This window comes from Candidatus Nanopelagicales bacterium (assembly GCA_037045355.1).
In the GTDB taxonomy this organism is placed as follows: domain Bacteria; phylum Actinomycetota; class Actinomycetes; order S36-B12.
The window spans coordinates 1-115,343 of record JBAOHO010000009.1; the positions used below are offsets into that span (position 1 = coordinate 1).

Genomic DNA, 115,343 nt, shown 5'->3' on the forward strand with positions numbered 1-115,343 from the left:
GTATCCCAAGTAGCACGGGGCCCGAGAAATCTCGTGTGAATCCGGCGGGACCACCCGCCAAGCCTAAATACTCCTTGGTGACCGATAGCGGACAAGTACCGTGAGGGAAAGGTGAAAAGTACCCCGGGAGGGGAGTGAAATAGAACCTGAAACCGTGTGCTTACAAGCCGTGGGAGCGTCGGGATCTTCGGATCCTCGTGACCGCGTGCCTTTTGAAGAATGAGCCTGCGAGTTAGTGGTGCGTGGCGAGGTTAACCCGTGTGGGGAAGCCGTAGCGAAAGCGAGTCCGAATAGGGCGATTCAGTCGCGCGCTCTAGACCCGAAGCGGAGTGATCTACCCATGGCCAGGGTGAAGCGCGAGTAAGACCGCGTGGAGGCCCGAACCCACCAATGTTGAAAAATTGGGGGATGAGCTGTGGGTAGGGGTGAAAGGCCAATCAAACTCCGTGATAGCTGGTTCTCCCCGAAATGCATTTAGGTGCAGCGTCGTGCGTTTCTTGTCGGAGGTAGAGCACTGGATGATCTAGGGGGCCTACAAGCTTACTGAAATCAACCAAACTCCGAATGCCGATAAGTGAGAGCATGGCAGTGAGACTGCGGGGGATAAGCTTCGTAGTCGAGAGGGAAACAGCCCAGATCACCAACTAAGGCCCCTAAGCGTGTGCTAAGTGGGAAAGGATGTGGAGTCGCACAGACAACCAGGAGGTTGGCTTAGAAGCAGCCACCCTTGAAAGAGTGCGTAATAGCTCACTGGTCAAGTGATTCCGCGCCGACAATTTAGCGGGGCTCAAGCACACCGCCGACGTTGTGACATTGATGCATATGACCCGGCCTGTGGGTTCGCCCTCAGGTCCAGGTGCATCGATGGGTAGGGGAGCGTCGTGTGGCGAGTGAAGCGGCGGGGTAACCCAGCCGTGGACGCCACACGAGTGAGAATGCAGGCATGAGTAGCGAAAGACGGGTGAGAAACCCGTCCGCCGAATGACCAAGGGTTCCAGGGCCAGGCTAATCCGCCCTGGGTAAGTCGGGACCTAAGACGAGGCCGACAGGCGTAGTCGATGGACAACGGGTTGATATTCCCGTACCGGTGTAATCGCGCCCCTGACGAGCCCGGCGATGCTAAGCGCCCGAAACCGGAATCTCTTCGGAGAGGATGGCGGAGCGCGCGACCCAGACCGGTAGTAGTCAAGCGATGGGGTGACGCAGGAGGGCAGTCCAACCACGGCGATGGTAGACCGTGGGCAAGGTTGTAGGACGAGACGTAGGCAAATCCGCGTCTCACATGCCTGAGAGCCGATGCGGAGCCGATCTAGGCGAAGTGGATGATCCCATGCTGCCAAGAAAAGCCTCTAGCGAGTGATTTCACCGCCCGTACCCCAAACCGACACAGGTGGTCAGGTAGAGAATACCAAGGCGATCGAGTGAACCATGGTTAAGGAACTCGGCAAAATGCCCCCGTAACTTAGGGAGAAGGGGGGCCACTGCTGGTGTAGGGATTTACTCCCGAAGCTGGTGGCGGCCGCAGAGACCAGGCTGAAGCGACTGTTTATCAAAAACACAGGTCCGTGCGAAGTCGCAAGACGATGTATACGGACTGACGCCTGCCCGGTGCTGGAACGTTAAGGGGACGGGTTAGCGCGCAAGCGCGAAGCTCTGAACTTAAGCGCCAGTAAACGGCGGTGGTAACTATAACCATCCTAAGGTAGCGAAATTCCTTGTCGGGTAAGTTCCGACCTGCACGAATGGCGTAACGACTTCAGCGCTGTCTCAACCGTGGACTCGGCGAAATTGCACTACGAGTAAAGATGCTCGTTACGCGCGGCAGGACGGAAAGACCCCGGGACCTTTACTATAGCTTGGTATTGGTGGTCGATTCGATTTGTGTAGGATAGGTGGGAGACTGTGAAGCAGTAACGCCAGTTATTGTGGAGTCATTGTTGAAATACCACTCTGATCGTATTGGCTGTCTAACCTCGGTCCGTGATCCGGACCAGGGACAGTGCCTGGTGGGTAGTTTAACTGGGGCGGTTGCCTCCTAAAGATGTAACGGAGGCGCTCAAAGGTTCCCTCAGCCTGGTTGGCAATCAGGTGTCGAGTGCAAGTACACAAGGGAGCTTGACTGCGAGACAGACATGTCGAGCAGGGACGAAAGTCGGAACTAGTGATCCGGCGCTGGCAAGTGGAAGCGGCGTCGCTCAACGGATAAAAGGTACCCCGGGGATAACAGGCTGATCTTCCCCAAGAGTCCATATCGACGGGATGGTTTGGCACCTCGATGTCGGCTCGTCGCATCCTGGGGCTGGAGTAGGTCCCAAGGGTTGGGCTGTTCGCCCATTAAAGCGGCACGCGAGCTGGGTTCAGAACGTCGTGAGACAGTTCGGTCCCTATCCGCCGCGCGCGCAGGAGTCTTGAGAAAGGCTGTCCCTAGTACGAGAGGACCGGGACGGACGAACCTCTGGTGTGCCAGTTGTTCCGCCAGGAGCATTGCTGGTTGGCTACGTTCGGAAGGGATAACCGCTGAAAGCATCTAAGCGGGAAGCTCGTTTCAAGATGAGGACTCCCACAGGGTTGACCTGGTAAGGCCCCCAGTAGACGACTGGGTTGATAGGCCGGAGGTGGAAGTGCAGCGATGCATGGAGCTGACCGGTACTAATAGGCCGAGGACTTGACCTTCACACTTTTCTTCTCCCGATGAGTTTCGGCTTGTCGGCGAGATAATGCACGCGTCCACTGTGCGGTTCCCGAGGTACGGTCGGGAATCCGATTGATATCTCCATAGAGTTACGGCGGCCATAGCGAAAGGGAAACGCCCGGCTCCATTCCGAACCCGGAAGCTAAGCCTTTCAGCGCCGATGGTACTGCGTGGGAGACTGCGTGGGAGAGTAGGTGCCGCCGGACATTCTTCACACCGTTGGGGGCCGCAGTAATGCGGCCCCCAACGCAATTTCAAAGGGGGGTCGCGGCACACCAATGCGGCCCCCAACGTAATTTCAAAGGGGGGTCGCGGCACACCAATGCGGCCCCCAACGCAATTTCAAAGGGGGGTCGCGGCACACCAATGCGGCCCCCAACGCAATTCCGGGCCCGAATTGTGGGGTGCGAACGCGTGTGGGGGGCGCAGCGAGTTCGGCGCGGAGGGACCAACGAGGCCCGGGACAGGACGGATTCTTGAGGGAGTAGAGGGAATCGAGGAGTGGGGACATGAGCCAAGATGATGACGACGGGACCCGACCTGGCCGCGACGATGAGCGACCAACCTCGACCGGCGCCCGTGGAAGCAGTCGTTCCCGATCCAGCGATGGTAGTGGTTCGGACTCTCGCAGCGACTCGCCTCGTGGCCCACGGTCTGAGCCGACGCGCGGTTCTCGGGGCGCACCACCGCGCGAATCCCGAGGCGGTCAGTCCCGCCGACGCGGCTCACGCAATGAGCCGAGCCAGGGTTCGCGGGGTAGTTCCCGCCGTGATTCGGGAGCACATCACTCGCGCGGTGGGCGCGCAGCGCCGCCGGAGGGCGAGGACTTCGGCAAGGTGGCCAAAGGCTCGGTCCATGGACCCGAAGTCGATCGGGACGCGGTCATCGGCGAACTCGACCACTCGGTTCGCCGAGAGTTGTCCTCACTGCCCGGCACGTTGGCCGAGAAGGTCGCGGGGCACCTGATCATGGCGGCACGACTCTTGGACGACGACCCCGAGCTCGCATTGGCGCACGCGCGGACTGCCCACGACCTCGCGCCCCGCATCGTGGCGGTTCGCGAAGCCCTCGCCATCGCGTCCTATCACGGCGGTGACTACCGCACGGCGCTGCGTGAGGCCCGCACTGTGCGCAGGATGGCGGGCGATGATTCCTGGCTTCCCATGATCGCCGATTGTGAGCGAGGTCTCGGTCGACCGGAGAAAGCACTCGATCTCATCGCCGAGGCCGACTTGTCGGCGTTGCCGGACGATGTGCGCGCGGAGTGTCTGATGGTGGCCAGCGGAGCGCGCGGGGACATAGGCCAGAAGGACGCTGCTGTTGCGGTGCTCGACAACGACCTGCTGCGCAGCAGGCAGAAGAGTGTGTGGTCGGCCCGTTATCGCTTGGCTTTCTCAGACGCTCTGGCGGCCGCGGGACGAACGGATGAGGCGCAACGCTGGCTGGCGTTGGCCGCGGCTTCAGATCCGACAGGGAGTTCCGCGGCGGCAGCGCGGATCTCTGGAGCGGATGACCTCGAGCTGTTCGACGTCTTGGAAGCGTCGGACGGCGAGGAGTCTGACTCGGATTGACGCGCGGTGGCGGCGCAGTGTGCCAGCATCGGAAGGTGCTCTCCTCAGCCGCCCTGGTCCAAAGCTACGACTCTCTGCTGTTGGATCTCGACGGTGTCGTCTATATCGGCGCTGACCCCGTCCCGCAGGCCGTCGCCACGATCAGCGCTGTCCAGCAGTCCGGTCGGCGTGTCTGCTATGTCACGAACAACGCGGCCCGACCCCCGGGCGAGGTCGCGGACCATCTGATCGCCTTGGGGCTGCAGGCCTCCGCGTCAGACGTCGTGACCTCAGCTCAAGCCGGCGCCCAACTCGTCGCAGCCCAAACCCCACGTGGCTCGGCAGTTCTGGCGGTCGGCGGCCCAGGAGTGGCCGCGGCGCTCACCGAGGCCGGTTTCGTCGTGGTGGATGCCATCTCGGACCCACTTCCCGATACCGGAGACGATGTCGCTGCCGTGATGCAGGGATTCGGTACCGAGGTCGGCTGGCGTGCATTGGCCCGCGCCTCGTTCGCCATTGCGCGCGGAATCCCGTGGATCGCGACCAACACAGATCTCACGATTCCTGTCTCCGGTGGTGTGGCGCCGGGAAACGGCACCCTCGTGCATGCCGTCGCGATGGCGACGGGGCGCACGCCAGAGGTGGCCGGCAAGCCGTTCCCGCCGCTTCTATTGCGAGCCTCCGAGATGTCGCAGGGGTTGCGGCCTCTGGTCGTCGGTGATCGATTGGACACCGACATCGAGGGAGCCTGCAACGCCAAGATGTCATCGTTGCTCGTCCTGACGGGAGTGTCGCGGGCGCTGGACCTGTGGCGGGCGCCGGCCACCGCTCGACCACAGCATCTCGCCCGTGACCTGTCCGACCTGCTTCGTCCCGCGCTGAAAGTTCATCTCGCCGACGGCCGGACCACCTCCGGCCCGGCGAGTGCCCGGATCACCGGGTCGCACCTCGACCTTGACGTCGCCGAGGATCCCGTAGGCGCGATCTGGGCGGCCGCGCACGCGATCTGGGCGGCGGATGCCGAACCGGACAATGCAGTGGAGCTGGCCGCCTCGCTCGACGAGATGCTCTGATCAGCTCGGCAACTCCCGAAACAGGCACGTCAGTCGAGCTGTGCAGCACAGCCGCCCTCCGTCGTCGGTCACGGAGATCGCCATCGTCGCCAGCGTGCGACCCACGCTGATCGGGCGGCAGGAAGCGTGCACCTGCCCCTCGCGAGCCGAACGGTGGTGGGTGCACGACAACTCGACACCGACCGGGACCTTCCCTTCCGGCGCCAGCAAGGCGGCGTGGATCGATCCGACGGTTTCGGCCAGGACCGCGTTCGCCCCACCGTGCAGCAGGCCGTAAGGCTGTCGGTTCCCGGCAACGGGCATGTCCGCTGTCACCTGTTCCTGATCAGCGCGGGTCAGTTCGATCCTCATCGTGGTCGCCAGCTCACCCATGTGGCGGCGCATCCAGGCAAGGGCTTCCGGGTCGGTGTCAGGCACAGACGGAGGGTATCCGAACCCTGATGCCACAAGACTCCGTCCCGGTGCATAGGCTCGGCGAGATGACCCAGGACCGACTGCTGCTGCTTGACGGGCACTCACTGGCCTACCGCGCATTCTTCGCGCTTCCGGTCGAGAACTTCTCTACCACGACCGGTCAGCCCACCAACGCGGTGTACGGGTTCACAGCGATGCTGATCAATACCTTGCGGGACGAGAACCCGACGCACATCGCGGTCGCGTTCGACGTGTCGCGCGAGACCTTCCGTCGCGAGCAGTTCGCCGAGTACAAGGGCAACCGAAGCGCTTCCCCTCCGGAGTTCTCCGGTCAGGTGGACTTGATCGCCGAGGTCCTGGACGCACTGGGCATCACGTCGATTCGGCTGGCGGGCTACGAGGCCGATGACATCATCGCGACTCTTGCCAAGCAGGCCACGCAACGGGGGACGGAGGTGTTGATCCTGTCCGGTGACCGGGACGCCCTGCAACTCGTCGATCCCCAAGTCACTGTGCTCTACCCGCGCAAAGGGGTCTCCGATCTGGCGCGCATGACCCCGGACGCGGTCCAGCAGAAGTACAACGTCCCCCCGGCGCTCTATCCCGACCTCGCGGCCATCGTGGGGGAGTCGTCCGACAACCTCCCCGGAGTCCCGGGCGTGGGCCCCGGGTATGCCTCCAAATGGTTGAACCAGTACGGGTCACTCGACGGCGTCGTCGATCACGCCAACGAGATCACCGGGAAGAAGGGCGAAGCGCTGCGCGCCCACCTGTCACAGGTTCTCTTGAACCGACAGATCAACGAACTCGTGAGCGATCTGCAACTCCCCGACACCATTGACGACCTGAAGCGGACTCCCATCGATCGGACCCGCGTCCATGAGGTGTTCGACGCGCTGCAGTTCCGAGTTCTGCGGGACCGCTTGTTCGAGCAGCTGGAGGCCGAGGTTGCCCCAGCGGGTGTGCAGTTCGACACGCAGGTGACGACCCTGGCGCCGGGCACAGTCCGCTCCTGGCTCTTCGATGCAGGACCGCAGGCGGGCCTCGCGTTCGCGGGGCGCTGGGGCCGAGGTACGGGCGACCTGTGGTCGCTTGCCATTGCCATGAGCGACGCCGTCGCCTGGATCGATCTGGGAACCACGACCGACGACGACGACCTCGCGTTGGCGGACTGGCTGGCGGATTCCGATCGCACCAAGATCGGGCACGATGTGAAGGGACCTCTCCTCGCGCTCGCTGCTCGAGGATGGGATTTGAACGGGCTCGTGATGGACACCGCGCTCGCGGCCTACCTGGCGTTGCCCGGCCAACGGTCCTTCGATCTGGCGGACCTGTGCGCCCGGTTCCTGGGACGGGATCTGGCGACATCATCCGGACCTGACGATCAACTCACCTTCGACGGAACCGACACCGCCGATGCCGTTCAGTTGGGCATCGCTGCCCGAGCGACCCAGGATCTGGCGGCGGTACTTGCCGAGCAGCTGAGGGAACGCTCGGGTCTGGATCTGCTCACCGACGTCGAGCTCCCTCTTCAAGGAGTCCTGGCCACTATGGAGCGGACCGGGATCAGCGTCGATCTTCCGCATCTCGAGGCCCTGGAAAGTGAGTTCGCCGAGCAAGTCCGGGCCGCAGAAGCGGAAGCGCACGAGTTGGCCGGGCGACCATTCAACCTGGGAAGTCCGAAGCAACTGCAGGAGATTCTCTTCGTCGAACGTGGCCTTCCCAAGACGAAGCGGATCAAGACCGGCTACACGACCGACGCGGATGCGTTGCAGAGCCTGTATGCCAAGACCGATGATCCGTTGTTGGCGAAGCTGTTGCGGTGGCGCGACGTCAGCAGACTGCGCCAAACCGTCGCCGGCCTGATCCCCCTCGCCGATGCCGATGCTCGTATCCACACCACGTTCAACCAGACGGTTGCCGCGACCGGGCGACTGTCCAGTGTCGATCCGAACCTGCAGAACATCCCCATTCGCACCGATGCCGGCCGACGGATCCGCCAAGGTTTCGTCGTCACCGATGGTTACGACTGCCTGCTGACTGCCGACTACAGCCAGATCGAGATGCGCATCATGGCCCACCTCTCGGGCGATACCGCGCTCATCTCGGCGCTGACGTCCGGTGAAGACCTGCATACTTCGGTTGCCGCTCAGGTATTCGATGTGGCGGCGGATGAGGTTGACCCCGAAAAGCGCCGCCGGATCAAAGCGATGTCCTACGGGCTCGCCTACGGCCTTTCCGCCTATGGGTTATCCGCTCAACTGGGCATCGACACGGGCGAAGCCAAGACCCTGATGGACACGTACTTCGAGCGGTTCGGCGGCATCCGTGACTACCTCGCCGATGTCGTCGAGCAGGCGCGGATGACCGGCTTCACGGAGACGATGTTGGGCCGACGTCGTTACCTTCCCGACCTGACCAGTGACAACCGGCAGCGAAGAGAGATGGCGGAGCGGATGGCATTGAACGCGCCTATCCAGGGATCTGCCGCGGACATCATCAAGGTGGCCATGATCCGGGTAGCGCACGCCCTGAAGGATTCGGCGCTGAGCAGCCGCCTGTTGCTTCAGGTGCACGATGAGCTCGTGCTCGAGGTGGCGCCCGGGGAGCGACAAGAGGTCACCGCCCTCGTGCGCGAGCACATGTCCGGTGCAGCTCAACTCGCGGTGCCCTTGGTGGTGAGCACAGGCCACGGCCCCAATTGGGATGCCGCTGCCCACTGACGCTCATCGAGGACGTCCGAAGCGCGTTCTACGAGCCATCAGCAGTCACGACCCGATGACTGTCACCATACGGTCACAGTCGCAGCCGGCGGTCGGAGCGGCTGTGCCTGGTGTGGCACGGTTACCGACATGCGGCGATTCCTCCCGGTGGCGGTCAGTGCTGCCGGTTTCGCCCTGGTTCTGTCGGGCTGCTCGACCAACCCGGTGACGGACGCCAGCAACAACGTGTCCTTCACGTCCTGCAGCACAGTCGACTGTGCCGGCACGCTGCCCAGTGGCGCGGTATTCGACATCATCATGCCGCAGGACTGGAACGGCACCCTTGCCATCTACTCACACGGACTTGCTGCCGAGCGGCCCCTGGCCGACGTCCCAGCGCCGTCGGCAACACCGCAACCCACGATCAGCGACAGCCCCGGCGGTGAGGCCACCCGTTCCGAGGGCAACAAGCCCACCGGCAAGGACGCCAGTGAATCACCGCAGCCGGAGGCCGAGCGATCCGGATCCGCGCAGCCTGAAGATGGTGGGACCGAGATCCAGCCGCGGCCAGGGGGACCTGAGTTGGCCCCGCTGTGGGGGGAGGGTGATCGCGCGCTCGCTGATGTCATGCTGCAGGCCGGTTATGCGATCGCCGGCGCGCGGCCACCGGAGCCAGGCTGGGCCGTGCCCGAACAGATGAAGGCGGCCGAGGAGTTGCATCAGTACTTCTCCGACAACGTCGCGACTCCGAATCGTGTCTACGTGTGGGGTGAGTCAACAGGTGGCCTGGCCAGCGCTCTGCTCGCCGAGCAGCATCCCGAGTGGGTGTCAGGCGCGGTCGCCATGTGTGCCCCCCTGTCCGGTCCCATCGATTCGTTCAATCTCTCGCTCGATGTCGCCTATGCCGTCCGTGAACTCCTCGCCCCCGATCTCGAGTTGGTGGCATACGGCTCCGCCGAGGAAGCGCAGCGGGCGCGCCAGATCGCGATGTCTGCCATCCGCAAGGCGGCCGATGGGAGTCCCACGATGCAGGCGAAGATCGCCTTCATCGCGGGGATCGGTGAACTACCGAATGTGAGCACCACCGAGACTGGCACCACCTGGGAGAGTCAGATCGCCGCCAACGCCGAGGCCATCGGCCACTTGATCGAGCAGAACACAGTCCAGCGGGAAGTGGTGGAACGGCGCGTTGCGGGCAACTTCAGCGGCAACGGCGGCACTGACTACGCGCTGCGCATCTCGGAGGAACAGCGGATCCAACTGGAGGAGGTCAAGGCAGGCTTGGCGGACAAGTTCTTGCGGGAGTTGGGTGCGGGCGTCCGCATCACCCCCGATCCCCAGGCCGTCGACCGCGCCACCGCGATGGGCACTCTCGGGCCGGACCTGCAGGTTCCGACACTGACCCTGCACAACATCTTCGACCCCGTGTACATCGCTCAGAACGTGTCGTCCTTCGAGCAGGTTCTCTCCGGTGGTGAGCCGGAGTCCGCAGCGAAGTTGGTGACGGCATTCATGACGCCCCCCTCTACGTATAGCGAGTACAACCCGGCCACCGAGGGCGTCGGGAACTGCCAGTTCGAGCCGCGCACCATGCTGGGCGCGATGATCCAACTCAATCAGTGGGTTCGCAACGGCACCTACCCGGGGCGCGATACTTCCCGGCAGTCGTTCAAATCACCCAGTGTCACTTTGGACTACGACCCCGGCCCGTGGCCGCAGATGTCGGCCACGCCGCAGGTTGCCCCGTCGCCGCAGCAGAACGCGGCTGCCGCGAGAATGCGCTTGCGCGGGCGGGATGCGCCGAGCCAAGGGGATCCGCAACAACCGTCAGGACTGCGACGCCCGCACAGTCAGAGCGATCGCGGGACCCGGTGACGAGTCCATTGGTGGCCGGGGTCGACCTTGGTGGCACCAACATCAGCGCCGTCGTCCTGGGGCCGGGCGACGCCATACTCGGGGCTGACCGTCGTCCCACGCCACGCCGTGCCGGACCAGATGAAGTACCCGCCACCATCGCCGCCTCCGTGCATGCGGCCATTGCCACCGCGGGCTGCGACCCCAGGGACGTGGTGGCCGTCGGAATCGGATGTCCCGGTCAGGTCGACCGCGCCGCTGGCACCATCGGCAATGCGACCATCCTGCCGGACCTTCCGGATGCGTTCCCTTTGGCCGAGGTCGTGAGCAGCCACTTGTCCCGACCCGTGCTCATCGACAACGATGTCCGGCTCGCTGTCGCCGCGGAGTTGCAGGCGGGTGCCGGCAGCAACTTCCCCTCATTCCTCGGAGTGTTCCTCGGGACCGGCGTCGGCGCCGGACTCGTCCTGGATGGCCGGCTGTGGCACGGCCGGGGAAACGCCGGTGAGTTCGGCCACATGGTCGTCGAAATGGATGGCCGGGAATGTGTCTGCGGCCGACGCGGCTGTGTCGAGGCCTACTGCGGCCGCGCCGCCATGGAACGTGAAGCCCGGGCGCGGGCGGCTGACGGCCGCACGACAGCGCTGTTCGACATGATGGAGTTCAGCGATCGTGATCGCTTGACCAGCAGTGTCTGGGTGCAGGCAGTCGCTGCCGATGATTCCCTGGCGGTATCGCTCGTGACTGAGGCACAGCGTGCCTTGGGGGCGGGGTTGGCATCCGTCGCGAATCTGCTGGACCTCGACGGGTTCATTCTCGGTGGGGGTTTGGCGACCCAACTGGGGGAGCCATTCCTCGCTGGGGTCAAGGAGGAGATGTTGGCCCGCGTTTTGGCGGGGCGGCCACCCGAGATCCGCATGACGGCGCTGGCTGATCTCAGCGGGTCGGTGGGTGCCGCCATGCTTGCGCGGGAGGCGGTTTGACCGCGTGCCGACGCTCTTCGTATTCTGGCCGTTGCGCTTGCGTGTCGCGTTGAACCCCATACCGAGTGGGTCCAGCAGTCCGCTATCGGGTGTCCGGACCTCCCGGATCCCCGATCGGGCACGTCCGTGGGCCGCGAGAACCGAACAACCCTGAATCGACCACACCTACATGACGTCCACGACCGATCTGACCTCTCCTTCCAACACGGCCCCACAGGTTGCCGTCAACGACATCGGCAGCGCGGAAGACATCCTCGCCGCCGTCGAGCAGACCATCAAGCCTTTCAATGACGGGGATCTGGTCTCCGGGACGGTGGTCAAGGTCGATCGCGACGAAGTCCTCGTTGACATCGGCTACAAGACCGAGGGCATCGTCCCGAGCAAGGAACTGTCGATCAAACACGACATCGACCCCCATGAGGTCGTGAACATCGGTGATGAGATCGAGGCCTTGGTCCTGCAGAAAGAGGACAAGGAAGGCCGCCTGATCCTGTCGAAGAAGCGCGCGCAGTACGAGCGAGCCTGGGGCAAGATCGAAGACATCAAGGAAGCCGACGGGGTCGTCGAGGGCGACGTCATCGAGGTCGTCAAAGGCGGACTCATCCTCGACATCGGCTTGCGCGGATTCCTCCCCGCATCGTTGGTCGAGATGCGCCGGGTGCGTGATCTGCAGCCGTACGTCGGTCAGCGTCTCGAGGCGAAGATCATCGAGCTCGACAAGAATCGCAACAACGTCGTCCTCTCGCGGCGAGCGTGGCTCGAGCAGACTCAGAGCGAGGTGCGCGTCGGCTTCCTCAACCAACTCCAGAAGGGGCAGGTCCGCAACGGCGTCGTGTCGAGCATCGTCAACTTCGGTGCCTTCGTCGATCTGGGCGGTGTCGACGGACTCGTTCACGTGTCCGAGTTGTCGTGGAAGCACATCGAACACCCCTCGGAGGTTGTCGAGGTCGGCCAGGAAGTGACCGTCGAGGTCCTCGACGTCGACATGGATCGCGAGCGTGTCAGCCTGTCCTTGAAGTCCACGCAAGAGGACCCCTGGCAGCACTTCGCCCGCACCCACCAACTCGGTCAGGTCGTGAGCGGCCGCGTCACCAAACTGGTCCCGTTCGGCGCCTTCGTGCGTGTCGAGGAGGGCATCGAGGGTTTGGTGCACATCTCCGAGCTTGCCGGTCATCACGTCGAACTGCCCGACCAGGTCGTGGCGGTCGGCGATGAGATCTTCGTCAAGGTCATCGACATCGACCTGGAACGGCGGCGGATCTCGCTGTCGTTGAAGCAGGCGAACGAGAGCACCAGCGGTGGCTCCATCCATGAGGAGTTCGACCCCTACCTGTACGGAATGGCGCCTGCCTTCGACGAGGACGGCAACTACATCGGGCCCGATGGCTTCGACCCCCAGACCGGGGAGTGGAAAGAGGGCTACGAAGACCAGCGCGCACAGTGGGAGCAGGAGTACGCCGAGGCGCAGGCCCGGTGGGAGGCCCACCGCAAGCAGGTCGAAGATGCCGCCGTCGCAGACCAGACGGCCATCATCGAGTCCGGTGGCACGCCCTCGAACTTCAGCACCGACCCGGGGTCGGCATCGTCAGAAGGCACGTTGGCGTCCGATGAGGCGCTGCAGGCGCTGCGCGACAAGCTCACCGGCGACGAAGAGCTCACCGGCACCGAAGAGCTCACCGGCACCGAAGAGCTCACCGGCACCGAAGAACTCTCCTCCTCCGGAGAAACCGCGCCTACGGGTGACGAAACCGCACCTGAGTGACCGATCCCGCTGCCGGGGCTCCTGTCACGAAGATCGCCCTGACCGGGGGGATCGGATCGGGGAAGTCCACCGTGGCGCGCCTCCTCGCCGAGCGTGGCGCCCTGGTGGTGGATGCCGACCAGGTCGCCCGAGATCTCGTCGCACCCGGCCGACCGGCGCTGGCGCAGATCATCGCCGAGTTCGGCGACGGCGTCGTGTTGCCCGACGGCGCACTCGATCGGTCGGGCCTGGCGGCGATCGTGTTCGGTGATGAGCAGCGTTTGGCCGCCCTCAACGCGATCATGTTGCCGCGCATCGCGGGCGAGACCGAGGCCATGCTGGCCCAGGCGCCACCGGGCAGCGTCGTCGTATACGACATGCCGCTTCTGGTCGAGCAGGGCCTGCAGTCCGGCTGGGATCACGTTGTGGTGGTCGAGGCGCCGCTGCCCATACGGCTGGCGCGGCTGGCCCGCGATAGGGGAATGACCGACCCCGAGGCGCGCGCCCGCATGGCCGCCCAGGCAACCGACGAGCAGCGCCGCGCCGTGGCGGACACGCTCATTGTGAACGACGGTGACTTGCGGGAACTCCAGGACGCCGTGACTGCCCTGTGGCAGGCGCTGGCGACCAAGGCGGCCCGGCTGAGGCAGGTGCGCGAGGATCTTCGGTGACCGAGGAGCGCGCCATCCCGACGCCGGCTTCGACCCGCGCGGGAGATGGACAGTCCTGGGCTATTCCCGTCCCGGCAGATCCTGGTACCGGACTTTGCCCATCGTGTTGCGCGGCAGATGCTGAACTCTTGTCCAGACTTTGGGGCGCTTGAAGGCGGCCAGGTTGGCCGTGGCCCACTGCCGAAGGTCGGATTCCGTGGCGCCACCCACATAGGCGACGCAGACTGTCTGGCCCCACCGGTCGCTGGGCTGGGCGTACACGGCCACCTCGTGGACTCCCGGACACTGTGACAGCACCTGCTCGACTTCGGCGGGGTAGACGTTCACACCTCCGCTGATGATGAGGTCCTCCCGGCGCCCGTTCAGGTACACATACCCTTCGTTGTCGCGATGGCCGACATCGCCGACCGTGAACGCGCGGCCTGTGGGCGTCACTCGCCATGCCTGACTGGTCCTCTGAGGGTCGTCCCAGTACTCGAAACGCCCGAAGCTGGGCGGTTCGCACCAGATGGTGCCGTCCGAATCCACGGTGATGGTGCGCCCCGGACGAGCTCGACCGACTGTTCCCTCATGACGTTCCCATTCGGTGCCACGACACGAGGTGAACTGGCCTTCCGTGGAGCCGTAGAACTCCCACACCCGGTCGGCGCCGACCCATGCGTGCACGGCTCTTTTGACGGAGGGCGGGCAGGATGAGCCGGCATGCGCCAGGAGTCGATAGGTCGAGCGCGGCAGGCCGCCGGGTCGTCGGATCAGCAGATTCAATTGCGTGGGGACCGTGAACGCGGTGGTCGGCCGCAGGTGCTGGATCGCGCGTGATATTCGAGTTGGATCGAACCGGCCGGCAAGCGCCACCGCACCGCCCGCCCCAATGGTCGCCAATGCGAATCGCAAGGGAGCCGAGTGGCACAGAGGAGAGTGGACCAGGGTGAGGTCTGATTCGCAGAAACCCCACTGCTGCTGCTCGTCGAGCCACCAATCCCGAGCCTCACTCTCAGACAACGGTGCGTAGACCCCTTTGGGTCGTCCGGTGGTGCCCGATGTGTAGTGCATCGGTCGCCCCAACGGATGATCGGCAAGCTCCGGAACCGGACCTGACCCCTCCTTCTCGAGGGTGACCATCGCGTCAGCGCCGGTGATCACCAGTGCAGCGCGTGCGTCCGAGACGATGTAGTCACGTTCGGCTTCGGTCAGTAGCGCATTGATCATCACCGGGACCGCGCCCATGCGGAGGATGGCGAGAACCAAAGTGACAGTGGCCGCCTGGCCCTGAGGGATGCGCGACTCCGGATCTTGCTCGGGGGTCACGATGGCCACCCGCGATCCGGGTCGCACGCCACGTTCCGTCAGGGCCCGAGCGAAATTTATGGATCGATCGTGAGCGTCGGTAGCTGTCAGCACGATCATCGACGGACGCTGATCCCGAGTCCGCCAGCCACCGACTGCCGCGCGAGCCGCGTCATGTCATAGAGGCGACGACCTCGACGCCGTTGAGGTGCAGATGGTTGAGGAACACGTAGTGGTAGAAGTCCCCGGGGTGGGGATCGATGTGGAACTGGTGTGCGCGGTGCAGGCTGGTTCCATAGGTGTCGACACCATTGGCGGGCACGATGATGCGGCGGTCCCGCTCATCGAACTGGTTGGCCCGCAGGCGCAGGTACATGGCGAGTTGGTACAGACACAGGTCGGAGCAGTCTCCGACGACGATGGCCGTTCGAACGTCGGGGTGAGCGTTTAGCCATCGGTCCAGATTCGTCCCGATGGCCTGGCTCAAGGAGTTCTTCGGGATGACGGTGTAGATGTCCGCGAACGGTAGGGAGGCAATCTCGGGTACGGTCTCGGCTTCATGGGTCCCGGTCCGGGCGTGTGGGGGGTAAGTCGCGAACTCCTCCGCGTCATCGGAGTGGCTGTCCTGGGGAAGCACGAACTGACGAACCCCTTGCTCGTAGGCAGAGCGGAACAAGTCGGCGATGTTGACGGTGTGGCTCGCAACTCGAGGCGAGGCGAGAGTGCCTTCGGTTGTGAAGCCGTTGATCATGTCTACGCAGAAAACCGCCACCTTGTCTGGATCGGCGGCGATGAGACCCGACAGTTCCATCGGGGCCAGGCCCGAATACCAGTGGTCCAGATATTCCAGGAACGGCCGTGACCGTTCCGTGAAGTCTTTGCCGGTCATTGCCAACTCCCGTTCACCGATGGCCTCGGTCCCGTCCTATCACTGTGGTCGGGCGGAATGCCAACGCGAATCACAAGACCGGCGACGGATCAGCGGACCCTCGGCGCCAGTCAGATGGTTACGGCTACTAGGGTCCTAGATTGTGGTGGACGGTTGGGTGGCTCGGCTGGCGAGCGCCCGACCGATTCCCACGGCGGCTCGTTGGCTTTCCTTGGCGACGACTGTCACCGCGTTCTTCCTGATCGTCTTCGGTAGTCATGTCCGGGTCACTGAGTCCGGGATGGGCTGTCCCGATTGGCCGTTGTGTTACGGGCAGGCTGGGCCGATTCTGGAGTTCCACGCCCTGATGGAGCAAGGCCATCGATACGTGGCGGGTCTGGTGTCGCTTCTTGTCTGTACGACTGCGGCTGTCATGTTCTGGTACCGGCGATCACGGCCCGCGACCCTACGTCCGGCTCTGTTCACCCTGGCCATGCTGGTGGTTCAGGTGCTGCTGGGAGCCGTGACGGTGTTCGCCGGCAACGGGTCCCCGACTGTCGCGTTGCACCTCGTCGCTGGGCTCACATTGCTGGGTGGGTCGTGGGTGACGACGCTCTGCGCCTTCGTTCCCAAGGTCCGCGCTCCGGGCCCCCGACTCGCGATCATCGGGTGGGTCGCCGTCACATCGGTGGTGCTGCTCCTGATCGCCGGATCGGTGATCGTCGACTCAGGCTCCGAGGGGCTGTGCGCGAGCATTCCGTTCTGTCCCGTCGGCAATTCGACCGGACAGACTCTGGTGCACATGGTCCATCGCGGCATGGCGTTGCTCGCGGCCGTCGCTGTCTGGAGTTTCGCGCTGCATGCGTGGCGCCACTGGTCGACAGTCCCCCGAGCCCGCGCGATGGCCGTGGTGGCCTCGGCCCTGATCCTCGGCAACGCCGGAATCGGGACTGCGTCCGCACTGCTGATGGCTCCCCCCGCGTTGGCGGATCTGCATCTCGCCGGAGCGGCGGGGGTCATGCTCAGCGTCGTCGGTCTTGCCGTCATCGGATGGCTGGCCGGTGCTGACTCGCCGATGCAGGACGGCCAAGTCGATGGTCCGTCCGATCGAACCCGTGGCGGGAGCTCGTCCTCTGCGCCGCTGCGCGTTCGCGACATGCTGGTGGGCGCGGGAACAGCTGTCATCCTCATGGCTGTCGGCTACGGTCTCGTCGGGCAGCAACCAGGGGTCGGCTTCGGGACTCTGGCGGCGGCGGAACCGGTCCAGGTGACGGTTGCTCCGACCGGTCACACAACGACGGTCGATGTGGTCATCGAAGGGATGAGATTCATCCCTGGAGCGCTCGAGGTTCCCGCGGGGGACCAGCTGGTGCTCAACGTGGCGAATACGGGCGACCGTGCCCATGACCTCGTCCTGGAGCTGGGGCCACGCACCACTCGATTGGCCCCGGGAGAGTCTCAGGTCGTCGATGTCGGAGTCGTGTCCGAATCCCTGACGGGGTGGTGCTCTGTCGCGGGGCACCGTTCCATGGGAATGACCTTGAGCATCAACGTGATCGGTGGGTCAACAGCTGAGGGTGCACATCACCCCCCAGCGGTCGGTGTGACGCCGCCGGATACCACTGGGGCAAGTATGTCCGGCGGAGTCGATCTGATGGCCGAGCCCGGTCCGGAGTTCTCCCCGCGGGAACCGACGCTGCCACGCCCCGGAGCGAATCGGGTGCACCGCGTGAGACTCGTGGTCACGGAGACGGAGCAAGAGGTCGCCCCCGGAGTCCGCCAAACGCGATGGACATTCGGTGGTGCCGCCCCTGGACCTGTACTACGAGGCCGCGTCGGTGATCGGTTCGTCGTGACGTTGGTCAACGATGGAACCATTGGGCACTCGATCGACTTTCACGCCGGAGCTTTGGCGCCCGACCGGCCCATGCGGACGATCGAGCCCGGTCAGAAACTCAAGTACAAGTTCACCGCCACCAAATCCGGCATCTGGATGTATCACTGCTCCACCATGCCGATGTCGATGCACATCGCCAACGGGATGTTCGGCGCGGTTGTCATAGATCCGGTCGATCTGCCCGCCGTGGATCGCGAGTTCCTCCTGGTGCAATCCGAGTTCTACCTCGGCGAGGGCAGCGATCTTGCCGACGCCGACAAGATCGCGGCGCAGCGACCCGACCTCCTCGCGTTCAACGGGTACCCGATGCAGTACGACCACCACCCCCTGCATGCGCGTGCGGGGGAGCGCGTACGTTTCTGGGTGCTCGATGCCGGCCCGAATCGACCCAGTGCCTTTCATGTCGTCGGTGGTCAGTTCGACACGGTCTGGCAGGAAGGGGCATACAGCCTGCGGCGGGGGTCGGGCGGCTCACAGGTGCTGGCCCTTCAACCCGCACAGGGTGGTTTCGTGGAACTGGAGGTTCCCGAACCGGGCAACTATCCCTTCGTGAGTCACATCATGTCGGATGCGGAACGAGGCGCACACGGACGTCTCATGGTCGGCGGCAAGGGCTGACAAGCGCAGTTTCACCGGCGTCCCGCACAGAGTATTGCTGGGTGTCACCTGCGGTGGATCCGCTGCATCAGGACGCTGAAACTGTCCCTCGTCCGGGAGTCGGCATGAGTGCCGTGACGCTCGCGAGGGGATCAGCGCGGACCTGCATCGCCGGGCGGGGGCTGGTTGACTGTGGGGCATTCGGGTGCGGTGGGAGCAGCATTCCGCGCCGTCTGACAGCACCGTGCGTTGCGCGGTGGGGAAGGTCGCTGATGTCGCTGCAGACTGACCTCGAGACAGGTAACTACGACGAAGTCATCACCGAGACGCGGGATTGGGTCGCTGCGGACCCGAGCGCGGCGTTCGCGGATGCCACGGTGAAGCGGTGGATGTCGATGAGGTGGAAGGACCTGTTCCTGCGCGAGGCCGTGCAGGATCCCGCGGCGATCAAGACGGCCGAGAAGCGCATCAGTCTGGCGAATCCGGTGTCACCGCGGCTCGGCCCCGATCGACGCAGTGACCGTCAAAAGATCGCTGACCGGTTCCTGAAAGGGTTGGCGGCGCCGGACTGGGAGATCGAACTCCCCGACCCCGAGGTCAGCATCCAGAACACCACCTTGGTGCTGTGCCCCGGACTGTTGTCGGGGATCCTGCACCCCGGCGCCCACGCGTTCGTCGAGGACGCTCCCGTCATCGAACAAGAACGCGGCTGGAAGACGCTGCGGGCCGACCTGCATCCCTTCCGCGGGTGTGTGGCCAACGAGGAAGACCTGATCGCGGCTCTCGACCGGGGCGAGGGATTCACAGCCGACCTGTCGCCTATCGAGGACCCGCAACCGCCCGGTGATGTGTGGCTCATCGGCTACAGCAAGGGTGGTCCGGACGTCCTCACCTTCCTCGTCGATCATCCGGAATACGCCGACCGCATTAAAGGCGTCTTCACGTGGGCCGGTGCGATGAGTGGCTCGTACTCGGCGGATGCCATCTACGAGCAGATCAAGGATATGGACACGCAGGCGATCTCGGACAACCTGGACCGGTTCCTGCAGATGTTGTCACCCGGCGTCGTGGAGCGCAGTGGACTGCGGCGGGTTGACGAGTACGACATCAAGCAAGCCTTCTACGATCTGCAGACATCGGTGCGTGAGCAGTTCAACCGTGACCACGCCGACATGATCAGCGAACTGGGAGTCCCGTTCTTCTCGCTGACCGGATCCACCACGCCGTTGGAAGCGCCCAGTTTCCAGTTCGCCGACACGGTGAAGATGTCACAGTACGACGCCAACAACGACATGCAGTTGACCCAGAAGCAGGCAACGATGGACATCCCCATCGCCACCCATTTGGCGATGCTGCATGGTCACCACTGGGACATCGCCTACGCGCCCTTCCCGGCCCGCATGCAGGCTGTGTCGCCCAACCTCGACCACCCGTTCCCCCGCAAAGCCGCTTTGGCGGCCTCGTGGGTGTTTCTCGCGGAACTCGGCCTGATCGACTGATCGGCTGGTTGTCAGAGTGAAGCAGTGCTTCAGCGGGGCAGCGATTCGCCGGCGACGCGCACTGTCTGGGAGATGGAGTGCCACATGTGCCCCTCGCCGAGTAACTCCGTGAAGCCGGTTCGATCGAGGACCCGGCGCGCCTGGTAATGCAGCCGAGCGATGTAGAGATCGATCTCGCCTGCCCGCAACTCGTTGACAAGGCTGACGAGCGCATCCGAAGTTGTGGAGTCCATCTGGCTGGAGGCCTCGAGGTCGAGCACCACCACGCGCGTATCTGGGTGACTGTCGACGAACTCGAGAACGGCATCATGGGCTCGCGCGGCATTGGCCCAGAACAGCGGCGTGTTGAGTCGCAGCACCGCCACACCATGTTCGGTGACCCGGTTGGGGTGTTCCACGATGGCACCCCACCCCGCCACCTCGCCCGGGATCCGACCCAACTCGTCGATCGTGACCCGGCTGGACCGAAACGTGATCCCGACGACTGAGATCGCAACCGCCGCGAGGAGCCCGTACAGCGGTCCGAACAGCAGGACACCCAGCAGACCGGTTAGCGCGGCGACCAGGTCGACGGTGCGGGCCTTGCGGTAGCGGTTCAGCGTCGGCCAGTCGAGCAATGGCCAGACACTCGCGATGACGATCGCTGACAGCACCACTCGTGGGACGTTCGCGAGTACTCCGGTCAGGGCGACCAGGACCAGCAGGACACATGCCACGGTGACGAAACTGCTCACTTGGGTCCGGGCCCCACTCATCGCCGCCGTGGAGGTTCGGCTGAGGCTGCCCGTCACAGACATCCCACCGGTGAATCCGCTGGCGATGTTCGACATGCCCGTTCCGAAGAACTCCTGGTCCGAGTTCACCCGATAACCACCCTGGGCCGCGAAGAGGCGGGCTGCGGACAGTCCTTCACCGACTCCTGCAATGGCCACGGCGAGCCCCCCCAGCAGGATCGTTCCGGCGTCCGCCGCGGTGATGCTGGGCACCGAGAACGAGGGAAGGCCCGGTGGGATCGCTCCGAGTACTTCGACGCCTTCTTCCACGGCAGGCAGGAAGACCGCCACAGCGATCCCGACGGCCATCAGGATCAGGGCCCACGGAATGGCCCGTGACAGCAGGGGACCGACGAAGACGATCGCGAGCGCGATGACTCCCAGAATCAGGGTGTGGATGTCGGTCTGGGGCAGTTGGGTCAGGCTCTGCATCAGGCGCGGCACGAACTGAGGCGTGGTGACCGGAATCCCCAACAGGTGGGGCAGTTCGCCGACTATGACGACCAGTGAAAGTCCGATGCTGAATCCGGTGATCACCGGTCTTGAGATGAAGTCGGTCACCCACCCCAAGCGCAGGACTCCGATGAAGGCGAGGAACAGTCCGGCCGATATCGCAACGCCGGCAGTGAGCGCGGTGGCCTTGGCCGGGTCGTCTCGCCCGACGATGTCGAAGACGACAGCACCGGACATGATCGCGACTGTCGATGTCGGGCCGATGGAGACCTGGCGTGATGATCCGAAGATTGCGTACAAGATCAGGGCCGCAGGGAGCGCGTACAACCCCACCTGGACCGGTACGTCGGCAACGGTGGAGTACCCCATCGCGGTGGGGATGGCCACTGACGCCACCGCGAGGCCCGCCACGATGTCGCCGCGCAGGTACATCCGGCGATAGCGTGGCAGCCAGCCGACGATCGGCACGTACTGGGCGATCGTGCTGGTCGGCGTCGGCGGGGGTGTCGTCGTCGGTGTGGCGGCTGGCATGGGTGGCTCTCAGTGGTGGCTTGCTCTGCGGGGTTGGTGGTAGCTGCGGCGTGTTGTCGCAGGGCAGACCGATCGCCGCGCCTACCCGACCGATCGCACCGTGCGAACCGATCGCCATGCTTGAACGAACGGTGAACCTGAGGTTACCCACTCGTGGCATTCCGTTTCCCGCCCAACGACCACCCGCAGACCAGCCGGGACGGTGGTCGGGATCGGAAACCGCGTCGGGGGTAGGGCGTCGTGGGTGGGGCGTAGCGTATCCACATGGCCCGTCCCGTCACTGATCTGCAGCGCACCGTGGCCCCATTCGAGGTGGTGTCGGAGTTCGAGCCGGCCGGCGACCAGCCCACCGCGATCGCCGAGATCACCCGGCGCATCCAAGCGGGCGAGCGCGACGTTGTCCTGCTGGGAGCCACGGGCACGGGTAAGTCCGCAACAACGGCGTGGCTGGTCGAGCAGCTGCAGCGACCGACGCTGGTGCTGGCGCCCAACAAGACCCTCGCCGCCCAGCTCGCGAACGAGTTCCGCGAACTCCTGCCGAACAACGCCGTCGAGTACTTCGTGTCGTACTACGACTACTACCAACCTGAGGCGTACATCCCCCAGTCGGATACCTACATCGAGAAGGACTCCTCGATCAACGAGGAAGTCGAACGATTGCGGCACTCGGCGACGAACTCCCTGCTCACTCGCCGGGATGTTCTGGTGGTCGCCTCGGTATCCGCGATCTACGGGCTCGGCACGCCGCAGGAGTACGTCGATCGCATGGTGCAACTGCGGGTCGGCGGTACCTGGGATCGCGATGGGCTGTTGCGGCGCCTCGTCGAGATGCAGTACGTCCGCAATGACGTCGCCTTCCAGCGTGGCACGTTCCGGGTGCGGGGTGACACCGTCGAGATCTTCCCTGTCTACGAGGAGCATCCCGTGCGCGTCGAGATGTTCGGGGACGAGGTCGATCGGCTCATGACCTTGCATCCCGTCACCGGCGAGGTACTCACCGAGGACCAGGAACTCTACGTCTTTCCCGCCACTCACTATGTGGCCGGTCCCGAGCGGATGCAGCGGGCCGTGCGTGACATCGAGCAGGAGTTGGGGCAGCGACTTGCGGAGTTGGAGCGGCAGAACAAGTTGCTGGAGGCGCAGCGGCTACGAATGCGCACGGAGTATGACATCGAGATGATGCGGCAGGTGGGCAGTTGCAGCGGCATCGAGAACTACTCGCGCCACATCGACGGCCGCGGACCCGGCACTCCTCCGAACTGTCTGCTCGACTACTTTCCCGAGGACTTCCTCCTGGTGATCGACGAGTCGCATGTGACCGTTCCGCAGATCGGCGGCATGTACGAAGGTGACATGAGCCGCAAACGCAATCTCGTCGACCATGGATTCCGACTGCCGTCGGCGATGGACAACCGGCCGTTGCGGTGGGAGGAGTTCGTCGATCGCATCGGTCAGACCATCTATCTGTCCGCCACGCCGGGCCCCTACGAACTTCAGCGAGTCCACAACGATGTCGTCGAGCAAGTCATCCGGCCGACGGGCCTGCTCGATCCCGAGATCATCCTCAAGCCCACCAAGGGGCAGATCGACGATCTCATCGCCGAGATCCGCACCCGGCAGGACCGCGACGAGAGGGTCCTGGTGACCACCTTGACCAAACGGATGGCCGAGGACTTGACCGACTACCTGCTCGAGCAAGGCATCAGGGTGCGCTACCTGCACTCGGACATCGACACCATCCGCCGGATCGAACTGCTGCGTGAACTTCGTCTGGGGGAGTACGACGTCCTGGTGGGCATCAATCTTCTCCGCGAAGGCCTTGATCTGCCCGAGGTTTCCCTCGTCTCGATTCTCGATGCCGACAAGGAGGGCTTCCTACGCAGTGAACGCAGCCTGATCCAGACCATCGGCCGCGCCGCTCGCAACGTCTCCGGACAGGTGCACATGTACGCCGACGACATCACGGATTCCATGCGTACTGCGATCGACGAGACCAATCGTCGGCGTGCCAAGCAGGCCTCCTACAACACCGAGCACGGGATCGACCCAACGCCGCTTCGCAAGCGCATCGCGGATCTCACCGATCTCCTCGCCCGAGAGGACGAGGACACCGAGACTCTCTTGGGATCCGGGCGCAACCAAAGCCGTGGGCGGGGCCGGGTCAGTGTCGTGTCCCCGGTGGCGGAACGGCAGCCACGCAGCCTGGCCGAGTCGGAACTGCTCGACCTGATCGAGCAACTGACCGAACAGATGCATGTGGCCGCCGCGGAACTTCAGTTCGAAGTCGCCGCGAGATACCGCGACGAGATCCACGGCCTCAAGCGCGAACTGCGTGGCATGCAGGAGGCCACCTGACCCCCATCACGGAGCAGTGACAGCAGCGTCCACGACTTCGGCGAACCCGGCGCAGCCCGAACCCCCGATGTGGACTCCATCGGGGGCCATCCACTCTGGATGTTCGGCCGCTTGTGCCGCGAAGTCGGCGATCCGCACATTGTCGTAGTTCTGCGCCTTCGAGCGGATCATTCTGTTCAGGGAATCCGCAAACGAGTACTTGTCCTCCGCGGGCAAGGCGATGGTCACCCACACGACGCGCCGGTCGGTTCCAGTGACTGTCATCACCTCGTCGAACCCGGACTCCGCGAAAGGGCCGTTGGTGCCCAGGTGCACGACCACTGTGTTCGGTAAACCATTCCCGGCATGCGAGCGCAGGCTCTGCAGACCGACATCGAACTGTCGACCCACCTCGGAGTCCACTGAATACCCCAACGGAGCCAGGCAACTCTCAGCTCCCAGTGAGACGGAGTCGCCGATCAGCAAGCCTCCCGAGGGGCGAGGTTCGGGGCGGGCGCGAGCCACCGACCGCACTGTGGCGGCTTCGCCGTCGGAGTCCGACTCAGCCTCTGTCGCTGCCTCGCGGACGTCCCGGGCCCGACCGATCGTGCGCAGCAGACTCTCATGCGAGGAGCGTGCGGCTGTCAGAGATCCGATGACCGCGGTGCGCACCCGCATCAGCCGGTCGACGAACGGATCGAGTTGGGCGGCGGCGACGGCATCCGCCGCAGCGGCATCGGCGGCGGCCTGCGTCTCGCTGCGATTGTGCAGGTTCATCATGACCGCGGCGAGCGCGATCACGGTGAGCAGGATCGCGCCTGAGACGAGGATCGTCGTGCGCCTGCTCACGCTCACGGACTGTAGTCGCCAGGTGCGTGAGGTGGGGCGGATTCGGGCAAACCGGTCAGTCGTCGGAGGCCGGGGCTCGCTCACCGCCCCGGTCGTCGCCGAGGGATTCCAGTGCTTCGGCCTCATGGCGCAGGGACTGCGACCGAAGGGCTGAAGCGCCGGGCGTGACCAGCCCGGGGTGGGTCCGCACGTACAGGAGGGAGGCGACGGTGGTGATGGCAAGGACCCCGATGATCACGGCCAGTGACTGCACGATCGAGATCTCCGGAACGTGGAGGTCGGTCGTCTCATTGATGGCATGCAGGATCAACTTGACGCCGATGAATCCCAGGATCACCGCCAGGCCGATCGACAAGAACACCAGCCGTTCCAGCAGGCCGCTCACGAGGAAGTACAACTGGCGCAGACCCATGAGGGCGAAGGCATTGGCGGCGAAGACCAAGTAGGCCTCCTGCGTCAGACCGAAGATCGCGGGAATCGAATCCAGCGCGAACAACACGTCGGTCGTGCCGATCGCGACCATGACGAGCAGCATCGGGGTGAGAACCCGCCGACCGTCGACCACCGCAGTCAGCGCAGAGCCGTGGTACTCCCGCGTGGTGGGAAAGAAGCGCTCCACAGTTCGGACGACGATGTTGTTGCCCGCCTCAGAGTCGTCGTCCTCACCCCCGCGCAAGAGTTTCACCGCTGTGAGGATCAGCAAGGCACCGAACAGGTAGAACGTGAAACTGAAGCGCTGCAAAGCTGCTGCGCCGACGACGATGAGGATGCCGCGCAGGATCAGCGCGATCAGGACCCCGACCAGCAGCACCCGGTGCTGATGGATGCGAGGCACGGCGAATGACGCCATGATCACGATGAACACGAACAGGTTGTCGACGCTCAGCGAGTACTCGGTGATGTAGCCGGCGAAGAACTCACCGGCCTTCGCGGCGCCGAACGCCATGTAGATGAAGATTCCGAAGGCAATTGCCAAGGCGATGTAGAACACGACCCACCGAGTGGCCTGCTTCGGTCCGAACTCTCCGGGTTTGCTGTCGACCAGCAAGAGATCGAGAACGATAATGCCCAGCAGCCCGACGATGGTCGCAGCCCACAACCACCCGGGGACATCCACGCGCCCAGGGTACCCGGCCGGCTGGGTTGCCCGATCAGCGTGAAGGTGGCGTCGAGTTCATCACCACGCGCGCTGCGGCGAGATCGTCGGCGGGTACCTGCACCTGGTAACTGCCGTCCAGATCGACCACCCGGTGGCGAATGCCGGCCCGGTCCAGGCCCGCTGCCAGCCGACTGCAATCACCCCACGTGTGGGGACCGAGGACCGGTGCCAGCACATCGTCGTCCGCCAGGCGGGAGCGATTGCCACGGAAGTTGCGCCGGAGCAGCCACACCACGAGCAGTAGGGCGGAAAGGGCGAACAGGGGCCCGAACGCATACGAGAACGAACCCCAGGACGGCATGTCTCGATTGTCGTTCGGTTCGGCACTTTCGGCTATTCGGCGAACCATGCATCAGCCAGGTCGAGGAACTCGTAGTCGGCCGCGTACCAGCCGCGCAGATTGGCCCGAGACCTGGCCGTGACCTCTGCGGGCCGAGGGGGCAGCGGCGGATTGCGATGAGCGGTATCGGCGGCTCGCGGTAGTTGGAAGCGATCGGGCGGGATTCCGAGCCGAGCGGCCAGACGCGGGGCGTCGGTGTCCAGCGTCCGGGTTCGTAACATCGCCAGGCATTCCCCACGACGTCGCTGCAGGGTGTCGGGGTTCTCGAACCAGTCCCAGTAACTGGATCGGACGTGGTTGATCGAGCGCATGGCTCGTTCGGCTTCCGCGCGCAGGTCCCGGTCCTCGCAGTCGAGGGCCGCCCCGAGATCGTGCGGGTGTGTGAAGCGGGCGAACGCAATGGCCTCGGCGTGGGAGTGGGGATAGTCGTAGCGCGGACGGCCGCAGCGCATCCGGCTGCCGAAGGCGCTCACGAACCGGTCGATCGGGTCCCGGGCGGTGAACACCCACGGTTCCCCCGGCGGGAGTTGCGCCAGGGTGACCTCATGGCCGTGACAAGCGACACGGATGCGGCTGTACCGGTCAGCGGCCCGAAAGGCATCGACGAGTGCGGTCGATCCGGTCTTCCCGATCCGCAGCAGATGCACGACCGGGCGGTGATCGCTGGGCATGCCTCGATCGAACTCGTCACTCACGGGTGGCTCCCCCCTGCTCGTGACCGAGTGGGGGCGACTGTTCGGGACCTCGCAGCCGCTCGCCCGCGACCGGCCGCAGCCGCGTGCCGGCGAAAAGAAGAGCGAGGGTGAGGACGACCATTCCACCGAGGAGGCCGAAAGCCAGTGCCGCTTGGGCCGGCGCCGATGTGAATCGACTGGCCCCGATCCCGCTGAGCGCCGACAACACGACAAGTCCGGTCAGAGCGCTCGTCTGTCGGGCCGTTCCCAGCACCCCGCTGGCCATGAGCCGGTCTTGGCGACCCGCCTCGTTCATCGCCGCGGTGTTGGCGGGTGTCTGGCACAACGCCAGCCCAAGTCCGGCGAGAGTGAACGCGGGCACGAATCCCCAATAGGAGCGAGTAGGGATGCTGGCCAGCATGATGATCAGCCCTACACCGGCCAGACCCAACCCCCCCACGATGGGTTTGCGCGGACCGAAGCGGTCTACGGCACGGCCCGCGAAGAACTGCCCGAACGTCAGCGCGAGGGTCAACGGCAGCAATCCGGCGCCCGCCAGGAACGGGGACATTCCGAGTGCATCCTGCATGTAGGCGGGGAAGGCGATGACCCCCCACATCTGCACGAAGCCCACCGCGACGATGACCATGAGCGCAGCCGAGAAGACCGGACGGGTGAGTTGACCGACCGGGATGATCGGATTCGGGGCCCTGCGTTCGACGACCAGGAACACCCCGACGAGCCCTGCGCCCACGACCGCCAGAATCAGCGGAATGATCGGATCGGTCGGATTGCCGAGCGACAGTTGAATGAGGCCGTAACTCACCAGCGTCAAAGAGGCGATCAGCGTGATGAGACCGGCCGTGTCGAACCGGCCCCCCACGGATTCCCGCCGGACCTCGGGCAGGCCGGAGGCTAGCCCCAGGATGTAGGGGAGGGCCAGCAGGGACAGGATCGGGTTGACGAAGAACACCCAGCGCCAGCCCAGCGTCTCGACGAGGAGTCCACCGATGAGAGGACCGCTGGACAGCGCGATGGTGGTGATTGCGGTGTAGAGAGCGATTCCGCGGCCGCGTCGGTCGCGCGGGAACGCGTTGGCCACCATGGCCTGGGAGGCGGTGAACATGGCAGCGGCCGCCAACCCCTGGATGAACCGGGCCACCGCCAGCATGGTGCCGTCGACCGACAGACCGGCCCCCAAGGACCCGAGAGCAAAACCGATGATCCCCACGACAAACATCGGGCGTTGCCCGACGTGCCGCCCCAGGGCGCCGAACGCAGCAGCGAAGGCCGCGAGCGGCAGCAGGTAGGCCACGACCGCCCACAGGGCCTCGTCGCTGTCCAACCCGAGATCGACGGTCATCGTCGGCAGGGCCACCCCGATGATCGTCTGGTCGAGGAACCCGCCGACGGTAGCGGCCCCCGCCGCCAGCATGACGACGGCCCGCTGGCGAGTGAGACTCACCATGGTGGCGCCCCGGCCGACTGGTCGGCCAGCAGTGGCAGGGTGGCGATCGCGCGCTGCACACGATCCTGGACGTCGGCGGGCCAGTCCACTGATTCGGCCGTGCGCCTCACCTGCGGCCTGACGATCGCGGCACACCGATCCAAGTAGTCGGCGGGCGCATCATCCACTCCGAGGAACCCCAGTGTCCTGCTTAGTTCCCCGCGGGGATCGAGGGCGAGCCGTTCCAGGCTGGTGACGTGCACCGGTGCCGGTGGGGAGTCGACAAGGCGCTGCGTCACGGTTGCCAGCAACAGGTACCAGTCGGTGGCGGCGTGCAGGGGGTCCGGCCGACATGAGAACCAGGCCGGGGTGTCGGTGCTGAGGTGACGGGACAGCGTCGCGATGGTGTCGAAGGGGTCTCGCGTGACGCACAGCAAGCGCAGCGGAAGTCCCATGATGTCGCCGACCCGCGCCAAGGTGCCCGGGTAGAGAGCCTCGATCTCGACGGTCCCGGCCGCCTTCTTGTCGCCGATCACGCGAAGTGCTGGGGTTCGGTCGGTCTTTTCGTCAGGACCCGCGACGGTGTAGTCGTAGCCATTCCACTCGCGCCCACGGGCCGCGAAGTCCGCCTCGCGCGCGAGCAGTACCTGCATGATCCGCGCACGATCCGCGCCGGCGGCCACGAGAGCCGCAACGTCGGCCTCCTGCGCGATCAGAACGGACGGGTGGGCGTTGAGCAGCGATCCGAGAAGGGTTGTACCGCTGCGCGACCAGCCGAGGAACTGGCAGAAGACCGCATCCGGCAGCAGGAGGAGATCAGTGCGATGCATCAGCCAACACCGCCACCAGTCGGTCATTTTCCTCTCGGGTCCCCACGGTGATCCGCACGCACGAGGGCAGTCCCGGTTCGTCCTCGATGGCACGGATAGCGATGCCGTTCGTGCGGGCCTGGCCCACGACCTGCGCCGTCCTTGGGCCCATCGGAAACGTCAGGAAATTGGCGGTGGCCGGCAAGGGGGCACCGAGAGTCGGTTGTAGCGCTGCGGCGAGTCGGTCTCGCTCCGCGCGCATCCTCCTCATACGGGTGTCGAAGTCGTCCGGATGCTCATCGAGAGCGGCCAGTGCCGCGGCCTGAGTCAGCGCACTGACGCTGCCGGGCAGCATGGCCGACCGCCACCGTCGGGCCCGCTCGGTGCCAGTCACCGCATAACCGAGTCGGATGCCGGCCAGGGCGCGGGCTTTGGAGAAACTTCGCGTCACGATCAGGGATTCGGAGCCCGCGTGCACGCTGGTGGCGAGTGCGCCGGGACCCTCGTGGAACTCGGCGTACGCCTCGTCGATGAGGATGACGGTGTCGGGATATTCGGCGAGGAGGCGGTCGATGCTTGCGAGATCCTCCGGAACGCCGATTGGATTGACGGGGTGATTCAGGCACACCATTGCCCCACTCGCTGAAGAACCGAGGATGGCATCACGAAGTGCTTCTTCATTGGTGCCGAAGTCCGGACTGCGGGGGACCGTGGTGAGCGGTGTGTCCAGCGCCGCACAGAGCCGCCGGAATCCGGCGTAGCCCGGCACTTGGGCGATGACGTGGCGCCTGGCGGCCCGGGCCTCTTCGACGGCCAGGCGCAGCAGGGTCATGGAACCCGCACCCACGACGACGTTGTCGGCGGTGACCCCGCGGCCGCCGCAGCCAGAGAGCACGTCCGCGAGTCGGGTGCGCAGTTCCTCGGCAGTCTCGGGGCCGTACCGATGTAGGGCCTGCAGACGCCGGGTGAGAGCGGGAACGAAGCCGGGCGGGGGCTCGGGCCCGTTGTTCACGTCCAGTCGAAGGGGAGGCGGGGCACCGATGTCGCGTCCGCCCAGCGCGGAGAAGTCCGGGAGGTCTCGGTCATTGTCGGGTTCTGGAGCGGCCTCAGGTTCTGCGACGGCCTTGGGTTGTTCGGCGGTCTCAGGTTCTCTTTCCATGTCAGGTGGTTTCCATGTCAGATGGTCACATCGACGCCGTGGGCTGAGAACGCGGCGAGCTTGTACTCGCGGTATCCCGGGATCAAAGCGCAGACCCGGTGCCAGTTGGGATTGTCGGCCTTGTTGGGACGATCAACGATCATTGCGGTCCGGTCGGCCTCTTCGCTTATGCGGCCGATGTCTGGAGCCGCCGCCGACTCCTGGTGGTACACCGCCATGCCGGGGACAAAGACCGGCTCCGCGTGCGCCCGGGTGATCATCCGATAGGCGAACTCGTCATCCTCGTACCCCCAGTTGCCGTCGAAGGCCTCGTCATAACCCCCGACCGCCACTGCGTCCGCGCGACGGAAGGCGGTGTTGCCGCCGTGCATCATGTCCCACGGGTGGGGCAGATCCGGCAGCGCCTCGACTGCGGGGAACCGCCGATCGCGGTTCAGGTGGTAGTTCGAGGGGCTGGCCACCGGGGGTGCGTCAGTCAGCGCATCCGAGGACTCCAGAATGTCCTCGATGGAGACATCACTGGTGTCGACGAAAAGCCGCTCCCCGGTCATCATCAGCGCCCGGTCGCTCTCGCCGGCTGTGTCAAGGATCGCGGCAACCGCACCAGGGTTCGGACAGCAATCCGAGTCGAGGGTCCAGATCCATGCGCTCCGGGCCAGGGAGATGGCCAGATTGCGGGCCCGGCACAGTGCAAACGGGTGCGGGAGCCGAGGCTGATGAACCAGCGTGATGGACAGAGTCTCTCCGAAACGCGCGACGACATCGTCCAGTCCCGCCTGTTTGGAGTTGTTGTCCACCACGATGACCTCGAACGCCTCAGGTTCCGCCGTCTGAACCGACAGTGCAGCGAGGGTGCGACCCAATTGTGCGAAGTTGTCGTGGCAGGGGATCACCGCTGAGACGGTCGGATCACTACTGTCCATGGCGGAACTTCAACCCTCCCGGCCACCAGAATCGCACCATTATGCTCGACCGATGGTCGACCCGTACCCCGATACCCGGATCGTGGGCAGCGGCCTGAGTCGCACCGGTACCCGCAGTGTCTACGCGGCGATCCTCGATCTGGATGTCACTGCCGTCCACTATCCCTTCGACCACGCCACCCAGGCGGCACTGACCACCGGAGTCCCACCTCCGGTGTTGGCTGATCATCGTGTATTGCTCGACATCAGCGGTGCCGCGTTCTTCGAACGAATCGCCGGGTCGTTCGCCGACGGCCGCGTCCTGCACACCACGCGCGAGCGTGAGCAGTGGTTGGACGCGACCATGGACCATTACGACCGGCTCATGGCCGATTGGTCGCGAGAGCCACAGCGGTTTCGGGAGTTCAGTGCCTGGATCACCGAGCGGACCTACGGTTCGTTCCCCGTGACGCGGACAGGTCTCGCCGCCACGTTCGATCGCCAGGAAGAGCGGGCCGCCAGATGGCACCGCCGCTACCCGGACCGATTCCTGCTGTGCGATGTGTTCACTGGTGAAGGAGCTGACCGGCTGCCAGAGTTCGTCTGTGCCTCCGCAGGGACGGTGTGCGCCGGGCTTCCGCGGGTCTCCGACAGCGATGAAGTGACTGCGCCAGGCCTGGAGCGGACGGTGCTGCGCCGACGAGGCAGACGGTGGGACATTGGTCCTGCAAAGTGGCGCGACCATCGGGAGGAACGACATGACTGACGCCCCTGACGAGGCTTCTCCCGGACGTCCCGGAAGGCCTGGGAGCGAGGCCGCCGCTGCTGACCCGGAGTCTGCCGTCGCCCCTATCATCGTTCCGGGCCTCGATGCCCAGGTCCACATGATGGGTGCGGCGCCGGACACCAATGTGATCGGTGGCGGCCTGGTCTTCCGACGCCCCCCGGATCTGCCGCTGTCTGAACTCTTCGAGCGGATCAAGGCCCGCGTCGAGTCGACGTTGGACCTGCCGCACGGGATGAGATGTGTCGCTGCACCCGTGCCGCGCGGTGAGCCGTTCCACGTCCTCATCGACAAGCAGCCGGTCGATCTCGACGCGCACATCGACGTGCGTGGCGCCGGTGGATCGGTGTCGATGGACCGCGCCTACGAACTCGCCCTCATCTCGATGCAGGCACCACTCGATCTGACCCGACCGCTGTGGGGCATGACAGTGATCCCTGAGATCGACGGAGACCTGGCGATGATCGTGATGCGAGTCCATCACTTCGTCCAGGACGGAGTCCTGGGTCTGGCAGCCGCGGTGTCCATGCTGATCGACGGCACTGCGGACAGCCCCTTGCGTCAGGCACCGGACCTGACCGTGTTGCCGAGACCTTCCGACGAGCAGATCAGGCGGGCCGCTGAGGAGTTGCTGAATCGTCGCTACCGGGCGTTCAAAGGACCCGTCGAGCAGGCCGTCGAACCGGTCAAACCCAGCAAGGAGACGATCGACTCGGTGGCCAGCGCCGTCGAGGGAGGCTCCGCGGCACGGCGCCCTCATGCTCTGGGGCGCAGTTTGGCCATGGGGTTGCGCGAGACCGTCGAAGCGGTCCAGAAATCACGTCCGGACCGGGAGAAGGTCCTTCAGGAGAAGTTGACCAAGGGTTTGGCTGAGGCTCGTGAGTTCACCCGCGTGTACTTCGAGGAGGTCGCCGTGCAGCCGGGCAACCTGCTGCGGCGGGTGAGCGACGACCGGGGCATTGCAGTCGTCCAGACCCCGCGCAGCGCGGTTACCCAGTGCCAAGACGTCCTCGACGAGCACGTGTCGTTCAACGACGTTGCGGTCACAGCGATGGTCCTCGCGCTCCAACAGGTCCTGCCCGACTCCACTCGGGACGAGAACCTGCTCATCGACATCCCGGTGTCCCTGTCGCTGCAGACCGGCGGGAAGGAGCAGTTCGACAACACCTCCGCCATGATGGTGATCGAGACTCCGATGTCCCAATCCGACCCGGGACCACTCCTGCGATCGGTGCATGAACAATCGCGGGATCGCAAGTCCCGCGACGCCCAGGCCATGGCTCGCTTGATGCGGATGGCCAGCATCCTCCCCATCCAGGAGTACGAGGAGGCGACCGCCCGATTGTGGTCCCGCGGCAACTTCTTCATGTCCAACCTCCCCGGACCCGACTTCCACTTCTTCGTGGCGGGCAATGAGGTCACTGCCGCGTTCGGGTTGGGTCAACTGCGCGGCCACAGTGCGTTGCGGGTGATCGTCGCGACTTACGGCGACCTCGCCACGTGGAGTCTCATGTACGACCGGCAGGTCATCGACGGCCGGGCACTCGCGAATGCGATCCCGACCGCACTGGAGCGGATTGCCGCGGTCACGACTACGGACAGCTGAACCCTCGGAGAGCGCTGCGTGTGGACGCCCTCTGGCGGTACGCGGAAGGCGGTCACCAACCGCGGGCTCGCCACTCGTCCAGGTGAGGCCGCTCAGCGCCGACAGTGGTGTCGTCGCCGTGCCCGGGGTACACCCACGTCTCATCGCCGAGTCGGTCGAAGATGTGGGTCTGAACATCTGCGAGCAGTGTGTCGAAGTCCCCTGGGCTCCACGTCTTTCCGACCCCGCCCGGGAACAGGCAGTCACCGCTGAACAGGTGGCCGGCACCGAAGGGATCGTCGTAATACAAGGCGATGGCGCCGGGGGTGTGACCACGAAGCTGAAGGACCTGCAGGACAGTGCGCCCGAATGTCACAGTGTCGCCGCCTGTCACGGGGTCAGTCGTCGGAACCGAGATCTCAGGAGCATCTACGACGCCCGCCACAGTGCGACAGCCGGTGGCAGCGACGACTTCCGCGAGCGCCTGGAAGTGGTCGGCGTGGCGATGAGTCGTGATCACTGCGTCCAGTCCGTCCGGACCGATCAGATCGAGGAGCAGGTCGGCCTCATTGGCCGCATCGATCAGAACCTGTGCCCCGGTGGCGGAGTCCCGCAGTAGATAGGCGTTGTTGTCCATAGGACCGACGGACAGTTTGGAGATCGTCAGCCGGGACAACTCGTGGACCCCGGCGGGACCACCTGACATGACATGACCGGTATAGGAGGACACCTCGACACCCTCCCTCTTGAAGCGCCTTGGGCGCAAGGCCTCTCTTGAAGCGCCTTGGGCGCATGGCCTCTCTTGAAGCGCCTTGGGCGCAAGGCCCCTCCAAGCGCCTCCGGCGCAAGTGGGATTCAGCCTTCGGTGAAGGGGGATTCGCGGGATCGGTGCCTGTCGGGGGTGACAGCTAGGCTGATCCACATGGCAGAGCGGCTGGTCATCAGGGGCGCTCGGGAACACAATTTGCGCGATGTCTCCCTGGATCTCCCGCGTGACGCACTGATTGTGTTCACCGGTCTGTCCGGATCCGGCAAGTCCAGTCTGGCGTTCGACACCATCTTCGCCGAGGGCCAGCGCCGCTACGTGGAGAGTCTGTCCGCCTATGCCCGGCAGTTCCTGGGGCAGATGGACAAACCCGACGTCGACTTCATCGAAGGCCTGAGTCCGGCGGTATCCATCGATCAGAAGTCCACCAATCGCAATCCCCGCAGCACCGTCGGCACCATCACAGAGGTCTACGACTATCTGCGGTTGCTCTACGCCCGCATCGGAAAGCCGCACTGCCCAGTGTGTGGCGATCCGATCGCACGGCAGACGCCGCAGCAGATCGTCGACCGCGTCCTCGATCTGCCGGACGGTACCCGGTTCCAGGTGTTAGCGCCGCTGGTCCGAGAACGCAAGGGTGAGTACGTCGATCTGTTCCGGCAACTGCAGGCTCAGGGGTATGCCCGCGTCCGGGTCGATGGTGAGCTGCATCCGTTGACCGACCCACCGACCTTGAAGAAGCAGGAGAAGCACTCGATCGACGTAATCGTGGACCGCCTCGTGGTGCGGTCATCCGCCCGGCGTCGCATCACCGACTCCGTCGAGACGGCGCTGGGCCTCTCCGGGGGCACCGTCACTCTCGACTTCGTCGACCGCGACCCCGCCGACAGCGGTGCCGAGCAGACGTTCAGCGAACACCTCGCCTGTCCCCGTGACGGGCTGTCGTTCGAAGAACTCGAACCGCGCTCGTTCTCCTTCAACTCCCCGTTCGGGGCCTGTCCCGAGTGCTCCGGCCTGGGGACCCGAATGGAGGTCGACCCCGACCTCGTCATCCCTGATGACTCTCTCACCTTGGCCCAAGGTGCCCTCTCCGTATGGACCAGTGGCCACATGTCCGAGTACTTCTCCCGGCTACTGCGAGCGCTCACCGACGAGATCGGCGGCGACATGGACACCTCGTTCCGCGACCTCCCGGCTCCCGTGCGCCGCACGATCCTCAACGGTCACTCCAAGACCGTCACGGTCCGCTACACCAACCGGTACGGGCGCAACCGGAAGTACAACGCCAAGTACGAAGGTGTCCTGCCGTTCATCATGCGCCGCTACATGGAGGCTGAGAGCGACACTGCCCGAGACCGGTTCGAGGGGTTCCTGCGTCCGGTGCCGTGTTCCAGCTGCAAAGGCCAGCGGCTCAAGCCCTTGGCTCTGGCCGTCACTGTCGACGGTCGCAGCATCGCCGAACTGGCCGGCCTGCCGATCGGCGACTGCGCCGAGCAATTGCGAGCCCTCCGGCTCGACGAGCGGGACCGGGCCATCGCCGAGCGGGTCCTCAAGGAGGTCAACGAACGCCTCGCCTTTCTCGTCGACGTCGGGCTGCACTACCTCACGCTGGACCGCGCAGCAGGAACCCTCGCGGGAGGGGAGGCCCAGCGCATCCGCCTGGCCACCCAGATCGGCTCGGGTCTGGTCGGGGTCCTCTACGTGCTCGACGAGCCGAGCATCGGGCTGCACCAGCGGGACAACCGGCGGTTGATCGAGACCCTCGTGCGCCTGCGGGACCTCGGCAACACCCTCATCGTGGTCGAGCACGACGAGGACACCATCCGGCAGGCGGACTGGGTCGTCGACATCGGGCCTGGGGCCGGTGAGCACGGTGGTGAGGTTGTGGTCAGTGGGCCCGTCACCAAGCTGCTGAAGAACAAGAAGTCCATCACCGGTGACTACCTGGCCGGTCGCCGCCAGATCGATGTGCCGCCGCTGCGCCGGCCACCGGACCCGGGCCGCATGATCCGGGTCGAGGGAGCACGCGAACACAACCTGCGCAACGTCAGTGTCGATGTGCCGCTGGGCTGTCTGGTGGCCGTGACAGGCGTGAGCGGCTCGGGCAAGTCCAGCCTCATCAACGACGTACTGTTCTCGGTGCTCGCGCGCGAGATGAACGGCGCCCGAGTCGTGCCCGGCAAACACAAGCGGGTGCTGGGCTTGGAGCACATCGACAAGGTGGTCCATGTCGATCAGAGCCCCATCGGCCGAACCCCACGCAGCAACCCCGCGACCTACACCGGCGTGTTCGACCACATCCGGCGGCTCTTCGCGGAGACACAGGAGGCCAAAGTACGCGGCTACCTGCCGGGTCGGTTCTCCTTCAACGTCAAGGGTGGGCGCTGTGAAGCCTGTTCGGGCGACGGAACCATCAAGATCGAGATGAACTTCCTGCCCGACGTGTACGTTCCCTGCGAGGTCTGCCACGGGGCCCGCTACAACCGCGAGACCCTCGAGGTTCACTACAAGGGCAAGACCATCAGCGACGTGCTCAACATGCCCATCGAAGAGGCTCTCGAGTTCTTCGAGCCTGTACCCGCCATCGCCCGACACCTGCGCACGCTCGTCGAAGTCGGTCTGGGATATGTCCGCATGGGGCAACCGGCGACGACCCTTTCAGGTGGCGAGGCCCAGCGGGTCAAGCTGGCAGCGGAGCTGCAGAAACGATCCACCGGGCGAACCATCTACCTGCTCGACGAACCCACCACAGGGCTGCACTTCGAAGACATCCGCAAACTCCTGGGCGTCCTGCAGTCCTTGGTCGACAAAGGCAACAGCGTGGTGGTGATCGAGCACAACCTCGACGTCATCAAGACCGCTGACTGGGTCATCGACATGGGCCCGGAGGGCGGCTCAGGGGGCGGCTCAGTCGTTGCGGAAGGGTCACCGGAACACATCGCCGAGATACCCCAATCACACACGGGTTCATTCCTGCGCGAATTGCTCGGCGAGTCCCGCGGAGTCGCCTGACTGGGTCCCGGCCACGGTTCGTGGCACGCTGTCTTCATGAACCCTTCCTCCCAGGCGCACCGGACCTCCCACGCGAACCAAACCACCGATACCCGCGTTTCCGTCCCTGACGATGTGTCCGCCTCTGAGCCGATCGAGACCACGGGTCAGCCCCTCGGTCGACGCAATGTCCTCGCTGCGGCCGGTGCTGTCGGCGCGGTGGGGGTCCTGGCCGCTTGCGGGTCGAACAATCCGGCTCCGTCCACCACACCGCGCGCCAGCGCCTCCGAGCCGGACCAAGCCGCGGGCGGTCAGGTCGTGGCGACGACCTCAGACGTTCCCGTGGGTGGTGGCGTCGTGGTCGACGAGAAGATGATCGTGGTGACCCAGCCGAAGTCCGGTGACTTCAAGGCGTTCACGAGCACATGTCCTCACCAAGGGTGCACTGTCGCGAAAGTGACGGCTGACGCGATCCTCTGCCCCTGCCATGGCTCGCAGTTCTCTGCCGAGACCGGTGATGTCCTTGTCGGACCGGCGACCACCGGCCTCACCCCAGTCGCGATCCGCGTGAAGGGCACGGAGATCATCGCCGAAACCTGATCGGCGGCCCGAGGACCGGGCCTTCGTAAGAGGAGGACGAGGGCGAGGATGTCAGCCCTGCTGCGCCAATGTGCGCGCCAGGTCCGAGATCAGCGCGCCGCGCACCTGGTAGCCGGCCGCCGTGCCATGGACGCCGTCACCGGCGATCAGTCCTGGGCGCTGCTGGACAGTGCGGGCCCAGTCGACGAGATGCAGTCGATCGTCAGCGGCGTCGTACTTGCGCAGCATCGTGTTCACGCGACCGTAGCCACCCGGCCGGTGCACCGTGAGCCAGATGACCTCTCGCTGTGGCCCAGCCATTGACAGCGTGCGCGTCACGAAGTGCCGCAGTCGTTGTGGGTCGGGACCGTCGTTCGTGCCGAGTGCCACGACCCACACGCGTGACCGTTGCGCGTGCCCGTCCCGCGCGAGCCGCTTGACCCCGGTTTCGGTGAAACGACCGACTTGGGCGTCCACCGCGACCTCGGCGACGTCAGGTCCGAGGCGGTGCTTGATCACGGGAGCGGCTCCGACTGTGAGTGAATCACCCTGCACGTAGACGTTGGTCTGCTGGCCGCGCATCTTCTCCTGTTTGGTCACAGCAGAGGCGGGGGTCGCGGATCCCACGAGGGGAACGGCGATCGCCAGGGCGGCAGCACCGGCTACCGCGAAGGGGGGTCGAAAACGCATAAGGGCTACTGTCTCCCGAATCAAGGAATGACTTCGGGTGTGTCGGCGTGACCTTGATCACTCCCAACAGGGCGTCAGGCGGCGCCTAGGCTGAGAATGTGACGCACGCCCTACGCCCCGATCCGGGCTCGGTACCGGACGATCCGGGCGTTTACCGCTTTCTGGACACCAACGGACGCGTCTTGTACGTGGGGAAAGCAAAGAACCTGCGCAATCGCCTGAACTCCTACTTCAGCGCCGGTCTGCATCCCCGCACCGAGGCGATGGTGTCTGCCGCGGTGGCTGTCGACTGGACAGTCGTCGCGACCGAGGTCGAAGCGCTGCAGTTGGAGTACTCCTGGATCAAGGAGTACGAGCCGCGGTTCAACGTCAAGTACACCGACGACAAGTCCTATCCGTTCCTGGCTGTCACCGTCAGTGAGGACTACCCGCGCATCATGGTCATGCGGGGCGCCAAGCGCAAAGGGGTGCGGTACTTCGGCCCCTACTCGCACGCGTGGGCGATTCGGCAGACCGTGGACCAGCTGCTGCGGGTATTCCCGGCGCGCACCTGTAGCAAGGGGGTCTTCCGGCGCGCTGAGATGTCCGGGCGCCCCTGCCTGTTGGGGTACATCGGCAAGTGCTCGGCACCGTGCGTCGGACGCGTCAGCATGGAGGAGCACCGCGAGATCGTGGCAGGCTTCTGTTCCTTCGTCGCGGGCGATACCGCTCCGCACCTGCGCCGAGTCGAGCGCGCCATGCAGGAGGCCGCGGCCGCCCAGGACTTCGAGACGGCGGCCCGTCTGCGTGACGACCTCTTCGCTTTACAGCGGGCGTTGGAGCGCAACACGGTGGTGTTGCCGGACTCCACCAACGCCGACGTGGTCGCATTGGCGTCCGACGAGTTGCAGGGCGCCGTCCAGCTCTTCCACGTGCGCGGCGGTCGCATCACCGGACAGCGCGGCTTCATGGTTGAACGCACCTTGGACCTCGATGACGCCGAGTTGATGGAGCAGGCGCTCCTGCGTTTCTACGGTGACGCCGACCCGGGTTCCGTCCCCCGTGAGGTCTTGGTCACCGAGGACCTGGGTGATTCCGATCTCGCCCGATGGCTGGCGGGGCGGGCTGGTCGACGCGTGAGCGTGCGTCGACCTGAGCGCGGCGACAAACGCGCCTTGCTCGACACCGTGCAGCGCAACGCCGAACAGTCCTTGGCCTTGAACAAGCGGCGCCGCGTGGGCGACCTCACTGCCCGGGCTCGGGCGATGGAGGACCTCCAGCAGGCCCTGGGGATGACCAGCGCCCCGCTGCGGATCGAGGGTTACGACATCTCCACCCTGCAGGGCAGCGACACCGTGGGGTCCATGGTCGTGTTCGAGGACGGGCTACCGCGAACCTCCGACTATCGCCGCTTCACCGTGTCTGCGACCAACGCGCATTCCGACACCGACGCCATGACAGAAGTGGTGTCCCGACGCTTCAAGCGGTATCTGGCCGAACGGTCCGAATCCACTGACGTCGAACTCGCAGATACCGCGGACGGTGCCACCCCGGTCGCGAGGCGTGGGTTCTCGTACCCGCCCCAGTTGCTCGTCGTCGACGGAGCGCGGGCACAGGCGCGGGCGGCGCAACGGGCGCTGGCGGACCTGGGGATCGACGACATCGCGGTCTGCGGGTTGGCGAAACGACTCGAGGAGATCTGGCTGCCGGACAGCGACGATCCCATCATCTTGTCGCGAGCCAGCGAGGCGCTGCACCTGCTCCAGCACCTGCGCGACGAAGCCCACCGCTTCGCCATCGCGGGTCATCGCAAACGTCGCTCAGCCCGCACCCGCTCCAGCGCCCTGGACGGCATCCCGGGGCTGGGGCCGGCCAAACGCAAGGCGTTGCTCAAGAAGTTCAACTCCGTTCGGGCGGTGGCCGCGGCTGACGAGGCAGAACTCGCCACCGTCCCGGGTGTCGGACCGGCATTGGCGGCCGCAATTGCCCAGCATCTTCATTCGCAGGGCGCAGCGACCGTCCCCGCCGTTAACCTGAGCACCGGCGAGGTGATCACCACCGACCCGCCGCCGAAGGAGAACCCGCACCATGACGTCTCCTCCTGATCTGGTGCTCGTGACCGGCATGTCCGGCGCAGGCAAGTCCACGGCCGCGCGGGCCCTCGAAGACGTCGGATGGTTCGTCATCGACAACCTGCCGCCGGGACTCTTGGCCGAGGCGGTGGCCGCCACTCCCGAACAGTCGAGTGCCACCGGACTCGCGGTCGTTGTCGACGCCCGGGGGGGAGATGTCTTCGACGACCTCTCGGCGGCATTGGGTCGACTGCGCCAAGACGGGGTCGACATTCGGACCCTGTTCCTGGAGGCCAGCGACGAAACCCTGGTCCGGCGCTTCGAGAGCAGTCGTCGGCCGCATCCCCTGCAGGGTTCCGGCCGAATCCTCGACGGGCTGGAACGGGAGCGAGAACTGCTGGCCGAGTTCCGGGCCGATGCCGACATCGTGGTGGACACCACCATGCTCAACGTCCACGATCTACGCCGACGCGTGGAGGCCGCGTTCCCGGACGAGAAGCGGGTGGCCCTGCGGGCGACCATCATGTCGTTCGGGTTCAAGTACGGCATCCCCGTCGACGCGGACATCGTCCTCGACGTCCGATTCCTCCCCAACCCCTACTGGGTCCCGGAGTTGAAGGAACGCACGGGCCTGGACGGTCCGGTGAACGACTATGTCGTGGACCGACCTGAGGCGGCGGAGTTCCTGCGTAGGGTCACCGGATTGGTGGATCTGGTGGCCGACGGATTCCTGCGTGAGGGTAAGCGCTACATCACCGTTGCCATCGGGTGCACCGGGGGTAAACACCGCTCGGTGGCGATGTCGGAGAACCTGAGTGTCCGCCTGGTGAAGAACGGCGTCGAGACCTTGGTGATGCACCGCGACCTGGGGCGCGAATGAGGCGGATCAGGAACTTCCCCGAGGGGCACGGTCCGAGTGTGGTCGCATTGGGTGGCGGTCACGGGCTGGCCGCGACCCTGAGTGCGATGCGGCGGGTCACCGACAATCTGACCGCGATCGTCGGTGTCTCGGACGATGGAGGTTCGTCCGGTCGGCTGCGTCAGCAGTTCGCCGTCGTCCCGCCCGGGGACCTGCGCATGGCGCTGGCGGCACTGTGCGGGGACGATACTTGGGGTCGCACCTGGAGTCGGGTCGTGCAGCACCGGTTCGGTGGCACGGGCGACCTGAAGGGCCACTCACTCGGCAACCTCCTGATCATGTCTCTGTGGGAAGAGACCGGGGACGTCGTCGCGGGTCTCGACTGGGTCGCCGCATTGCTGGGGGCGCAAGGCCGAGTGCTGCCCGTGAGCCTCGAGCCGCTGGAGATCGTCGCGCGCGTCGCGGGACTCGACCCCGCCGATCCACTGTCCGACACCTTGGTGCACGGGCAGGTGGCGGTGGCGACCACCCAGGGGGTGGTCCGGCATCTGGCCATCGACCCGCCCGATCCACCCGCCTGCCCCGAGGCGCTGGACGCGGTCGGAGAGGCGGATGTGATCCTGCTCGGGCCGGGATCCTGGTACACCTCCGTGATCGCGCCGCTCCTTGTCCCTGAACTGGCGGCAAGTATCGCGGAAAGCCCCGCGAAGCGGGTCGTCGTGCTTAACCTTGTGCCGCAGCAGGGCGAGACGACCGGGTTCACCCCGGAGCGGTACATCTCGGTACTGGGCGAACATGTGGGGGGATTCCGTGCTGATGCGGTTGTGGCTGATCCCCGCAGCGTGACGGACCCGCGGCGACTGGCGCGCGTGTGCGCCGATGAGTTGGGAGCTGAGTTGGTGTTGAGGCCGGTGGCGGCGCCGCGGGGTGCCGAAGATGTGCACGATCCCGACCTCCTGGCGGGGGCGTTGGCCGAGATCAGCGGGCGTGGCAGGATCTCGACATGGCGCTGACGGCTGAAGTCAAGGACGAGATCAGCCGACTGCCGATCACCAAGACCTGCTGTCGCAAGGCCGAGGTCGCGACAATGCTGCGGGTCGGGGGAAGTCTGCAGGTGATCTCCGGAGAGATCGTCATCGAGGCCGAATTCGACACCAGCGCGATCGCCCGCCGGGTCCGCAAGGACATCGCCGAGTTGTACGGGCATGAGGTGACGCTGTCGGTCATCCAACCGACCGGCCTGCGCCGCGGCACCAAGTACGCGATCCGGGTCACCCAGGGGGGCCCGTGGCTGGCACGCCAGACGGGACTCGTGGACGGTCGCGGTCGACCTGTGCGGGGCCTGCCCCCGTCCGTGGTGTCAGGTGGCCCCTGCGATGCCGAAGCCGCGTGGCGGGGTGCGTTCATGGCGCACGGCTCCTTGACCGAACCCGGCCGCTCGTCAGCGCTGGAGATCACCTGCCCGAGCAGTGAGACCGCTCTTGCCCTGGTGGGTGCTGCCCGAAGGCTGGGGATCGCGGCGAAAGCGCGTGAGGTTCGTGGAGTCGACCGCGTGGTCATCCGTGACGGCGACGCGATCGGCGACATGCTCACCCGGATGGGCGCCCACCAGGCCCGCTTGACGTGGGAGGACCGGCGCATGCGGCGGGAGGTCCGGGCCACCGCCAACCGACTGGCCAACTTCGACGACGCCAACCTGCGTCGCTCCGCTCGGGCCGCCGTCGCCGCGGGTGCCCGCCTCGAGCGGGCGCTGGAGATCCTCGGTGACGATGTCCCCGAACACCTCCGGGTCGCTGGACAACTACGCATCGACCACCGCCAAGCGAGCCTGGAGGAGTTGGGCGCCCTCGCGTCGCCGCCGCTGACCAAGGACGCCATCGCGGGGCGGATCCGGCGCCTTCTGGCCATGGCCGACAAGCGCGCCGCGGATCTGGGGATCGAGGGCACCGAGGCCAACCTCACCGAGGACATGCTCGACGACTGACCGTCGCGCTTGGCTGCGGGCTGCGGGCTGCGGGAATCGGGCTGCGGGAATCGGGGATTAACGCGGGATTAACGGAGTTTGACGTCTCGAGATCGCGCTGCCCGTCGAGGTCCTGGGCAGGGGACTCGGCCGCGCGACCGTCGGAGGTGTTCGCTAGGGTCGCAGATGTGGGGTTCCCGACCATCGGAGCCGACTGCCTGTCGGTCGAAGCCGGTGATCACCGCACGCAAGCACGGTTAGTGATCGAGGACTGCTAAGGAGTAGACGGTGACCATCAAGGTAGGCATCAACGGGTTCGGCCGCATCGGGCGCAACTTCTACCGGGCGGTACGCGAGCAGGCGTCCCACGGTTTCGTCGCCAACGCGCTCCTCGCGCTGACGGGTGAAGACATCGAGATCGTCGCGGTCAACGACCTCACCGACAACCGCACTCTCGCGCACTTGCTGAAGTACGACTCGATCCTGGGACGCATGGATGCCGACGTGCAGGTCACGCCGGATGCGATCGTGGTCGACGGCAAGCCCATCAAGGCTCTCGCCGAGACCGATCCGGCCAAGTTGCCGTGGGGCGAACTGGGTGCAGAGGTCGTTATCGAGTCCACCGGCCGCTTCACCGACCGCGACTCCGCTCTGCTGCACGTGGCGGCGGGAGCCAAGAAGGTTCTCATCTCCGCGCCCGCCAAGAACCCCGACGTCACCATCGTCATGGGCGTCAACCAGAACGACTACGACCCCGACAAGGACGTCGTCATCTCCAACGCCTCCTGCACCACGAACTGCCTCGCCCCGATGGCCAAGGCCATCTACGACGCGTTCGGCATCGAGTGGGGGCTGATGACCACCATCCACGCCTACACCAACGACCAGGTCATCCTCGACGCGCCGCACAAGGATCTGCGCCGCGCCCGCGCCGGAGCCCTGAACATGATTCCGACCACGACCGGAGCCGCCCGGGCGATCGGACTGGTCATGCCCGAGCTCAAGGGCAAGCTCGATGGCTACGCCATGCGGGTGCCGGTACCCACGGGGTCTGCCACCGATCTCACTGTCGAGTTGACGACCGCCACCACGGCCGAAGAACTCAACGCGGCGGTCAAGGCGGCAGCTGAGGGCCCCCTGAATGGAATCCTCAAGTACACCGAGGATCCGATCGTGTCGTCGGACATCGTCACCGACCCGCATTCGTGCATCTTCGACGCCTCGCTGACCAGCACCATGGGCAACACCGCCAAGGTCCTCGGTTGGTACGACAACGAATGGGGCTACTCGAACCGCTTGGTCGATCTGGTCCGCTTCGTCGGTGCCCCGCTGAACTCGTGAAGACCCTCGCCGACCTCGATGTCCGGGGCCGACGGGTCCTGGTGCGCGCCGACCTGAACGTTCCGTTGGCCCAGGCCGACGGTGTCGCGACCATCACGGACGACGGACGTATCCGAGCGTCCCTGCCCACGCTGCGTGCCCTCAGCGAGGCTGGGGCGCGGGTCATCGTGGTCGCGCATCTGGGTCGGCCCAAGGGAGAGGCCAAACCCGAGCTCTCACTGGCTCCGGTGGCGCGTCGCATGTCGGAACTCCTCGGACAGACCGTCGTCTTCGTGCCGGCGATCACGGGGGACACCGCGCGGGATGCGGTTGCCGCCATGGCGGACGGCGACATCATCTTGCTGGAGAACATCCGGTTCGATGCCCGGGAGACCTCGAAGGATGCCCGGGAGCGAGCCGCGCTGGCCGATGAGTTGGCCGAACTGGCCGATGTCTACGTCAGCGACGGTTTCGGCGTTGTCCACCGCGAACAGGCGAGTGTCACCGATGTCGCCCGTCGGCTCGACCGGGCCGCCGGCAATCTGGTTCAGACCGAGGCCGAGGTGTTCCGCAAGGTACTCGAGGACCCCGACCGGCCGTACGTCGTCATCCTGGGCGGTGCCAAGGTGTCGGACAAACTCGGGGTGATCGACAACCTGCTCAAGTCCGTCGACCGACTGCTGATCGGCGGTGGGATGTGCTACACGTTCCTGGCCGCCAAAGGCTACGGGGTGGGGGATTCGCTACTGGAAGCCGACCAGATCGACACCGTGCGGCAGGTTCTCGCCGACGCCCAACAGCGTGGCGTCGAGGTCGTGCTACCGGTCGACATCGTCGTGGCTGACGACTTCGCCCCTGATGCTGCCACTGCCACGGTCCCCGCGGATGGGATCGAACCCGGGTGGCGCGGGTTGGATATCGGACCCGAATCAGTGGCGCTGTTCCAGAGCAAGCTCGCCGATGCCCGCACCATCGTGTGGAACGGTCCCATGGGGGTCTTCGAGATGCCCGCGTTCGCGGCCGGCACCCGCGCCGTTGCCGAGACAGTGGCCGCCTCCAATGCGTTCACTGTCATCGGTGGTGGTGACAGCGCCGCCGCCGTGCGCCAGTTCGGGCTTCCCGACGACGACTTCTCGCACATCTCCACCGGGGGTGGCGCGAGTCTCGAGTTCCTCGAGGGCAAAACCCTGCCCGGTATCGCAGTGTTGGAGGAGTCCTGATGGCCGATCGGCGACCGCTCATGGCGGGCAACTGGAAGATGAACCTCAACCACCTGGAGGCCATCGCACACGTCCAGAAGATCGCGTTCTCGCTCAACGAGAAGGACCTCACCGAGGTCGAGGTCGCGGTCATTCCGCCGTTCACGGACCTTCGATCGGTTCAGACGCTGATCGAGGGGGACAAGTACAAGATCGCTTTCGGAGCGCAGGACTGCTCCGAGCATGACTCCGGTGCCTACACCGGCGAGGTGTCCGCGGCCATGCTCGCCAAGTTGGGGTGCACATTCGTGGTGGTCGGCCACAGCGAGCGCCGTGAGTATCACGACGAGACAGACGAGGTCGTCAACACCAAGGCCAAGCAGGTCATCAAGAACGACATGACCCCCATCGTGTGCGTGGGGGAGGGGCTGGCCATCCGGCAAGCCGGCGACCACGTCCAGTACACGCTCGATCAGGTCTCCGGCTCCCTCGCGGGGATTCCCGCGGACCAGATCGCGGAGTTGGTCGTCGCCTACGAACCGGTCTGGGCGATCGGCACGGGCGAGGTGGCGACGCCGCAGGACGCCCAAGAGGTGTGCGGTGCCATCCGCTCGCACATCGCGAACATGCATTCGGCTGATGTCGCCGACCGCACCCGCATTCTCTACGGCGGCTCGGTGAAGTCGTCCAACGTCGCCGCGATCATGGCCGAAGCGGACATCGACGGTGCACTCATCGGCGGCGCCAGTCTGGACCCCGACGAGTTCGTCACGATCTGCAAGTTCCCGCAGCATCCGCCGCTCACCTGATGTGGGTTACCCTGGTGCGGTTCGAATGGAGTGAACCGTGACCCTTGTCCTGCAGATCGTGCTGGTGTTGACGAGCCTGCTGCTCATCGGGCTGATCCTGCTCCACAAGGGCAAGGGTGGCGGCCTGTCGGACATGTTCGGCGGCGGAATCAGCAGCAGCGTCGGGGGTTCCTCGGTCGCGGAGAAGAACCTCGACCGCATCACGATCGTCATCGCCGTCATCTGGCTGGCCAGTATCGTCGGGCTCGGCCTGCTGGTTGGCAGCGCATCTGAGTAGCTTCCGGCTGAGCGACGCGCCGAGCGTTGTGCCCGGATCCCGAACGGGAGCGATCTAGAGTCTTCTGGTGGCACACGCTCGTGTGCCCGGCGTCAGGTGGAGGTCAACAGTCGTGGCAGGTGGACAAGCCATTCGCGGCAGCCGAGTCGGCGCCGGACCGATGGGCGAAGCGGAACGGGGCGAAACCGCTCCGAGAGTCGAGATTTCGTTCTGGTGCGCCAACGGCCACGAGAGCACGCCGAGTTTCCTGCGCGGAGCGTCGGTGCCCGAGTCCTGGGACTGCCCACGCTGTGGATGGCCCGCCGGGCGCGACCAGGACAACCCACCCGCCCCGCCCAAGATCGAGCCGTACAAGACCCATCTCGCCTATGTCAAAGAGCGGCGTTCGGAGTCCGACGCCGAGGCCATCTTGAACGAAGCGCTCGAGGATCTGCGCAACGACCCGTTCTGATCTGTCTGCTGCACCCTGATCCCTCTGCGTCATCTGCGGGGATGCGGCGGTCAGGAGCGGTGACGCAAACTGTCCGGCAACTCAGACGCCGCTGATTCGTCGATCAGGGCGAGCGTTCGGCGTGTTCCGACTGCTCCCGCTGCCGGGTATCGGTTGCGGTCCGCACCAGGAGCCAACGCCTCAGCGAGTGCCGCTGCCTTCTCCTGGCCGGCGGCGACGAGCCATACTTCGGTGGCCGAGCAGATCACCGGAAATGTGAATGACAGCCGCGTCGGAGGCGGCTTGGGGGAGTCGGTGACGGGGACGACCGTGCGGTCTGCGACGGTCGTCTCGCCATGCTCGGGGAACAGCGAGGCGATGTGGGCATCGGGCCCCACGCCGAGCATGAGGACGTCGAACCGGGGCACCGCGAGGCCACCACTGGCGCCCTGGCCGGCCGCCACCCGCGCCAGTTCAGCGGCGTGGGCGTCTGCGGCAGCGACGGGATCGTCCCCCCACGACCCGCCGGTGGCAGGCATGGCGTGCACCCGAGCTTGGTCGATCGGCAAGGCGGAGAGCATGGCATCGTACGCCTGCTTCTCGTTACGATCCGGATCTGTCGCTGCCACGAACCGCTCATCACCCCAGTAGAAGTCGACCGCATCCCAGGCGACCGCCCGGGCCGCCGGGTTGGCGACGACGGCCCGCTGGCTCTTGCCACCCATACCTCCACCGGTCAGCACGACGCCCGCGTCCCCGTGTGCCACCTGCGCATCGATGATCGACGTGATCAGCCGAGCGGCGACCGAAGCGGCGAGCGACTCCGAGTCCGGATGGACGATGACCTCGACGGCGGTCATGACTTCTTCCCGGTTGCCTTCTTGACCGGTGCCTTCTTGGCCGGTGCCTTCTTGGCCGGTGCCTTCTTGGCCGGGGCCTTCGCGGGCGCTTTCCTCGCTGCTGGGGTCTTCTTCGCCGTTGTCTTCCGAGCGCCGCGCTTCGCCGCCGGCTTGCGGGCCTTCTTGGTCCCGCCGCCTTCCAGTCTCAGTTTGCCCTCACCGACGCCCGCCAGCGCCTGCAGGGCCTCGCCGTACACCTCGTCGGCGTCGAGCCGACGCAGTTCCTCAGCGAGCAGGTCGCCGGTCTCACGGCGGGGCAGCGCGATCGTGGCCGGGGGCAGACCGGCACGCGTCAACTTCGCCACCCTGCCATCGGGTCGACTGATCGTGATGTCGCCCGTGCTCGTGATCATCCGCACACTGGTGATCCCCGGACCGCGGCTGTTGATGACATTCACCGGCACCTTCAGCCGGGAGTGCAGCCAGGCAGCCAGCATGAAAGCGGAGGCGTGCGACCGCTGACCGCTGACCTCGGCCCCGACCAGGTGGCCGTGGGGTTGATCCAGGCTGGTGGCGAGCAGGGTGCGCCAGTTGGTGGTTTGTGTCCACGCCAGGTCCGTGTCGCCGGGGTGGTATCCCGCGACGCGATCCTGGAGCGCCACCACCTGGCGGGCAGCGGTCATGGCCGTGGTGATCCGGCGCTGGGCGTGGGCCCCGATCGGGTCATGGATGGGGATCTTGGGCGCATCGTGCGGCCACCAGGCGACCACCGGAGTATCGGTGAGGAGCAGCGGAATCGCCACCGACCCCGGGTGCTTGGCCAGTTCTCCACGCAGCCGCAGCACCGCGACCTCGCCTGGCCCCTCGTCGCCGCCGACCGAGATCTCGGCATCGAGACGCGGAGCTGACCGCCCCTTCCGGGGAATCAGTACGACGATGCGCATGGGATGCTCCTGAGCGGCGTAGGACGCGGCCTGGGTTGCATCGGCCTGGGTCTCCTCGTCGGCGAGAACCAAGAGGGTCAGCACCATGCCGGTGGCCAGGGCCCCCATACGGTGGCGTTCGGCGGAGATCGCCGCAGCGACCGCGTTACCGGTGGTGTCCTCCAAGCGGATCATGGCCGCCTCCAGGTCCGGCCGTCGGCGGCCATCATTTCGTATGCGGACTTGGGGCCCCAGCCACCGGAGGTGTACTGGTCAGGCTGCCCGTTGGCCGCCCAGTGGTCGAGGATCGGGTCGAGGATCTTCCACGACATCTCCACTTCCTCGTGCCGGGGGAACAGCGGCGCTTCGCCGAGCAACACGTCGAGGATCAGCCGTTCGTACGCCTCGGGTGAGGCTTGCGTGAACGAGTCGCCGTACTGGAAGTCCATACTCACGTCGCGAACTTCCATAGTGGTGCCGGGGACCTTGGAGCCGAACCGCACCGTCATGCCCTCGTCCGGTTGCACCCGTAACACGATCGCGTTCTGGCCCAGTTCTTCCACCGCGGTCTGTGCGAATGGCAGGTGTGGCGCCCGTTTGAACACGATGGCGATCTCGGTGACTCGCCGCCCCAGTCGTTTGCCCGTGCGCAGGTAGAAAGGCACGCCCGCCCAGCGTCGATTCTCCACATCCAGGCGGATCGCAGCGAACGTATCGGTCTTGGATGTGGGCGGGATGCCGGCCTCTTCGAGGTACCCGACCACTGGGACGCCGCCCTGCCACCCGGCTGCGTACTGGCCTCGGGCCGTGTGCTTGTCGAGGTTCTTGGGCAGGACGACCGAGCGCAGGACCTTCTCCTTCTCCAGGCGCACTGATTCCGCGTCGAAGTTGGCGGGTTCTTCCATCGCGGTCAGTGCCATGAGCTGCATGAGGTGGTTCTGGATGACGTCGCGGGCGGCACCGATGCCGTCGTAGTAGCCCGCTCGACTGCCGATGCCGATGTCCTCGGCCATGGTGATCTGGACGTGATCGACGAAGCCGTTGTTCCAGATGGGCTCGAACAAGTTGTTGGCGAACCGGATCGCCAGGAGGTTCTGGACGGTTTCCTTACCCAGGTAGTGGTCGATACGGAACACCGAGCCGGGGTCGAACACCTCATCGACGATGGCGTTGAGTTCCTGGGCGGACTTGAGGTCGTGTCCGAAGGGTTTCTCGATCACCACCCGGCGCCAAGCCCCTGTGCTGGAGTCGCTGAGGCCCGAACGTTTCAACTGCTTGACCACGATCGGGAAGAACTTGGGCGGGATCGAGAAGTAGAAGGCGTGGTTGCCCCCGGTACCTCGTAGGTTGTCCAAATCGGCGATGACGGCAGCCAGCTGGTCGAATGCTTCGTCATCACCGAGGTCCCCGGCGACGAACCGAATTCCCTCGCTCAACTGCTCCCAGACGTCCTCGCGGAACTCGGTGCGGGAGTGCTCCTTGACCGAGTCATGCACGATCTGCGCGAAGTCCTGGTCCTCCCAGTCGCGCCGGGCGAATCCGACGAGCGCGAAGTTGGGGGGAGGAGACCGCGGTTGGCCAGGTCGTAGATGGCGGGCATGACCTTCTTGCGCGCCAGGTCTCCCGTGACACCGAAGATGACCAGACCGCAGGGTCCCGCGATCCGGGGAAGTCGCCGGTCGCGGGGATCCCGTAGCGGATTACTGATCTCGGTTGTCATGCGGCGCCCGAATCGCCGCGCTTCGCCAGCGCACTGTCGATGGTGGCGAGCAGTTCCTCCCACGCGACCACGAACTTCTCGACGCCCTCGTTCTCCAGTGTCACGAACACATCAGCCATGTCGATACCGACGGCCTCGATGTCGGTGAACACCTGTTGGGCATCGGCGATGTTCACGGTGATGGTGTCGCCTGTGATCTCGCCGTGATCGGCCACGGCTTGCATGGTCGCTTCGGGCATCGTGTTGACACACCCCTGGACGACCAGTTCCACGACATAGCGGGTGTCGTCGTACTTGGGGTCCTTGACCCCAGTGGATGCCCACAGGGGGCGCTGCGGCATCGCGCCGGCGCTTTCGAGGGCCTTCCATCGGTCCGACGCCATCACCTGCTCGAAACTCGGCGTAGGCCAGTCGCGCGTTGGCGATGGCGGCCTTGCCGCGCAGTGCCTCGGCCTCGGGGGTGCCGATGGCGTCGATACGCTTGTCGACCTCACTGTCGACCCGGCTGACGAAGAACGACGCCACTGATTGGATCTGGCTGAGGTCCTTGTCGTTGGCTTTGGCCTTCTCCAGCCCGGCCATCCAGGCATCCATGACCTCGACGTAGCGCTCCGGGCTGAAGATCAGAGTCACGTTGACGCTGATGCCCTCACCGAGCACCTCTGTGATCGCGGGTAGGCCTTCCGCCGTGCCGGGGATCTTGATCAAAGTGTTGGGGCGGTCGACCGCCCACCACAGGGCCTTCGCCTCGGCCACAGTCGGAGCGGTACGGCGGGCGTAGCGCGGGTCAACCTCGATCGACACACGGCCGTCCACGCCATCAGTGGCTTCCCACACTGGGCGCATGATGTCGGTGGCGGACCTGACGTCAGCGGTGGTGAGGGCGCGCACCGCTTCTCCCTGGCTCACGCCGCGGACGGCCAGGTCGGCCAACTGGGCAGCGTAGGCGCCGGCATCACCGGAGATCGCGTGGTTGAAGATGGCGGGGTTCGTCGTCACGCCCGTCACGGAACTGTCCTCGATGAGTTGCTTCAGGCCGCCGCTGGTGATGCGGTCGCGGTCGAGGTCGTCCAACCAGATAGAGACGCCTGCGTCTGCGAGTGCTTTCAACCGTTCCGACTGGGACATCTGACCTCCTGTGCTGTCCGACATCGCGTCGGGACCGGGGCGTGGTGAACCCCTCGCCCGTGAGGCTAGCGATCAGGAGCGCGCGATGCCTGACTTCTCGGATGTGTTCGCACAGTTGTCACTTCGACCCGGGTCGCTCCCCCCGCGGTGAAAGGTGGCTCACCGTCCGTGACCCGAGCACCATCGGCGCTGACCGTGGCGTTAGGCGTGCGAACCGAGCTCCACCACCAGGACTCCGGCGATGATGAACCCTATTCCGGCGATTGAGACCGGGGTCAGGGCGTCGCCGAACAGGAAGCGCCCGGCGATTGCCATCAGGGCGACACCCGACGCCGCCCAGATCCCATAGGCGACGCCGACGGGCATGCCCTCACTCAACACGCTTGCGAGCAGGAAGAATGCGATCGCGTAGCACACGATGAGGACCGCCACCCAAGCGATCTTCGTGAATCCGTCCGACAGCTTCAGAGAGATCGTGCCGGCGACCTCGAAGACGATCGCCCCGATCAGCATCAGCCAGGTCATGTGGCGTCCCCAGCGGTGGGGTGGGAATGTTCCGAACCCAGCTCGACGGCCAGAACTCCGACCACGATCAATACGATCCCGATGGCCATCAGAATCGTGAGCGGATCGTCGAAGATCACGTGGCCCAGAACAGCGGTCAAGGCGACGCCGCAGGCGCCCCAGATGCCGTAGGCGATTCCGATCGCCATCCCGCGCGAGAGCACCTGCGACAACAGGTAGAAAGCCAACAGATACCCCACCGCGACAAGAGCCGCCCAGCCGGCCTGGGTGAAACCGTCCGAGAGTTTCAACGCCATCGTCCCGATCACCTCGCTGACGATCGCCCCCGTCAACAGCAGGTAGACGATCACGCTGACCTGGTCGCCGCGATGGACTCCTTCGCTGCCGAAACGACAGCGTCCGCGGTGATGCCGAACTCCTTGAACAACAATGCGCCGTCTGCGGAGGCCCCGAAGTGGTCGACACCGATCGCTCGGCCGTGATCGCCGATGTACTTCCACCACCCAAGCGTGGCGCCGGCCTCGACCGACACCCGCGCGGTGACCGCAGGCGGCAAGACCGAGTCACGGTAGGACTGGTCTTGGCCCTCGAACCACTCCAGGCATGGCATCGACACGACCCGGGCAGCAACGCCGTCAGCGGCCAGGGTCTGCTGCGCCGCCTGGGCCAGTTGCACCTCCGAGCCCGTCGCCAGAAGCAGTACGTCGGGAGTGCCGTCGCAGTCCGACAGAACATAGGCCCCTTTGGACACGAGGTCCGCGGACGCGCAGATCTCACGATCGATGGTGGGGAGGCCCTGACGGCTCAGGATGATCCCAGCAGGCTTGCCACGTCGCAGGATCTCCACCCAGCAGGTCGCGGTCTCGGTGGCGTCGGCCGGACGCACAACGTTCAACTGCGGGATCAGGCGCAGGGCCCACAGGTGCTCGATCGGCTGGTGCGTGGGGCCGTCCTCACCGAGACCGATGGAGTCGTGTGACCACACGTAGGTGACGGGGATGTCCATCAAGGCACCGACGCGAACCGCGCCGCGCATGTAGTCACTGAACACCAGGAACGTGCCCCCGAACGGCTTGAGGATGTCGGACAGCGCCATGCCGTTCAGCGCCGCCCCCATGGCATGTTCACGAACCCCGAAATGCAGCACGCGACCATAAGGTGAATGGGGTCCGGCGAAGGGGGAGTCCTTCTTCACGAAGATGCTCTCCGGCAGGAACGAGGGGGCACCCTCGATCGTGGTCAGGTTGCTTTCCGCAAGGTCAGCCGAACCGCCGACGAATTCCGGCAATGCCGCTGCGATCGCCTGGATCACCGCGGAGGACGCCTTGCGCGTGGCGATGGACTGCCCGGCGGGGAACTGCGGGAGTTCGATGTCGGGCAGGACGCCGGATTGGATGCGGTCCAGCAGCGCGGCGCGATCGGGGTTGGCAGTGCGCCATGCCTCGAAGGTCGGTTGCCACTCGGCCTTCAGCGCCTCGCCGCGGTCCTTGACCTTGCGGGCGTGAGCGAGCACGGTGTCATCGACCTGGAACGATCGGTCGGGATCGAAGCCGAGGATCTCCTTGACGGCGGCCACCTCTTCGGCGCCCAGGTCCGAACCGTGCGCGAGATAGGTGTTCTTCTTCGTGGGAGCCGGCCATCCGATGATGCTGCGAAGCCGGATGAACGTGGGTTTGTCGGTGACGGCGCGGGCGCGCTCCAGTGCAGCCGCCAGGCCGGGGACATCGACGGATCCGTCCTCACCCAGGGCCACCTCATCGGTGTGCCAGCCATAGGCGCGGTAGCGGGCGACAGGATCCTCGCTGAACGCGATCGCGGTGTCGTCCTCGATCGAGATGTGGTTGTCGTCCCAGATGACCGTGAGGTTCGACAGTTGCTGGGTGCCGGCCAACGACGAGGCCTCAGACGTGATGCCTTCCTCCAGGCAGCCGTCACCGGCAATGACCCACACGTGGTAGTCGAAGGGGCTGGTGCCCGGTGCAGCGTCGGGGTCGAACAGTCCGCGCTCGTAGCGTTGTGCCATCGCCATGCCGACGCCGGTGGACAGGCCCTGGCCAAGCGGGCCGGTGGTGGTCTCGACGCCGACGGTGTGGCCGTACTCGGGGTGACCCGGGGTAAGGCTGCCCCAGGTGCGGAAAGACTCCAGGTCACCCAGTTCCAGGCCGTAGCCGGACAAGTACAGCTGGATGTAGAGCGTGAGACTGGAGTGCCCCGCGGACAGCACGAAGCGGTCGCGGCCGAGCCACTTGGCGTCGGCGGGATCGTGGCGCAGGAACTGCTGGAACAGCAGGTACGCCGCGGGTGCCAAGCTCATGGCGGTCCCCGGATGACCGTTGCCGGTCTTGTGCACCGCGTCCGCGGCCAGCACCCGCGCCGTAGCGACGGCTCGATCGTCCAACTCGGTCCATTCGATGTCGCTCACAGGGGTCCTTCCCGGTCAACCGCGGGCGCCGTCGCGCCTCGCGCGCAGCCTAGCGTCGCAACCGCCTCCATGACCTGCTCGAATCAGTTTGATCCGGACCAGCCTGCGAATAGGTGGGTTCGGTCGCGCGGTACGAGGTCATCGTGACGTGGGAGGTCATCCTCATGTCCCCCGAGCGGTTACGGCTTTGCCCTTTCGGGTGGTCGACGTTCTAGACTGACGTCGTCCGGATCCACGCGATCGACGTGGAAACCTCAGCAGTCTGGAGCGTGCGTGACGGCGATCGACCCGAGTGAGTCACTCGCCGCCGTCCGCCCGACGTCGCCGGCGTCGGCTCCCATGCGCTCCCGCGGCGCCACCATCAAGGCGTATGTCGCGCTCACCAAGCCGCGCATCATCGAACTGTTGCTGGTCACGACGGTGCCTGCGATGCTGCTCGCGGCTCAAGGGCTGCCAGACCTGCGAATAGCGATCGGCACGCTGATCGGTGGGACCTTGGCCGCTGCGGGCGCCAACACCATGAACTCCTACCTCGACCGCGACATCGACGCGGTCATGCACCGCACCGGCGCCCGTCCGCTGGCCACCGGCACGATCCCCGCGCGCAATGCGATCATCTTCGGTTGGATCCTGTCGATCCTCGCCGTCGTCGTGCTGTGGGTCACCACCAACCCGGTCGCGGCGGTGCTGGGCGCGCTGGCGATCGCCATGTACGTCGTCGGATACACGCTGGTACTCAAGCGCCGCACTCCGCAGAACATCGTGTGGGGCGGTGCCGCCGGTTGCATGCCTGTTCTGATCGGTTGGTCAGCGGTGACCGGATCCCTCGCCTGGCCCCCGGTCGTGCTCTTCCTGATCGTGTTCTTCTGGACCCCACCGCACTACTGGCCTTTGTCGCTGCGCTACCGCGCCGACTACGCCGCTGCCAATGTCCCGATGCTTCCCGTTGTCGCCGATTCCAAGGCCGTCGCCAAGCGCATCGTGCGCTACTCCTGGGTCATGGTGGCCGTATCACTGCTGCTGATCCCGGTCGCGAGCATGGGATGGCTGTACTCCGGAGTTGCCGTGGTGCTGGGTGCGCTGTTCCTGTGGGAGGCCTACGCGCTACAACGCCGGGTCGGGACCGCGCGATTGAACCCCATGCGGTTGTTCCATGGCTCGATCACTTACCTGTCGCTGCTGTTCCTCGCCGTCGGTATCGATCCGTTCCTGGGCTGAGCCGACGCGGCTCAGCGCAGATCGACGAGATCCGGGGCCATCACGCCGCGGGTTCGTAGCGCCAGGCGCACCCTGATGGCCGCCACCCAGATGAGGGCACGCGAGCAGCATGTGGGTGGCCACAAACGCCCAGGGGAGTCCGGTGAACAGCTGGGCGTATCCGACAACGCCGTTGAGCAGCGCTGCCGCCACCAGCAGCCACATGCGGCGCCACGCGAGCGTGGGCCCGTCGACCAGCCGTAGGGCTACGAGCATCGCGATCATCAAGCCGATGAAGAGATACACGACGTCCGCGTGTACCCACGCCGCCACGCGCTGATCGATGCCCAGGCGGTGGGTCACGTCCGCGTCGCCGGAGTTGGGGCCGGCTCCGGTCACGATGGTTCCCAGGACGATCACCGCAAGGGCGGTCGCCACGAGCGCATTGCCGAGCCACAGCAGTTCGCGGCGCACGATGGGCAGGGTCGGGCGATCAGCAGGGTCCTGAGCTCGGTCCACGAGCAGGACACACCCGGCGATGATCGCGATCGACAGCAGGAAGTGCGCGGCAACGATCAGCGGGTGAAGGCCGGTCAGCACCGTGATCCCACCGAGCACTGCCTGGGCGACGGTGCCGACGATGGGCACCGCTGCCAGCCACATCACTGGTGGTCGGGCAGGCAGTGCAGCGGACTTCTGCCGACGCCACCAGACCAGGACACCGACGATCGCTGCCAGGGCGGCGATCGCCAGCAGGAACGTGAGTAGCCGGTTGCCGAACTCGACGTACTTGTGCCAGGCCTCCTCTTGCTTGTTGGTCGGAACGAGGGAGCCGTCGACGCACTCGGGCCACGTCGGACAGCCCAGACCCGAACCTGTGAGGCGGACCAGGCCGCCGGTCACGACGATTCCGACCTGCACGACCAGGTTCACGCGGAAGATGTTGACCAGCCACCCGGGGGCTGCGTTGTCGGTTGTCGTGGTCGTGGCTGGCGCTGTCGTCGTCACGTGCCCAGGGTACGGCGAGCCCCCGCGACGGATGCCGACGGATGCCGGCGGGTGCCAGGGTCATGTTCGAGACCGGGGAGAGCTCAGGGGGTCAGCAGCCGTTCTCGCAGCGCAACGATGGCGGCGGGATCGAGTTCGAGGCCACCGGTCAGGTAGTCCTCCCACGATCCGTAGTCGGCGATCGCCGCTTCGTGGGCGGCCGCGAGGTAGTGCGGATAAGTGGAGATCGCCCGCTCCATGATCGCGACATCTCCGCCCTGGGCCTCGAACTGCTCGCGGTAAGGAGCCAGTAGAGCCATGACATTGGGGCCACTGATCATGTAGTCGGCCAGGACGTCGTCCCATCCGACGCCGACAGTGACCAGGATGACGCTCGCGACCCAGCCGGTGCGGTCCTTGCCTGCCGTGCAGTACAGCAGGTCCGGGCCGCTATCCGGCTCGGCCAAGCGGCGCAGAACGCCAGCGGTGCCGCGCCGGGAGCTCGGCAGTGTGGCGAACGATCGGTACCCCTCGACGAAGATGCGGTCGAGCCCGTCGGCATCGAAATCCGGCCGTTCGCCGGAGACAGCTGCTCGCGCGATGGCCCCTAGGGAAGCGGGTCCCGAGTCTGGCTCGTCGGCGAGCAGATCGGCATGGACGCGCACCGCAGCCTCGGGGAGTTCCACCGGGCGCTGATCACGTTCGCCCGCGGTGCGCAGGTCATAGACGCGGGCGATTCCCAGCTCGTGCAGTGCAGTCAGGTGATCCTCGCGGGCGGGGGGCCGCACTGCGGAAGATCAGTCCGCGGCGTACGGATCGGCCGTCCTGGGTGCGATGCCCGCCGAGGTCGCGGGCGTTGGGGAGCCGGTTGGCCGGGTCTGGGGTGTCTGTCGGGTTCGGGCTGTCCGCCGGGCTCATGAGGTCCACCGGAAGGTGCGCTGAACGACCACGGCACCGATGATGCCCCACACGGTCAGAATGAGCAGGCTCACCCCGACCACCCCCACGTCGGTCATGGGCGCAAGAGCAGCGCGCAGACCGTCGGCCAAGGCAGCGGACGGCAGCAGTGAGATCACGGCGGCGATCGGATCGGGGAACCGGTCGGGCGGGATCACCACACCCCCGGCCAGGAGAAGGATCAGATACACAGCGTTGGCCAGGGCGAGGGTGGCCTCGGCGCGCAAAGTGCCCGCCAGGACCAGACCCCAGGCGGCAAAAGCGAAGGTCCCCAGAGCAACCAGAGGTATCGCCCACCACACGCCAGCGCCAGGTCGCCAGCCCAAAGCAGCGCCGACCGCGACGATGATGACCAACTGCACGGCCTGGACGCCGAGCACCGCCAGCGCCTTGGCAGTCAACAGTCCGGTGCGGGACAGCGGGGTCGTGCCCAGGAACTTGATGGCCTCGCCACGGCGGTCGAAGCCGGTCGAGATCGCCAGGGCGGTGAACGCGCTGGACATCACAGCCAGGGCCATGATGCTCGGCACGAGCAACTCCACGCGGGCCTGGCGTCCGACAGCGCCCAGGGACACGAAGTCCGTCAGCGACAGTCCCACCAGCAGCACCAACGGGATGATGAGGGTGAGCAGGATCTGCTCGCCATTGGCCATCATCAGTCGCCATTCGAGAGCCGCCTGGGATCGGACCACCTGGCCGGCCGGAGCGGAGCGGCCGAGGGGGGCGAGTGTGGTGTCGGTCATGGCGTCGACTCCCCTGCTGTGGCGGTCACATCCAGGAACACCTGTTCCAAGTTGCGCTGCTGCACCGTCAACTCCGAAGCCAGAACCCCGTGCTCGGCACACCACGCCGTGACCGCGGCCATGGTGCCCGGGTCGATGCGGGAACCGGTCAGCCGGTAGGTGCCGGGCGGCTCTTCCACCAGGTCGAAACCGGGGGAGAGGGCCCGGAGCAGGCCGGAACGGTCGAGATGGGCGGCGGCCCGAAAACGCAGGGTCTGGCCGTCCGGGTCGGCGGTCAGGTCCGCTGCGGTACCGCTGGCAACACACTGCCCCTGGTGGATGATCACCAGCTGATCGGACAGCTGTTCGGCCTCCTCCATCGCGTGGGTCGACAGCAAGATGGTGGTGCCCGCTTGCCGCAGCTCGTCGATCAAGCCCCACACGTCGCGCCGGGTGGCGGGGTCGAGACCGGCCGTGGGTTCGTCCAGCATCAGCAGATGTGGTCGGCCGACCATGGCGCAGGCGAGTTTGACGCGCTGCTGCTCGCCACCGCTCATCCGGCGGAAGGTCGTGCGACCGAGCGAGTGCAGATGCAAGCGGTCCATCAGCGCGTTCACATCCCATGGCGCCGTGAAGAAGCGGGCGACATGGCTGATGGCCTGCTGGGCATTCGCCCCTGACCACACCCCACCGCGCTGCAGCATGACCCCGACGTCGGCGCGCTGATCCGCGGAGCGCCGCCACGGATCGTGGCCGAGTACCCGCACGGTGCCGGAATCGGCGTGCTGCAGGCCGGCGCAGATCTCGATGGCGGTGGTCTTGCCCGCGCCATTGGGGCCCAGCAGACCCGTGATCCGTCCGGGTGGCACGGTGAGGTCCAGCCCACTCAGCGCGACGGTGGCACCGAAAGTCTTGGTGACATCGCGGAGCTCGATGGCATCGGGCGCGGCAGTCACCCGACAAGTGTAGGTGTGCGCGCGGGAGGTACATCCCGACGCCGATCCGGTCGCTGCGACCCACGTCACGGCCCCGGCTGTTGCGCATCGCAGGAATTAGGCAACAATGGTGTTGTGAAAATCCAGTCAGAGGCTCGCCGCCGTGTGGCGCGTTCCCTGCTGGCCGACGGCCCCGCGACCGCCCCGGAGTTGGCGCAGCGGCTCGGCATGACAGCCGCGGGGGTCCGTCGTCATCTGGATTCGCTGCAAGCCGACGGCCTGCTGGAATCCGGCGAACGCCCCGCCTTCGGGCCCGCGCCGTCGCGTGGTCGTGGCCGCCCGCCGCGGGTGTATTCGATCACCGAATCCGGTCGGGACATCTTCGACCAGGCCTACGACGATCTCGCCATGTCCGCCCTGCGGTTCCTGTCCGAGCGCGGCGGTGAGGACGCGGTGACGGCATTCGCCAGCGAACGTGCCCGCGACCTGGAACGTCGCTATCTGCCGGTGCTCGCTGACGAATCCGACCCCCAGCACCGGGCCGAGTTGCTGGCCCGGGTCATGACTGATGACGGTTTTGCGGCCTCCGTCACCGATATCCCCGGTGGCAGTGCGCTGCAGATCTGCCAACACAACTGCCCCGTCGCCCATGTCGCCGCCGAATTTCCTGTCCTGTGTGACACCGAGACCGAAGCCATCGCCCGGCTGGTCGGCTCCAACGTGACCCGATTGGCGACCATCGCGCACGGCGATGGCGTCTGCACGGCGGTCGTGGCCGCCCGAACCCCAGAGAGGATCCGCTCATGACCTCAACCCGTGACCAGATTGAGGACACCGCTACTGGGGGTGCCGCCGACCAACTGGAAGGCCTCGGCACCTACGAGTACGGCTGGGCCGATTCCGACACTGCCGGCGCCACTGCACGGCGTGGCCTCAACGAGGATGTCGTGCGCGACATCTCCGCGAAGAAGAACGAGCCACAGTGGATGCTCGACCTGCGCCTGAAGGGCTTGCGACTGTTCGAGAAGCAGCCGATGCCGGCCTGGGGTGCTGATCTGTCCGGCATCGACTTCGACACCATCAAGTACTTCGTGCGCTCCACCGAGAAGCAGGCGGCATCCTGGGAAGACCTCCCCGAGGACATCAAGAACACCTACGACAAGCTCGGCATCCCCGAGGCGGAGAAGCAGCGCCTCGTCGCGGGTGTGGCCGCCCAGTATGAGTGTCTGGCCGGTGACACCAGGGTGTGGACCGCTGGTCGCGGCTTGGTGGCCATCAAGGAGATCGAGCCCGGAGACCAGGTCTTCGCGTACGACGAAGACGCCGACGCGTTCGTCGTCGCCCCGGTCCGCGCAGCCGCTCAGACAGATGTACGCCAGACGTATCGGCTCACCGCCGGCACGCGGCAGGTCCGCGCCACCGACAACCACCCGATGTTGGTGCTGGAGGACAACCGCAAGCCGGGTCGGCAGCGCGCGCGTTACCGCCGCCGGTGGAAGACGGTCGGGGAGTTGCAGGTCGGGGACTTCATCGCGGTCCCGCGAAGCCTGCCCACGTTCGGCACCTCCCGCGTCCTGCACGACGGTTCCGGATTCGGCCCGGTCGAGACCAACGTCGACCTGATGTGGCTCATGGGGTTCTTCATCGGCGACGGCAATGTCCAGTCGTCCGGGCGTACGCACCGGCTCCAGTTCGCGGTCGTCGCTGGTGACGTCGAGGTGCGCGCGGAGATCGCGCGTATCGTCTCGGAACAGTTCGGCACCCGAACCATCGAGGCCGACGACTACCGGGTGGTGGTCAACTCCAAGAAGCTCTGCGAGTTCATCTCGGATCTCGGCTTGGCCGGTCGATCGCTCACCAAGCGCATTCCGACCTGGGTCCAGTCACTGCCTCTCGACGAGCGGCTCGCCTTCCTCGGCGGCTACGTGGATGCAGACGGATACGTCGGCCCCGACAAGTCCGGCTCGGTGGCGCTGACCAGCGGCAACTCCGCGCTGCTCGAAGACGCGGCCGCCTTGGCGCTGACCAGCGGCCTGCGGGCCAGCCGGCTGTACGAGTTCGACTCGGTGCACCCGACAGATCCGGAGCGGCTCATCCACGGGTTCCGCATCGGGATCTCGGGCGACTTCGAGCTCCTGGACTGCCGCAACCCCCGGCGGACGAAGCGATTCGGTCGGCGCGAGTACTTCCACAGCGACCGAGCGGCGCATGGCACGACCCTCCGGGCACACGTGTCCGACCACCTCGGGTTCACCCGCGTCACGGGCATCGAGCCCCACGAGGTCGAGCCCGTGTTCGACATCGAGGTCGACGGCCCGCACAACTTCATTGCCGAGGGTCTGGTGGTCCACAACAGCGAGGTGGTTTACCACAAGATCCGCGAGGACCTGGAGGAGCAGGGCGTCGTCTTCCTGGACACCGACACCGGTTTGCGCGAGCACGAAGACGTGTTCAAGGAGTACTTCGCGTCGGTGATCCCGGCCGGCGACAACAAGTTCGCGGCTCTGAACACAGCAGTTTGGTCCGGCGGTTCGTTCATCTACGTTCCGAAGAACGTGCACGTGGAGATCCCGCTGCAGGCGTACTTCCGCATCAACACCGAGAACATGGGCCAGTTCGAGCGCACCTTGATCATCGTCGACGAGGGCGCCTACGTTCACTACGTCGAGGGCTGCACCGCACCCATCTACAGCACCGACTCTCTGCACTCGGCAGTCGTGGAGATCATCGTCAAGGATGGCGCTCGATGCAGGTACACGACCATCCAGAACTGGTCGACGAACGTCTACAACCTGGTGACCAAGCGGGCCCAGGCCCACAAGGGCGCCACGATGGAATGGGTCGACGGCAACCTCGGGTCCAAGGTGACCATGAAGTACCCGGCGGTGTGGCTGATGGGTGAGCACGCCAAGGGCGAGACGCTGTCGGTGGCCTTCGCCGGTCCCAACCAGCACCAGGACGCCGGCTCCAAGATGGTGCACGCCGCGCCCAACACGTCGTCGTCGGTGATCTCGAAGTCCGTCGCCCGCGGTGGTGGCCGCTCGTCGTACCGCGGTCTCGTGCAGGTCATGCCCAACGCCTCCGGCTCGGCCAGCACTGTGCGCTGCGACGCACTGCTCGTCGACGACGAGAGCCGCTCGGACACGTACCCCTACAACGACATCCGCACCGACGACGTGGCCATGGGCCACGAAGCAACCGTGAGCAAGGTCAGTGAGGACCAGCTGTTCTACCTGCAGTCCCGCGGCATCCCCGAGGACGAGGCCATGGCCATGATCGTGCGCGGCTTCATCGAGCCGATCGCGCGCGAACTACCCATGGAATACGCGCTGGAGCTGAACCGGCTCATCGAACTGCAGATGGAAGGGGCCGTGGGATGACAGCGGTCAGCGAACACCTCAACGAGGCGGTGCGCAGCTTCGACGCCGAGGCCTTCGAAGTGCCCACCGGCCGCGAGGAACTGTGGCGCTTCACCCCCATGCGAAGGCTGCGCGGACTGCACCAATCGGTCGAGTCGACCGGCGGGGTGGACTACAGGGCCGATACGGCGGCCCAGTTGGTCACGATCGTCGAGCGCGATGACCCGGCGCTCGCCCAGGCCGCCCCTCCCAGCGACCGCGTGTCCGCTCTCGCATGGGCGGGCTTCGAGCAGGCGGCAGTCATCACCGTCCCCGCGAACGGCGAACTGGCTGATCCCGTGCGAATCACGGTTGACGCTTCGGGCAACCCGCAGGCGTTCGGGCAGGTCGTCGTCGACCTCGGCGCCAACTCGTCGTCCGTCGTCGTGATCGACCATGTCGGCACCGGCGCCTACGCGGGCGACATCACGGTTCTTGCCGGAGACGGCGCCACGGCCACCGTCGCAGTCCTGCAGCGGATGGCAGACGATGCCGTGCTTGTGGGACATGTGCGGGTGGTGGTCGGTCGCGACGCATCGATCCGAGCCGTCGCCGTCACGCTCGGCGGGGATGTCGTACGACTGTCGTCCAGTGTGACGTACACGGGTCCTGGTGGTAGCGCCGAGATGCTGGGGGCCTTCCTCGCCACTGGCGGCCAGCATCAGGAGCATCGATTGTTCGTCGATCACTCTGTGCCGAACTGCCGCAGCGATGTCACGTACAAGGGTGCGCTCGCCGGCGCCAAGACTCACACCGTGTGGGTGGGCGACGTCCTCATCAGGGCCGCGGCGACCGGAACCGAGACTTACGAGACCAACCGCAACCTGGTCTTGACCGAAGGTGCCCGCGCGGACTCGGTACCGAACCTGGAGATCGAGACCGGTGAAGTCGCAGGTGCCGGTCACGCCGCTGCCACCGGCCGGTTCGATGACGAGCAGTTGTTCTACCTCCAGTCCCGGGGCATCCCCGCCGACGAGGCGCGCCGCCTGGTCGTCCGTGGCTTCTTCGCGGACATGGTGCGCCGCATCGGGGTCACCGAAGTGGAAGACCTCCTCATGGCCAGCGTCGATGAGGAGTTGTCATCACTCGAGACGGCGGCTCCATGATGACCGCCAAGACCACTGGTTTCGTCCCCGTCTGTCCACTCTCGGCGCTGGCCGACGGCACGGCGAAATCCGTCGATGTCGCCGGAGAGGACGTCTGTGTCGCCCGGGTCGGTGACGAGGTCTTCGCCCTGCGGGATGTCTGCAGTCACGCCGAGGTGCCCCTCAGCGAAGGCGTCGTCGAGTCGGATGGCACCATCTCGTGCTGGCTGCACGGCTCCCGTTTCGACTTGCGCACCGGCGAACCGGACGAACCCCCCGCCTGGGAACCGGTCGATACCTACCAGACCCGAATCACCGACGTCGATGGTGTCGCCACCGTCGAGGTCAGCCGCCACACAACACAGGAGACACGGTCATGAGCACCTTGGAGATCCGCGACCTGCATGTCAGCGTCGATGCCGACGGCGAGGACCGGGAGATTCTCACCGGCGTCACCTTGACCATCGAATCAGGTCAGACACACGCCATCATGGGGCCCAATGGTTCCGGGAAGTCCACTCTCGCCTACGCGATCGCCGGACATCCCAAGTACACGGTCACGTCAGGAAGCGTCACGCTGGACGGCCAGGATCTGCTGGAGATGTCCGTCGATGAACGTGCCAGGGCTGGGCTGTTCCTGGCGATGCAGTACCCGGTCGAGGTGCCGGGCGTATCGATGTCCAACTTCCTGCGCACGTCCGCCGCCGCTGTGCGAGGAGAGGCGCCCAAGTTGCGACTGTGGCTGAAGGAACTGCGCGAATCCATGGCGCAGTTGAACATCGACTCGAGTTTCGCCGAGCGCAACGTCAACGAGGGGTTCTCCGGCGGCGAGCGCAAGCGCGCCGAGATCCTGCAGTTGGAGCTCCTCGCTCCGAAGATCGCAGTCCTCGACGAGACCGACTCCGGCCTCGACGTGGATGCGCTGCGCACCGTTTCGCAGGGAATCAACCGGGTCCGCGAGACCGGTGACACCGGCCTGATCCTGATCACACACTTCACGCGCATCCTCAAGCACGTGCGGCCCGACTTCGTACACGTGTTCATGGACGGTCGCATCGTCGCCGAAGGAGGCCCCGAGCTCGCCGACATCATCGACGCCGAGGGCTATGAACAGTTCACGAAAGCCGCCGTCTGATGACATTGGATGTCGGCGCGATCCGCGCGGACTTCCCGATCCTGGCGCGCACCGTGCGCGACGGGAAACGGCTCGTGTACCTGGACTCCGGCGCTACGTCTCACAAACCGCGCCAGGTGCTCGATGCCGAGCGGCAGTTCCTCGAAAGCAGCAACGCCGCAGCCCATCGCGGCTCGCACCAACTCGCCGAGGAGGCCACTGCCGCCTACGAGCAGGCCCGCGCCACCATCGCGGGCTTCGTCGGGGGACGGCCTGAGGAGCTCGTCTTCACCAAGAACGCCACCGAAGCGATCAACCTCGTGGCCTACTCCTTCCTGAATGCCACGCTGAAACGCCAGCGCGGACTCGAGTTACCGGCCGGGGCCGATCGGTTCGTGCTGAACCCGGGGGACGAGATCGTCGTCACCGAGATGGAGCACCACGCCAACCTGGTGCCGTGGCAGGAGTTGCGCGACAAGACAGGCGTGACACTGCGCTGGCTAGGGTTGACCGACGACGGCAGGCTTAACCTGGATGACCTCGACACCGTGATCACCGAGCGCACCCGAATCGTGTCGTTCGTGCACCAGTCCAACATCCTCGGCACCGTCAATCCGGTCACCACCATCGCCGCGCGTGCCCGTCAGGTCGGCGCCTTGGTCATGCTGGATGCCTGCCAGTCGGTGCCGCACATGCCGGTGGATGTGACGGCGCTCGATGTGGACTTCATCGCTTGGAGTGGGCACAAGATGCTCGGACCCACCGGCATCGGGTGCCTCTGGGGGCGACCCGAGTTGCTGGCCGCGATGCCGCCGTTCATCAGCGGTGGCTCGATGATCGAACTCGTCACCATGGAGCGCAGTACCTTCGCGGCACCGCCGCAGCGGTTCGAAGCCGGCGTGCCGATGTTGTCCCAGGCGGTGGGCCTCGAGGCCGCCGTGCGCTATCTCAACGGGATCGGGATGACTGCCGTTCACGACCATGAGCAGGAACTGACACAGCAAGCGCTCGCGGGCCTCGAAGCCCTTGCCGGGGTCCGGATCATCGGCCCCCGTGACATGGTCGACCGCGGCGGAGCGGTGTCCTTCGCCGTCGAGGGAATCCACCCCCACGACCTCGGCCAAGTGCTCGATGACGAGGGAGTGGCGGTCCGGGTGGGACACCACTGTGCCTGGCCCACCTGTCGCCGGTATGGCGTGCCCGCCACGACACGTGCCACGTTCCACGTCTACAACGACAAGACCGATGTGGATGTTCTGGTCGCCGGGGTCGTGCGTGCCCAACGATTCTTCGGGGTGTTGTGATGGACGTCGAATCGATGTACCAGGAAGTGATCCTCGACCATTACCGCAACCCGCACGGGAGGGGTCTGCGGACTCCCTTCGACGCCGAGGTGTTCCACGTCAATCCCACCTGCGGAGACGAGATCACGCTGCGAGTGGACCTGAGCGACGGTGCTGAACCCGTCATTCGGGACGTGTCTTACTGGAACCAGGGGTGTTCCATCTCGCAGGCAAGCGCCTCGGTGCTGTTCGACGAGGTCGAAGGTCGCCCCGTCAGCGAGGCCTTCGAGACGCTCGATTCGTTCATCGAGTTGATGCACTCCAAAGGACAGGCCGAACCGGACGATGAGGCCTTAGGTGATCTCGTGGCATTCTCGGGGGTCGCGAAATATCCGGCTCGGGTCAAGTGTGCGCTGCTGCCCTGGATGGCGCTGCGCGATGCGGTCGAGCGGGGCACCGACGATGCCGCCCCGAGGCCATCAGACGAGGAGGAAGTCCATGAGTGAAATGACGGTCACGTCCGAAGACGACGTGATGGAGGCCATGCGTGATGTCGTCGATCCTGAGCTCGGCATCAATGTGGTCGACCTCGGGCTGGTCTACGGGGTCACCGTGGACCCGGACAACAAAGCCATCATCGACATGACGCTTACCTCAGCCGCATGTCCACTCACCGATGTGATCGAAGATCAGACCCGGGCCGCGCTCGATGGGCTGGTCGTGGATCACGTCATCAACTGGGTCTGGATGCCGCCTTGGGGCATGGACAAGATCACGGATGATGGTCGCGAGATGCTGCGGGCGCTGGGCTTCAACGTCTGACCTGGGCGCCCGGTCCAGAGGTGGTCGGACGCCTGCACGGGCTCCCTCGAGTCCGACACGCGACATCGCCGCAACTCAGAAATCGTCGGTGGAACTGTTGAAGGTGTCGCAGCGGCCGGGGTCGCCGGATTCGAAGCCGCGCGCGAACCAGCCCTGGCGGGCACGGGCGGAGCCGTGCGTCCACGTCTCGGGGTCGACACGCTGACCGGCCCCGGCCTGGATCCGATCGTCCCCGACAGCGGCGGCAGCGTCGATCGCCTGGTTGTATTCCTGCTGGGTGATGGCCACCTTCCCCCGCTCGTCGGCTTGTCTGGCCCAGACACCTGCGTAGCAGTCGGCCTGCAGCTCAAGGCGAACGCTGATGTCGTTCGCGGCCCGTGGATTCTGCTGCTGCAAGCGACGCGCCTGGCGCTCGGTTCCGACGAGGTTCTGAAGGTGATGACCCACTTCGTGGGCGATCACGTACGCCTGGGCGTTGCGGCCCTCGGCACCGAGTGTGGTGAGCAATTGGCTCATGAAACCGAGGTCGACGTACACCTTGCTGTCCGCAGGGCAGTAGAACGGACCGGTCTGCGATGATGCGGGGCCGCAGCCGGTACGTACACCGCGTTCGAAGAACACCAGCGTGGGTCGCTGGTACCCCTGAACCTGATCCGTCCAGATCTCGTTGTTCTCGTTGAAGATCTTCACGATGAAGCAGTCCTGATAGCGGTCCACAGCTCCGGGAGTGTTGCAGCGAGTGGCGACATCACTGGCTGGGGCCGGCTGGGTGCCGGTCGCCGTGCCCGTGAAATCGGACTCGAGTGGATTCACGCCGAGGAGGAGCAGCACGAGTAGCGCAACGACGCCCAGGCCACCGGCGCCGGCGCCCATCATGCCGCCGCGGCCCATGCCGCCTGCGCCGCGGCCGGTGCCGCGACGATCCTCCAATTGCGATGCGTCGACGCGGTCGTCGTCGAACTTCACCCACACCTCCTGCTTCGCGATAACCGTATCGCCGGGCGGTTCAGCGTCGCAGGGTCACTCGACGAACTCGCACACGACGATCTGGATCTCCCGGTCGCCGGCACGATCTTCGTAGTTGGCGTAGTTGGCGATGAAGTCCTTCGCGGTGCGCCACAGTTCGTCGCGTTCTTCCGGTGTTGCGACGCGGGCGCGGTAACGGCCGGTTCTGCCGTGGAACTGCAGGGTGACGTCGGGATTGACCTGCACGTTGTGGAACCACGCGGGATGGGAGGTGCGGCCGTAGTTCGATGCCATGAGGATCACATCTTCGCCGCGTGTGTAGTACATCAGCGGCGACTTGCGTTCGATGCCCGACTTGGCGCCGGTGTGGGTCATCAACAGCAGGGGAGTAGCGGGTAGCGAACTGATCCACGCGCGCGTCATGGGAGTGATTGTTCGGTCGATCCGTGGGGCGATCGTCGTGAGGTACCAGTAGCCGGCGGGGTTGTTCAACAAAGGGACCAGGTATTTGCGGCGCAGCCGCAGTCCCCGAGGGTCGACTCGCGGCAGTTTGCTCATGGCGTCACGATAGGTCGGCGGTGGACGGGAGTCCTGGCTGGCGACCGTAGACTGGGAACCCCGTGATCACCGTTTCCGACCTCCAACTCCGCGCAGGCCCGCGCCTTCTGCTCTCCGACGCCTCGTTTCGCGTGGGTCCCGGGGACAAGGTGGGCCTGGTCGGTCGCAACGGTGCCGGCAAGACGACCCTTACTCGGATCATCGCGGGTGAGGGGGCGCCGGCGGGGGGCACGGTCACCATAAGCGGCGACGTCGGCTACCTGCCCCAAGACCCTCGGTCTGGCGACATGGATCAGCTGGCTCGCGACCGGATCCTGTCAGCGCGCGGCATCCACGAGGCGAGAGCCCGAATGATGCGGGCAGCGGAGCGGATGGCCAGCTCGGATGACTCGACTCGCGACAAGGCGATGCGGCGCTACAGCACCGCGGAGGCCGACTTCGTGCGACTGGGCGGATACGCAGCCACCTCAGAGGGTGAGGCGATCGCGAGCAATCTGGGACTACCGGAACGTGTCCTGGATCAGCCCCTGCACACCTTGTCCGGGGGACAGCGACGCAGGGTCGAACTCGCCCGCATCCTCTACGCGGGGGCGCCCACCCTGCTTCTCGACGAACCCACGAACCACCTCGACGCGGACTCGATCACCTGGCTGCGGTCATTCCTGAAATCCTTTGACGGGTCGGTCGTCGTGATCAGCCACGACGTCGAATTGCTGGCCGCCACGGTGAATCGGGTCATGCACCTGGACGCCACCCGCGCTGTGCTCGAGATCTACAACATGGGGTGGGATACCTACGTCAAGCAGCGAGAGGTCGACGAGCGCCGACGACGCAGAGAGAAGGCCAACGCAGAGAAACAGGCCAGCGCCCTGCGGGACCAGGCGGAACGGATGCGGTACAAGGCCACCAAGGCCAAGCAGGCCCAGGTGATGCTGCGTCGGGCCGAGCAGATGTTGTCCGGCATTGAGGAACGCCAGGGCGACAAGGTGGCCAAATTGCGGCTGCCTCGCCCGGCCCCTTGTGGTCGGGTACCGCTCACTGCAGCGGAACTCAGCAAGTACTACGGGTCGCTGGAAGTGTTCACCGACGTCGACCTGGCCATCGACCGCGGTTCCCGGGTCGTCATCCTGGGTCTCAACGGCGCCGGCAAGACGACACTGCTGAAACTGCTCGCCGGTCAGGATGAGCCTGACACCGGCGCGGTCCACCCCGGTCACGGGCTGAAGCTCGGGTACTACGCCCAGGAGCACGAACAGCTCGACACGGCCGCGACGGTGCTCGCCAACATGCTCGCGTCGGCCGACGACATCAGCGAACAGCAGGCCCGGGACGTCCTGGGCTCCTTCCTGTTCAGCGGCGACGACGTGGCCAAACCAGCGGGTGTGCTGTCCGGTGGTGAGAAGACCAGGCTCGCGCTGGCGATGCTGGTGGTCTCCGGAGCGAATGTCCTGCTGCTCGACGAACCCACCAACAACCTCGACCCTGCCAGCCGTGCCGAGATTCTGGCCGCATTGCGTGATTACGAGGGAGCCGTCGTCCTGGTCAGCCACGACGAAGGCGCGGTGGAGGCGCTCAATCCCGAGCGCGTGTTGTTGCTCCCCGACGGCGTTGAGGACCACTGGAATCCTGACTACGCCGACCTCGTGTCGCTCGCTTGATGCGGATGACAGCCGCGAGCGTGCCGCGCACTCGGTGACACCGCTGATTCAGCGTCAGCCCAGGTGTAGCGTTTCGAGTATGGCTGTGACGCGACGCCAGATGTTGACCGCAGCCGGAGCCCTGGGTGTCACCGCGGCGACGGCTCCACTGCTGCCGACCAGCGCCGTGGCGCACGGCACGGCTCCGGCGCCGACACGTCCGTCCGACGTCCTGCTTCCCCTGTTCAACAACGCTGCCTTCAACGGGCAGATCTCGTTCTGCTTGGGCGGCGCCAGTTCGCACACCGCCGAAGTCGGTGAAGTCATGCGGATGGTGCAGCAGGTCAACAAGAAGACCGGCAACCCCGGTGATGCCGATACCACCGCTGCTGACTTCGAAAGCCTCGTACAGGCGTGCATCGATCTCGGGGATCGTCTGGAGCGGCTGGCCAGACGTTCCGGTGCGAGGAACGCCGTGTCGTACCGACAGCGGATGATGCGGGCCTCGTCGTATGCGGCGCAAGCGCTGTTCTTCGTGCTGGGGGGAACCGAACCGGACAATGAAGCCGAGTACTTCCGGATCTGTCAGGACAGGTGGTTGAAATCGGCTCGGTACTTCGACCGTCCGGTGCAACCGTTCGTCGTTGACTCCCGGTATGGAAGCATCCCCTGCTACTTCTTCCCCAGCCCGGTCGGGTCGGGCAAGAGGCCCACTGTGATCGTGAGCTCCGGCAGCGATGGGCAGTTGGTGGAGTGTATGCAGTTCGGCGTCACCGACGGTTTGGAGCGGGGATACAACGTGGTCCTGTTCGAGGGGCCAGGTCAGATGTCCCGGCTGTTCGAGAAACAGATCACCTTCACCCCCGACTGGAACAAGGTGATCGAACCGATCGTCGAACGTGTGCGCCGCCGCAACGACGTCGGATTGGTGGGTTTGGTCGGCGTCTCGTTCGCCGGGATGTTGTCCGCCCGTGCTGCTGCCGAAGTGGACCTCGATGCCACCGTCCTCATGCCCGCCGCCTGGAACGCGACTCTGGTCTGGGGCGATCAGATGGACATGAACACGGTCAAACAGACCCACAACCTGCCCCGAGCCGAGAAACAGCGGGCTCGCCGGGAACTCAACTCCGGGTTCGCGTCCGAATGGCCGCAGTTCCCCCGTACCACTCAGTGGGGCATCTACAAGCGGGGCGAGATCTACAGCCGCCAGGTCCTGCGCGACGCCCGAGCCGGACGCCCGCCTTCGGACTACTACCAGTTGCTGGAGAACATGCTGCCGTTCGTGTTCGACGACGACCTGCGGCGAATCACCCGGCCCATGCTGCTGACCCGCAATCAAGGAGATCAGTACTTCAACGGCGGGGCGGGAGTGCCGCCCACGCCCACGACGGGCAAGTACGACCAACCGACCTATGCCTTCAGCTTGTTGCGCAAGGTACCGCCGCGCCACAAGAAGTTCTTCGACTTCACGGCAGCACAAGGCGCTTCGCTGCACGATCAGCCACTGGCTCCTCAGTTCGCCAACGAGGTCATGTTCGACTGGCTGGCGCGGTTCCTCACGGCCCGACGCGGACTTGGCTGATCGGATCGACGCCGACCGCTGTTCGCGGTGCGCGTAGCCGGTCGCGGGAATCCGCGGAGCCGACTGCGCATTACCCTCATAGGGACCTGCACCCTGCGAAGGGTGTGGCGACCTGACGGGAACCTGGCTCGCGGGACCTTCACATCAGCCCGCAGTCGCGGGTCAAGCTCAAAGGGATCGAGGAACTATGTCCCACGGCGGACCCATGGGGGGTGCCACCGCCCGCGTCGCCGCTTCCCGGTCCTTCTCCCGCGACCGCTCCGTGCTCAAAGAGGATCTGCAACCCGGAATCCTGCGTCGGGTGCTGTCGTACGCCCGGCCGTTCAAGTCACTGGTGATCCTCTTCTTGATCACCATGGCGGTAGACGCGCTGCTGACCGTCGCCCAGCCCTTGCTCTTCCGGCGCATCATCGACGACGGCATCTCTCAGGGCAACGCGTCCGTGGTCACCACCACGGCCCTGTTGGTGGCCGGCATCGCCATCGTCGACGCGGGGGTCGGGCTGTGGAGCCGTTACTTGTCGGCTCGGATCGGGGAGGGGCTGATCTTCAACCTCCGAGCGGAGGTTTTCGACCATGTCCAGCAACAGTCCATCGCGTTCTTCACCCGTGCCCAAACAGGTGCCCTCGTCAGTCGACTGAACACCGATGTCATCGGTGCCCAACAGGCGTTCACGTCGACGCTGAGCGGAGTGGTCGGCAACCTCATCACGGTGGTCGTCGTACTCGTGACCATGTTCTGGCTGTCGTGGCAGATCACCCTGCTGGCGCTCATCCTGGTGCCGATCTTCTTGTTGCCGGCGCGCTATATGGGGCGTCGCCTGCAGGCCCTCACCCGTAAGCAGATGCAGTGGAACGCGGACCTGAGCATTCAGATGACCGAACGCTTCAACGTGGCCGGCGCGCTGTTGGTGAAGCTCTTCGGACGACCCGCGGAGGAACAGGCGGTCTACGAGAGCAAGGCCGCCGGGGTGCGCGACATGGGCGTCAAGATCGCTTTGGCCAACCGCTACTTCTTCACCGCGTTGACGTTGGTGGCAGCGCTGGCCACCGCCATCGCCTACGGGGTGGGCGGCAACTTGGTCATCACCGGTGCCCTGACCCTCGGTACATTGCTCGCGATCATCGCCCTGCTCGCGCAGTTGTACGCCCCCTTGACGGCGCTGTCGAACGTGCGGGTGGACGTCATGACCGCGCTGGTCTCCTTCGACCGTGTCTTCGAGGTCCTCGACCTCAAGCCGCTGGTGGCCGATGCCCCTGACGCCCGTGAGCTGCCCCGCCGGGGTGCACCCCCGATCCGGTTCTCACACGTGGATTTCCACTACCCGGACTCCTCTCAGGTGTCACTGGCATCGCTGGAGTCCATCGCCCGAACCGGTCCGGATCGGGCAGCCACCGGACCTGTTCTCGATGACGTGTCATTCGAGATCCCCGCCGGTCAGACCTACGCGCTCGTCGGCCCATCCGGGGCTGGAAAGACAACGATCACCGCCCTCGTCTCACGGTTGTACGACCCGACCGACGGCGCCGTTTCGATCGCCGGGCAGGACTTGCGTGACGTCACGCAGGAATCGCTGCATGCCGCCGTGGGCGTCGTCACTCAGGACTCGCACATGTTCCACGACACCATCGGAGCGAACCTTCGATACGCCCGACCGGATGCTTTGGACGCGGACATCTTGGCGGCCTGTGATGCTGCCCGGGTGGGGGATCTCGTCCGATCGCTGCCTCAGGGGTTGGACACCATCGTGGGGGATCGGGGGCATCGGCTGTCAGGCGGTGAGAAGCAGCGGCTGGCCATCGCCCGGTTACTTCTGAAGCGCCCCGATGTCGTGGTGCTGGACGAGGCCACGGCCCACCTGGACAGCGAGAGCGAAGTCGCCGTCCAGCGGGCCCTTGCCACTGCGCTGGAGGGGCGAACCGCGGTTGTCATCGCCCACCGATTGAGCACGATTCGAGATGCCGATCGGATCCTCGTCGTCGCCGATGGGCGAATCGTGCAGTCCGGCACCCACGACGAACTGCTGGCCGAGGGTGGACTCTACGCGGATCTCTACGTCACGCAGTTCCACGGGACCACGGTCTGACTGCTGTCAGCCGCTGGTGGACACGGGCTCATCGATCGGCGCCACCGTGGCGCTGTCCTGGGCCTCGCGGCGTAGGAAGAAGAACCACCCCCCGATGGCGATGGCGGCGAATAGGAGCCACTGCCCTGCGTAGGAGAGGTTACGGCTGTCCGTCGGTTCCGGTGGGGCAACCGGGCGCAGGGGGTCGTTGTCGGCAACGATGAAGAACGGTGCGGTGGCAACACCTGCTTGCTCGTCCAACTCGCCGACTGCCACGGATGTGATCTGCGCGGGTGGGAGATCGGCACCGGCCCTGACAGGTCCCGGTTGCGAGACGCGCGCGTAACCCGTGACGTCGACTGTGCCTGAGGATGGTGCCGGCGGCGTCTGCGTCAGCCCCGCCGCGAGATCGACGGGGACCCAACCGCGTACCACCCAGATGTCGCGGGGGTCCGAGCGAAGCAAAGTGACGACCCAGAACCCATTCGCACCGTTCTGAGGCTGATTGCGGACGAGAAACTGCTGGTCCGGGTCGTAGGTCCCGGTGGCGGTCACGGCCTGCCAGTCGCCGGGCTCCGTCAACGATTGGGCGGCAATGGGCTCGGCAGTGAGCATCGCCTCGACGGCCGTGAACTCGAGTCGCTTCTCCTCGGCTCGGTGCCATTGCCACAGGCTGAGCAGACCGAAAGCGATGATGGCGACGATGGCCGCCGCGGTGAACGCCTGCCAGCGCGGGGTCCGCAACAAAGTGAGCACAGCGAGCTCAGGTACCGATCCCGGGGCGCCGGCCCTCGATGCCGGTGACATCGGCAGGAGGTACGGCCTGCGGCCCGTCCATCGGATCGTTCTCGCGTCCGGCGTTGGCCATGACCACGGCGATGTAGGGCAGGAATACGGCTCCGGCCAGCAGAGCCCAGCGCAGCCACCCTTGCGCGATGACCGCGCCCAGGAAACACGCGGTGCGGATGCTCATCGAGATCAGGTAGCGCTTGGTGCGGGCCCGTTGCTCTTGACTCAAGGGGGTCTGGGCGCTCGTCACGCTGTGCACTTCGGTGTCGCGCCGGACCACGGGGCCACGGCCCGCGTCGAAAGGAGTGGGAAGAGACATCAGTGCGCCTCGCTCGCTGTCGACAGGTTGAACTCCCGGACCAGCAGCGCGGGCATGGTGGCTCGGTTGAAATAGTCGCCCATTTCACGCGCCAACGTCCGCTCCTCGCCGCTTGCCTCAACGATACGGCCAAGCAGCGAAACCGGCGATTCGTTGAATCGGAAGTTCCCACTGCTGCCGACGATGCGACCGTCGCGCACGACGTAGACGCCGTCGCGGGTCAGGCCGGTGATCAGCAGTGTCTGGGGGTCGACCACGCGGTTGTACCACAGGCACGTGATGAGCAAAGCGTCCTCGGTCCGCGCCACTAGGTCCGCGGTCGCGCCATGTCCCCCGGTGACCTTCATGGTGAGGTTGTCGATCCCGGGTGTGGCGGGGTGATCCAGCGCTGCCGCCGTGTGACGGGTGCTGATCAGATTGGTCAGCACGCCGTCGCTGATCCAGTCGGTCGGGGTCAGTGGAAGTGCGTTGTCGAAGGTGGACGACGAGTCCGACGACGCGGTCGCGACCTCGAACGGCCGGCACGCCATGGCGGGTCCTCGGTCGTTCGGATCACTGCCCAGGGTGATCCCCGGTGCCAGGGTCTCGCCAATCCGTGTCGCGCCCGGCGCTGCAGCAAAGACGCTCCTGCCCTCCAGTGCCGCCCGCGCGTCCGCTGCCCAGTACAACTCGATCATCAGGTCAGCGGTCGCGCTGGGTGCCAGGATCACGCGATGGCGCCCGGGTGAGACGTCCATGACCGTGGCCTGGTCCGCGAGCCCCCGCCGCAGTTCCTCCTCGACTGACGTGAGGTCGACGGCCAGGTCAGGGTCGGCCCGTCCGACCCAGGAGGACCGCCGACCGTTGTCCGCTTTGGCGGTGAACTCAGCGCGGCTCTGACGTTGGACATGGCGCAGCCGCGACCCAGCAGTGGTGCCGAGGTAAGTCGTTGTGACGTCGTACTCGGCGTAACCGAAGTGACCGTTGTCGCTGGCCGCGCGGAACCACTGGCCCAGGCCAGTAGCCAGCGGCTGCAGCATCTGGGCATCCACATCGCCGGGCTCCAGGGTCCAATCGGATCCGGTCGTGCCATCAGGCAGGAGGGCGCGATCGTCGCTGGGTTGCGACCCCAGCGCGGAATCCCGAGCCGATGCGACGAGCCGGGCCACGTCACTCCGGCTCGCGACCTGACCCGACGCAGTCGCCGTGCCCCCGTCCGGGTGCATCGCCACCACGTCCACCTGACGCTGAGTGATGGCGCCGTTGGTTGTCAGGGCGCTGCCCGCCCAGCGCAGGTTCAACTGAGCCGCATGGGAGACCACGACAGCCAACTGACAACCGTTGGCGCGCGCCAACGCGGCCTCGACGATCTCCTGCGGGGTCATCATCGGCCCGCCTCCGCCGCGGCGTTGAGCACGTTCACCTGGTCGAAGACCGCCGGCGGACAACCGTGCGAGACCGGGGCCACCTGGCCCGGCTGTCCCTTGCCGCAGTTCACTGCCCCGCCCAGGTGATAGGTGTCCGGCCCCCCCAGGGCTACCAGAGATCGCCAGAACTGCGGTGTGCTGCCCTGATAGGCGACATCGCGGACCGGGCCCGCCAGCCGTCCACTGCGGATACGTTCGAAGCGCTGCCCGGTGAACTGGAAGTTGTAGCGCTGCATGTCGATAGACCAGGACCCGTCGCCCACCACCAGAATCCCGTCCTCCACGCCCGCCACCAGATCGTCGAGGCTACCGCCGGCCGGGTCGGCCAGCAGGCTGACGTTGGGCATGCGTTGAATCGGCACATGAGAGCCCGAGTCGGCGTACGCGCAGCCATTGCTGCGCACGCGACCCAGATCCGCGGCCATCGCGCGATCCAACTGCACATCGACCAGTACTCCGTCTGCGATCAGCGGCCAGGACTGTGCCGCCACCCCCTCGTCGTCCCACCCCACGGAAGCCAATCCGCGTTCAGTGGTCCGATCCGCTTCGATGTTCATGAGATCGGATCCGTACCGCAGTGAGCCGATGCCGTCGACGGGAACGAAAGACGTGCCCGCGTAGTTGGCCTCGTAGCCGCGGATACGATCGAGCTCGGTGGCGTGACCCACGGACTCGTGGATCGTCAGCCACAGGTTGGTGGGGTGTACGACCAGCGTGTAGCGCCCGGGCTCGACGCTGGGGGCTGTGACCTTCGCGTTCAAGTGTCCCGGGAGCTCGGCCAGCTCCGACTCCCAGTCGTATCCGTCGGGGCCCGTGAAATGCTCCCAACCCCGTCCGGCGGGTGGTGCGATCGTACGCATGCTGTCGAAGCCTGGCCCGGAGACGTTGATACCGGTGAACTCCGCGTGGGTACGGACCCGCTGTTGGTGGGTCCGGGTGCCGGCTGAGTCGGCGTACCGGACTTCCTCGCACACGGCCATGGCATAGGACTCGGCGTGGTCGACCCCGGTCGCGCCGAGCAGCAGGTCGTTCCCCCAGGTCAGGAAGTCGGCTCGTTGCCGGGCGCTCAGGGTGAACGGGTCGACAGCTGGCTCCGCTGTGCCATTCGCCCACATGAACCGGTTCGTCGGCCATCGTCACCGGAGTGACGACAGTGGGCTGCGCGACGATGGCCAAGTCGACGGCCCGCTGCAGGGCAGCCGCCGCTGAAGAGGGGGACAGGTCATCGGTGGAGGCAAATCCCCAACACCCGTCACGCAGGACCCTCAGTCCCAGGGACAGTGATTCGTGGTCGACGTCTGCTTGCGGTTCCCGATCGCGCCGGCTGTGTACCGCGGTCCGGGTCCGGACCAGTCGAGCTGACGCGTACTCGCATCCCGCCGCCGATGCCGCGAGTCGGGCCAACTCATCGAGGTCAAGGTCCCGCATCCACCCATCCTGCCGTATCGAGCCCAACCCTCGGCCGACCGCGCCGGTCATCGGGCAGGATGTCGCCATGTCCGCAACCGACCGCACCTTGATCATCCTGCGCCACGCGAAATCCGACTATCCGCCGGGAGTTCCTGACCACCAGCGACCGTTGAATGGGCGGGGGCGTCGGGATGCGCCGGCGGCTGGGCGATGGTTGGCGGAGTCGGGTCACCGGATCGACCGAGCGGTCGTGTCGACGGCGGAACGGACCCGCCAGACCTGGGCGCTGGCTGCGGAGCAGCTCGGAGAATCGGTACCCACCGGATTCGACGAACGGATCTATCTGGCCAGTTGGGGACAGCTTCTGCAAGTGGTCGCCGAATGTCCCGAGGAGGTGGCCACCCTGGTCCTCGTGGGACACAACCCCGGCTGCGAGGATCTGGCCGCCGGGCTGGCCGGGCCGGGCAGCGGGTCCGGACTCCTTGCCCGGATGGAGGTCAAGTACCCGACCAGCGCGATCGCCGTCCTCAGTCTGAATGACCCCTGGTCGCAGTTGCGCCCCGCCGGCGCGGCCCTGCGCAACTTCGTCGTGCCGCGCGGTTGAAGGCGCGTCGGCATCTCTTCGGCATCTCGGAAGCCTGATGCCCGGGTGGATTGCCTTCCGTCACGCGTTCCCTAAAGACGCCTGCGCGTCGGCGGTTGGGGCAGATGCCTGCGCGTCGGCCGCCTCGATCTCCTCGCGGGGCATCCCGAGCAGGAATAGCACGCTGTCCAGGAATGGCACGTTCACGGAGGTGTCGGCGGCCTGCCGCACGACTGGTTTGGCATTGAACGCCACGCCGAGTCCGGCGGCGGCCATCATGTCCAGGTCGTTGGCGCCGTCACCGATCGCCACCGTGCGTGCGATAGGGACGCCGGTCTCCGCGGCGAACTCCCGCAGGGCCGCTGCCTTGCCGGCGCGGTCGACGATCGGACCGATGACGCGACCGGTCAAGTAGCCGTCGCGGACCTCCAGACGATTGGCGCGCACCAGGTTGACCCCCAGATCCGTCGGCGATCGGTTGGACCACCTCAATGAAGCCACCACTGACCAGGGCCACCTCATGGCCGAGCCGGATCAAGGTCCGGCACAGGGTCCGTGCACCGGGTGTCAGCCGGACTTTGGCGCGGACCTCGTCCACGACCGACTCCGGCGCGCCGGCAAGCAGGGCGACACGCTCGGTGAGTGACTGAGCGAAATCGATCTCGCCCTTCATGGCACGCTCGGTGATCGCAGCGACTCGGTCGAGGTTGCCGGTGTGGTCGGCGAGTAGTTCGATCACCTCGTCCTGGATCACGGTGGAGTCGACGTCGAGGACTACCAGGCGGCGACCGAACCGGTCCAGCCCCACGGGCTGGACGGAGATGTCGACCCCGACGTCTCGCGCGGCTGCGGTCACGGAGGCGCGGATGACGTCCAGGGTCGGGCCGCCCGCAACGAATTCCACCGCAGTCACCGGATAGTCGGCGATCCGGTCGACGCGCTCGATGTTGCCGCCGCAGTCGGCGATGGCTCGAGATACTGCCGCCACGTCGGCAGGAGCCAACGGTGCGGCGATCACCGTGATTCGGTGCCGCAGTCCCTGATGTCGGTTGGGCAGGTCATCGGCAACGCTGACATCGAGGTCGAGGTCGAGATCTGTGGCCACTGCCTGCAGGCTGCGGGTCAGCGCCGCGACTTCATCGGGGCGCGTGCGTAACAGGACCATCTGGACGAGACGACCCTGCAGCACTGATTGCCCCACGTCCAGGACGTCGCCGGTCAGGGCTGTGAAGACGCGGGCGGTGAGCCCCGGCCGGTCGTGGCCACTGAGAGTGATGAGTAGCGTCGTCATGACAACAGCCACCGTACCGGGGTTGAGATCACGCCCTACGCGGGACGCTCGCTGAACGCGACGGACGCCGCACGGCGGGCCAGGGGTCGCAGGTGAGTGACGGCGGCGGGCAGCGGAATCGAGCGACGCTGCGCGAGATCCCCGGCGATCGAGGTGAGCCACCAGACCCGCAGGGCGGCGTCCGCCACTTGTGCGGCTTCCGGAGGGAAGCGAGGAGGAGGGACCGGGCCGGTGAAGTCGCGGAAGGCGGCGATAGCGGCGAGGGCCCGTTCGTCGGTGGGTAGGCCGGTCAGGGTGGCGGTGACCTCGGCCATCGCTTCTCTCATCAATCCCCGAGCCTCGCGAAGTGTCCCCAGCGGCAGGATCGAGTCGGGCGTCGGGGTCGACTCGACGGCGACCCACGCCGCCACGATGTCGGGCATCGCCGTGACCGGCACCACCGTCACCGCGCCGGAATCGGTCACCAGGGCGAGCCCCGCGGCCACCGCTGCCTTGCTCACTTCCGCCGGGCCGGGCAGTCCCAAGGGATCACCGGGTTCCACGTAGCGGATGTGCAGGCAACGTACCTGTCGCCGGCGCAGCGCACCGAGAGCCAACGGCCAGGTAGTGCCGTGCTCACCCGGGAAGGTCACGCGGCCGCGCACATGCTCGGTGGCCATGTCGGGGCTGACGCAGCCGCACAGCGTCGCGTTGAGCCACCAGGTCAGTTCGCCGGCTGCCACGACTCGACCGATCGCGATCATCGGTCACCTGGTTCACCGAGTGGCCAGTTGTCCCGCACGGGCCGAACCCTAGTCCTGATCGGGTCCTCGGCGGAGCGAACGCCCGCCCGCGCCCGTTCCGGCTGCCCGGGCAGGTGGAGGCCCGGTAAGGTTCCAGCGTGGCAGTAGTCGTGCGGGCCGTCGGTGCCACTGTCCAGCGCGGGGATCGCGACATCGTCGACAACGTCACCTGGACCGTCGAGACCGGACAGCGCTGGGTCATCCTCGGTCCCAACGGCGCCGGTAAGACCTCGCTGATGGACATCCTGGCCACCACCTCTCATCCCACCAGCGGCAGTGTCGAGATCCTCGGCGAGCCGCTGGGCTTGACGGACGTCTTCGGACTCCGCTCGGCGATCGGGGTCGTGTCCACTCGGACGACCGCCCGCATTCCCGAGCGGGAGTCGGTCCTGGATGTGGTCATGACCGCGGGCTGGGCCATCGCCGGCCGCTTCCGCGAACGTTATGACCCGGTCGACGTCGATCGCGCCCATGCGATGCTCGAGACCATGGGAATCGGTCATCTGGCCATCCGCCGGTTCGGGACGTTGTCCGACGGCGAACAGAAGCGGGCTCTGGTCGCCCGGGCCCTGTTCCCCGACCCCGAGTTGCTGCTCCTCGACGAGCCCGCCGCCGGTCTCGATCTCGGCTCCCGCGAAGGGCTGGTCGAGCGATTGGGGCACCTCGCCGCAGATCCGGACGCTCCGGTACAGGTGATGATCACCCACCACGTCGAGGAGATCCCCCCGGGTTACACGCACGCCATGTTGATGCGGTACGGAACGGTGCTGGAGCAAGGTGAGATCGATCTGGTCCTCACCGACGAGAACCTCACCCGCACTTTCGATGTCGAGTTGTCGGTGCGCCGGGTTTTCAACCGCTACTGGGCGTTCGCCACGTAGTGGTGGGAGTCGAGCCGACGTAGGCTGACGTCATGGAGCCGTGGACCTTCTGGGTGATCGCCGCGCTGGTGCTCGGCATCGCAGAGGTCGTCACCGGCGGCGCCTTGGTCCTGGGCATGGTGGGCGTGGGGGCGTTGGCTGGGGGATTGACCGCGGCCTTGACGGGCAGCGAGTGGGCTCCGTGGTTGGTCTTCGCGGTCGTCAGCGCAGCCATGATCGGCGTGGTGCGCCCCATCGCTCGCCGCCACATGGCTGTTCCTCGGGAACTTCGCTCCGGGGCGGCGGCGCTGGTCGGCGCGGACGCCAAGGTGCTGAGCGAGGTCACCGCCGACGATGGGCGCGTGAAGCTCGCCGGCGAGGTGTGGAGCGCCCGCTCCTTCGACGGCAGCACCGTCTACCCCGAGGGCGCCACAGTTCAGGTACTGCAGATCGAAGGCGCCACGGCACTCGTCGCCTGACGTAGGAGGAACGACATGACCCTTCCGGTCGGACCGGTGATCAGCGCACTGATCGTGCTGATCGTCATCATCACCTTGGCGAAGACCATTCGGATCGTGCCCCAGGCGCGGGCCGGAATCGTGGAGCGCCTGGGTCGCTACCACCGCACCCTCAATGCCGGGCTCAGCATCGTGATCCCGTTCGTCGACCGGCTCAAGCCGTTGATCGATCTACGTGAGCAGGTGGTGTCCTTCCCACCTCAGCCCGTCATCACCGAAGACAACCTGGTGGTCCAGATCGACACGGTGATCTACTTCTCTGTGATCGACCCGAAGTCGGCCACGTACGAGATCGAGGATTACATCCGAGGGGTCGAGCAACTGACGGTCACGACCTTGCGCAACGTCGTCGGAGGTATGGACCTCGAGCGCACGTTGACCTCCCGCGAGGAGATCAACATGGCGCTGCGGGGAGTCCTGGACGAAGCCACTGGCAAGTGGGGGATTCGGGTCAACCGGGTTGAGTTGAAGTCGATCGACCCGCCGCCCTCCGTGCAGGAATCGATGGAGAAGCAGATGAAGGCCGAACGCGACAAGCGTGCGGCGATCCTCAATGCCGAAGGCGCGAAGCAGTCGGCGATCCTGACCGCCCAGGGCGCCCGGGAGTCATCGGTGCTCACCGCCGAGGGTGAGGCCCAGGCACGTGTGCTGCGCGCGAATGCCGAGGCGGAGTCCATCCGACGCATCGTCGAGTCGATCAAGGAGTCCGACATCGACCAGCGAGTGCTCGCCTACCAGTACCTTCAGTCACTGCCGACGATCGCGAACGGCACGGCCAGCAAGGTCTGGGTGGTCCCCGCCGAACTCAGCAAGGCCATGGCTGCACTCGGTGGCGCCTTCGGCGACTCAGGGGAGCCCTCGTCGCCACCATCGTGACCGACCCGGCCGATGTCAGGCTGCGGGACTACACGGACTTGACCGACGTTGCCCTGCGCCGGGTCCGCGAACCCCGAGAGGGCCTGTTCATGGCCGAGAGCCTCGCGGTCATCGAGAGGGCTCTGGAGGTCGGCTATCGGCCGCGTTCGGTGCTGACCGGTGAGCGATGGCTGCCTGACGTGGCCGCTGTGCTCGCTACGTACGACAGTGATGCGCCGGTCCTGGTGGCCGAACCTGCGGTGCTCGCCCGGACCACCGGGTTCCGCATGCACCGAGGTCCCATGGCTGCGATGGCGCGCCGGGAACTGCCGTCGGTGGCGGAGGTTCTCGCGGGGGCCCGACTGGTGCTGGTCCTCGGGGGACTGGTGGACCACACCAATGTGGGGGCGGCATTCCGGTCCGCGGCCGCGCTGGGTGTCGATGCGGTCCTGGTCACGCAGGACTGCGCCGACCCGCTGTACCGCAGGGCCGTGCGGGTGTCGATGGGAACGGTGTTCTCCCTGCCGTGGACCCGCACCGGGGAGTGGGTCGGCGATCTGGCGGGATTCCGGACCTTGGCGCTCACTCCGGCGCCTGACGCGGTCCCTCTGACGAGTGTCCTGCCGCAGCCCGGACCCACGGCGCTGATCGTCGGGACCGAGGGCGCGGGCTTACCCGCGCAGATCCAGCGGGAGGCCGACCTCCGGGTCCGGATACCGATGGCCCACGACATCGACTCGCTCAACGTGGCCGCTGCCGTCGCGGTCGCGGTGCATTGGCTGGCGCACGAGCCTGGCACCTGATCAGCGCGCCGACGGTGGCAGACTGCCAGCAGTCCGAACAGGAGGGTTTGATCATGGCCGAGTTCGAGATCCAGCAGATCGAGGCGGTGCCCGCCGCCGTCATCCACGCCGAGGTCCCCATGGGCGAGATCACCGGCTTCTACGATCGGGCGTTCCCCAGGCTCATGGCCGCGATCGCTGCGCAAGGGGCGACCCCCGCTGGCGCGCCGTTCGGGTTGTATCCGCGCATGCCCGGCGACACGATCGAGATCGTCGCGGGGATTCCCATCGACCGCCCCATCGTGGCCGACGGTGAGGTCGAGCCGTACGAACTTCCCGGCGGACGGGCGATTGTCGCCATGCACATCGGTCCCTACGACACCCTCGCCGACACCTACCACCGGATCTGGCAATGGGCCTCTGGCGAAGGCCTCACCATGGGCGAGCTGATGTGGGAGTCGTATCTGACCGATCCCGGCGACGGCAGCGACCCGGCCACATGGGCGACCCAGATCGTCTGGCCCGTCGCGGGCGGATCGAGCCAGTAAGGTCCCGGAGCCACATCAGGGCTGGGGCCACGACAGGATGGTTCCACTGGATGAGGGGAGACCTATGTCGGCGGACATGACGCAGACTCGTGGCGGTTGGCTGTCGGACGACGCCATGCAACAGGCTCGTGACCAATTGCCGCTGATCTACATCGACGCGATTCCGGTGCGGGTGGATGACCGCGGCCTTGTGACGTCGATCGGGCTGTTGTTGGCGGCCGGCCGTACCGGCATGCTCGAACGCAAGTTCGTGTCCGGTCGGGTGCAGAAGGGCGAGCGGGTGCGCGATGCCTTGCTGCGCCACTTGGAGAAGGACCTCGGTCCCCTCGCCCTACCGCGTATCCCACCGGAGCCGCAGCCGTTCACGGTCATCGAGTACTTCCCCGACCCCGACGTCACGGGATTCGTCGACGAGCGGCATCACGCCGTGTCACTGGCGTACGTGGTTCCGGTGGCGGGGGAATGCCGCCCATCCCAGCAGGCTCTGGATCTGTCCTGGCTCACCCCGATGGAGGCATTCAGCGCCGACGTCCTGGTGGAGTTGCCGGGAGGTCGGGACCGTGTGCTGCGCATGGCCATGGCTCACTGTGGTGTGCTGCCGTGACCGGACCGACCGTCATCTACGTCGCATCGCTCGAGCCCGAGAGTGGCAAGTCCCTGGTCAGTTTCGGTGCGATGGAAGTCGCCGCGACCGCCAGCGGCCGTGTGGGGTACTTCCGGCCCGTGATCGCGAAGTCGCCCGAACGTGATCGGGTCATCGAGATGATGCGCAGCCGGTTCCGGCTGGCCCAGGACTACGAGGAGTCGTACGGCGTCACGACCGAGGACACCCGAGGGCTGGGCGAGAGTGTCGACCCGGCGCTCGTCCACGCCATTCTCGCCAAGTTCGAGGTCCTGGCGCGCTCCTGCGATGTCGTGGTGGTCGAGGGGACCGACTACACCGGTGCGTCGGCTGCATTCGAATTCGCACTCAACTCCGAGATCGCAGCGCACCTGGGTGCGAGTTGTGTCATCGTCGCTCGCGCTCACGCTCACCGGCCCGACCAACTCGGCGGGGTGCTGTCGGCTGCGAGTTCCAGCCTGGCTGAACGCCATGTCCCGATCGTTGGATTCGTCGTCAATCGGGTGCCGGCCGACGAACTCGAAGAGTTCCGGGCCCGTGTCGACACCCGGACCGATGCACCCATCTGGTTCATGGTCGAAGAGCCCGCACTGGGGCACGTGACCATGGGAGACCTCGCGGCTGAACTCGGGGCGGAAGTGATCGCTGGTGACGCGGAAGCCATGACGCGTGACATCCACCGAATCGTGGTGGCGGCCATGACCCTGCCGCATTTGATGCGCAGACTCGAACCGCATGCGCTGCTGGTCACCCCCGGTGACCGCGCTGATGTGATCCTGATGGCCGAGGCCGCGCAGTTCAGTTCCGGATATCCACCGATCGCGGGCCTGCTGCTGACCGGTGGCTACCGACCCGACGACGAGGTGCTGCGCCTGACGCATGGGCTTGGTGAGTCATCCCTACCGATCCTGCTGACCGAGCGCGACACCTACGAGACCGTCGATCTCGTGTCGCGAGCCCGGGGAAGTCTTGAATCCGGAGACGAACGTCGTCTGGCGACCGGCCTGCGCCTGTTCGAGGACAGCGTTGATTTCGACAACCTGGTCGAGCGGGTTCGCAGTACGAGATCCAGCACCGTGACTCCGGTGATGTTCGAGCGTCAGTTGATGACACGGGCCCGGGAGGATCGCCGCCGCATCGTGTTGCCCGAGGGTGACGACGACCGCATCCTGATCGCCGCGGACCGACTGCTGCGGCGCGATGTCGTGTCCTTGGTCATTCTCGGGAATCCCGAAGAGATCCTCGATCGCGCGCATGGCCTGGGGCTGGATCTGTCCAGCATCGAGATCCGCGATCCCCGCATGGATCCGGACATCGACGAGTTCGCGGAAGTGATTCTCGAGGCCCGGCGTCACCGCGGAATGTCGGCGCAGACCGCGCACGATCTCGCCTCGGACCCTTCGTGGTTCGGCACCTTGATGGTGCACACCGGGGCCGCGGACGGGATGGTCAGTGGAGCCACCCACACGACCGCCGATACCGTCAGACCCGCGCTGCAGATCATCCGCACCGCGCCCGGCACGTCCGTGGTCTCCAGCGTGTTCCTGATGGCATTGCCCGACCGGGTGCTCGTGTTCGGCGATTGTGCCGTGGTGCCCGACCCTTCCGCCGAGCAGTTGGCCGACATCGCGCTGTCATCGGCAGCGACGGCGAAGTCCTTCGGGATCGATCCCTACGTTGCGATGTTGTCGTACTCGACGGGATCGTCAGGGGCCGGCGCCGATGTCGACAAGGTCAGCGCGGCGACGGCGCTGGTGAGGGAGCGTGATCCGGCACTGATGGTCGAAGGACCGATCCAATACGACGCCGCGGTCGATCCCGCGGTCGCGATCGCGAAACTGCCGCAGTCCCCGGTGGCCGGGCGGGCGACCGTCTTGGTCTTCCCCGACCTCAACACCGGCAACAACACCTACAAGGCCGTCCAACGATCCGCCGGAGCCGTGGCCATCGGCCCCGTCCTGCAGGGGTTGCGACTACCCGTCAACGACCTCAGTCGCGGCGCGACAGTCGACGACATCGTGAACACGGTTGTCATCACGGCCATCCAGGCGCAGTCATCGGGGCGGGCCTGATGCTTGTCCTGGTCATCAACGCCGGATCGTCGTCACTGAAGTACGCGCTGGTCGATCCCGAGACCGGGGAGCGCAGTCTGAGCGGCCTGGTGGAGCGCATCGGTGAGCCGGGAGCGCCGGTGTCCGATCATCGACAGGCTTTCGGTGAGTTGCGATCCTCGCTCGCTGCTGCCGGTGCCACTCCGGCCGCGGTAGGGCATCGAGTCGTCCACGGTGGCGACCATTTCACCGCGCCCGCGTTGATCGATGACGCAGTGGTGGCGGCCATCGAACAGTGCGTCCCCCTGGCGCCGCTGCACAACCCGGCGGCGCTCGCGGGGATCAATGCGGCTCGTGCGGAGTTCCCGGATCTGCCTCAGGTGGCGGTGTTCGACACGGCGTTCCACACGACCATTCCGGACGCTGCCCGCTACTACGCACTGGATCCGGAGCTCGCCCGCGCCCACCACCTGCGCCGGTACGGCTTTCATGGGACCTCGCACCAGTACGTCGCCGATCGCGCGGCACGCGTGCTCGATCGACCGATCGAGGAGCTGAACATCGTGTCGTTGCACCTTGGCAATGGAGCCAGCGCCTGCGCCATCCGCGGAGGAATCAGTGTCGAAACCTCCATGGGGACCACGCCACTGGAGGGGCTCATCATGGGCACTCGCAGTGGTGACGTCGACCCTGCGATCCCGCTGATGCTCGTTCGTGCCGGCATGACCGTCGACGAGGTGGATGAGCTGCTCAACAAGCGGTCCGGGCTGCGCGCGCTGTGTGGGGACAACGACATGCGGATCATTCACGAGCGCGCCGAACAGGGTGATGCCGCGGCCGACCTGGCGCGGGAGATGTTCGCCCACCGGTTGCGCAAGTACCTCGGCGCCTATCTGGCGGTGCTCGGCGAAGTCGATGCCGTGGTGTTCACCGCCGGGATCGGAGAACACGACTGGTGGACCCGGGAAAGGGTCTGCAGTGACCTGGAGCCGCTCGGCATCGGCATCGACGTGACCGCCAATCGGGCTGCCGACCCGGGGGTGATCAGTCGCAGGGGGACACCCGTCACCGTCATGGTGGTGCCGACCGACGAGGAGCGCGCCATCGCCGAACAGACTGCCGGCCGCCTGACCGACGCGGCCAGGACAACGACTCCAGCGGACACACAGGGTTAACGGACACACAGGGTTAAACTGACGCAATGTCTGATCCGCGCACGTACCGGGTACAGACTCTGGGCTGCCAGATGAACGTGCACGATTCCGAGCGGATGGCCGGGCTGCTGCAGCAAGCGGGCTACGAACCCGCGAGTGGGGACGCCGAGGCCGACATCATCGTGATCAACACCTGCGCCGTCCGCGAGAACGCCGACAACCGGCTCTACGGCAACCTCGGTCAACTCGCACCGCGCAAGCGAGCTCACCCCGGCATGCGGATCGCGGTCGCCGGCTGCCTGGCGCAGAAGGACCGGGAGACGATCGTGGCCCGGGCGCCATGGGTCGATGTCGTCGTCGGCACGCACAATATCGATGCGCTGCCGGTGCTGCTCCAACGTGCGGAGCGCACGGCTGTTCCCCAAGTCGAGATCCAGGAATCGCTGCAGGCCTTCCCCTCCGATCTGCCTGCCCAGCGCGACTCCGGACACAGCGCCTGGGTGGCGGTCAGTGTCGGGTGCAACAACACGTGCACCTTCTGCATCGTCCCGTCCCTGCGCGGGCGGGAGCGGGACCGGCGACCCGGCGAGATCCTCGCCGAGGTGCAAGCGCTGGCCGATCAAGGTGTCCGCGAAATCACCCTGCTGGGCCAGAACGTCAACGCCTATGGAGTCGAGTTCGGTGAGCGTGACGCGTTCGCCGACCTCCTGCGTACGGTCGGCCAGGTCCCCGGCGTGCGGCGGGTTCGTTTCACGAGTCCGCACCCCCGCGACTTCACCTCGGCTGTCATCACAGCGATGGCCGAGACGGACGCGGTCATGCCGCACCTTCACATGCCGTTGCAGAGCGGGTCCGACAGTGTGTTGCGGCGGATGCGACGCTCCTATCGGCGCGACCGTTTTCTGGCGATCCTGGCCGAGGTCCGCGAGCGCCTGCCGCATGCGGCGATCACCACCGACATCATCGTGGGGTTCCCCGGTGAGACTGACGCGGAGTTCGCCGCCACGCTCGACCTGGTGCGTCAGGCCAGGTTCGCCGGGGCGTTCACGTTCCAATACTCACCGCGGCCGGGGACTCCTGCGGCGTCCTTCCCCGACCAAGTCCCGGCGCAGATCGTGTCCCAGCGCTACCGCGAGCTGTTCGAGGTCGTCGAGCAGGTGGCATGGGACGAGAACCGAGCGATGACCGGTCGGTCGGTCGAGGTGATGATCTCCGACATCACGGGCCGCAAGGACGGCGCCACCCATCGCGTGACCGGGCGCGCCCAGGACAACCGTCTGGTGCATCTGGCGGTCCCACCGGGTGAGACGGCGACACCGGGAGACATTGTGACCGCGATCGTCACCCACGCCGCTCCCCATCATCTGCTGGCGGACGAGGGCTTCCGCGTTCTGGATCCCATGCGGGCGGATTCGCCTTGCGCGGCCTCCTCCCCGGCTATCCCCGTGGTCAGCTTGGGGATGCCGGTGCTGCCGTGAGTCAGACGATGGCGGTGGTGCCCGCTGCGCCGGCGTTGATCCCCGGCATCGCCCGAGGGGTGCCCCCCGAACTGGATCGGGTACTCGTGGCCTGCGATCACGTGTTGAGTGAGGTGGTTCGCAGCCACGATGAGGTGGTGCTCGTAGCGGCTGTCGATGTTCCCCGCGACCTGCTTCCCGACGCGGGCCTGTCTCTCGGAGCGGGCCTGCCTTCCGGAGAAGCGCAACCTCGCGAAGAGGGGCCGCCTCCCGGGCTGAAGGATCAACCCGTGACCGGTTGGAGAGTGGGGGACAGTCTGCTCGACCGGGTCGGATTCGGTGGAGTCCGGTTGCGGGTGCAGCCCGGCGCCGCACCGCGCCCGGGGGCAGCCTTGGTGTTCCTCGCCGATGGGTCCGCGGCCGCGGGTCCGAAACCACCGCGACCGTCGGAGCAGGGCGACGACTTCGACCGATCCTTGGCCGACGCGTTGCGTTCCGGGGATTCGGAATTCCTCGCTGCCCTTGACGACACCACTGCAGCTCGCGTCGGATGCACGACGGCCGCCGTGTGGCGTGACCTTGCCCGCCACGTGGGCCCGGAGCGTGCCTGTGCCGACCTGACCATCGCGGCCCCTTTCGGCGTGACGTACTTCGCGGGCCTGTGGGACAACCGCACCACACGACAGTGACCGCCGGTTCCACGACGGACGCGCTGCCTATCGTCGCGGTGGTGGGGCCGACGGCTTCCGGCAAGTCCGCCCTCGCGCTGGCGCTGGCCGAACGCTTCGATGGCGAGGTCGTCAACGCCGACGCCTTTCAGCTGTACCGCGGGATGGACATCGGAACGGCCAAGCCGACGTCGGCGGAGCAGGCGCGGGCGCCGCATCACTGCCTTGATGTGTGGGACATCGCCGAGCCCGCATCTGTCGCCGAGTATCAGCAGCTCGCCCGAACGGCCATCTCGGATATTGCGGCGCGGGGCCGGTTGCCGATCGTGGTCGGTGGCTCCGCACTCTATGTGCGAGCGGTGTGCGATGTCCTGGACATCCCGCCGCGGGACCCGGAGGTCCGGGATCGGCTGCAGCGACTGGCCGATGAGATCGGGGGGGTTGCGATGCACGAGAGGTTGGTGCAGGTCGATCCCGAAGCCGCCCGTCACATCGACCCCCGGAACACTCGGCGCATCGTGCGCGCGCTGGAGGTCGTGGAGTTGACCGGCGCATTCGCCGCTCGCCTCCCCGAACCGAGGCCCTGGCGGCCGACGCTGTGGCTGGCTGCACAGCGGACCCGGCCGGAACTCGATGAACGGATCACGGATCGCGCAGCGGTGATGTGGCGGGCGGGGTTCGCGGCCGAGGTGGCAGCGCTTACGGCCAAGGGACTCGCCGCGGCGCCGACCGCGAGCAAGGCGGTCGGCTACCAGCAGGGGTTGGCAGAACTCGGCGGTACCATGTCGCGGGAAGAGGCGATCGCTGACACGGTGCGCGCGACCAGGGTCTTGGCCCGCCGGCAGGAGCGCACATTTCGCTCCGATGAGCGGGTCGCCTGGCTGCCCGCCCGCTCAGCGCTCAGCGACGCGAGCGAGCGAGTGGCTCACCATCAACGCACCCGGCGGTAGTACTCAGTCCCAAGCGCAGCTCGGAAGACAGGTCGGGGCAGTTGCAGCAGAGCCCCCAAGGTGCGGACATCGGCGCCGGACGCCTGGCTGGTGTGCGCGTGGATGGCTGCCCGCTTGAAATCCGCGTAGTCACGCACGTCGATGCGGTGGGTGATCTGCCCGGAAGGGGTGAACGCGCGCTCGAAGTCACCCGGATCGAAGTCCGAGGGGAACGTCGTCACCAGACCGGCCAGCCGCACACCCAGCGCGAACGGCCAGCGCGGCGCCGTCGCTTCGTAGACCGCGACCCCGGGCAACAGGTCGGCTGCGCTCATCGTGCACCGGTGGACGTGTTTATGGTCCGGGTGACCGTAGCCGCCACTGGCGTCATAACCGATCAGCGCAGTCGCGGATTCGTCGCTCACGATCGATGCCAAGGTGCGCGCGACGGCGGCCTCGGGAACCTGGCAGAACGGTGTTGCCGCCCCGGTGCCGCGGCCGTCGAGACCGCTGTCCGGATACCCCAGGACCTCGAGCCGCTGCACACCCAGGATCCGGGCGGACCGCTCCAACTCGGCTCGCCGCACTTGACCGAGGTCCTGCGTCGGGGCCGCCAACCCCGCCTCGCCGGCGGTTGCCACCACGAGGACCACCCGTACGCCCTCGGCGTCGGCGCGTGCCATGGTGCCCGCAGTCAACAGAGCCTCGTCGTCCGGGTGCGCATGGAAGAAGACGATCGAGCGGGTCACCGGCCGATCATGGCCGATGTGCGGCCCCGTTGCCACCACGTGCACGTGCCGTTCATGGGGCAACTCGGTGCACTTGTACCCTCAGGGGCGGCTCATGCGCTCGGGTGCCGGCCGTGAACCTCAGACGGGTATGAGTGATGCTCGGGCCGCAGTGGAGCCGGTGGAGGCAGTGGAGGCAGTGGAGGCAGTGGAGGAGGTGGCGGAATGAAGGTGGCACACATCAGCGACTGTTACCTGCCCAGACTCGGCGGTATCGAGATCCAGGTCACGGAACTCACCAAGAGGCAGGCAGCTGCCGGGCACACGGTGGATGTGATCACAGCGACCCCCGGACATGAGGTGCGTGCGGGAGTCGAGAGCATCGATGGTGTCACCGTGCACCGCGTGACGGCGCGCATGCCTTTCGAACTGCCGATCCATCCCCGCACCAGGGCCAATGTCGTGCCATTGCTGCGCGAGATTGCCCCTGACGTGGTTCATGTCCACCTCGGGGTGGTGTCGCCGTTCGCCTGGGGTGGGATCCGCGCCGCCGTCGAACTCGACCTTCCTGTTCTCGTCACCGTGCACAGCGTCTGGGGCTCCGTGGCTCGTTCGGGGTACGGCGCCGTGAACAACCTCGCCCATTGGACCGCACGGGGGGTCCAACCGGCCGCCGTCAGCCGGGTCGCGGCCGACCGCATCGCCGCGGCCCTCCCGGCAGGGATCGACGTCCTCGTGACGCCGAACGGTGTGGACCCGTCAGAGTGGAACAGCGCCGGTCGACAGCCACACGACGATGCCCCGGTGCAGTTCGTGACCGCCATGCGATTGGCGCCCCGCAAACGGGCGCAGCCGCTGCTGCGCATGTTCGCCACTGCCCACGGGCGATGCAGCGAGTCCGGGGTGGACATCCGGCTGATGGTGGCGGGCGACGGGCCCCAGCGGGACCGGCTGCAGGCGTTCATCGACGATTCCGGTCTGCACGACTGCGTCTCCTTGCTGGGTCGACTCAGTCGTTCCGGCCTGCGGGACCTGTATCTGCAGTCCGATGTGTTCATTCAGCCGTCGGTGAAGGAGAGTTTCGGACTGGCCGCCCTCGAAGCCCGCGCCACCGGACTGCCGATCCTCGCGCGCAGCCAGACCGGACTCACCGAGTTCGTCCACGACGGTGTGGAGGGCCTGCTGGCCGACGACGACGACCAGCTCGCCGAATCCATGTGCGTCATCGCCGAGGATCGACCGTTGCGGGCGCGCATCACCGATCACAACACGACCGTCCTCCCGGCGCAGGTCTGGTCCCAGGTACTTCAGGACGTCGACGACGCGTATCGGACCACCATCGGGTGACCGGGGGAGTCCCTGGCCCCTACTCTGGACGCATGGTCACCGACGTCACGTTCCGCAAGGGCCACGGCACGGGAAACGACTTCATCCTCCTCACAGATCCCGACGATGTCCTTTCCCTGACCCCGCGGCTGGTGGCCGCCCTGTGTGATCGGCACATCGGCATCGGTGCCGACGGGGTCCTGCGGGCCGTGCGCACTGATGAGGCTCCCGGGGCCGAGTGGTTCATGGACTATCGCAATGCAGACGGCTCGATCGCCGAGATGTGCGGCAACGGGGCGCGGGTGTTCGCTCGCCACCTGATCGACGAAGGCCTGACCGCGCCCACCTCGTCGATCGCCACCCGCGGGGGGGTCCGCGACGTGATCGTCCATGACTCCGGTGATGTGAGTGTGAGCATGGGTCCGGTGACTCCACTGGATCACGGCATCACCGTCACGTTGGGCGACGACACCTACCCCGCAATCGGCGCGCTGGTCCCCAACCCACACGCTGTCGTCTTCCTGCCCACATTGACCGGTCTCGGCGACATCAGTGGCGCCACGGCGGGGCCGGACGGGGCCTTTCCGGACGGCGCCAACATCGAGTTCGTCGAGCCCCTGGGCCCCAACCACGTCGTGATGCGTGTCTGGGAACGAGGTTCGGGGGAGACGCTGTCCTGCGGTACCGGGGCGTGTGCGGTCGCCTGGGCCCACCGGTTGCGCGACGACATCGAGGAGCAACCCGTCCGGGTGGATGTGCCCGGTGGCAGTTTGCAGGTCACCGTCAGGTCCGATGTCACGTTGACCGGTCCGGTGGAGTTCGTCGCCCGAGGGACGATCGACCGGGACTGGTGGGAGTCGCACTCGTGACCGGCCAAGAACCCAGCGATGGTGCCCTTCAGATCGAGGAGCGTGAGGCGCTGCGTCGGGTCGCGGGACTTTCCACCGAGCTCACCGACATCACCGAGGTCGAGTACCGCCAGGTGCGCCTCGAACGAGTTGTCCTCATCGCTGTGTGGACCTCGGGAACCGCTGTCGGCGCCGAACGCTCGCTCGCCGAGTTGGCTCGGTTGGCGCAGACCGCGGGCGCCGTCGTGCTCGAGGCGCTGATCCAGCGTCGCAACAAGCCCGACCCCGGGACCTATGTCGGCTCGGGCAAGGCTCGCGAACTCACCGAGATTGTCAGAGCGCTCGAGGCCGATACGTTGATCTGTGACGGCGAACTGACACCCGGTCAGCTCAGCCAGCTGGAGCGGATCGTCAAGGTGAAGGTCGTCGACCGCACATGGCTGATCCTCGACATCTTCGCTCAGCACGCGCGCAGCCGCGAGGGAAAGACCCAGGTGGAACTGGCCCAGACTCGAGTACATGCTGCCGCGACTGCGCGGCTGGGGTGAGGCTATGAGCCGACAGGCGGCCACCGGAGGGGGGATCGGGGCTCTGCGCGGACCGGGTGAGACCAAACTCGAGGTGGATCGCCGCCGGATCCGTACCCAGATGGCGCGGCTGCGCCGACAACTGCGGTCGATGGGTCAGTCCCGCGCCGTCCAACGAGCCGAACGTCATCGCACTGGGACCCCTTCCGTGGCCATCGTCGGCTACACCAACGCCGGGAAGTCCTCACTGTTGAACCGGCTCACGGACGCCGGTGTGCTCGTTCGCGATGAACTCTTCGCGACCCTGGACCCCACGGTTCGCCGGGCCCGGACACCATCCGGGCGGGAGTACACCCTCGCCGACACCGTGGGGTTCGTCCGGCACCTGCCGCATCAACTGGTGGAAGCATTCCGATCCACGTTGGAAGAAGTGCATCAGGCCGATCTGCTGGTTCACGTCGTGGACGGCAGCGACTCGGATCCGCTGGGGCAGATCGCCGCGGTTCGCGAGGTGCTGGCCGAGATCGACGCCGGCGGGATTCCGGAACTGATCACAGTGAACAAGAGCGAGATCACCCCGTCTGAGATTCTGGCCGAGATCCGGGCGCGACACCCCGACGCGTTGGCGGTGTCTGCGCGCACCGGTTCCGGTATCGATGATGTGAAGGTCGCCATCGAGGCGCACCTACCCCGACCCGACGTGGCGGTGCGAGTCACCATTCCCTTCGATCGCGGGGATCTTGTGTCCGAGGTCCATGAACACGGCGATGTCCTCGCCAGTACCTACTCGGATCACGGAACCGACCTGCGGGCACTGGTGCCGGGATGGTTGGCAGCTCGTCTCGCAGAATTCGCCGACTGACGTGTCCCCCTCATGACGCCCACATCATCACCGCAGGTCCGCTGGATCGTCGGAGTGCTGTTCGCGGTCGCGTTCGCCGTGGGTGGGGTCGCTTTGGTGGTCGAAATCGGGGTAATACCCATCCCCGACGTTTCAGTGGCCTCCCGACTCGCAGCCGCCGGTGGCCTGCTGTGTGCCGGGTCGGCAGTCGCCATCGCGGCAACGGATCGTGCCCGGCGCAGCGACGGCCGGATGCGGTTGTGGTTCCGCGTGCTGGGTTGGAGCGTGTTCGCGTTGTTCGCCGGGCAGGCCCTGGCCAACTTCGTCACGAGATTCCAGGCCGGGACGTACCTGCCCCTCGTCGACGCGGTACCCCTCGTCGTTGCGGGTGTTCCCATCCTCGTCGCGTTGGCCGCCTTGACCTGGCCGCGTGGGATCATCGCCGCTGACTCGCGCGCAGTGATCGTCGACGTCATCGTCGGGACACTCGGCCTGGCCATCGTGTGGTTCCTCGTTGTGATCCCCGCGATGCGGCCACGGGAGACCACGGCCGTTGCGGCTGTGATGACGATCGCGAGCCTGCTGGAGTTCGCGGCGATCGTCCTGGCCCTCGCGTTGGCGGCCACTGCCCGCCGCCGTGGTCCATTGCCGATCGTTCAGCTGATCCTGATCCAGTTCGCCATGCTCACCTACGTGCTCAGCGACGTCGCAGCGGACACCATTCCACTCGCCGAACCCTTCGGTCCACTCGCCGAACCCTTCGGTCCACTCGCCGAACCCTTCAGTCCACTCGCCGACCCCCTCAGCAGCCCCCTCGTCGACCGCGGTTCCAGCATCGCCGTATCCACACTCGGATTCATGCTGGGATCGGCGTTGGTGGCGCTCGTGGCCCTGCGCAACGCAGCTGAGAAGGAGTCCCCGGGTCAACTCCGGCTCCGTGACATCTGGTCCTCCCTGGTGCCGCTGAGCCCGGTACCACTCGCGGCGGGTGTGCTCCTCGTCGCCTTGACCACCGGCCAGATCCGTTCGGCTTCCGCTGCACTCGCCTTGGCGGTGATCCTCGGACTCGTGATCGGCGGCGTGTTGTGGCTGCGACTGGCGGCCCGGCGAGAGCTGCGGCGGGCGACAGTCGTCCGGGCCGCCGCCACATTCACCCAGGCCACCGACCAGCCGTGGTTCCAAGCCCTGATCGAGAACGGACGGGATCTGGTGCTGGTGACCGACAATGCCAATCGAATCGTCTACGGCAGTCCCTCGTTCTGTTCACTCGTGGGCGTCTCACCCGAGGATCTCGACGGCCGGGATCTCGCCACCGTCATCCCCGATCTGACAGGGTCGGTCGTACGATCCGCTCAAGGGCTGCCTGGCCATCCCGCGCAGCCCGTTGACGCTGCGGTGATCGACCACTCCGGATCGGAGCACTCCGTCCAGTTCCGCGTCGCTCCACTGCAAGGACTGGGAGCCGAAGGGTTCGTTCTCACCGGTCAAGACGTCACCGACACCCGTCGACTGCGCACATTGCTGGGAGAGTCCCGCCGCCGGGATCGCACCACCGGGTTGCTCAACGACGAGGGGTTCGCCGAAGCCGTCAGTGAGGCGCTGTCACTGTCCGACGCCCGGTCTGTGGTGGTCGTCGTCATGGATGTCATCGACTTCCGCGTGTTGAACGACTCCCACGGCAGGCGCTCCGGGGCAGCGCTTCTCGAAGTGGTGGCGGCGGAGTTGGAACGTGCCCCGGGCCCGATTCTCGCGGCCGGGAGAGTCAGTGCCGCCGGTTTCGCTGTCTTGCTGCGCGATCCCGCACCCGACGTCGTAGCCGCGGCGTTCGCCGAGCACATGCGTTCCGCTCTGGTGGGCATCGACATCCCCGGTCGCACCGACCTCACGTTGCGCCTGGCCATGGGCTACTCCACCGTGTTCTCGGACACCGCGCCGGCGCGGGACCTGGTGGAACACGCTGACCTGGCGGCCACCAGTTCACTCGCCAGTCCGAATCACCCGCTGGTCCGATTCGAGTTCGAGATGCGTGAACTGGCGCTGCGCGAATGGGAACAGGTGTCGGCGATCGAGACGGCCCTGGCGGACCGGCAGTTCCTGCCCTACTACCAGCCCATCGTGAGCCTCGCCAACGGTTCGGTGGTGGCGATTGAGGCGCTGGCTCGCCGACAACTCCCCGATGGAACGGTCGAACTGCCTGAGCAGTTCATCCCGGTGGCCGAGCGACTGGGTCTCGTCGGGCGGATCGATGCAGTCATCCGAGAACGCACGTTCGCGGATCTGAGGGACCTGAACCGACGTTGGCCGCAACTCGTGGCCACGTTGAATGTCGTTCCCGCGGGTTTCGACCGTGACTTCGGCGCCACGTTGCTGGAGGAAGTCCGAGACGCCGGAGTCAAGCCCGCCAACATCATGTTCGAGTTCACCGAGTCGACGGTGGCGTCGTCCCCGGAACTGGCGATCGAGGTCATGCGGCAACTCCAGTCGAACGGCCACAAGGTTGCTCTCGATGACTTCGGCACGGGTTTCTCGTCGCTGAGCATGCTGCGCGACCTGCGTGTCGACGTCCTGAAGATCGACCAGGTGTTCACGGCTGACCTCGCGACTTCCCCTCGCGCCTTGGCGCTCATGCGGGCGATCATCGACATCGGTCGGGGCCTGGCAGTGACCACCGTCGCCGAGGGGGTGCGGACAGTGGAGCAGGCCGACCTGCTGCGCGGCATGGGCTGTGATCGAGCCCAAGGGTTCCTGATCGCCGAACCGCTGGCGCTGCCCGACCTGCAGTCCTGGCTAGACACCCGCTCCACAGGGTCAACGGCTGTCGGGGATGTGGGCTGCTGACGCGTACCGTGGTCGCGTGCCTGACGACCCCGCGCTCACCGACCTGACGTCGGTTGTCACATCACTGGGTGGGGTGGAACGGCCCGTCCAGCAGACGATGGTGCGCGAAGTCACCGCGGCCATCGCCGATCACGTGGTCCTGTTCGTGCAGGCGGGCACCGGCACCGGCAAGTCCATCGGTTACCTGGTCCCAGCTGTGCGCGCAGCCCGACATGACGGTGCCCAAGTGGTTATCGCGACCGCCACTTTGGCGTTGCAGCGCCAACTCGTCGCCCGTGATCTCCCCGCCGTCCTCGCGGGACTGCCCGCCGGGCCTGCCGTTTCGTTCGCGGTGCTCAAAGGTCGGGGCAACTACCTGTGTCGGGCCCGCCTCGCCGGTCCGTCATCCGACACCGCGGATTCCGAGCTCGACCTGGATCTGTCCAGCGGGCGCCTCGAGAAACAGGCGGCCGCTCTGCGGGAGTGGGCCGAGGTCGACAATTCCGGTGACCGGGACGAATACCCAGATGACGTCGATGACCGGGTCTGGCGCTCATTGTCCGCGACCGGCCGGGAATGTGTCGGTGCTTCCCGGTGCGACTTCGGCGATCAGTGCTTCGCCGAACAGTCCCGCGCTCGGGCCGCCCATTCGGACATCATCGTCACCAACCATGCTTTGTTGGCGCTTGATGCGATGGACGACAACCCGGTCGTCCCGGAACACGATGTGCTGATCATCGACGAGGGTCACGAGTTCGTGTCACGGGCCACCAACGCCGCCACCCAGGAGTTGTCCGTGCGCACTGCCGAACGGGCCGTTCGTTCTGCCCGCTCCTTGGTCACTGCTGACCTCGGTGAGCGACTGGACGAGGCCGTTTCGAGTTTGGCGCTGGCTCTGGCGGATTTCAACGAGCAAGTGCGGCCCATGCCACAGCAACTGGTGGAGCCGCTGGCAGCGCTGCGCGATGCGTGTCACGCAGCTGTCACAGGCATCGGTACGGACGACTCCGTCGAAGCGGCTGTCCGCCATCGGGTCACTGCCGGTTTGGAGGAGATCCACGATGTGGCCGGTCGGTTGATCTCGGGAGCCGACAACGACGTCACCTGGTTCAGCCCGTTCCCGGGTCCGTCGCTGCATGTGGCGCCGCTGTCGGTGGCCGCGCCGCTGGGCGACTACCTGACGAGTCGCGACACCACGGTCATGACCAGTGCCACCTTGGCGCTGGGTGGCCGGTTCGACATGCTCGCCGACGATCTCGGGCTTGCGCCGGGATCATGGCGGTCGGCGGATGTCGGCTCCCCCTTCGACTACGCGAGTCAGGGCATCCTGTACATCGCTAGCGATTTGCCCCGGCCGGGCCGAGACGGCCCCGATCCAGCGGTGATCGGTCGGATCCGGGAACTGATCACGGCGGCAGGGGGGCGAACCATGGTGTTGCTTTCTTCGTGGCGCTCGGTCGACAAGGTCGCCGAGAACCTGGTCGCGGATCCGGTCGGGGAAGTTGTGGTGCATGTGCAGCGCAGGGGAGAGCCTGTCGCTCGATTGGTCTCCGCCTTCGCAGACGACGAGACCAGCGTTTTGGTCGGGACCATGTCCCTGTTCCAAGGCGTCGATGTCCCCGGCCCGTCATGCACCTGCGTGGTGATCGATCGCATTCCCTTCCCCCGCCCCGACGAACCGGTTCTGGCCGCGCGCAGCGACGCTGTGGAACGCGGTGGCGGGAATGGATTCATGACTGTCTCGGTCCCGCGAGCAGCACTGCTGTTGGCCCAGGGGAGCGGCCGTCTGATCCGGACACACGTGGATCGCGGCGTGGTGGCGGTGCTCGATCCGCGGTTGGCGACGGCGCGCTACTCGGATTTCCTGCGCCGAACGATGCCCCCGTTGTGGCCTACGACGGATGCCGACGTGGTCATGGGGGCGCTACACCGACTGGCGGGGGAGGCCCCGGCCGTCACAGCCGACGCATGACGCTGACTACCCGGCCGAGGATGCGCGCATCGTCGCCGGGGATGGGGTCATAGGCCGGGTTCTCCGGCAGGAGCCATACGTGGCCATCGCGGCGCGCGAGGGTCTTGACGGTGGCTTCGTCGTCGATGAGCGCAGCCACGATGTCACCGGGATCGGCGGACGGTTGACTGCGGATGACCACCAGGTCGCCATCGCAGATGGCGGCGTCGATCATCGAGTCGCCCTTGACCGTGAGCAGGAAGAGTTGGCCGTGTCCGACAAGGTCACGGGGTAGGGGCAGGACGGACTCCACCTGCTGATCGGCCAGAATCGGCCCGCCGGCGGCGATCCGACCGACCAGCGGTACCAGCGCGACGTCGGACTCGGAATGAAGGTCCGGGGAGGCCGGGACGGGCTCTGTGTGCGGAGTGTCGGTGACCAACAGGGCTCGGGGTCGATGCGGATCGCGGCGCAGGTATCCCTTCTGCTGCAGGACACTCAGCTGGTGAGCGACGCTGGAAGTGCTCGCGAGCCCTACCGACTCGCAGATCTCACGAACAGTGGGTGGGTACCCATGCTCGTCGACCGCGGTACGGATGACATCGAGTATCCGACGCTGACGCGTTGTCAGGTGGGTGATGGGTGGGGTGCCGGTCATGATCGTTTCCCTTCTGCACCGAGTCGAGCCATTCCCGCGTGGTGGAGCGGGTCCTCTGCACCTTGGCGCGGTGCTGCCGGGTTGTTGCCGTGCCACACGATTGCGCCGCTCGTCATGGTTCGACGGTAGGGGCCGGAGCCGCCCAAATCAAACATATGTTCGAAAGACTCTGGACGTGTGTCGGACCCTCCTGGTACCACTGGAGTATCGAACGGATGTTCGAACCTCGGGGAGTGTGCGGTGTCCCGCCCCCGTCGGTGAGACAGCGGTTCGGTGAGACAGCGGTTCGGCGAGTTGCAGGCCTGGCGAGCCGATAGGGCCAAGGGCCGAAAGGGTACGAAGGGTGGAGTGGTCATGAGTCACATCGCGGTAGGTCCACGTGAGATGGGGCCGATGAGGCTGGGTCCCGTGTGGTCGGGACCCGTGAGGCTAGGTCCGAGCGGATGGGGGACGTCGGGGCGCGGTTCAACGGCGGCGGCAGTTGTAGTGGCCGCGGCGGCTGCGGGCGGTGGCGGTGTCGGGATCGATGTCGGCCGGCCGCCGACGGTCAGTGCCCGGAGGCGAGGCCGAGTGCGGTGGGGGCGGGTCACGGTCCTCGTGCTGACAGTTCTGCTGGCTGTGGCTGCTGTGGTGGCCGCCACCGGTGGAGTCGCCGAATCCGCCCCTCAGCGCGGCGATGGTGCCGTCGTTCAGCGCATGACAGCACTGCAAGAACACGTGGTGGCTCCAGGAGACACAGTGTGGTCCCTGGCTCTGGCGGCCGCCCCCGACGGCGATCCACGCGAGATGGTCGACCGCATCATGCGACTGAACGGTTTGACGGCCGGTGACATCCAGGTGGGCGACGTGGTGCTGGTTCCCAATCGGCGGTGATGCGACACGCGGCATGAAGGGGGTTGCGCATCGCCACCTGAGGGCTTAAGTTCCCTACATCTAGTAGTTACACCGGTGTATTTCATCCACAGGTTGTGGTGAGACGTACACAGGTCATCCCCAGGAAACCCCCAGGGATGTCCACAGGATTTTCTGGAGGAGGCCGGATGCACTGTCCGTTCTGCCGTGCGGCCGACTCGCGGGTAGTGGATTCCCGGGCCACCGACGACGGCACATCAATCCGCCGCCGACGGCAGTGCTCGGTGTGTGGTCGCCGGTTCACCACCGTCGAGAGCCCGAGCCTGAACATCGTCAAGCGCAGTGGTGCGTCCGAGCCGTTCAGCCGTACCAAGGTGATCGCCGGGGTGCGCAAGGCCTGTCAGGGCCGGCCGGTGGGAGACGACGACCTCGCGGTGCTGGCGCAACGAGTCGAAGACACGATCCGCCAATCGGGATCCGCCGAGATCCCCAGTGGCGAGGTCGGACTGGCCATCCTCGGGCCGCTGCGCGATCTCGATGAAGTCGCCTACCTGCGGTTCGCCTCGGTATATCGGGACTTCTCTTCGCTGGCCGACTTCGAGAAGGAGATCGCCACCTTCCGCGACGACCCGCCCGAGCGTCGATCGTGACGCTGCCCCTATGGACTTCCGACCCCACCGAACCAACTGAATACGAACCTCCAGGAACTTCCCATCAACCCCCAGGAACTTCCCCTTCCGCCCGAACAAGGAGAACAAGGATGACCCAGACCCCGGCCGACGAGACGGTGCGCGGCACCGCGACCCGGCGCAACCGCCCTCAGGGACTCACGATCGAACGTGTCTTCAGCGAAGCCGGTCGCCACCCCTACGACACGGTCACCTGGGAGCGGCGCGACGTCGTGCAGTCGAACTGGAAGACCGGCGAGACGGTCTTCGAGCAGCGCGGGGTCGAGTTCCCCGAATCATGGAGCGTCAATGCGTCCACGATCGTGACGACGAAGTACTTCCGGGGCGCAGTGGGGACCGACTCGCGCGAGTGGTCACTGCGCCAGCTGATCGACCGCGTCGTCGACCGCTACGTCGCCGCAGGCCGGGAGCACGGCTACTTCGCGACCGAGGACGATGCCGGCACATTCGGTGACGAACTCACCTGGCTGTTGCTGCACCAGTACTTCTCGTTCAACTCGCCGGTGTGGTTCAACGTCGGGACCTCGAGTCCGCAGCAGGTGTCGGCGTGCTTCATCCTTGCCGTCGACGACACCATGGACTCGATCTTGAACTGGTATCGCGAAGAGGGCCTGATCTTCAAGGGTGGATCCGGCTCAGGATTGAACATCTCGCGCATCCGGTCGTCCAAGGAATTGCTGCGCTCCTCCGGGGGGACGGCCTCAGGCCCGGTGTCGTTCATGCGCGGTGCCGATGCCAGCGCCGGCACCATCAAGTCCGGTGGCGCGACCCGCCGCGCGGCCAAGATGGTCGTGCTCGACGTGGACCACCCCGACATCGGCGAGTTCATCGACACGAAAGTCCGAGAGGAAGAGAAGATCCGTGTCCTGCGCGACGCTGGATTCGACATGGACCTCGGTGGCAAGGACATCACCTCCGTCCAGTACCAGAACGCCAACAACTCGGTTCGCGTGTCCGACGAGTTCATGCGCGCCGTGGATTCCGACGGCGAGTTCGGCCTCAAGGCGCGCACCGACGGTTCCGTGATCGAAACGGTCAAGGCCAAGCAGTTGTTCCGGCAGATGGCCGAGGCCGCCTGGGCGTGTGCGGACCCCGGTATCCAATACGACGACACGATCAACGACTGGCACACCAATCCCGAGAGCGGTCGGATCACCGCGTCGAACCCGTGCAGTGAGTACATGTCGCTGGACAACTCCTCGTGCAACCTGGCGTCACTGAACCTCATGAAGTTCCTCGGGAGCGACGGTTCGTTCCAATCCCAGCGTTTCGTCAAGGCCGTCGAGTTCATCATCACGGCGATGGACATCTCCATCTGTTTCGCGGACTTCCCGACCGAGGCGATCGGGCAGACCACGCGCGACTACCGCCAGCTGGGAATCGGATACGCCAACCTGGGCGCGTTGCTCATGGCGTCCGGTCTGCCCTACGACTCCGATGCGGGCCGGGCCATGGCGGCCAGCATCTCGTCGCTGATGACGGGCACGGCCTACCGCCGTAGCGCGGAACTCGCGGGAGTGGTGGGTCCGTACCAGGGATTCGCGCGCAACAGTGAGGCCCACAGCCGGGTGATGCGCAAGCATGCCTCGGCGACGGACGGCATCCGGCCGGTCGCCGAGTTCGACCGTGATGTGGCCAAGTTGGCGTCCGAGGAATGGCAGAAGTGTCTGGACATCGGGGCCACGAACGGGTGGCGTAATGCGCAGGCATCGGTACTCGCCCCCACCGGCACCATCGGGTTCATGATGGATTGCGACACCACCGGCATCGAGCCGGACTTCTCATTGGTGAAGTTCAAGAAGCTCGTTGGTGGCGGCTCGATGCAGATCGTCAACAACACGGTGCCGCAGGCGCTGACCAAACTCGGCTACCCGGCCGAGACCATCGAGGCGATCGTCGAGCACATCTCCCAGCACGGCAACGTGGTCGATGCTCCGGGTCTGCGTGACGAGCACTACGCGATCTTCGACTGTGCGGTCGGCGATCGGGCGATCACCCCGATGGGACACGTGCGCATGATGGCGGCGGTCCAGCCGTTCCTGTCGGGCGCCATTTCCAAGACCGTGAACATGCCCAGCGAGGCGACGGTCGAAGATGTCGAGCAGATCTACTTCGAGGGCTGGCGACAGGGCCTCAAGGCGCTTGCGATCTACCGTGACGCGTCCAAGGTCGGACAGCCGCTGTCTGACTCGAAGGCCGGTTCTGGTTCATCCGATGAGGACTCAGACCACGGTCACGCCCGTCCGGTCCGCCACCGGCTCCCCAAGCGGCGGCCGTCTCAGACTGTGTCGTTCTCGGTCGGTGGCGCTGAGGGCTACCTGACCGCAGGGTCCTACCCGGACAATGGACTCGGTGAGGTCTTCCTCAAGCTCGGCAAGCAGGGGTCGACACTGGCGGGAGTCATGGACGCCTTCTCCATCGCGGTCTCGATCGCCTTGCAGTACGGTGTGCCGCTTGACGCGTTCGTGTCCAAGTTCGTCAACATGAGGTTCGACCCTGCGGGTATGACCGACGATCCTGACATCCGCATGGCGCAGTCGATCATGGACTACATCTTCCGTCGCCTTGCTCTGGACTACCTGCCCTACGACGAACGGGCGGCGTTGGGAATCCATACCGCTGAGGAGCGGGCGGCGGCCGTCAGCGGTCAAGCCCCCGCACCGGCAGCGGATACGGAGGAAGTGATCGAGGCGATGCAGCAGTCCGCCCCGGTGCAGTCCGAACCACCCGCACCGGCTGCAAATCCGGCCGAGGCTCACTCGACAGCGGAACTCCTCGAGGTCATCACCGGCAAGTCGGCCGACGCGCCTTTGTGTATGACCTGTGGCATCAAGATGCGGCCGGCCGGTTCCTGCTATGTCTGCGAAGGCTGTGGCGCCACGAGCGGCTGCAGTTGACCTAGCCATTCGGAATCGGAGCGAAAGCCTCGGCGACCTTCGGGTTGCCGGGGCTTTCGCCTTGTCGGCCGGGTGTTCGTCGGCGCAGCCCCTGTCCACTTCGGCCCGGGGCCTGCGATGGAACCCGAAGGCCCCCGATCGAACCCCAGGGGCCTAAACCCGAATCCACCGATTCTTCGGCTACTGCGCGCCACCATCGGGGCGCCCTGGCGGCGTTGCAGCCGCTCACCAGTGGCCCACACTGCCGTCGCGACTGCGCCTTGCCATCGCACCCCGCTGGTGACGCTCGCTACTCCGAGAATCGGTGGATCCGGGCTAACGAAGCCCGGAGTTGAGGCGGGCGTGGGAAGCGAGCGACCAGTTCCGGTTCGGCAGTTGACACCCGCGTCTACGAATTGCAATACCTGAAGTATGCTTCGTATAATGAGGTCACCAACCAAGGAGGACTCATGAGCGCATCGGCACCCGTCATGTCCAACCCGACCAGCACGCAGCGAATTGTTCGGCAACTCACCCGACCCACGGAGGTCGATGTCACGGTCTTGGCGTCCGTTCAGGATTACCCGTGCGTTTCCGTCCTGCTGAATACCCGGCCCTCCTCGCGGATGACCGCGGAGGACCGGTCTCGACTGGAGTCGCTGATTCGGCAGGTCCGGGCCCGCCTGGTCATGGAGGGCGTCGACCCCAGCGGGCGAATCCACGAGCAGTTGGTGTGGGCGGCGGCGATACTGGCCGACTCACCCACGGATCGGAGTGTGGCGCTCTTCGCGTCGTCCTCGATGGTCGAATACCGCCATCTTGCGGTGTCGGTCGACGAGCGTCAGATCATCGACCCGACCTTCGCCACGAGAGATCTGGTGCGGTCTCTTCAGGAGAGCCCCGACTACATGCTGTTGGTCTTGGACTCCGACAGCGCAAGGCTGTTCCGTAGCAGTTCAGGCGCCCTTCGCGAGCGGACTGACGGTCTCTTCCCGGTCGTGCGTGAATCCGCAGAGGAAACGGGACAACGCCGCCGCCCCGGACGGCGACGCGGGGCCAAGGCGGGGCGAAGGGATAACCGGGAGAGGGAGCAGTCGCTGGCCTTCCAGCGTCAAGTCGACCGGGCCCTGGAGAAGGAGATGTCACAAGGCCCCGTCCCGGTGATTGTCATGGCCGGTGACCGGGTGCTGAGCGACTTCCTCTCCGTTACGTCATCGTCCGGACGGGTGATCGGTTTTGCCCGCAACGCCGGCGGGCGGTTGGACCTGCGGCGACTCGAACGGACCGTGAGACCACTGCTGTCCGATCATCTCGCCGACCTCGAAGCCGCAGCTCGCGACACGATGGACGCCGGCATCCCGGGGCGCGGTGTGGTCACCGGACTGGCAGCGTGCTGGCACGCAGCGCTGGCGGAACGGCCAGAACTCCTCTTGGTGGAAGAGTCCTTCGCCATCCCGGCGCGTGTGAGCCGTGACGGAATGCTCGTGCACCCACTGTCGCTGGCGGAGCGGGAACTCCCGGGCGTCATCGACGACATCGTCGACGATCTTGTCGAGTCGGTCATCGCGCGAGGCGGACAAGTCAGGTTCGTCCCCGACGGTTCCCTCGCAGGCTCAGATCGTGTCGCGTTGCGAGTGGCGTATTCCTGGCGAGGTCGGCGTCGTCGGCGGTGATCCCTTGGGTCGCGGGTGCGCGCATCTTGCTGACGCATCACTGGACCCGGCGCGTTATCGTCAGCCATGGCCCGTTGGCCGGCAGCGACCGTGCTCCTCGTCGTCCTGCCCTTATCTCAAAGTGCCTGTTCCGGTAGCGGGGCGTCCCCTCCTCCCCCTCCGGCGGCCACCGAGGATGGCCCACCCTGTGGGCCGGCGACTGTGAATGGTGTCCAGGTGATGACCTGGTGTGGTGTGGGCTCAGTCGAAGTCAAACGTGCCGGGACAGTCCTCGACCTGCCTGCGGCTGTCTGCGACAGATCCATGGGGCCCAACGAGCTGGCGGTCTCGGCCGGCAGCACAGTGCGTTCGCCCGGTGATGCTGCGAAGGTGCCGACCGCCACTGGGTTCTCCCTGTTCATCTCCGGCGCGCCTGAGGGCGCGGAGGGGACCTTTGAGCAGGTGGTGTTCGGCGGCAACGACTCCGGCGAAGCATTCGTCGCCGACAAGCCGGGATCGGCTCGCGCGGAGCTCACGTCTGGGGGCACCACGGGGACGTTCGGAGGCGTGGACGACTCCGGCCGGCGTGTGACCGGCACGTTCACCTGTCAGTAGTTCGAGTCTCGTGATCGACACGCCGCCACGGGAAAATCCGGGTCGGAACATCACGACCCCTCCGCGCAGGGACTACTCACCCCTCCTGATCCGGGATCCCCTTCTCATCCGGGATCGTCTCCTCAATTCGGGATCGTCTCCTGATCCGGGATCGTCTCCTGATCCGGGATCGGCTCCTCGTTAGGGATGAGGGCCACTTCCCGTCCGGCGCGCCTCAGCAGGATTCCCGGGATCGCTGGCTAAGGTCGATGCCATCGCGTCCACGTGGCGCCCCGGACTGATGCCGGTGGGGTGGGGAGAAAGCCCCCGGAAGTTATCGCAACTCCCGGGGGCCTCTTCTTGTCGTCGGGTTTCTGGTTCTCGGACAGGCCTATTGCCGTTGCGGGCGAATCCATGGCACTCGACCTCCGGCTCCCAGACCCCCATGCACGCGAGGAGTACGCTTCGGCGCAGACCCGGACCGCGGTGCGCAGAGGGACGGTGGCATGGACTTCTTATGGGTGCTCGGAGTGGCCGTCGCTTTGGGGACTGCCGCTTATCGGTGGCGCCCCGCACGGGTGATCGCCATCGTCATCGCCGTGTTCTGCGCCCTGGGTGCGGCCTTGGTGCAGCAGTTGGACTGGTCATCCAGCGGCGGAGGATCCAGCGACACCTCGATCATCCGCAACTACCAGGCCGACTATGACATCACCGCCGACGGCGCCATGACCCTGGTCGAGACGCTCGATGTCGAGTTCACCGAGACCAAGCGGGGAATCTTCCGGTTCTTCGACGAATCGGATGGCGTCGATGACGATGTCACTCATCCTGTCACCGTCGAATCCGTCCAGAGATGCGGTACGACTGAGTTGGCGAAGTGCGCGGATGAACCCTTCGAGACCTACTACGAGGAGGGGTATCTGGTTGCGAAGATCGGGTCCGCAACCAAGCCCTATCCACCCGGGACGGTCAATCGCTACGTCATCACAAGTACCGCCCGCAACGTGATCACACGGCCGGAGGGCTCTGCCGTCGACCAGTGGTACTGGAACGTGGTCGCACAAGGGTGGGCGATGCCCATCAGAAACGCCGAGATCAGCGTCACGTTCCCGGTGCCCGCGACTGAGGTGCGCTGCATCACGGACACCGGGCCCTGCGAGACGAAGCAGGCCCGCGATCCGAACGTCGTGACCGGGACGTATGCGTCGCTGCCGCCTCGCACCCCTGTGACCTGGCAGGCGGACCTCAGCCCGGCCGACCTCACCGTCGTCATCGTCACCCCTCCAGCAGCTGACTCCGGCTCCTGGTGGCGAGGTGCGTGGCTGTTGATCCCCGCAGCGGTACTGGCCGTCCTGTTCTTCCTCTTCATCCGGACTCTGCAGGAGAGGCCCGCCAGCGAGGCACCCGTCTTCGCTGCGCCATCGAAGGACATCCTGCCGACCGTGTGGACGTACCGAGAGGAGGCCCCGGAGCACTCGTTCCAGACGATGCTTCTGTACCTGCAGCAGGAGGACGCAGTGCGAGTGGAAGTCCCTCAGGATGGCCAGTACATGTCGACCAAACCCGAGTGGATCCGCATCTGGCGCACGGACAAGCCGTTGCCCATGGTCACCGGCGCTGCAGAATTCGTGTCCGGGATGGGTATCAGTCAACCTGGTTCAACAGCCGTCATCGCCAAGAACGACGCCGCGATCGGCAAGGCGATTCAAAGCACGGAGAAGACCCTGACCTCGTTGACGAACAAGTACGCACAAGCCATGGGCTACTACCGGGCCTCCGGTGCGGGGGTCTTGGCGAACGTACTCGCGGCAGCCCTTCCCCTGTTGTCGATCGGGGTATCGCTGCTGTTCGGGCAATGGTGGCTGGGCCTGGCGTTGTTGCTGCCCGCCGTCGCCGGCGTCTGGGCTCAGCGATCGATGCGCACCCGATTGTCGGAGTACGGCCTGAAGGTCCGAGACCAGGTCAACGGACTGCACACGGCGTTGTCGACGCGGGCATCTGTGGAGCGGTTCGACTACGCGCGCAAGGTTCGCTATTTCGCGCAGTTCTTGCCCTGGGCAGTCGCGCTCGACTGCGCAGACACCTGGGCCAAGGCGTGCAAGCCCGACTTCCCGCCGGACGACCCCCGCTGGACCGAAGATGCATCGTTGATGTCCGCGTGGAGCGTCTACAGCGGTAGTCAGGCGATCTCGTCGGCGGTCGCCAGCGTCTCCTCGGGTGCGATTGCCTCCTACGCCGCCACGCAGTCCTCGAGTGGCTCGGGCGGGGGCGGTGGGTTCAGCTCCGGCGGAGGCTCTGGTGGAGGTGGCGGCGGCTCCTGGTAGGACGCTCGGCCGGATCACGCGGGCTGCGGGGACGAATCCGCGGATGCGGTGAGCAGGTGCAATCGGCAGGCGCCGGGCTCCGCGAATGCGATCAGATCAGTGCGTTCAGGATCGCCGCCGAGTTCGTCCAAAGCGCCGCGGACAAGTCCCAAGTGGGCCTGGCACACCACCTGTGGGTGCTGCAGCGCGACGTCGAGCAGCGGACATCTGCGCAGGGCCACCGTTGTCGCGCGTTGATCCGCCGACGGCGCGAAGCCGAGATCGGCCAAGATGTCCACCACGGCACGACGCGCAGCCAGGGGGGAGGAGCGAGGGGCGTGGGGGTGGCTGCGCTGGACGATGTCGCGGCCCCAAGAACCACCGACACCGCGCGCGGCGTCGACGGGGTTGGGGCTGGTCGTGGCCAGGTACTGGGCGAGCGCGCCCGCGAACGCGGCGTATTCGCTGACTCTGGGGTCGGGTCTCGGGTGTTCGGAATCTGTCTCATAGAGCCACGCAGGTCGGCCGCGACCGGATGAAGTCGCACGTCGACGACGCACGAGACCAGCCGCCACGAGATCATCGAGATGGTTCCGGATGGTGTTGACGTGTTGGCCGAACAGTTCAGCGATGTCGGTTGCGGTCGTGGGCTGCCGGCTTCGTTGCAGGAACTCGAGCACGGATGCCTTGGGTTGTGACAGGGCCTGATTGCCGGTGCGCTCCTGCGCAGGACTTGGGCCCATATTTTCCACAGTCGGTAGTGTAGTAAATTGCACAGGACCCTTTGACTGATGGAGGACCGATGGTTCAGCAGATCCCTTTGGCAGGTTCGGGCGGAGCGTGTAACTGCGGGGCTCACGACCAGGCAGATCCTGTCCTGGATGCCCGCGTCATACCCCACGCCGTCCGCCATGCGGCGATCTTCGGCGCCCTCGACTCGATTGCCCCAGGATCTGCGATGGTCCTCGTCGCTCCCCATGACCCCATTCCGTTGCTGTCACAGGCAGCCGACCGCTATGGCGACGCCATGAGCGTCGACTACCTCCAGCGCGGTCCCGACGATTGGCAGCTCCGCTTCGAACGAACGAGCTGACCGGATGCCATCCGTGGGGCGACGCTCGGGAGCGCCGGCGCTGCGCCGCAGCCACGTGGACCTCACCCAGCGGCCCTTCATCGTCATCTGGGAGGCCACGCGGGCCTGCGCCCTCGCCTGCCGCCACTGTCGCGCCACCGCGGTCCCACACCGGGACCCTGCGGAAATCGGCACCGCGGAGGCGTGCGCACTCATGGATGAGGTCGCGCGGTTCGGCACGCCACCACCGTTCTTCGTCATCACCGGTGGCGACCCGTTCGAGCGTCCGGACATCCTCGAACTGGTGTCGTACGGATCCAACATCGGACTGCCTGTTGCGGTGTCTCCTTCGGGCACCGAGGCGTTGAACCCGAAGAACCTCGCCGAGGTGTATCAAGCGGGTGCTCACGCCATCTCCTTGAGCATCGACGGTGCCACCGCACGCACGCACGACGCGTTCCGCGGGGTGAGCGGCAGTTTCGATCTGACCATGCGGGGCTGGCGCCAAGCGCGAGAACTGGGTCTGAAGGTTCAGATCAATACGACTGTGACCCCGGACAACATCGCCGAGTTGCCCGACATCTTGAACGAGATTCACGAGCAGGGGGCACTGACCTGGTCGTTGTTCTTCCTCGTACCTACCGGGCGCGGTGAGCATCTGCGACAGATCAGTGCCCAGCAGGCCGAGGATGTCCTCAACTTCTGTTACGACGCGGACAAGCTCGTCTCCCTGAAGACCACGGAGGCACCGGCATTCCGGCGGGTTTGCGTCCAGCGCACGATTTGTGAAGAACACGGACTCGATCCGGTGGTGGAGCTCGGGCTGGGCCGCGACTACCTGTATCTGCGCGAGCGTCTGCAGCAGATCGCTCCGAATCGGACCGGTACCGGGCGGCTGCGGCGCCCGCCGTTGCAGATCAGCGCCGCCCGAGGGTTCGTGTTCATCTCCCACACCGGTGACGTGTATCCGAGCGGTTTCCTCCCGCAGTCGGCCGGGAACATCCGCCAGGAGTCGCTGACCGACATCTACAGGTCGTCCGAACTCTTCGTGGGGCTGCGCGACCCGGACGCGCCACGGGGACGTTGTGGACAGTGTGAGTTCCGTCGGGTGTGCGGAGGGTCGCGACCGCGGGCTTATGGCGCCACGCGTGACATGTTCGCCGACGACCCCCTGTGTTCGTACCAACCGCACTCCTTCGGGCATTCGCAGGCCGTCGCAGATGCGGTCACCCGCGGGTCGGCGGGGTGATCGCTGCACCTCTGGCCCCATGAGTGGCCGAGTGGCCGGTGTCGCTGCGGATTCCAAGAGCTGGTTGCGGGGCTGCCGGATTGCGCCCGGCTCCCGTGGCCGTCACGATGACGGCATGTTGTCAGACCTTGCCTCCGAACTGCTCGCTGCGCCGAACTTCGCCACCGTGGCCACGTTGAATGCCGATGGTTCCGTCCACCAGAGCGTGGTGTGGGTGGATACACAGGACGAAGACGTGGTGTTCTCCACGCTGCGGGGCCGGGTGAAGGAGAAGAACCTCCTTCGTGACCCGAGGATCAGTCTGTTGGTGATGGACAAGGACAATCCGTACCGTTTCGTGGCGATCCGTGGCACCGCGACCCTGGAAGACGAAGGCACCTCGGAGTTGATCCAGGCGATGGCGCAGAAGTACACGGGTCAGCCGTGGCAGGAGAAGGCGCCCGATGTCCAGCGGGTCAATGTGGTCATCCACGTCGACCGCTGCGTGGACTACAAGCCCTGACGCGGAGTGTCAGATCCCGCATCTCCTGGGGGACTTCATGCTTCCGGATGGGACCTCTGGTTGGTCAATCGGCTGACAGCGTCGCGGCTGGTCGCGAGACTTCGCACTGGAGCAGTTTCAACGGGCGTGTGAGCCTTGCCACGGAGGTCGATGTGCCATCGGATGACGCCGCCGAGCAGCAGGAACAGACCAGGCAGAATCTCTGGGATGTCATCCAGGCCGAAGCCGCGAGGCGGATCGAGGACTTCCGGGATCCGCGCCAGGAATGGCGTCGCCTGATCTCGGAGTTCATCGGGACGTTCTTCCTGGTTCTCGTGGCTGCCGGCGCCCCCATGGTGGGCACTTTGTATCCCGGCACCGTGGGTCTCGCCATGGCGGTCACGGCGCCGGCTCTCATGGTCCTCGCCGTCATCATGTTCATGGGCAAGGTCAGCGGCGCCCATCTGAATCCCGCCGTCACGGTCGCGTTCTGGCTGCGTGGGGACTTCCCGGTGCAGCGAGTCCCCGGCTACATCGTCACGCAGCTGCTCGGTGCCGTAGCCGCCGCCGGGCTGCTGACCTACCTGGTGCGGGTCCCAGCCACCCATGGCGGGTCTTATCCAGGAGCCGACACCACCGACTTTCAGGCGTTTGTCACCGAAGCCGTGCTCACGTTCGGTCTCGTCAGCGTGATTCTCGGAACGTCGTCGGGTGCGCAGAGCATCGGCATCATGGCTGCCGTCGGCGTCGGGTCGTACATCGCGCTGGCCGGCCTGTGGGCAGCACCCCTGTCCGGTGCCTCGATGAACCCGGCCCGGACCTTCGGGCCGAACCTCGTGGGAGGTCACCTGGGGCCCTACTGGGTGTACGTCGCCGGTCCACTACTGGGAGCCGTCTGTGCGGTGGGACTGGCATTTGTCCTGCGCGGCAAAGGTGGTGGCCGTAAGGGTTCCCTCGCGGCGCAAGGGGCGTTGGACCCCGAGATCGCCTTCCCCGACAAGACCTGACGCCGTCCTTCTGCCCATTCCGTCCTGTCCGACTGTGGGCTTCGCCGATCGGTATGCCGACCGGATCCAAGAAACAAGACCACCAGGTTCGGCGCTTCCTGACTCGGCCTCGATCCTTACCCCTACCATCGACGTGTGGCGACGAGAGACCCTGATGAGCAGCCGACTGCCGGATCGGCCAGCGCCGATCGCGACTCCGCCCCGGAGATCGACGAGCCGTCAGGCCAACTGACGGACGCCGAGGCCAAACAGAGCATCGGCGCGGGAGGCATCGATCGCAAGAAGACGATCATCGGCGCGATCGTCGCAATCGTCTTCTTGGCGATCGTCTTCACTCGTGTGATCCCCCAGATCGGTGACTACGCGGCCGCCGCCGAATACGTGCAGGCCATGAGCCTGGCGTCCATCGCGGGACTCGTGGCGATCGTCATCTGGTATCTCTGGGTCTACGGGTGGCCCTTCGTCGCGGCCACCCCCGGACTGCGCTACAAACAGGGTTTCATCGTCAATCAGTCAGCCTTTGCCGTGAGCAACGGTATTCCCGGTGGGGGAGCGTTCGGGCTGGGGCTGCAGTACGCGCAGCTGACGTCCTATCAGGCGACTCCCACCGTGGCGACGGCGGCGATCACCGCGACCGGCGTGTGGAGCGTCTTCGTTACCTTGTTCCTGCCCGTCACCGGCATCGCAGCGCTGACGCTCAGTGGTGACGACGCCGGCAAGTACGTCGTCGGTGCCGTTGTGGGAGTCACCGCCCTCATCGTGATCGTGGGCCTTTTCGCCCTCATCCTTCGGTCTGAGAAGAACGCCGAGAGACTCGGTGGGTGGGCCAACACGATCGTCAACGGGGTCATTCACTGGTTCAAGAAGGACGTCACGGTCGACGTCAAGGCTCAGGTGCTGAAACTGCGCCACGACATCGTGGGCCTCGTCGAGCGTCGCTGGCATGTGATCACGCTGGCCCAGATCGGGGTCTCCTGGTCGCAGTTCGCCATCTTGTACGTCGCTCTGCTCGGCGTCACCAAGGACGTCGGCATGCCGCCGCTACTTGTCGCCTACGGCTGTTGGGCGATCTCCCAGCTGGGCATCATGATCCCCGTCACCCCTGGCGGACTGGGAACAGTCGATGCCGTGCTCATCGCGCTGCTGACCTCCTTCGGAGTCGACAGCGGCGCGGCGACCGCCGCCGACCTGGTCTGGCGGGCCTCGTCCTACATCCCACAGATGGCGATCGGGCTGATCATGATCTTCTACTGGCGCTGGGACATCCGGCACCGGGTGAAGAAGGTCGCGGACGCGACGGATCCGGTCACGTCCTGAGCCCAGGATTCGCCGATGGTGCGCAGTAGCCGCTGGATCAGGTTGAGGCGAGTAGCCGGAGATCCGCGGAGTTGGAGGAGCCCGGTCGCGTGATGGCTTCCCCTC

The 115,343-nt window shown here is 66.0% G+C and carries 99 protein-coding genes, 2 rRNA genes and 5 pseudogenes; 68 read left to right on the forward strand and 38 right to left on the reverse strand.

The window, feature by feature from the left end:
• The 4 genes from V9E98_02640 to V9E98_02655 all read left to right on the forward strand — a co-directional run.
• Positions 1-2,673: ribosomal RNA gene (locus tag V9E98_02640) — 23S ribosomal RNA — on the forward strand; the annotation flags it as partial.
• Positions 2,674-2,782: 109 nt separating this feature from the next.
• A 5S ribosomal RNA gene (rrf, locus tag V9E98_02645) occupies positions 2,783-2,898 on the forward strand.
• A gap of 630 nt (positions 2,899-3,528) precedes the next feature.
• Positions 3,529-4,263, forward strand: coding sequence for a hypothetical protein (locus V9E98_02650; GenBank protein MEI2715889.1), 735 nt, complete (start codon positions 3,529-3,531; stop codon positions 4,261-4,263).
• A gap of 35 nt (positions 4,264-4,298) precedes the next feature.
• Positions 4,299-5,315: an HAD-IIA family hydrolase gene (locus V9E98_02655; protein ID MEI2715890.1), complete on the forward strand. Its 1,017-nt coding sequence runs from the start codon at positions 4,299-4,301 to the stop codon at positions 5,313-5,315.
• Here the strand turns inward: V9E98_02655 and V9E98_02660 are convergent, their stop codons facing one another.
• Positions 5,316-5,732 carry a hotdog fold thioesterase gene (locus tag V9E98_02660; GenBank protein ID MEI2715891.1) on the reverse strand — a complete coding sequence of 139 codons (417 nt, stop codon included), beginning with the start codon at positions 5,730-5,732 and terminating at the stop codon, positions 5,316-5,318.
• 62 nt (positions 5,733-5,794) lie between these two features.
• On the opposite strand from V9E98_02660, the gene polA reads away from it, so the two are divergent.
• From polA to coaE, 5 genes and pseudogenes are all read left to right on the forward strand, one after another.
• Positions 5,795-8,452, forward strand: a complete 2,658-nt coding sequence (gene polA, locus V9E98_02665; protein ID MEI2715892.1) for a DNA polymerase I — start codon at positions 5,795-5,797, stop codon at positions 8,450-8,452.
• A 129-nt stretch (positions 8,453-8,581) separates the two neighbouring features.
• Positions 8,582-10,306, forward strand: coding sequence for a hypothetical protein (locus V9E98_02670; protein ID MEI2715893.1), 1,725 nt, complete (start codon positions 8,582-8,584; stop codon positions 10,304-10,306).
• Positions 10,303-11,268 (forward strand): ROK family protein, encoded by a 966-nt coding sequence (locus V9E98_02675; GenBank protein ID MEI2715894.1) that lies wholly within the window; start codon positions 10,303-10,305, stop codon positions 11,266-11,268. The genes V9E98_02670 and V9E98_02675 overlap by 4 nt, the downstream gene beginning before the upstream one ends.
• Before the next feature lie 187 nt (positions 11,269-11,455).
• Positions 11,456-12,916: pseudogene (gene rpsA, locus V9E98_02680) on the forward strand (30S ribosomal protein S1).
• A 110-nt stretch (positions 12,917-13,026) separates the two neighbouring features.
• Positions 13,027-13,680, forward strand: a complete 654-nt coding sequence (gene coaE / locus V9E98_02685; GenBank protein MEI2715895.1) for a dephospho-CoA kinase — start codon at positions 13,027-13,029, stop codon at positions 13,678-13,680.
• A 60-nt stretch (positions 13,681-13,740) separates the two neighbouring features.
• Here the strand turns inward: coaE and V9E98_02690 are convergent, their stop codons facing one another.
• Both V9E98_02690 and V9E98_02695 read right to left on the reverse strand, forming a co-directional pair.
• Positions 13,741-15,087, reverse strand: a complete 1,347-nt coding sequence (locus tag V9E98_02690) for a class I adenylate-forming enzyme family protein (GenBank protein ID MEI2715896.1) — start codon at positions 15,085-15,087, stop codon at positions 13,741-13,743.
• 52 nt (positions 15,088-15,139) lie between these two features.
• A complete protein-coding gene (locus V9E98_02695; GenBank protein MEI2715897.1) occupies positions 15,140-15,856 on the reverse strand; it encodes an isochorismatase family cysteine hydrolase in 717 nt (238 codons plus the stop codon).
• Positions 15,857-16,013: 157 nt separating this feature from the next.
• On the opposite strand from V9E98_02695, the gene V9E98_02700 reads away from it, so the two are divergent.
• Positions 16,014-18,350, forward strand: coding sequence for a COX15/CtaA family protein (locus V9E98_02700; GenBank protein ID MEI2715898.1), 2,337 nt, complete (start codon positions 16,014-16,016; stop codon positions 18,348-18,350).
• A gap of 251 nt (positions 18,351-18,601) precedes the next feature.
• Positions 18,602-19,828, forward strand: coding sequence for a hypothetical protein (locus V9E98_02705; protein MEI2715899.1), 1,227 nt, complete (start codon positions 18,602-18,604; stop codon positions 19,826-19,828).
• 29 nt (positions 19,829-19,857) lie between these two features.
• Here V9E98_02705 and V9E98_02710 read toward each other — a convergent pair whose 3' ends face one another.
• Positions 19,858-21,585, reverse strand: a complete 1,728-nt coding sequence (locus V9E98_02710) for a SulP family inorganic anion transporter (protein MEI2715900.1) — start codon at positions 21,583-21,585, stop codon at positions 19,858-19,860.
• A gap of 264 nt (positions 21,586-21,849) precedes the next feature.
• Here V9E98_02710 and uvrB point away from each other — a divergent pair, with 264 nt between their 5' ends.
• Positions 21,850-23,940 (forward strand): excinuclease ABC subunit UvrB, encoded by a 2,091-nt coding sequence (uvrB, locus tag V9E98_02715; GenBank protein ID MEI2715901.1) that lies wholly within the window; start codon positions 21,850-21,852, stop codon positions 23,938-23,940.
• Between the two features lie 6 nt (positions 23,941-23,946).
• On the opposite strand, the gene V9E98_02720 is transcribed toward uvrB, so the two are convergent.
• From V9E98_02720 to V9E98_02755, 8 genes are read right to left on the reverse strand one after another with little or no spacing between them, the layout of a single operon-like run.
• The gene (locus V9E98_02720) at positions 23,947-24,768 is read right to left on the reverse strand and encodes a hypothetical protein (GenBank protein MEI2715902.1); all 822 of its coding nucleotides are present in this window, start codon (positions 24,766-24,768) and stop codon (positions 23,947-23,949) included.
• Positions 24,769-24,823: 55 nt separating this feature from the next.
• Entirely contained in the window at positions 24,824-25,885 is a 1,062-nt protein-coding gene (locus V9E98_02725) for a TerC family protein (GenBank protein MEI2715903.1), read from the reverse strand.
• A 34-nt stretch (positions 25,886-25,919) separates the two neighbouring features.
• Complete coding sequence (locus V9E98_02730) at positions 25,920-26,228, reverse strand: hypothetical protein (protein MEI2715904.1); 309 nt, start codon at positions 26,226-26,228, stop codon at positions 25,920-25,922.
• Between the two features lie 32 nt (positions 26,229-26,260).
• Positions 26,261-26,962, reverse strand: a complete 702-nt coding sequence (locus V9E98_02735) for a hypothetical protein (GenBank protein MEI2715905.1) — start codon at positions 26,960-26,962, stop codon at positions 26,261-26,263.
• Positions 26,955-28,409, reverse strand: a complete 1,455-nt coding sequence (locus V9E98_02740; GenBank protein ID MEI2715906.1) for an MFS transporter — start codon at positions 28,407-28,409, stop codon at positions 26,955-26,957. The genes V9E98_02735 and V9E98_02740 overlap by 8 nt, the downstream gene beginning before the upstream one ends.
• Positions 28,403-29,218, reverse strand: a complete 816-nt coding sequence (locus V9E98_02745) for a sulfotransferase (GenBank protein ID MEI2715907.1) — start codon at positions 29,216-29,218, stop codon at positions 28,403-28,405. Before V9E98_02745 ends, V9E98_02740 begins: the two co-directional genes overlap by 7 nt.
• Complete coding sequence (locus V9E98_02750; GenBank protein ID MEI2715908.1) at positions 29,205-30,356, reverse strand: histidinol-phosphate transaminase; 1,152 nt, start codon at positions 30,354-30,356, stop codon at positions 29,205-29,207. The genes V9E98_02745 and V9E98_02750 overlap by 14 nt, the downstream gene beginning before the upstream one ends.
• 17 nt (positions 30,357-30,373) lie before the next feature.
• A complete protein-coding gene (locus V9E98_02755) occupies positions 30,374-31,279 on the reverse strand; it encodes a glycosyltransferase (protein ID MEI2715909.1) in 906 nt (301 codons plus the stop codon).
• Positions 31,280-31,331: 52 nt separating this feature from the next.
• Between V9E98_02755 and V9E98_02760 the strand changes: the two genes are divergently transcribed.
• Complete coding sequence (locus tag V9E98_02760; GenBank protein MEI2715910.1) at positions 31,332-32,024, forward strand: sulfotransferase; 693 nt, start codon at positions 31,332-31,334, stop codon at positions 32,022-32,024.
• Entirely contained in the window at positions 32,017-33,648 is a 1,632-nt protein-coding gene (locus tag V9E98_02765) for a WS/DGAT domain-containing protein (GenBank protein ID MEI2715911.1), read from the forward strand. Before V9E98_02760 ends, V9E98_02765 begins: the two co-directional genes overlap by 8 nt.
• A 52-nt stretch (positions 33,649-33,700) precedes the next feature.
• On the opposite strand, the gene V9E98_02770 is transcribed toward V9E98_02765, so the two are convergent.
• Positions 33,701-34,357, reverse strand: coding sequence for an MBL fold metallo-hydrolase (locus V9E98_02770; GenBank protein MEI2715912.1), 657 nt, complete (start codon positions 34,355-34,357; stop codon positions 33,701-33,703).
• A 192-nt stretch (positions 34,358-34,549) separates the two neighbouring features.
• Here V9E98_02770 and uvrA point away from each other — a divergent pair, with 192 nt between their 5' ends.
• Complete coding sequence (gene uvrA / locus V9E98_02775) at positions 34,550-37,405, forward strand: excinuclease ABC subunit UvrA (GenBank protein ID MEI2715913.1); 2,856 nt, start codon at positions 34,550-34,552, stop codon at positions 37,403-37,405.
• Positions 37,406-37,441: 36 nt separating this feature from the next.
• Positions 37,442-37,984 (forward strand): Rieske (2Fe-2S) protein, encoded by a 543-nt coding sequence (locus V9E98_02780; GenBank protein MEI2715914.1) that lies wholly within the window; start codon positions 37,442-37,444, stop codon positions 37,982-37,984.
• 51 nt (positions 37,985-38,035) lie between these two features.
• On the opposite strand, the gene V9E98_02785 is transcribed toward V9E98_02780, so the two are convergent.
• Positions 38,036-38,653, reverse strand: coding sequence for a hypothetical protein (locus tag V9E98_02785; protein MEI2715915.1), 618 nt, complete (start codon positions 38,651-38,653; stop codon positions 38,036-38,038).
• Between the two features lie 98 nt (positions 38,654-38,751).
• Between V9E98_02785 and uvrC the strand changes: the two genes are divergently transcribed.
• The 9 genes from uvrC (at position 38,752) to V9E98_02830 (ending at position 47,582) form a co-directional block, all read left to right on the forward strand.
• Positions 38,752-40,737, forward strand: a complete 1,986-nt coding sequence (uvrC, locus tag V9E98_02790; GenBank protein ID MEI2715916.1) for an excinuclease ABC subunit UvrC — start codon at positions 38,752-38,754, stop codon at positions 40,735-40,737.
• On the forward strand, positions 40,721-41,584 hold the full coding sequence (gene rapZ / locus V9E98_02795; protein MEI2715917.1) for an RNase adapter RapZ: 864 nt from the start codon (positions 40,721-40,723) through the stop codon (positions 41,582-41,584). The genes uvrC and rapZ overlap by 17 nt, the downstream gene beginning before the upstream one ends.
• 38 nt (positions 41,585-41,622) lie before the next feature.
• Positions 41,623-42,576 (forward strand): uridine diphosphate-N-acetylglucosamine-binding protein YvcK, encoded by a 954-nt coding sequence (yvcK, locus tag V9E98_02800; protein ID MEI2715918.1) that lies wholly within the window; start codon positions 41,623-41,625, stop codon positions 42,574-42,576.
• A complete protein-coding gene (gene whiA, locus V9E98_02805; GenBank protein MEI2715919.1) occupies positions 42,567-43,547 on the forward strand; it encodes a DNA-binding protein WhiA in 981 nt (326 codons plus the stop codon). The genes yvcK and whiA overlap by 10 nt, the downstream gene beginning before the upstream one ends.
• A gap of 267 nt (positions 43,548-43,814) precedes the next feature.
• Positions 43,815-44,867: a type I glyceraldehyde-3-phosphate dehydrogenase gene (gene gap / locus V9E98_02810; protein MEI2715920.1), complete on the forward strand. Its 1,053-nt coding sequence runs from the start codon at positions 43,815-43,817 to the stop codon at positions 44,865-44,867.
• Entirely contained in the window at positions 44,864-46,066 is a 1,203-nt protein-coding gene (locus V9E98_02815) for a phosphoglycerate kinase (protein ID MEI2715921.1), read from the forward strand. Before gap ends, V9E98_02815 begins: the two co-directional genes overlap by 4 nt.
• The gene (tpiA, locus tag V9E98_02820; GenBank protein ID MEI2715922.1) at positions 46,066-46,854 is read left to right on the forward strand and encodes a triose-phosphate isomerase; all 789 of its coding nucleotides are present in this window, start codon (positions 46,066-46,068) and stop codon (positions 46,852-46,854) included. Before V9E98_02815 ends, tpiA begins: the two co-directional genes overlap by 1 nt.
• A gap of 37 nt (positions 46,855-46,891) precedes the next feature.
• Positions 46,892-47,131, forward strand: a complete 240-nt coding sequence (gene secG / locus V9E98_02825) for a preprotein translocase subunit SecG (protein ID MEI2715923.1) — start codon at positions 46,892-46,894, stop codon at positions 47,129-47,131.
• Between the two features lie 112 nt (positions 47,132-47,243).
• On the forward strand, positions 47,244-47,582 hold the full coding sequence (locus V9E98_02830; GenBank protein ID MEI2715924.1) for an RNA polymerase-binding protein RbpA: 339 nt from the start codon (positions 47,244-47,246) through the stop codon (positions 47,580-47,582).
• Positions 47,583-47,632: 50 nt separating this feature from the next.
• Here V9E98_02830 and pgl read toward each other — a convergent pair whose 3' ends face one another.
• From pgl to tkt, 8 genes and pseudogenes are all read right to left on the reverse strand, one after another.
• Positions 47,633-48,421, reverse strand: coding sequence for a 6-phosphogluconolactonase (pgl, locus tag V9E98_02835; GenBank protein ID MEI2715925.1), 789 nt, complete (start codon positions 48,419-48,421; stop codon positions 47,633-47,635).
• Entirely contained in the window at positions 48,418-49,518 is a 1,101-nt protein-coding gene (locus V9E98_02840) for a glucose-6-phosphate dehydrogenase assembly protein OpcA (GenBank protein MEI2715926.1), read from the reverse strand. Before V9E98_02840 ends, pgl begins: the two co-directional genes overlap by 4 nt.
• Positions 49,515-50,975, reverse strand: coding sequence for a glucose-6-phosphate dehydrogenase (zwf, locus tag V9E98_02845; GenBank protein MEI2715927.1), 1,461 nt, complete (start codon positions 50,973-50,975; stop codon positions 49,515-49,517). The genes V9E98_02840 and zwf overlap by 4 nt, the downstream gene beginning before the upstream one ends.
• Positions 50,976-51,039: 64 nt before the next feature.
• A complete protein-coding gene (locus tag V9E98_02850) occupies positions 51,040-51,426 on the reverse strand; it encodes a transaldolase family protein (protein MEI2715928.1) in 387 nt (128 codons plus the stop codon).
• Positions 51,427-51,490: 64 nt separating this feature from the next.
• Positions 51,491-52,195: pseudogene (gene tal / locus V9E98_02855) on the reverse strand (transaldolase).
• A gap of 177 nt (positions 52,196-52,372) precedes the next feature.
• Complete coding sequence (locus tag V9E98_02860; GenBank protein ID MEI2715929.1) at positions 52,373-52,696, reverse strand: multidrug efflux SMR transporter; 324 nt, start codon at positions 52,694-52,696, stop codon at positions 52,373-52,375.
• Positions 52,693-53,046 (reverse strand): multidrug efflux SMR transporter, encoded by a 354-nt coding sequence (locus tag V9E98_02865; protein ID MEI2715930.1) that lies wholly within the window; start codon positions 53,044-53,046, stop codon positions 52,693-52,695. The genes V9E98_02860 and V9E98_02865 overlap by 4 nt, the downstream gene beginning before the upstream one ends.
• Positions 53,043-55,118, reverse strand: a complete 2,076-nt coding sequence (gene tkt, locus V9E98_02870) for a transketolase (GenBank protein ID MEI2715931.1) — start codon at positions 55,116-55,118, stop codon at positions 53,043-53,045. Before tkt ends, V9E98_02865 begins: the two co-directional genes overlap by 4 nt.
• A 273-nt stretch (positions 55,119-55,391) precedes the next feature.
• On the opposite strand from tkt, the gene V9E98_02875 reads away from it, so the two are divergent.
• The gene (locus V9E98_02875) at positions 55,392-56,336 is read left to right on the forward strand and encodes a heme o synthase (protein MEI2715932.1); all 945 of its coding nucleotides are present in this window, start codon (positions 55,392-55,394) and stop codon (positions 56,334-56,336) included.
• On the opposite strand, the gene V9E98_02880 is transcribed toward V9E98_02875, so the two are convergent.
• From V9E98_02880 to V9E98_02895, 4 genes are all read right to left on the reverse strand, one after another.
• On the reverse strand, positions 56,223-57,323 hold the full coding sequence (locus V9E98_02880) for a COX15/CtaA family protein (protein MEI2715933.1): 1,101 nt from the start codon (positions 57,321-57,323) through the stop codon (positions 56,223-56,225). The two genes, V9E98_02875 and V9E98_02880, sit on opposite strands and share 114 nt — an antisense overlap.
• Positions 57,324-57,406: 83 nt before the next feature.
• Positions 57,407-58,090, reverse strand: a complete 684-nt coding sequence (locus tag V9E98_02885) for a tyrosine-protein phosphatase (protein MEI2715934.1) — start codon at positions 58,088-58,090, stop codon at positions 57,407-57,409.
• 126 nt (positions 58,091-58,216) lie between these two features.
• Entirely contained in the window at positions 58,217-59,002 is a 786-nt protein-coding gene (locus V9E98_02890) for an ABC transporter permease (protein ID MEI2715935.1), read from the reverse strand.
• Positions 58,999-59,937: an ABC transporter ATP-binding protein gene (locus V9E98_02895; GenBank protein ID MEI2715936.1), complete on the reverse strand. Its 939-nt coding sequence runs from the start codon at positions 59,935-59,937 to the stop codon at positions 58,999-59,001. Before V9E98_02895 ends, V9E98_02890 begins: the two co-directional genes overlap by 4 nt.
• Positions 59,938-60,051: 114 nt before the next feature.
• Between V9E98_02895 and V9E98_02900 the strand changes: the two genes are divergently transcribed.
• The 10 genes and pseudogenes from V9E98_02900 (at position 60,052) to V9E98_02945 (ending at position 67,618) form a co-directional block, all read left to right on the forward strand.
• A complete protein-coding gene (locus V9E98_02900; protein ID MEI2715937.1) occupies positions 60,052-60,723 on the forward strand; it encodes a metalloregulator ArsR/SmtB family transcription factor in 672 nt (223 codons plus the stop codon).
• Positions 60,720-61,139, forward strand: a pseudogene (locus V9E98_02905) (Fe-S cluster assembly protein SufB). The gene V9E98_02900 and the pseudogene V9E98_02905 overlap by 4 nt, the downstream one beginning before the upstream one ends.
• A gap of 45 nt (positions 61,140-61,184) precedes the next feature.
• Positions 61,185-62,266 (forward strand): annotated as a pseudogene (locus V9E98_02910) (LAGLIDADG family homing endonuclease).
• Positions 62,265-63,296: pseudogene (sufB, locus tag V9E98_02915) on the forward strand (Fe-S cluster assembly protein SufB). The pseudogenes V9E98_02910 and sufB overlap by 2 nt, the downstream one beginning before the upstream one ends.
• Entirely contained in the window at positions 63,293-64,420 is a 1,128-nt protein-coding gene (sufD, locus tag V9E98_02920) for a Fe-S cluster assembly protein SufD (protein ID MEI2715938.1), read from the forward strand. The pseudogene sufB and the gene sufD overlap by 4 nt, the downstream one beginning before the upstream one ends.
• The gene (locus V9E98_02925; GenBank protein ID MEI2715939.1) at positions 64,417-64,779 is read left to right on the forward strand and encodes a non-heme iron oxygenase ferredoxin subunit; all 363 of its coding nucleotides are present in this window, start codon (positions 64,417-64,419) and stop codon (positions 64,777-64,779) included. The genes sufD and V9E98_02925 overlap by 4 nt, the downstream gene beginning before the upstream one ends.
• Entirely contained in the window at positions 64,776-65,534 is a 759-nt protein-coding gene (gene sufC, locus V9E98_02930) for a Fe-S cluster assembly ATPase SufC (protein ID MEI2715940.1), read from the forward strand. The genes V9E98_02925 and sufC overlap by 4 nt, the downstream gene beginning before the upstream one ends.
• Entirely contained in the window at positions 65,534-66,817 is a 1,284-nt protein-coding gene (locus V9E98_02935; GenBank protein ID MEI2715941.1) for a cysteine desulfurase, read from the forward strand. Before sufC ends, V9E98_02935 begins: the two co-directional genes overlap by 1 nt.
• Positions 66,817-67,302 (forward strand): SUF system NifU family Fe-S cluster assembly protein, encoded by a 486-nt coding sequence (locus tag V9E98_02940; GenBank protein MEI2715942.1) that lies wholly within the window; start codon positions 66,817-66,819, stop codon positions 67,300-67,302. Before V9E98_02935 ends, V9E98_02940 begins: the two co-directional genes overlap by 1 nt.
• Complete coding sequence (locus tag V9E98_02945) at positions 67,295-67,618, forward strand: metal-sulfur cluster assembly factor (protein ID MEI2715943.1); 324 nt, start codon at positions 67,295-67,297, stop codon at positions 67,616-67,618. The genes V9E98_02940 and V9E98_02945 overlap by 8 nt, the downstream gene beginning before the upstream one ends.
• Before the next feature lie 75 nt (positions 67,619-67,693).
• On the opposite strand, the gene V9E98_02950 is transcribed toward V9E98_02945, so the two are convergent.
• Together V9E98_02950 and V9E98_02955 are read right to left on the reverse strand one after the other, a co-directional pair.
• Entirely contained in the window at positions 67,694-68,584 is an 891-nt protein-coding gene (locus V9E98_02950; protein MEI2715944.1) for a neutral zinc metallopeptidase, read from the reverse strand.
• 54 nt (positions 68,585-68,638) lie between these two features.
• Positions 68,639-69,142: a nitroreductase family deazaflavin-dependent oxidoreductase gene (locus tag V9E98_02955; GenBank protein MEI2715945.1), complete on the reverse strand. Its 504-nt coding sequence runs from the start codon at positions 69,140-69,142 to the stop codon at positions 68,639-68,641.
• A 62-nt stretch (positions 69,143-69,204) separates the two neighbouring features.
• Here V9E98_02955 and V9E98_02960 point away from each other — a divergent pair, with 62 nt between their 5' ends.
• From V9E98_02960 to V9E98_02970, 3 genes are all read left to right on the forward strand, one after another.
• Positions 69,205-70,800 carry an ABC-F family ATP-binding cassette domain-containing protein gene (locus V9E98_02960; GenBank protein ID MEI2715946.1) on the forward strand — a complete coding sequence of 532 codons (1,596 nt, stop codon included), beginning with the start codon at positions 69,205-69,207 and terminating at the stop codon, positions 70,798-70,800.
• A 79-nt stretch (positions 70,801-70,879) separates the two neighbouring features.
• Complete coding sequence (locus V9E98_02965; protein MEI2715947.1) at positions 70,880-72,361, forward strand: hypothetical protein; 1,482 nt, start codon at positions 70,880-70,882, stop codon at positions 72,359-72,361.
• A 187-nt stretch (positions 72,362-72,548) separates the two neighbouring features.
• Positions 72,549-74,447, forward strand: a complete 1,899-nt coding sequence (locus tag V9E98_02970) for an ABC transporter ATP-binding protein (protein MEI2715948.1) — start codon at positions 72,549-72,551, stop codon at positions 74,445-74,447.
• Positions 74,448-74,453: 6 nt separating this feature from the next.
• Here the strand turns inward: V9E98_02970 and V9E98_02975 are convergent, their stop codons facing one another.
• The 4 genes from V9E98_02975 to V9E98_02990 are packed head-to-tail and all read right to left on the reverse strand — an operon-like array spanning position 74,454 to position 78,055.
• Positions 74,454-75,233 carry an SURF1 family protein gene (locus V9E98_02975; GenBank protein ID MEI2715949.1) on the reverse strand — a complete coding sequence of 260 codons (780 nt, stop codon included), beginning with the start codon at positions 75,231-75,233 and terminating at the stop codon, positions 74,454-74,456.
• The gene (locus V9E98_02980) at positions 75,190-75,534 is read right to left on the reverse strand and encodes a DUF3099 domain-containing protein (GenBank protein ID MEI2715950.1); all 345 of its coding nucleotides are present in this window, start codon (positions 75,532-75,534) and stop codon (positions 75,190-75,192) included. The genes V9E98_02975 and V9E98_02980 overlap by 44 nt, the downstream gene beginning before the upstream one ends.
• On the reverse strand, positions 75,534-76,901 hold the full coding sequence (locus V9E98_02985; GenBank protein ID MEI2715951.1) for a metallopeptidase TldD-related protein: 1,368 nt from the start codon (positions 76,899-76,901) through the stop codon (positions 75,534-75,536). Before V9E98_02985 ends, V9E98_02980 begins: the two co-directional genes overlap by 1 nt.
• Positions 76,898-78,055 (reverse strand): TldD/PmbA family protein, encoded by a 1,158-nt coding sequence (locus tag V9E98_02990; protein MEI2715952.1) that lies wholly within the window; start codon positions 78,053-78,055, stop codon positions 76,898-76,900. The genes V9E98_02985 and V9E98_02990 overlap by 4 nt, the downstream gene beginning before the upstream one ends.
• A 380-nt stretch (positions 78,056-78,435) precedes the next feature.
• Between V9E98_02990 and V9E98_02995 the strand changes: the two genes are divergently transcribed.
• Positions 78,436-78,954: a histidine phosphatase family protein gene (locus tag V9E98_02995; protein MEI2715953.1), complete on the forward strand. Its 519-nt coding sequence runs from the start codon at positions 78,436-78,438 to the stop codon at positions 78,952-78,954.
• A 60-nt stretch (positions 78,955-79,014) separates the two neighbouring features.
• Here the strand turns inward: V9E98_02995 and V9E98_03000 are convergent, their stop codons facing one another.
• Genes V9E98_03000 through V9E98_03010 form a run of 3 tightly spaced genes read right to left on the reverse strand, consistent with a single transcriptional unit; the run spans position 79,015 to position 80,967 of the window.
• Entirely contained in the window at positions 79,015-79,245 is a 231-nt protein-coding gene (locus tag V9E98_03000) for an HAD hydrolase family protein (GenBank protein MEI2715954.1), read from the reverse strand.
• Positions 79,232-80,224 carry an HAD-IB family phosphatase gene (locus V9E98_03005; protein MEI2715955.1) on the reverse strand — a complete coding sequence of 331 codons (993 nt, stop codon included), beginning with the start codon at positions 80,222-80,224 and terminating at the stop codon, positions 79,232-79,234. Before V9E98_03005 ends, V9E98_03000 begins: the two co-directional genes overlap by 14 nt.
• A gap of 35 nt (positions 80,225-80,259) precedes the next feature.
• Complete coding sequence (locus tag V9E98_03010) at positions 80,260-80,967, reverse strand: hypothetical protein (protein ID MEI2715956.1); 708 nt, start codon at positions 80,965-80,967, stop codon at positions 80,260-80,262.
• A gap of 137 nt (positions 80,968-81,104) precedes the next feature.
• Here V9E98_03010 and V9E98_03015 point away from each other — a divergent pair, with 137 nt between their 5' ends.
• The 11 genes from V9E98_03015 (at position 81,105) to miaA (ending at position 91,471) form a co-directional block, all read left to right on the forward strand.
• Positions 81,105-81,887 (forward strand): ABC transporter ATP-binding protein, encoded by a 783-nt coding sequence (locus V9E98_03015; protein MEI2715957.1) that lies wholly within the window; start codon positions 81,105-81,107, stop codon positions 81,885-81,887.
• Between the two features lie 32 nt (positions 81,888-81,919).
• The gene (locus V9E98_03020) at positions 81,920-82,345 is read left to right on the forward strand and encodes an NfeD family protein (GenBank protein ID MEI2715958.1); all 426 of its coding nucleotides are present in this window, start codon (positions 81,920-81,922) and stop codon (positions 82,343-82,345) included.
• A 15-nt stretch (positions 82,346-82,360) separates the two neighbouring features.
• On the forward strand, positions 82,361-83,260 hold the full coding sequence (locus tag V9E98_03025) for an SPFH domain-containing protein (GenBank protein ID MEI2715959.1): 900 nt from the start codon (positions 82,361-82,363) through the stop codon (positions 83,258-83,260).
• The gene (locus V9E98_03030; GenBank protein MEI2715960.1) at positions 83,257-84,042 is read left to right on the forward strand and encodes an RNA methyltransferase; all 786 of its coding nucleotides are present in this window, start codon (positions 83,257-83,259) and stop codon (positions 84,040-84,042) included. Before V9E98_03025 ends, V9E98_03030 begins: the two co-directional genes overlap by 4 nt.
• Before the next feature lie 53 nt (positions 84,043-84,095).
• Positions 84,096-84,569 carry a GyrI-like domain-containing protein gene (locus tag V9E98_03035; GenBank protein ID MEI2715961.1) on the forward strand — a complete coding sequence of 158 codons (474 nt, stop codon included), beginning with the start codon at positions 84,096-84,098 and terminating at the stop codon, positions 84,567-84,569.
• Between the two features lie 76 nt (positions 84,570-84,645).
• Positions 84,646-85,173, forward strand: a complete 528-nt coding sequence (locus V9E98_03040) for a DUF4916 domain-containing protein (GenBank protein MEI2715962.1) — start codon at positions 84,646-84,648, stop codon at positions 85,171-85,173.
• Positions 85,170-87,263, forward strand: coding sequence for a phosphate acetyltransferase (pta, locus tag V9E98_03045; GenBank protein ID MEI2715963.1), 2,094 nt, complete (start codon positions 85,170-85,172; stop codon positions 87,261-87,263). Before V9E98_03040 ends, pta begins: the two co-directional genes overlap by 4 nt.
• The gene (locus V9E98_03050) at positions 87,263-88,417 is read left to right on the forward strand and encodes an acetate kinase (protein ID MEI2715964.1); all 1,155 of its coding nucleotides are present in this window, start codon (positions 87,263-87,265) and stop codon (positions 88,415-88,417) included. The genes pta and V9E98_03050 overlap by 1 nt, the downstream gene beginning before the upstream one ends.
• Before the next feature lie 26 nt (positions 88,418-88,443).
• Entirely contained in the window at positions 88,444-89,874 is a 1,431-nt protein-coding gene (gene miaB / locus V9E98_03055; protein ID MEI2715965.1) for a tRNA (N6-isopentenyl adenosine(37)-C2)-methylthiotransferase MiaB, read from the forward strand.
• Entirely contained in the window at positions 89,871-90,542 is a 672-nt protein-coding gene (locus V9E98_03060; GenBank protein ID MEI2715966.1) for a hypothetical protein, read from the forward strand. Before miaB ends, V9E98_03060 begins: the two co-directional genes overlap by 4 nt.
• Positions 90,539-91,471, forward strand: coding sequence for a tRNA (adenosine(37)-N6)-dimethylallyltransferase MiaA (gene miaA / locus V9E98_03065; GenBank protein MEI2715967.1), 933 nt, complete (start codon positions 90,539-90,541; stop codon positions 91,469-91,471). The genes V9E98_03060 and miaA overlap by 4 nt, the downstream gene beginning before the upstream one ends.
• Here the strand turns inward: miaA and V9E98_03070 are convergent.
• On the reverse strand, positions 91,453-92,199 hold the full coding sequence (locus V9E98_03070; GenBank protein ID MEI2715968.1) for a PIG-L family deacetylase: 747 nt from the start codon (positions 92,197-92,199) through the stop codon (positions 91,453-91,455). The two genes, miaA and V9E98_03070, sit on opposite strands and share 19 nt — an antisense overlap.
• Before the next feature lie 204 nt (positions 92,200-92,403).
• Between V9E98_03070 and V9E98_03075 the strand changes: the two genes are divergently transcribed.
• The 6 genes from V9E98_03075 to V9E98_03100 are packed head-to-tail and all read left to right on the forward strand — an operon-like array spanning position 92,404 to position 100,509.
• Entirely contained in the window at positions 92,404-93,525 is a 1,122-nt protein-coding gene (locus V9E98_03075) for a glycosyltransferase family 4 protein (protein ID MEI2715969.1), read from the forward strand.
• Between the two features lie 32 nt (positions 93,526-93,557).
• Positions 93,558-94,373 carry a diaminopimelate epimerase gene (dapF, locus tag V9E98_03080; GenBank protein MEI2715970.1) on the forward strand — a complete coding sequence of 272 codons (816 nt, stop codon included), beginning with the start codon at positions 93,558-93,560 and terminating at the stop codon, positions 94,371-94,373.
• On the forward strand, positions 94,370-94,900 hold the full coding sequence (locus V9E98_03085) for a hypothetical protein (GenBank protein MEI2715971.1): 531 nt from the start codon (positions 94,370-94,372) through the stop codon (positions 94,898-94,900). Before dapF ends, V9E98_03085 begins: the two co-directional genes overlap by 4 nt.
• Positions 94,872-95,741: a GTPase HflX gene (gene hflX / locus V9E98_03090; GenBank protein MEI2715972.1), complete on the forward strand. Its 870-nt coding sequence runs from the start codon at positions 94,872-94,874 to the stop codon at positions 95,739-95,741. Before V9E98_03085 ends, hflX begins: the two co-directional genes overlap by 29 nt.
• Before the next feature lie 12 nt (positions 95,742-95,753).
• A complete protein-coding gene (locus V9E98_03095; protein ID MEI2715973.1) occupies positions 95,754-98,558 on the forward strand; it encodes an EAL domain-containing protein in 2,805 nt (934 codons plus the stop codon).
• A gap of 16 nt (positions 98,559-98,574) precedes the next feature.
• On the forward strand, positions 98,575-100,509 hold the full coding sequence (locus V9E98_03100) for an ATP-dependent DNA helicase (protein ID MEI2715974.1): 1,935 nt from the start codon (positions 98,575-98,577) through the stop codon (positions 100,507-100,509).
• Here the strand turns inward: V9E98_03100 and lexA are convergent.
• The gene (gene lexA / locus V9E98_03105; GenBank protein ID MEI2715975.1) at positions 100,493-101,146 is read right to left on the reverse strand and encodes a transcriptional repressor LexA; all 654 of its coding nucleotides are present in this window, start codon (positions 101,144-101,146) and stop codon (positions 100,493-100,495) included. The two genes, V9E98_03100 and lexA, sit on opposite strands and share 17 nt — an antisense overlap.
• Positions 101,147-101,716: 570 nt before the next feature.
• Between lexA and V9E98_03110 the strand changes: the two genes are divergently transcribed.
• The 6 genes from V9E98_03110 to V9E98_03135 all read left to right on the forward strand — a co-directional run bounded on the left by V9E98_03110 (position 101,717) and on the right by V9E98_03135 (position 110,133).
• The gene (locus V9E98_03110) at positions 101,717-102,019 is read left to right on the forward strand and encodes a LysM peptidoglycan-binding domain-containing protein (protein MEI2715976.1); all 303 of its coding nucleotides are present in this window, start codon (positions 101,717-101,719) and stop codon (positions 102,017-102,019) included.
• Between the two features lie 167 nt (positions 102,020-102,186).
• A complete protein-coding gene (nrdR, locus tag V9E98_03115; protein MEI2715977.1) occupies positions 102,187-102,648 on the forward strand; it encodes a transcriptional regulator NrdR in 462 nt (153 codons plus the stop codon).
• A gap of 110 nt (positions 102,649-102,758) precedes the next feature.
• Positions 102,759-105,584 carry a vitamin B12-dependent ribonucleotide reductase gene (locus V9E98_03120; GenBank protein MEI2715978.1) on the forward strand — a complete coding sequence of 942 codons (2,826 nt, stop codon included), beginning with the start codon at positions 102,759-102,761 and terminating at the stop codon, positions 105,582-105,584.
• Positions 105,585-106,033: 449 nt separating this feature from the next.
• Positions 106,034-107,236: a hypothetical protein gene (locus V9E98_03125; GenBank protein ID MEI2715979.1), complete on the forward strand. Its 1,203-nt coding sequence runs from the start codon at positions 106,034-106,036 to the stop codon at positions 107,234-107,236.
• A 216-nt stretch (positions 107,237-107,452) separates the two neighbouring features.
• Positions 107,453-107,830, forward strand: a complete 378-nt coding sequence (locus V9E98_03130; protein MEI2715980.1) for a hypothetical protein — start codon at positions 107,453-107,455, stop codon at positions 107,828-107,830.
• 485 nt (positions 107,831-108,315) lie between these two features.
• Positions 108,316-110,133 carry a DUF2207 domain-containing protein gene (locus V9E98_03135; GenBank protein MEI2715981.1) on the forward strand — a complete coding sequence of 606 codons (1,818 nt, stop codon included), beginning with the start codon at positions 108,316-108,318 and terminating at the stop codon, positions 110,131-110,133.
• A 14-nt stretch (positions 110,134-110,147) separates the two neighbouring features.
• On the opposite strand, the gene V9E98_03140 is transcribed toward V9E98_03135, so the two are convergent.
• On the reverse strand, positions 110,148-110,855 hold the full coding sequence (locus V9E98_03140; protein ID MEI2715982.1) for a helix-turn-helix domain-containing protein: 708 nt from the start codon (positions 110,853-110,855) through the stop codon (positions 110,148-110,150).
• 59 nt (positions 110,856-110,914) lie between these two features.
• On the opposite strand from V9E98_03140, the gene V9E98_03145 reads away from it, so the two are divergent.
• From V9E98_03145 to V9E98_03165, 5 genes are all read left to right on the forward strand, one after another.
• Positions 110,915-111,205 (forward strand): DUF2249 domain-containing protein, encoded by a 291-nt coding sequence (locus V9E98_03145; GenBank protein MEI2715983.1) that lies wholly within the window; start codon positions 110,915-110,917, stop codon positions 111,203-111,205.
• A gap of 4 nt (positions 111,206-111,209) precedes the next feature.
• Positions 111,210-112,433 carry a TIGR04053 family radical SAM/SPASM domain-containing protein gene (locus V9E98_03150; GenBank protein ID MEI2715984.1) on the forward strand — a complete coding sequence of 408 codons (1,224 nt, stop codon included), beginning with the start codon at positions 111,210-111,212 and terminating at the stop codon, positions 112,431-112,433.
• Between the two features lie 19 nt (positions 112,434-112,452).
• Positions 112,453-112,935, forward strand: coding sequence for a PPOX class F420-dependent oxidoreductase (locus V9E98_03155; protein ID MEI2715985.1), 483 nt, complete (start codon positions 112,453-112,455; stop codon positions 112,933-112,935).
• 152 nt (positions 112,936-113,087) lie between these two features.
• Positions 113,088-113,921: an aquaporin gene (locus tag V9E98_03160; protein ID MEI2715986.1), complete on the forward strand. Its 834-nt coding sequence runs from the start codon at positions 113,088-113,090 to the stop codon at positions 113,919-113,921.
• A 135-nt stretch (positions 113,922-114,056) separates the two neighbouring features.
• A complete protein-coding gene (locus V9E98_03165) occupies positions 114,057-115,238 on the forward strand; it encodes a YbhN family protein (GenBank protein ID MEI2715987.1) in 1,182 nt (393 codons plus the stop codon).
• Positions 115,239-115,343 lie beyond the last annotated feature (105 nt).

Coding starts and splice junctions, on each gene's coding strand:
- V9E98_03005 (MEI2715955.1), bottom strand. CDS start 80,224: ATGACGACGCTACTCATCACTCTCAGTGGCCACGACCGGCCGGGGCTC.
- uvrB (MEI2715901.1), top strand. CDS start 21,850: ATGGCCCGTCCCGTCACTGATCTGCAGCGCACCGTGGCCCCATTCGAG.
- V9E98_02760 (MEI2715910.1), top strand. CDS start 31,332: ATGGTCGACCCGTACCCCGATACCCGGATCGTGGGCAGCGGCCTGAGT.
- sufD (MEI2715938.1), top strand. CDS start 63,293: ATGACAGCGGTCAGCGAACACCTCAACGAGGCGGTGCGCAGCTTCGAC.
- V9E98_02975 (MEI2715949.1), bottom strand. CDS start 75,233: ATGTCACCGGCATCGAGGGCCGGCGCCCCGGGATCGGTACCTGAGCTC.
- V9E98_03145 (MEI2715983.1), top strand. CDS start 110,915: ATGGTTCAGCAGATCCCTTTGGCAGGTTCGGGCGGAGCGTGTAACTGC.
- V9E98_02730 (MEI2715904.1), bottom strand. CDS start 26,228: ATGCCGTCCTGGGGTTCGTTCTCGTATGCGTTCGGGCCCCTGTTCGCC.
- V9E98_02860 (MEI2715929.1), bottom strand. CDS start 52,696: ATGACCTGGCTGATGCTGATCGGGGCGATCGTCTTCGAGGTCGCCGGC.
- V9E98_02850 (MEI2715928.1), bottom strand. CDS start 51,426: ATGGCGTCGGACCGATGGAAGGCCCTCGAAAGCGCCGGCGCGATGCCG.
- V9E98_02955 (MEI2715945.1), bottom strand. CDS start 69,142: ATGAGCAAACTGCCGCGAGTCGACCCTCGGGGACTGCGGCTGCGCCGC.
- V9E98_03120 (MEI2715978.1), top strand. CDS start 102,759: ATGACCCAGACCCCGGCCGACGAGACGGTGCGCGGCACCGCGACCCGG.
- miaB (MEI2715965.1), top strand. CDS start 88,444: ATGTCTGATCCGCGCACGTACCGGGTACAGACTCTGGGCTGCCAGATG.
- V9E98_03150 (MEI2715984.1), top strand. CDS start 111,210: ATGCCATCCGTGGGGCGACGCTCGGGAGCGCCGGCGCTGCGCCGCAGC.
- V9E98_02750 (MEI2715908.1), bottom strand. CDS start 30,356: ATGGAAAGAGAACCTGAGACCGCCGAACAACCCAAGGCCGTCGCAGAA.
- V9E98_02710 (MEI2715900.1), bottom strand. CDS start 21,585: ATGCCAGCCGCCACACCGACGACGACACCCCCGCCGACGCCGACCAGC.
- V9E98_03025 (MEI2715959.1), top strand. CDS start 82,361: ATGACCCTTCCGGTCGGACCGGTGATCAGCGCACTGATCGTGCTGATC.
- uvrA (MEI2715913.1), top strand. CDS start 34,550: ATGGCAGAGCGGCTGGTCATCAGGGGCGCTCGGGAACACAATTTGCGC.
- V9E98_02745 (MEI2715907.1), bottom strand. CDS start 29,218: ATGCATCGCACTGATCTCCTCCTGCTGCCGGATGCGGTCTTCTGCCAG.
- dapF (MEI2715970.1), top strand. CDS start 93,558: ATGGTCACCGACGTCACGTTCCGCAAGGGCCACGGCACGGGAAACGAC.
- V9E98_02670 (MEI2715893.1), top strand. CDS start 8,582: ATGCGGCGATTCCTCCCGGTGGCGGTCAGTGCTGCCGGTTTCGCCCTG.
- nrdR (MEI2715977.1), top strand. CDS start 102,187: ATGCACTGTCCGTTCTGCCGTGCGGCCGACTCGCGGGTAGTGGATTCC.
- V9E98_02755 (MEI2715909.1), bottom strand. CDS start 31,279: ATGGACAGTAGTGATCCGACCGTCTCAGCGGTGATCCCCTGCCACGAC.
- V9E98_02985 (MEI2715951.1), bottom strand. CDS start 76,901: ATGATGACCCCGCAGGAGATCGTCGAGGCCGCGTTGGCGCGCGCCAAC.
- sufC (MEI2715940.1), top strand. CDS start 64,776: ATGAGCACCTTGGAGATCCGCGACCTGCATGTCAGCGTCGATGCCGAC.
- V9E98_02740 (MEI2715906.1), bottom strand. CDS start 28,409: ATGGTGAGTCTCACTCGCCAGCGGGCCGTCGTCATGCTGGCGGCGGGG.
- V9E98_02965 (MEI2715947.1), top strand. CDS start 70,880: ATGGCTGTGACGCGACGCCAGATGTTGACCGCAGCCGGAGCCCTGGGT.
- V9E98_02765 (MEI2715911.1), top strand. CDS start 32,017: ATGACTGACGCCCCTGACGAGGCTTCTCCCGGACGTCCCGGAAGGCCT.
- hflX (MEI2715972.1), top strand. CDS start 94,872: ATGCTGCCGCGACTGCGCGGCTGGGGTGAGGCTATGAGCCGACAGGCG.
- V9E98_02935 (MEI2715941.1), top strand. CDS start 65,534: ATGACATTGGATGTCGGCGCGATCCGCGCGGACTTCCCGATCCTGGCG.
- V9E98_03135 (MEI2715981.1), top strand. CDS start 108,316: ATGGACTTCTTATGGGTGCTCGGAGTGGCCGTCGCTTTGGGGACTGCC.
- V9E98_02925 (MEI2715939.1), top strand. CDS start 64,417: ATGATGACCGCCAAGACCACTGGTTTCGTCCCCGTCTGTCCACTCTCG.
- V9E98_02785 (MEI2715915.1), bottom strand. CDS start 38,653: ATGCGTTTTCGACCCCCCTTCGCGGTAGCCGGTGCTGCCGCCCTGGCG.
- pgl (MEI2715925.1), bottom strand. CDS start 48,421: ATGACCGCCGTCGAGGTCATCGTCCATCCGGACTCGGAGTCGCTCGCC.
- V9E98_03075 (MEI2715969.1), top strand. CDS start 92,404: ATGAAGGTGGCACACATCAGCGACTGTTACCTGCCCAGACTCGGCGGT.
- V9E98_03010 (MEI2715956.1), bottom strand. CDS start 80,967: ATGATCGCGATCGGTCGAGTCGTGGCAGCCGGCGAACTGACCTGGTGG.
- V9E98_02690 (MEI2715896.1), bottom strand. CDS start 15,087: ATGATCGTGCTGACAGCTACCGACGCTCACGATCGATCCATAAATTTC.
- V9E98_02840 (MEI2715926.1), bottom strand. CDS start 49,518: ATGATCCGCTTGGAGGACACCACCGGTAACGCGGTCGCTGCGGCGATC.
- V9E98_02990 (MEI2715952.1), bottom strand. CDS start 78,055: ATGTGGGCGAATGGCACAGCGGAGCCAGCTGTCGACCCGTTCACCCTG.
- V9E98_02945 (MEI2715943.1), top strand. CDS start 67,295: ATGAGTGAAATGACGGTCACGTCCGAAGACGACGTGATGGAGGCCATG.
- V9E98_03155 (MEI2715985.1), top strand. CDS start 112,453: ATGAGTGGCCGAGTGGCCGGTGTCGCTGCGGATTCCAAGAGCTGGTTG.
- V9E98_03040 (MEI2715962.1), top strand. CDS start 84,646: ATGACGCAGACTCGTGGCGGTTGGCTGTCGGACGACGCCATGCAACAG.
- whiA (MEI2715919.1), top strand. CDS start 42,567: ATGGCGCTGACGGCTGAAGTCAAGGACGAGATCAGCCGACTGCCGATC.
- polA (MEI2715892.1), top strand. CDS start 5,795: ATGACCCAGGACCGACTGCTGCTGCTTGACGGGCACTCACTGGCCTAC.
- rapZ (MEI2715917.1), top strand. CDS start 40,721: ATGACGTCTCCTCCTGATCTGGTGCTCGTGACCGGCATGTCCGGCGCA.
- V9E98_03125 (MEI2715979.1), top strand. CDS start 106,034: ATGAGCGCATCGGCACCCGTCATGTCCAACCCGACCAGCACGCAGCGA.
- V9E98_02995 (MEI2715953.1), top strand. CDS start 78,436: ATGTCCGCAACCGACCGCACCTTGATCATCCTGCGCCACGCGAAATCC.
- V9E98_03140 (MEI2715982.1), bottom strand. CDS start 110,855: ATGGGCCCAAGTCCTGCGCAGGAGCGCACCGGCAATCAGGCCCTGTCA.
- V9E98_02705 (MEI2715899.1), top strand. CDS start 18,602: ATGTCGCTGCAGACTGACCTCGAGACAGGTAACTACGACGAAGTCATC.
- tpiA (MEI2715922.1), top strand. CDS start 46,066: ATGGCCGATCGGCGACCGCTCATGGCGGGCAACTGGAAGATGAACCTC.
- V9E98_02695 (MEI2715897.1), bottom strand. CDS start 15,856: ATGACCGGCAAAGACTTCACGGAACGGTCACGGCCGTTCCTGGAATAT.
- V9E98_02970 (MEI2715948.1), top strand. CDS start 72,549: ATGTCCCACGGCGGACCCATGGGGGGTGCCACCGCCCGCGTCGCCGCT.
- V9E98_03020 (MEI2715958.1), top strand. CDS start 81,920: ATGGAGCCGTGGACCTTCTGGGTGATCGCCGCGCTGGTGCTCGGCATC.
- V9E98_03050 (MEI2715964.1), top strand. CDS start 87,263: ATGCTTGTCCTGGTCATCAACGCCGGATCGTCGTCACTGAAGTACGCG.
- V9E98_02780 (MEI2715914.1), top strand. CDS start 37,442: ATGAACCCTTCCTCCCAGGCGCACCGGACCTCCCACGCGAACCAAACC.
- V9E98_03035 (MEI2715961.1), top strand. CDS start 84,096: ATGGCCGAGTTCGAGATCCAGCAGATCGAGGCGGTGCCCGCCGCCGTC.
- V9E98_02940 (MEI2715942.1), top strand. CDS start 66,817: ATGGACGTCGAATCGATGTACCAGGAAGTGATCCTCGACCATTACCGC.
- V9E98_02980 (MEI2715950.1), bottom strand. CDS start 75,534: ATGTCTCTTCCCACTCCTTTCGACGCGGGCCGTGGCCCCGTGGTCCGG.
- lexA (MEI2715975.1), bottom strand. CDS start 101,146: ATGACCGGCACCCCACCCATCACCCACCTGACAACGCGTCAGCGTCGG.
- V9E98_03095 (MEI2715973.1), top strand. CDS start 95,754: ATGACGCCCACATCATCACCGCAGGTCCGCTGGATCGTCGGAGTGCTG.
- V9E98_02890 (MEI2715935.1), bottom strand. CDS start 59,002: ATGACCGACACCACACTCGCCCCCCTCGGCCGCTCCGCTCCGGCCGGC.